We start from the raw sequence: 115,343 nt of genomic DNA, 5'->3' as shown, positions 1-115,343 counted from the left end.
TCTTCAGGAAAATATCCGCTATTTGCAAGAAAGGTGAAGCCATTGCTGTACTTGCTGGAAAAGGAAATAACGGAGGGGATGGAATCGTACTGACCCGGTATTTGAAACAAAACGGCTACTCAGCCGAGCTTATTTTTCCTATAGGTGAGCCAAAAACAAAGGAATCATTACAGCATTTGACGCATTTTAAAGCCTGCGGATTTGAGATAGCCCCTTTCGATAAAAATAAAAAATATGACTGGATTATTGATTGCCTGTTGGGTGCAGGAAGCCAGCTACCGGTAAGAGGCGATTTAAAGGATACGCTTGGATGGATCCGGACGCAAGAGAGCAAAGTGATTTCCGTCGATCTTCCAACAGGAGTCGCTTCTGATACAGGCGATGCAGATGAGAGCGTGATAAAGGCTGATTATACATTTGCTATTCATGGATTTAAGCCGTCCTGTTTTCTTTTTCCATCTTCTGAGTATTACGGAATAGCAGAAGTGGTCGAGATTGGGCTTTCGCACACAACTAATTGGAGAATTTGGACAGAGGCGGATGTGAAAAAGAATTGGCTGAAAAGGGGAGCAAATGCACATAAAGGAACATTTGGCACTGGCCTGTTGATTGCTGGAAGCGACGATATGCCAGGTAGTGCGGCGTTATGCTCGATAGGTGCAATCCGATTTGGCATTGGGAAGTTGATGGTTTCTACTACCCGACATGCATCAGCTGTGATTAGTTCATTTGTACCGGAAGCTACCTTTACTTTTCTGGAAAGGGATGAGCTTGTTCAGGATGACTTGGAAAAAATGTATTCTGCGGTTGCTATGGGACCGGGCCTTCATCCCAATGAAAAGCTGGAACAGTGTATATCGACACTTTTAGAAAAGGATGTGCCTCTTATTCTTGATGCAGGGGCTTTGATGAAAAGGGAATACCCAGAACGTTCTGAGCCTGTTATTTTAACACCGCATCCAGGTGAATTTTCACGTTTGCTTGAAAAACCTTCAAAAGAGATTCAATCGAATCGAATAGAACTTGCCAGCAAATTTGCACAGCATCACAAGGTCCATGTTGTGTTAAAAGGTGAATATACCGTTATCGCTTACCCAGATGGCAGCGGCTATGTTAATACAACAGGGAATGCCAGTTTAGCAAAGGGAGGAACGGGTGATACTCTGACGGGGATTCTTCTGTCCAGCCTTGGCAATCATGCAGACGGAAAAGCTGCTTTGGCAAATGCAGTGTTTATACATGGTTTATGCTCCGATGTATGGATAGAAAAACATGGTGCCCAAACCCTCGCTGCCCATGATTTTGCAAGGCTTCTTCCCGAGGTTTGCCACCGCTTTGAAAGAGGAATGGATGAAGAGGATGTACTAAAAACCCTTTAATAAGAAACAAGATTACAGCAGTAAAAAACAGCATGGAGCGAACCGCAATGACTATTTAATGAATTTTTATCATTAAGTTAGTCACATTATGTTAAATCCTCTAACGGTATTCGTAAGAAAGCCTTTTACTGATCTAACGGGAATTCCCTTCCATAATATACATGTCAACATAGAACAAATTTCTCACCTAAATAGAACGAATTTAGACAAAATATAAGTATATTTCATAGTTGCTTTTCAGCTATAATAGGGACTGAAAGAGAGGGAAACCCGATGAAGAAACGTGGGAGAGCACTTTTGACAGTGCTTTTGGCCGGCACGGTTTTATCAGGCTGCATGAAGGATGCAAGTGTTAAGCAGACAGATGCATCAAGCCAATTGCCAAAACCGTCAAAAATGCGTACAAATATAAATACAGACCAGATACATTATATGAATACTGCGAAAGAATCGGTGGATACGACAGGATGGAGCAAAACAAATACGCCTGTGCATATTCCTATTTTAATGTTTCACAGTATTTCTTCCGGAAATAGTTTACGCGTTCCAAAAGAACAGTTCCAACAGGAAATGAAATGGCTGAAGGACAATGGATATTATACACTGTCACCGGAAGAAGCTTTGACTGTTCTAACTGAAAATAAAGAGCCAAGTAAAAAAATTGTACTAATTACTTTTGATGATGGTTATAAAGACAATTATACTGTTGCTTATCCAATTTTAAAAAAGTATGGGATGAAAGCAACAATCTTTATGATTGGTAAGGCTATCGGATATAAAACTCATTTATCAGAAAAGCAAATGCTGGACATGTCTCAGCACGATATATCAATCGAGAGCCACACGATCAGCCATCTGGATTTAAACTCTTTGCCTGCCAAACAGCAGGAATTTGAACTAGACCATTCTAAGGTCCTGTTTGATAAGATGTTCAAGCAAAACACCATTATGCTTGCTTATCCATCGGGACGCTACAATAATGAAACTTTAGCTATTGCAAAAGCAGCTGGTTATAAGATGGCCGTGACAACCGAGCCAGGTTCGGCAGCTTCCGATGAGGGAATGCTGACTCTTCACCGTGTACGGATTTCACCAGGCATGACACTGCCTGCATTTGCACGGCTCATGGAAATTTACGGAATAGGAACATCTGGAGCTCAGGCTCTAAAAAGTACAAAACACGTATAAAGATCGCAGCGGGATCTATTTGATCCTGCTTTTTTTGCGTATAGAGCGGTGCCTTACCCAAGTATCTTGAATTATACTAGTATAGAAAGAGAAGATTTCGTAAATCGAAATAAAATGATGTGTATGTATTGTTTTTTTACAGAAGTTGACCTACCATTATTTTATAAGTCATTTATTTATTAAAAAGAAGGTTTTATTATGAGAAAAGTTTCGATACAACAAGATCAGTTGCTGATTCGCTGGATGTTGACAGCCATCATTGCTCTTATTGGCGGACTGGTGTTTTTACTTCTCCATATTCCTCTTCCCTGGCTATTAGGACCTATGACAGCGGTTCTGATTGGATCACGTTTGGTAAAAGTTAAGCTGTATTGGCCAGCGTATCTTAGGAATAGCGGATTAATTGTTGTAGGGTATACGATTGGACTATCGCTTACGGTTAATGCACTGATCCAAATGGGGCGGCAGCTGCCTTCCATGCTTTTGATGACAGTGCTCACACTAGTGCTGAGCGCTTTATTTGCATGGGTTGTTTCTAAAATGACTGGGATTGATTATCCTACACTCTTGCTTGGAAGCACACCGGGAGGCTTGTCACAAATGATCATCCTTGCAGAAGAGACACCAGGAGTCGAACTGACAGTAGTGACTTTTTTTCAGGTTACCAGGCTGATTATGATTATCTTTTTTGTTCCGCTTTTAGTTTTTAGCTCACTTTTTGGAAATGGTGTGAAGGATGGGAGTGGAAGTATTATTCATATAACAGCAGCCAGCTGGGGGGATCTGTTTCCCAATATCCTTATTTTTGCAGTGGCAGCCATTCTCCTTGCAAATATCGGCAAAAATATAAAGCTTCCTACACCCTTTTTGCTGGGACCTATTATTGCAACTGCAATCCTTAGTATAGCGGGTGTTCACGGTCCGCAGATACCCTCGCTGCTTCTGGATGTATCCCAGTTTTTAATGGGAGGGTATATCGGATTGATGATGAAGCCTGAACAGCTCCACAATAAGACGCGGGCTGTATTGTTTGCCCTGCTTAGCGGGCTGGTGCTGATTGCCATGTCATGGGTTCTAAGCTTTATTCTTATAGCATTCTATCATGCTTCATCCGTTTCAAGCTTTCTTAGTACGGCTCCTGGCGGAATGGATCAAATGGGGATTGTTGCCCATGAGCTCCATGCTGATTTATCCATGATTACGGGCTATCAAATGTTCAGGATCTTCTTTATCTTGTTTGCTGTTCCCCCGGTCATGAAATGGCTGTTCAAACGCCGTTTCATGATGAGGCAAATGAACAAAGAAAGAAGGGCTTAAAAGTAGAGTGAAACTGTACTTTTTTGCGTTAAAGCTCTAAAGGGGTCAGACCCCTTTAGAGGACTAAAGTGAAATGCTATTGACAATATCTTGCTTAATGAAATACAGTAATGTTATAGTTCCATAAATCAAATAAATCAGTTATTTATCTTTCCTTGTAAAGGAGTATGTTGTATGTTAGGTGTCGTTCTTAACTAATTCGTAATTTTATACGGTCATTCTTTCGGACGTTCTCTGCAAAAAAACGCAGGAGTAAATGTTTATTTGGCTATGCCAAAATGAGAGGAATGATAGTTAAGGACGATTTCATAGCACATAGATGATCCGAATCTAAAAAGCTGTGTCTCGTAGGCACAGCTTTTTTATGTCCATAAAAGAAAACAGGCTAAAAACATTGGTCACACAAATGTGGTACACATTTGATCCGTTGTTCTGTTTCCAATATGGATACATAAGAATCGGTGATCTATTTTGGCTGCGATGGATTTTGTTCATCGCAGCTTTTTTTATTCAAAGGCTTTGAAAATCCTGCCTGTTTATTTCACACTTCAGGAGCCTTCAGAAGCGTGCGGTGTCGCCCTTAACCACATTATTAAAAGGAGCCTCGCATACTTGCACCAATCACAGTGGATCAAGCCTTAGCTTATAAAACCTTTTAAAATTTACAATTGGAGGAAAAAACATTGAATCAAAAAACAATGACAGTTCTAGAATTTAATCGAATTAAAGAAGAGGCATCGCAGTTTGCTTTAACAGATTCAGGAAAAAACAGCATACTAAATCTAACACCTTCTCAAAACCTAGGGCAAATTCGTTCATGGCTGGATGAAGTGACGGAAGCAGCTGCCATTATGAAAAAAAGTTCAAGTGTACCCATTTCAGCGTTAAATGGAATCGAAATTATTCTCTCTATGCTGAATAAAGGCGCCGCCTTACGTCCCGAGCATTTTCGTAAACTGGCGGATTTTCTGCATACCTGCACGAAGATTAAGAGATTTATGAAAGACAAAGAGTCCATAGCTCCACGCGTCGCGGCCTATGTATACGTAATAGAGGAGCTGCCGTCACTGCTTGAGGAAATTGAAAGATGTATCCGTAATGGAGGGGTGGATGACTATGCAAGTAAGGAGCTGAGCAAAATCCGTAAACAGATCTCCATTCTGGATGATCGCTTGAAGGAGAAGGTGTACCAATTTCTAAAATCGGCAAAATATAAACCCTATTTGCAGGATGCAATTGTCAGTGAAAGAAGTGGCCGCTACGTGATTCCAGTGAAAAAAGAATATAAAGGAAAAATTAAAGGGACGGTCCTGGATACTTCAGCATCCGGTTCTACCATTTATGTTGAACCGGAAGAAGTCATTCCTTATCAGGAACAGCTCCAGTTATTAAAGTCAGCGGAAGAATTGGAAGTTGAAAAAATTCTGATCTATTTAACAGGGTTAGTGGAAGAAAAACAAGAATCAATACGTCTTTCCATTGAGACTATGATTCATTACGATATTCTTTTTGCAAAAGCAAAATACAGCCTATCAATTGATGGGAGAGGTGTGGAAATCAACGAAGACCATTATATTTGTTTAAAACAGGCAAAGCACCCTTTACTGGGATCCAATGCTGTTCCGCTTAATCTTGAATTGGGCAAAGATTATTATGCCCTTGTCATAACGGGTCCTAATACAGGAGGGAAAACTGTAGGAATTAAAACAGTTGGCTTGTTAACCCTAATGGTTCAATCCGGCCTTCATATTCCGGTAGCTGACGGAAGCCATATCTGTGTGTTCCAGCATATTTTAGTGGACATTGGAGATGGGCAAAGCATTGAACAAAGCTTGAGTACCTTCAGTTCTCATATTAGAAACATCATTTCTATTCTAAAAGATGCGAATGACCATAGCCTAGTCATCCTGGATGAACTCGGATCCGGTACAGATCCGGCTGAAGGTATGGGGCTCGCAACAGCGCTCCTTCAGCAATTTTACCGAAAAGGGGCAACAATCCTCGCAACCACTCATTATAGTGAAATTAAAGAATTTGCTGAGCAGACCGAAGGATTTATGAATGGCTCTATGGAATTTGACCTTGAAACGCTTAAACCGACATATCGGCTAATCATTGGAAAAGGCGGGGAAAGCCAGGCATTTGCCATCGCTCTAAAGCTGGGGATCCATCCGAGTATTATTCAGGAGGCTTATCGCATTACGTACAAAGAGGAGAAGATTTTTACGTTTGGTGAAACAGACCCTGGAAAAATACGAGAATTGGAACAGCAAATCGCGATTAACCGCTATGCCAGGAGGAATAAGAAGAATCATCGTCCTAAAGCGAACAGTTTTAGTCAGGGAGATAATGTAGCCATCCCTTCAACCGGTGAATTTGGCATTATTTATAAAGGCCCTGATGAAGCAGGAAATTACATTGTTCAAGTACAGGGAGAAAAAAGAACATACAACCATAAGCGATTAAAGCTTTATATTACAGCAGCAGAATTATATCCGGCAGATTATGACTTTGATATTATTTTTGAAACAAAGGAAAATCGAAAAACGAAAGCCCTGATGGAAAAGAAACATGTTGAGGGGCTGGTAATTGATAGGGAAAGCCAGGAATAAAAAATAAAGAAGAGTCCTTCCTGACGGGATCCTTTCTCCCTCATCGATAGGAAGGGCTATCTAGCATTACTATCAGTTGCTATATGTATTAAAACAATAAACCCAAAACTTGCTAACGAAATAAATAGTTGTCTTACATTGTAAAAAAGCAACTATAGATGCGAAAACAGCCTTGATTAAATAGTAAGTGAATAGAGGATTTTATCTGCATGGGAAAGAACTAATAAAAGAATAAGGCTCATTTCGTAAGCATTGTTGCGATAGTATACTAGCTTCATTTTGCAAACAAAAGGTACCTAGAATGACTGACTAAATAAGAACATACTCATTATACGAAAAGCAACTATCCATGCGAAAACAGCCAAACTAAAAATCTAATTGATAGGTGAATGGCATGTCCATAGATCGAAAACAGTTTATTTTCAGTTCTCATCAGGCTCTTTTAGGTGCAATTCCTAAAAAGCTTCGCGGCCTGACTGTAGGTGAAGAATACAATACTCTTGTTTGGAGGGCTTATTTTGACGATCAGCCTACAGAAAAGGAAAAGACCCTTTTAAGTTTAGCTTTAAACCGGATTATGGCGGAATTTCCTTCTATTCAGCATATAAAAGAGGAATATATTTTTATTCCCTCTTCATTTCGTATTGAAGCTTTGGATTATTGGATTTTTCTTCGCTGGGAGGAAAATGATTAAATCTGGCATTGCTGTCTAAAGAATGCAAACACAGCCATTGCCAGGAATAGGAGAGGCACAAATAAATCTACAAGACATATTAGAGCTTGATTTTGAGTATCTTGCCAGTTTTACAAACCGTTTAGAAAGGCCATGGGGCACTCTTTTCTATAATGTGGAACAGCCGGTTTATTTTGATGCCAATCATGCCCATGTAGATAAGATAAATGAAAACCCGGGAGAAATGATTGATGAAGTGCTTGATTTTTATACGTCTAAAAATCTCGTGCCCCGCTTTTATATTTATAACCTTGAAGAACAGCAGAATCTTTTTTCTGCCCTGGAGGAAAAGGGATTTAAAGTAGAGGAGCTGGAAAGTCCCGTCCAATTATGGAATGGGCTGCAGCTGAAGCAGCAATGCAGAGAAGATGTTGTAATTGAACGGGTAGGCGATCATAATTTTCACGAGGCGCTGGAAATAGAATGCAGTATTGATGAGCTGGGAGGACGCGCAGTCAGAGAAAAATCATTTCCGGAAGAATACAGCCATCCCGCCTTTACTCACTACCTTTTGCGCTATAAAGGGACAGCCTGTGCAACGGCCTGTATTTTTGCTTCTAATCATATTGCCCGGCTTGAAACAGTGGCTACCTTAAAGGCTTTTCGCGGAAAAGGTCTGATAGGGGAACTGATCAGCTTTATTCAAAAAGAAGTGAAAAACAGCGGATATGAGAAGCTGTGGGTACACCCTATTAATGACCGTGTAGCAAAGGTTTATCAAAGATATGGATTCGAAAATGCAGGAAATCTAAAAATGAAGCATGCTTATTATAGTGGTAGAAGCATTACAGAAATTCAAAATAGCTAGACCCTTCTGGGAAACTTTGTTGCTATAAAAAAGAAGTCCCGATGACTGTCTAAAGAAGGAATTGTTTAGCGTATGAAAAGCAACAATGTATGCGTAAAGAGCCAATAAGCAAATTTGCTGAGCTGAGACCAAAAAACAAGTGAAAGCTTGCCTTTTTTGGTCTGTTTGCATCTGAATGAAAGCTTAGAAGAAGGTTCTTTAAAAGAATAAGGAACTTAACGCAGAAAAACAGATAGAAAAAAGTCCTTCATAAGGGTGATGAAGGCTGAAACTTGGAAAAAGAGAAAGGGAAAAGTCCTTCATAAGGGTGATGAAGGCCAAAACTTGGAAAAAGAAAAAGGGAATCGTCCTTTATAAAGGTGATGAAGGCCAAAACAGGAAAAAAGAGAGAGAAAAAAGTCCTTCATAAGCGAGATGAAGTCCAAAACTTGAAAAAGAGAAAGAGGAAAGTCCTTCATAAGGGTGATGAAGGCCAAAACTTGGAAAAAGAGAAAGGGAAAAGGCCTTCATAAGGGTGATGAAGGCCAAAACTTGATAAACGCCAAAGAGAAAAGTCTTCATGAGCCCAGCCCGATGAAGTGCATTTTATAAAAAAGCAAGGAGAAGGTCCGTTCTATCCAAGGGTCCATCTTCTTGCTTTTTTCGTTTTTAGTAAAGTACTATGATTGCGATTTAAAGTGGGACAAAGCTTGCTGGTTAAAGCTTGTTCACTTTGATTTCCGTATGGAATTCGACTTCTTGATTTGATTTTATGCTCAGCATTCCTGTTTTTTCAGCCGGCAGGTCCAGGTTGGGAGCGTTTGTTACCCAGGAATATGGCTCAATTGCAAGGAAGTCTTCGGTTCCGGATGATGTAAAAAGCACCCAATGCTTAAAGTTATCACTTACAGTATAATTCAGTTTGAGCCCGAATTCAGGATGTAGAATAGTAGCGCTACGGTCAAGCATTGGATACACATCATCCAGCTGTTTTCCTTTAAGAAGGATGCCGTTTTTAAATTCATCCGTGTTCTCAACCTTAAGCATTTTGCCTGTAGGAAGATGTCGCTGATTTAGTTCCCATTTTTCATGAATATTAATGGAAAGCTGTGATTGTGCGATGGGAAAAAAGAAGGTAGTATGATATCCAAGTCCGGCAGGCATATCCAATTCGCTCAAATTTTTAATGAAAAGCTGCTGTTTCAGCCCTGTTTCCGTTAGACTGATTTTCATGCGCAGCACAAATTCGTGTGGGAATTGCTGTAGAATCTCCTTATAATCAGCAGAGTTGATTTCTGTAATGATATAATTTTCCTCATTGTTCTGTTCTGTAACCTTCCATTGCTTATCGTGGACAAAGCCGTGGATGTGCACATTTTCTTTTGTGCGATTCATCTCCAGGTGATATTCCCTGCCTTCGAATTCAAAGCGGGCATCTTCAATGCGGTTTGGCGGGAAGAGGACGGGTGTGCCGTAAAGCATTCTTCTTTCCATGTATTCCTGCCGTGTTTTCGGGGTTCTTAATAATTCCTGCTGATTCTCTTTATCAAATAAAGAAATTAAATTGCTTCCCTGACCTGGTATAAGGGTGGCCTTAAAACGGTCGTTTTCGAGCTGGTAAGCATCTTCTTCTAAAAATGTAATTTTACTTATTGCCATAGATCATTCCTCCAATGGTTAAAAAAGCTACCAATTTATTATGTTACAAAAAAATTCCCTGTAATCAAAGTAATAAACTCAAGTGAAAAATAAAATATGATATTTTTCTGCAAACCTCGGTTCATGCGAATACGTGAGAATCCTTATTAAACCATCTTCAATCAAAACAAACTCTGTTTTTCTGGCAATTTTTTCTTTCACTCCTCATGCTTTCCAGAGCTGAAGGATATTTTTAGCGAGTAAGGGCAATCTATCACCATTAATTCTGTTTGGAACCAGCTGTTTAAACCAGGGCTTTTACAATAAAGGTATTGGAAGGTGATCATCAGGTGAAGCTCTTTTTTGGAAAAAAAACCTTGCTGCCCGCTGCTGCCATACTAATTGCAATGGTTCTGCCTCCCTATACCTCCTCAACGAACGCAAAGATATCCAATGATACTCCAGAACAGGTAAACTTGAGAATATTAGAAACAACCGATCTTCATGATCAAATTGTCAATTACGATTATTATAAAAATGTTACCACCAACGAATTTGGGTTTGCCAAGACGGCTACCCTGATTAAAAAAGCAAGGCGGGAAGCCAGTAACACCATGCTTTTTGACAGCGGTGATCTGATACAAGGAAACCCTCTTGCAGATTATATGGCAAAGGTGAAGGGGTTGTGGGGCGGCTATACTCATCCTGTGTTCCGCGCGATGAACAAAATGCATTATGATGCAGCTACTGTTGGCAATCATGAGTTTAATTACGGGCTGAAATTTTTAAAAAAGGCACTGGATACAGCTGACTTTCCTTATGTAAATGCCAATATATATTTGGACGACCATGACAGTGATCCCCATAATGATGTTCATTTGTTTCGTCCCTATATGATCATTCCCAAAAAAGTAAAGACAGAGGATGGAAGGACTGCTGTCCTAAAGGTAGGAGTTATTGGATTTACGACCCCAATTATCATGCGGTGGGATAGGAGGATACTAACTGGGATGATTAAAGCGAAAGGCATAGCGGAAACGGCTAATGAAATAGTGCCCGAATTGAAAAAAGCCGGAGCGGATATTATTGTCGCGCTTGCCCATACGGGACTGGATACCCCGCAAAGGGAAAAAAATAACCCTGAGTATTCTGTTTACCAATTAAGCAAGGTAAGAGGGATTGATGCTATTCTATTTGGCCATATCCATCGTTTTTTTCCGGGTTCACCAGGATTTAAGGGAATAAAGGGAGTGGATAATAAAAATGGAAGGATTAATAACGTTGCTGCAGTAGAAGCAGGGTACTGGGGGAACAGTCTTGGCATTATCGACATGAATTTAGCCCGGGTAAATGGAAGATGGAATATTGTATCCTCCCATTCTTTTGTTCGAAAGATTTATGACTATCAACAACGCGAGCCGCTTGCCAAGCCGGATCGTTCTGTCTTAAAAGCAGCGGAAAAGGACCATATAAAGGCCATCCGTTTTTCCCGTAATAAAATTGGCCATACAAGAGTGCCTTTAAGCAGTTTTTTTTCAAGAATAGAGGATACTCCTTCATTGCAGCTCGTGTCAGATGCCCAAACCTGGTACATTAAAAATTACATTCAAGCTCTTCAACCCGTCTATGAAAATGTTCCCTTGCTGTCTGCTGTAGCCCCGATAAAATCAGGTGTACACGGTTCTAATGATTTTACTTATATACCAAAGGGAGAAATGACTCTCAACTCTGCCGGCGATCTATATCCTGCTAACAATACGATAAAGGTAGTACAAATGACGGGTGACCAGATAAAGGAATGGCTGGAAATGTCGGCTTCTCAATTTAATCAAATGGATTTGAAATCCAAAAAAGCTCAGGAATTAATCAACCAGCAGTTTCAGTCGTATAACTTTGATGTAATCGAAGGGCTGAAATATGAAATCGACATACTCAAGCCGCCTAAATATAAGTGGGACGGTACACTCATCAATAAACAGGCAAATAGAATTAGTCATCTCAGGAGAGCAGATGGCAGGCCATTTAAGCAGAATCAGCGTTTCCTTGTAATCACCAACAGCTATCGGACGAATGGCGGAGGGAATTTTCCAGGATTTAAACAATCTAAGCCCCCTATTTTGATTAACACGAATATGGAGGTCAGGAAGGCCATCAGTGCGTACGTAAAGGGAGAAGGAAGAGTGGAGCCGAAAGCAGATGGAAATTGGAGAATCCAGCCGCTGAATGAAAACATACAGGTTGTCTTTAAATCAGCATTAAAGGGCAAAAAAATGCTCAAAAAGAAGTCCCGGATTACATTCAAGAAAACAAAATCAGATGACACAGGGCGCTGGGGAATTTATACGTTAAAGCCAAAGGCACAAAAGAAGCATCCAGACTCAAAGGGAAAGGATAAATAATCAAAGGCTATTTTCGTAAACTTTATAGCTATAAGTGCTAAAAATGAAACAAAATGTTTAAAAAACACACTTTTAAATGCTTTGCGAAAAGATACTCAGGCGACTAACAGAATTACGTATTTAATCAATGTACGAAAAGCTGCAATCTATGCGAAAATACCCTAATAAATGAAGGGCTCCCTTGTTGATTTTCTCACCTCTTACGTTCTTCTAGATGCCAGATAGAAAACAATTATTGGAATAAATAATAAACAAACATATCCTATTTATGGTAATTTACTTTATAATAGAAGAGCTAAAATGATGCCGATTCATTTAACGAAAGGTAAATACTATTTTAAAGTAAGAGATGTATTTGGTAATGCGACCATTCAGTCATATACGGTTATAGTAACCTATAATTAAGCTAAGATAAGTGGGGGGAGGCATAATAAGCCGCTTCCCGCTTTCCTTTTCAAGAACGCGGGGCCCAAAGCATAACAGCTACTCCGATTAAACAAATCGCTGCACCAAGCCAATCAAAAAGGTCGGGGGTTTTCCGATCCACCAGCCAGCCCCACAGAACAGCCAGAAGAATAAAAATTCCGCCGTATGCAGCATACACTCTCCCGAAATTCGGATAGCTCTGAAGTGTAGGGATAATGCCGTATAAAATTAAGATGCCGCTTCCTGATAGGCCGAACCAAAAAGGTTTTGATTCTCTGAGCCACAGCCAAACCAGGTAACCGCCGCCAATTTCAGCTAATCCGGCAATAATGAATAATAACAGGGTAAGAGCCACTGTGTTCACCCTCTTTCTGTCTTATTGAATCGTTCAATTGGAATAATGTTGAACTTTTGTGGTATGGTATGGATAGACATACGATAATATCATATAATAGTAAAAACCGCTGATGCTTTGAACATCAACGGTTGTACAATAGTCGTTTCCCTCTGGGGGCCGGCAATACAGGAGACAGAATCCACCCGGAAGAGCCGCTAACTCAAGGGTGGATTATTTTTTATTAAATGACAGTATTGCCACAATCAGTGACGCAAAAGCAACTGAAAACATCAATGCTTCATATACTGACAATCGGCATCACCCCTTCTCGATTAAAAAGAGAGCAAGCCGGCCACCCTTGATTCAACTATTGTATTACTTATTATAGCGATATTTTCTACTTTTTAATATAATCCAAGGAAAAATTAAGGAGGTTTCGTCATGAAAGCCGTACTTGTAGATGAACAGACGAAGAAGCTGTCAATTGGTGAATACGAAAACACTGTATTAGGAGAGGGAGAACTGAGAGTCAGTGTAAAAGCCACTGCTATTAATCGTGCTGATTTGCTCCAAAAGCTAGGCCAGTATCCTCCTCCTGAGGGCGCCTCGCCCATACTGGGTCTTGAAATGGCAGGAATGATAAAAGAGGTGGGACCTTCTGTGAAAGGCTGGGAGCCAGGAGATCGGATATGTGCCCTGCTTCCAGGCGGAGGCTATGCCGAGGAAGTAGTTATTCCAGCAGAAATGGCTATACGAATTCCCGAGAGGTTTTCATATGAGGAAGCCGCTGCTATTCCAGAAGTCTTTCTCACAGCTTATTTAAATTTATTTGTTTTGGGCGGGCTGAAGCAAGGACAAAATGTCCTCATTCATGCAGGTGCAAGTGGTGTTGGGACTGCTGCTATCCAGCTTGTAAGAGAAGCTGGGGCTAAATCAATTGTTACTGCAGGAAGCCAGGATAAGCTTGATTTTTGTGCAAAGCTTGGAGCGGACTACGGTATTAATTACCGTACGGACTCTTTTTCTGACAAGGTAAAAGAGTATACTAATGGGAATGGCGTCAATTTGATATTGGATTTTGTAGGCGCCTCTTATTATGAGAGAAATCTCGAGTCGGTTTCAAAGGATGGGAAAATTATTTTTATTGGCACCATGGGAGGCGGCAAAATAGAAGGGTTTAATATTATGCAGCTGATGATGAAGCGCATAAGCCTCATCGGGAGTACTCTCCGGTCGCAATCCCAGGACCAAAAGATTGAACTTACAAAGAAATTCACTGATTTCTCCTTGGCACTCTTTGAAGAAGGCCGGTTAAAGCCGATTATTGATTCCGTTTGGGACATACATGAAGTAAACGAAGCACATGATAAAATGCAGAACAATCTCAACAAAGGCAAAATCGTTTTGCGAATGGATTTCTAAAAAAGACTCTGCTAAAGCTCAGTATTGAGTTGAACAAATACGCGAGATTCTTGCGGGGAAAGCGAGTTAAGGGTACCCCACAGGAGAGCAGAGAAGAGGAGACTCCCGCACCGTCCGTGGAAAGAGAATGCCGGCAGGAAGAACGGAGCGCTACTCAAATATGAGTAATATCCCCGGGTAGAATTAAATCCAAAGTTGGTTGGAACGGAAGGCACGAGACGCTTGCGGGATAAGCAAGTTATGGGAGACCCCGTAGGAGCTTGCGACGAGAAGACTTCCGAACTGTGCTTAGAAAGAGAATGCCGGCAGTGGAATTGAACCGTCAGAACGAACAGAGCGCTACTCAAATATGAGTAAAAGCCTCGAGCAGAATAAAACCCAAAGTTGATTGAAGCGAAAGGCACGAGACTCCTGCGGGAAAAGAGGGTTAATGGGAGACTCTGCAGGAGAGTGCGACGAGGAGACACCCGTACTGTCCGTGGAAAGAGAATGTCGGCAGAGGAAATCAACCGGCAGGAAGAACGGAGCGCTACTCAAATATGAGTAAAATCCACGAACAGAATAAAACCCAAAGTTGATTGAAGCGAAAGTGCGAGACTCCTGCGGGAAAAGCAAGTTAGGGGAGACCCCGCAGGAGCTTGCGACGAGGAGGCTCCCCGACTGCCCGCGGAAAGCGAGTGCCTGAAGCGGAAATCAACCAGCAGGACTTCTCCCTGCGATAAGTCAACATCAGCTCGTCCCTCGCAGTGTTTCCTTTATCTCAGTCAAAGACTACGGAATCCATACGCCGATGAACAAGGCGCTTCCGCTTTTCTCGGTCCAGCTCCAGCGCCGATCGGCTAGTGGATTGCTCGGTGTTCTCCCTGCGATAAGTCAACATCAGCTCATCCCTCGCAGTGTTTCCTTTATCTCAGTCGCAGACTACGGAATCCGTGCGCCGATGAATAAGGCGCTTCCGCTTTTCTCTGTCCAGCTCCCGCGCCTATCGGCTAGTGGATTTCTCCGTCTTCTCCCTGCGATAAGTCAACATCAGCTCGTCCCTCGCAGTGTTTCCTTTATCTCAGTCAAAGACTACGGAATCCATACGCCGATAAGCAAGGCGCTTCCGCTTTTCTAAATAAAATCCCAAAATAATTAGACTTTTTCCTCAAAATCGATTATAATCACAAATACGTCTTTTGTTTTTACATAATTTGATAAATGCTCTTTAAAAGGTTCATTTAATATGAAAGTCATGAATTCCAAGCTGTATTCATGGCTTTTTCTGTCGTTCAAGCCCAATGAAAAGGGGGAAAAACTTAATGGAGGAAAAGCTGAAGCATCAGGACTACGAGGAAGAAGCAGAAAGACTGGATTTCACCCGGAAGTACATGGAAATCGTCATTAAGGCTTCCGAGTCTGATGAAGCAACCTTTCGCGATCAGCTAAAAGAAGCATTAGAAGGAATTGAGCTGGCTGAAAGCAGTATGAGCTATATGAGTATGCTGACCAATTCCAACTTGCTTAGAAGAACGTCCGAGGAAGTAAAAAAGCTAAAGAAATTTTATGGAAAGCCTTACTTTGCACGGATTGATTATGAACGGGCTGAAACCCATCAAAAGGAAATACTTTATATTGGGAAGGTTTCACTTTTTGATAAGGAGACACAGCAGCCGATCATAGTAGACTGGAGGTCACCCGTAGCCAATTTGTATTATGATGGCCGTCTGGGTGACGTATCATATGAAGCAGAAGGTGAGGAATATAACGGATATCTCTCTTTAAAAAGACAGTATATTATTGAAGACGGTCAACTGGAAGAAATAAGAGATATAGATTTAACGACCACTGACGAGCTTCTGCAAATGTCCCTCTCGGAGAGCGCAAGCAACCGCCTGACGGAAATCGTGTCTACCATTCAAGAAGAGCAGAATAATATTATACGAGCTGACCTGAATAAACCGATCATTGTTCAAGGAGCTGCGGGAAGCGGAAAGACGACGATTGCCCTGCATCGTTTATCATATTTCATTTATACGTATGCTGAGCGTTTCAATCCCCATGATCTAATGATCCTTGCACCAAACCGTTTATTTATTGATTACATATCCGAAGTCCTGCCGGAGCTAGGTGTAGAGAATATTCTACAAACAACCTTTATTGATTATGTAAAAGCGTGTATCGGAAAAAATATAAAATTAAAGCATCCGGAAGAAAAGCTGCTTGCTTTTATTAACAGAGATTTAAAAGAACCAGAGAAAATGAAATGGCTGACAGACTTTAAAAGCTCCCTTCGCTTCAGGGACATTGTGGATCGCTATCTTTTGGATATTTTAGGAACAATGCTTCCTAAAGAAGACTTCTATGTATCGAAGTTTCGGGTGTACAGTGCCAAAAAACTGCGCAAACTCATTCAGTATGAATATCAATATCTGCCTTATTACCGGAGACTTGATAAAGTGAAAAGGGTTTTGCAAAATCATGTACGAACAGATAAAAAGCAAATGATTGAGAAGATGACAAACTTTTATGATGCTAAGCTCGACAGGGCGCTTTACAGCAAGGGAGATGCCGAAAAACGGAAACTTTTTGTATCGAAAGCTCTCGATAAGAAAGTGGAGGAGCTGCAGGAATTAAAAAAAGCCATAAGGTCATCCGTTAATGACTACATGAAGCATTTTCCAAAGCATGACTTGTTTTATTATTACAAAGAGCTGGTGACAAATCGTGAAATCTTTGGGAAGTATGCTGCAGATTTGTTGGATGAAGAGCAAATTGAGTTTTTCTGCAGCCACCAGATTTCCCTTAGCCAAAGTCGCTTATATGAAATGGAGGATTTAGCAGCCCTCCTTTATCTGCAAGCGAAAATATATGGAATTTCCCAGGAGCTTCATGTGAAAAACATAGTGATTGATGAGGCGCAGGATTACAGCTATTTTCAGCTTTATGCCCTTAAGAGTGCGCTTGACACGGATATGTTTACCATTGTCGGAGATTTGGCACAGGGAATCCACTCCTACCGGGGCATTAAGGACTGGGGGATTGTTCTGGATGAGATTTTTCCAAGAGCCAGCTATAAAACGCTTCAGAAAAGCTATCGTACTACGGTTGAAATTATGAATACAGCAAACGACCTGCTGAAGCTTTTAAAGCTGGAGCTTCCGGTGGTGGAGCCTGTTGTGAGGCATGGAAAAAAACCAATATTCTATTTTGCGGGATCCAATGAAAACATGATCGCGTCTATTACCAATTATATAAATCAATTGTATGAAGAAGGAATGAAAACCGTTGCTGTTATAGGGAAGACGAAAGAAGAATGTATAAAGCTAACAAAGTATTTTGAGCAATATTCAAATCTCAGGGTACAATGTCTGAAAGAAAATGAAGAAATAAATAAGGATGAGGTCGTCATTGTCAGCTCTCATTTGTCCAAGGGACTTGAATTTGATGCAGTCATTATCTCATCAGTAGCAGAACAGTTTGAGGCAGAGGAGATCGATATAAAGCTTTTGTATGTGGCGATGACGCGTCCTCTCCACCGGCTGGCCTTTTTCGGAAACAGCCCTTCTGTCTTTTTGCTTGATTATTTAAAGCCTGATTTATTTGATGTGACAGAAACAATGAACGAGCCTATACGATAATAAAAAGAGCCGTTTGCAGCATTATAGCAAATGGCTCTTTTTAATGATGAGTATAAAAATGCTGGCGGAATTCTACGTCTCCGATAAGTCAGTATCAGCTTGTGAATGACCTCGCCCTATGTACTATATCCTAGTTAAAGACTATAAAAGCCCTTAGATGATGAACAAGGTGTTTGCACTTATCTTACTGGTAGTGGATATAGAAAATACAGATAAGTTTGAAAGCCATAAGAATGGATAACACAAAAAATCCGGCACAATGGCCGGATCGGACTTGGGTATAAAAAAGGAGGTTAGCCAAACAACGGAGGGGACCATTGTTTGGCAAGGGGTTTGTAGTAAGCTTGTCCCTGTAACACTGATAATATTATCGGATAAAAAAGAGAGTTTCATGAAGAAAAGATTATAATTAAATGAGAAATATTTCTGTCACGTTTTAGGTAAAAATAACCATATTTACATAGGTAAATAGATATGTGATTTTAGGGATTTACCATTATTGAGAAAAAATAAAACTCTTTTATTTAAAATTTGTTAAAGTACTCTGTTGTTTTTTACGGTATTTTAGATATATATGTTTTTTTCCTCGTCACATCTTTCTCATAAGCAAATAACAGTTTTAATACATGACCTGTTATCTTAATCGTTCATTATGGTGAATAGTATCAAACTTTACGAAAAGAGTGCTATAAAAAAATCAACTCCGATAGTTTGAAAAATTTCCCCAATACTCGATTCTATTTAATGAAGGATCAACTGATTCAAAGTAAATACGAATAGGGACTAAATCTAAGAAGGAGTGCGAGCGGAAAAAAGAATTGTCACCATATCGGATAGTCTGTAAGGCAAGTGGCAGCTCCTTTATAAAAATTTGATTCCGTTTTTGGTTGTTTTCAGGACTTACAGGATCATCTACATGAACTTTCGCATAATAGGAATAGCTGCCATCATAGATCCATTCCCCTAATACCTCGTCGCGATTGGATGGAATCTTATCCAAGGCATAATCCTCACCTAATGTGAGAAAAAGATCTCCAGTTGTATCTGAATGAGTAAGGGTATAGCGCCGCGAAAGAATAGGCGATATCGGAGTAATGCGATTACGGTACTCCACATGGACCTTTTCTGGGTTTACTATTTTCATTTTCATCCCTCCTGTCAGGGTATGACGTTGAAGATCCAAAGGTGTCCTTAGGAAAAACAAAAAGGATGTCCCTTTAATAATCGGAACATCCTTTTCGGAACTCGCTGTGTTTCAGTCGAAGAAAGCGAAATCCGTACGCCGTTGAGCAGGGCTCTTGCGCCTGTTCGAAGCTATAATTCAAGTGTTTGCGGCTCTTTGTTCTTAACATTCATAAGGTGAACCTGTGAAGGCTTGATCTCAAGAACGATATAATTGGGATCTTCGGGTCCATCAAACCAAGGTGCCAGATAATCATTCCAAACTTTTTTCTTAATGTCCTCTGAGTCGTTTAAAGAAGCTTTCCCTTCGATTTCAAGATAGGAATCGCCTAGTCCTTCTCCAACATAGCCAAGCAATATATGGACATGAGGGTTTTTTTCGAGTTCTTCTACTTTGTGGGTTTCTTTGCTGGTTGCAGAATACAAGGTTGTACCCTCATGGAAGAATGTCATGTAACGGGAGTGTGGCTTGTCATTTTGTACCGTAGCGAGAGTACCGACTTTGTTTTCATTCAGTATTTTCAACACTTGATCTTTAATCTCCTGCTTGTTCATGTTATCTCTCCTTTTCCATTCATCATGTCTTTACTATTCCCTATTTGAAAAAGGAAAAAACACTGTAATCGGAGTTGAAATTAAGAAAAGGAAGCAGATTTTCATTTTTTCGGTTTTCATTCTTTTGAAACCAAGAAAATTATGAAAGTTTAGAGGTGATTTTTTTACCGTCCCGAATTTATAAGGTAATAAACCAGCGAATAGGGAAGAGGGAATAAATAAATGAAAGATCCTTTTTTATTTACTTTTTATAATGAACACCTGGTGGAAGCTGCAATTGATGAGCTTCAGGACAAAATGAATGCAGGCGAGCTTACATCAAGACAGCTTGTGATGATGTATCTGTACAGAATTGCATCGATTGACAGCGGCGGACCTAAACTCAACTCCGTTTTAGAAATAAATCCAGATGCAGTCCACATTGCAGAGGCTTTGGATTGGGAACGTAAAAGCAAAGGGCCAAGAGGGCCGCTTCACGGAATCCCTATCCTGCTAAAGGATAACATTGATACCCACGATAAAATGCATACGAGTGCCGGTTCTCTTGCACTGGCTCATTCAGTTGCTCTAAAGGATTCCTATGTGGCAAAGCAGCTGAGAAGGGCCGGAGCCGTTATTTTAGGTAAAACAAACATGACTGAGTGGGCCAACTTTATGGCAGAAGACATGAAAAATGGCTATAGTTCTAGAGGAGGACAGGTGTTAAATCCATATGGGCCGGGTTCCTTTGATGTCGGCGGTTCAAGTGCAGGTTCAGGTGCATCGACTGCGGCGAATCTAGCAGCGGCAGCAGTGGGAACAGAAACATCAGGCTCTATCCTAAATCCTGCGGTGCAGAATTCGCTTGTTGGAATTAAACCAACTATTGGACTCATCAGCAGAAGCGGGATCATTCCAATCGCCCAATCCCAGGATACTGCAGGTCCTATGGCGCGAACAGTTAAGGATGCGGCATTGCTGCTTGCAGCAATGATGGGAGCTGATGAGCAAGATCCCATTACTCTTACAAACCCGATATGCCATGAGGACATCCTTATGGGATTTGAGGAGTACAGTGCAAAAGGAGTAAAGCTTGGAATTGCAAGAGAAGGATATTTTGAGCATTTAACACAAGAACAAACCGTTATAATGGAGAATGCCATTAAAAAGCTAAAAGAATTAGGTGCGGAGATAGAGGAGGCAGTTATCCCATCGGCAAAGGAAAAATGGCGTTATGATGTTTTAACCTATGAATTTAAGACCGATGTGAATGCTTACTTGCGGGGAATTGATCCTTCTGTTGGCATTCGCTCACTGTCAGATGTCATTCAGTTTAACCTTCAAAATCCTGAACGCATGCTAAAGTATGGACAGAAAATGCTGCAAGAAGCAGAGCGGACAAGCGGGAATTTAGTTGAAAAAGAATACATAGAAGCGCTTGAAGAAGATGTGTATTTTTCAAGGGAAAGAGGTATTGACTATGTATTAAAAGAACTTAAGGCAGATGCTCTTATTTTTCCTCATGATTTGGGAGCAGATATTGCAGCCAAAGCAGGTTATCCTTCTATTACAGTGCCTGCGGGATATACTCATGCCGGGGAGCCCATTGGCATCACTTTTACGGGAACAGCCTTCAGTGAACCACTATTAATTAAACTGGCATATGCTTATGAGCAGGCAACAAAGCATAGACATGCTCCAGAATTATAAGAATAGGGTGAAGATCAACAAAGTAAAGATCAGGAAAGAACCCGAAAACAGCCTAGGATAAAAATAGTACAAACCCCTTCAGCCTGAAAAGCAGTTTCAATGGAGAACTGTCAATTCAATGTTGATTGGTGTATGATTATGAAATGATAGATTGAAGCAGGGTTTAGAAGAGGTTTTTAGTGGAAGCATAAAGCAAATGGATGAGTTTCCTGAGACGGATGGACCGCCATCTGCAGCATTTACTGTACACCTTCTAGCTGTGTTGAAATATTACAAGCAAATCCAAGGCTAAGCCCCTAATGTTAAAGCAGTGCCGGAGTAAATAGCCTTTTCTAGATTTTTTAAAATAAGGAGATCCGTTATGACAGATACACCTCAACTCTTACAAAATGAATTCAATTCTTTTATAAAATCAGCCTGGGAAAAAGCAAATTTTGATCAGCTGACAGATATTCAGGAGCAATCTATTCCAGCTATTCTAAACGGAAAGGATGTTTTGGCTGAATCACCTACCGGAACAGGAAAAACACTTGCCTATCTCCTTCCTTTACTGCAAAGAATAGATCCTGAGAAAAAAGCTCTGCAAGCTCTAATACTTGCACCATCCCGAGAGCTGGTCATGCAAATCTATGAAGAGTTTCAAAAATGGTCAGAGGGAAGCGGTATTCAGGGCACCTCGCTGATTGGCGGAGCTAATGTAAAACGACAGCTTGAAAAGCTTAAGAAACGTCCACAGGTAATTGTCGGTTCTCCAGGGAGAATTGAGGAGCTAATAAAGCAGAAAAAATTGAAAATGCATGATGTGAAAATGATTGTTCTTGATGAAGGAGACCAGCTCCTCTTGCCTGAATATCAACGCACCATTTCGAGCATCATAAAATCCACCTTAAGCGATCGTCAGTTAATTCTTTTCTCTGCTACGTTAAAAGAAGCAACAATTCAAAAGGCATCCGAGCTTATGAAGAACCCAGAAGTGTTTCATGTAACAAAATCTGCTTCGTCAGCAAAGGTTGAGCACATTTATTTTACAGGAGAAGCCCGAAACAAAATAGATGTACTTAAAAAGCTCAGCAGGCTTAAAAATATGCATGGGCTGGTATTTGTAAAGGATATATGGGAGCTGACCGGTTTGGCTGAAAAGCTCCGGTATCATGATATTCCCGCTGGAGAGCTTCATAGTGAAGCAAAGAAAGAAGAACGGAAAAAAGCCATAAAAGCCTTTGAGGCAGGGGAGCTTCCGCTGCTTTTGGCAACAGATGTAGCAGCAAGGGGATTGGACCTCAAGGATATTACGCATGTTATTCATTATAATTTCCCAGAAACCATCACTCAATATGTCCATCGTTCAGGAAGGACCGGAAGATTGGGGTCAGACTCAGGTACAGTTGTTTCCCTCGTTAATGAAAGAGAAGAAAGAGAGCTTAAGCAGTTTGCCCGTGAAATGAATCATCCTCTTCATAAGAAAACATGGTATTCAGGGGAAATCGTGGATCCTAGATAGACTCTGCATTCCTGCATAGCATTGAACAATAAGCTGCCAGCGACAATGCTGTCGGCTTATTGTTTGGCTCAGTTAAAATACAATGTTAAGTTGGAGAGGAAATGTACAGGGGAATTTTCAAAGCTGGGGGTAAAAGGTTCCCAAATATAAATAAAGAAGCAATCCGGAGAAAGATTGCTTCTTTAGAATAACCCTAAATGAAAGAATTAGCTAACACCTGTTACGATGCTTGCTTTTTGAAGACCCGCTTTTTGAAATGCGTTTCCAAGAGCTGCATCAGCAGCTGCTAATTTTGCATTGGCTGCATCTAGTGAAGGTTTGGCTTTTTTTAATTCATCCGCTTTCATTTGATAGCCGTCCTGCAAATCCTTGATAGTAGTTTCTAAGTCAGATTTGTATGCGCTTAAAGATGCTGGAACGGTTACGTCTTTTAAAGCAGGGACAACATTAGATGCTGAGGTTTCTGCTTTTGTCTGCAGATCCTTAAGAGCCTGTCCTGTAGGTGCAGGATCTTGCCCGATTGCGGACTCGTATGCATTTAAGTCGCTGTCTTGCGCATTAATTTTGTCAACTAAATTCATATAAAATGACATCAATTCTGACTTTGCATCTGCTTTTTGTCCAGACTTTGCAGAAGTGTCAGAACTGCTTTGCTTTTTGCTTCCATTGGAACATGCGGCCGTAAACGCCACGATTAATGAAAGACATAGTGCTAGTAACCCTATTTTTCTCATGAAAAAACCCCCTTAGACCTCTTATAAACCTTACAATATTTACAAGGCTCAATGTGTATAATAGCATGGGGCGTAAGGAAGGTAAAGGAAAATTTGGTCAATAAAGATATGTCTAAATTATTAGAAAAATTGTAATTTACTGGAGATATTTGATCTTATAAAGACTAAAAGAACCACAAGGTATACATTTTTAAATTGGGTGTTTTCACATAGATGGCTGCTTAGTTTGCAAAAGGGGTAAATTGGTATGTGGTTCGTCTTCAGAGCAGCTTTTAGTAAGTAATTCACTAATACAAAGCTTGTTTTCTTATTCTTTGCTCATGTCCAATAGCAGCTTAAATAGAAAAAAGGCTTATCCCTTTTGAGGAATAAGCCCAATTAAACCCATGTATATTAAAATACTTTTGTTGTCCATGACTCGCAATTCCAGACATCGGTTACGACATCTTGATAGAATTCGGGCTCATGGCAAATGATAAGAACACTGCCCTTGTATGCTTTTAACGCACGTTTTAATTCTTCCTTGGCGTCTACGTCCAAGTGGTTGGTAGGCTCATCAAGTACCAGAAGATTTGTATTCCCATTTATTAATTTGCAGAGACGGACTTTAGCTTTTTCCCCTCCGCTTAATACCTCTACTTTGCTTTCAATATGCTTCGTCGTTAAACCGCATTTAGCAAGTGCTGCACGTACTTCATATTGAGTAAAGGCCGGGAACTCGCTCCAAACTTCTTCGATACATGTATTGGAATTGGCTTTTTTAATTTCCTGTTCAAAGTAGCCTGTTTCTAAATGCTCTCCAAGCTGTACAGTTCCGGATACAGGCTTAATCTCTCCAAGAATGCTTCTTAGTAATGTTGTTTTTCCAATTCCGTTAGCACCGACGAGAGCAATTTTCTGTCCGCGCTCCATACGAAGGCTTAAAGGACTTGAAAGGGGCTCATCATACCCAATGACTAAATCCTTCGTTTCAAAGATAACTTTACCGGAAGTTCTAGCTTCTTTAAAGTTAAACTCAGGTTTTGGTTTTTCTTGAGCCAATTCAATGATGTCCATTTTATCCAGCTTTTTTTGACGTGACATAGCCATGTTTCGAGTAGAAACACGTGCTTTATTTCGGGCAACAAAGTCCTTAAGCTCCGAAATTTCTTTTTGCTGGCGTTTATAGGCGGATTCAAGCTGTTGCTTTTTCATTTCATATACATTTTCAAAGTTGTAATAATCGCCTACATAACGGTCCAGCTTTTGGTTTTCCATATGGTAGATCAGATTAATGACACTGTTTAAGAATGGAATATCGTGGGAAATGAGAATGAAAGCATTCTCGTACTCCTGCAGATATCGTTTTAACCATTCAATGTGCTGCTCATCGAGATAGTTGGTCGGCTCATCAAGAAGAAGAATGTCCGGCTTTTCCAGTAATAGCTTGGCTAAAAGGACCTTAGTCCGCTGCCCGCCGCTAAGCTCCTGTACATCCCTTTCCAAGCCAATGTCATTTAAGCCCAGACCGCGGGCAACCTCTTCGACCTTTGCATCAATGACATAAAAATCGTTGTTTGTAAGGATTTCCTGAAGTGTTCCAACCTCTTCAAGTAATGCTTCAAGCTCTTCAGGAGTGGAGGAGCCCATTTTCTCATAAATCCCGTTCATTTCGGTTTCAATGTCAAAAAGATATTGAAATGCACTATTTAAAATATCCCTGATATTAAGGCCCTTCTTTAATACCGCATGCTGATCGAGATAGCCGACCCTCACTTTTTTGGCCCATTCAACCTTTCCTTCATCCGGCTGCAGCTTTCCTGTAATGATATTCATGAAGGTGGATTTTCCCTCGCCGTTTGCTCCAATTAGCCCGATATGCTCTCCTTTTAAAAGACGAAAGGATACGTCATTAAAGATAGCCCGGTCACCGAACCCGTGGCTGAGATTGCTTACAGATAGAATGCTCATTTATTCATTCACCTTTCCGTTTTCTAAAACAATATACTGAAATTATATATTAGAAAGTCTAAGGAATGAAGTGGATATTTCGGGAAAGACACTCTATTTGAAGTGATAAGGGGAAATGTCTTACTGTAACCAGTATGATTAAAGATATTTTAATAGAAATTTAAGGCAAATTTAAGATGGAACTTCATGTAATTTAAAACTAATCCTCTATAATGGACTCAGTTTTCTATGCGGGAGGAAAAGTATGGAACAAGCTGAGTCTATGCAAGTTCATGATTTTGAAGAATATATTATACTTCATAGAAAAGCACTTCTTCATTATATTTATTCAATAGTAAAAAACAGGGAGCTGGCGGAGGATTTATACCAGGATACCTTGCTGTCAGCTTATATGGCTTTTAAACATTTTGAACATAAGGGCTCCTTTAAAAATTGGATTTACAAAATAGCATTAAATAAATGCCGGGATGAATGGAAGAAAGAAAAGATTAAGCAACAGTATCAATATAAAATTGAGAATGAATGGTTAAATAGAGAAGGGAATTTTCAAGAAACAGAAGGGATTGTCATTCAAAAACAAGACAGGCAGGAATGGCTGATCAAAATCAACGAATTACCTGCAAAATATCGGGACTCTGTCATGCTTTATTATTTCTATGGCTGCACGCTAGGGGATATCGCGAAGAGAACAAAGCTCCCTTTATCAACGGTGAAAACTCATCTTCGCAGAGGTAAATTGCGTCTTCGCGGTAATGTCTCTCATTTGCTTATTCCATGAAGCTATGTTTGGTTGATCAATAAATATAATAGGTGATTTTAATTCTGAAAATAGAAAACAATTGCATAATTGAAAGACAAGAGATAAGATTTGAATGAATTAAATAATCCCTTTACTGATATAAAGCTATCTCTTTTTTTCAAAGCAATTGAAGGCAGCTAGTCATGAAAGGGGAAAATTCCTATATAAAAAACAATAATTTACAGGTTGTCTCTATAGGCAGGGAGTGAATTCATCGTGGGAAACGATAAAAGAATGAAAGTCGGAATTATAGGGCTGGGAGCTATTGGTGAGCGTCTCATACAAAAATTCGAGCAGCATCCTGAAACACAGATTACAGCTATTTGCGATACGAATCAAGATCGTTTGCAAATGTTTAAACAAAGGCTTCAAACGGCCGAGGGTTATACAGATTATCATACGCTTTTGAAAAGCGCTGATGTGGACCTTGTCCATATAGCGGTTCCGCCTAAATTTCATCATGAAGTGCTGTTGTCTGCTGCTGCGGCAGGAAAGCATATTCTCTGTGAAAAGCCATTGGCAAATACATATGATGAAGCAGCGGAGATGCTAGCTGCAGTTGAAAAAACAGGTGTTGTGCATGGCATCCATTTCCCTCTTGCATACAGCAGTGCAGTAGATGAACTCATTCGGCAGACTGCAGATAATGAGTTGGGCAGGATAAAAAGAGTTGAGCTTAACTTGCAGCTCCCTTTATGGCCGAGAACCTGGCAGCAGAATCCCTGGATTGCCGGGAGAGAGCAAGGGGGATTTGTAAGAGAAGTTACTCCTCATTTTATTGAAGTCATCCTTCGCGCATTTGGGAATGTGAATAGGGTTGAATCGTTGATTGATTATCCAGAAAACGGGACGGATTGTGAGACAGCTATCATAGCGAGGGCCGAGCTTGAAGGAGGCATCCCTTTTTTAGTAAATGGTTTAAGCGGAATTGCAGTAAAAGAAACCTTCGAGCTAACGCTTTATGGTGATAAAAAAACCCTTCATTTTAAGAATTGGACTTTTCTCGAAGAGTCCAATTATGAACAAACAGGATTGCCGATTGAGATTATTCCAAATGATGAATCAAGCCTCTTAATCAGTGAATTAGTAAAGGCTGTTAAAGGTGAAAAAGCAAATCTTGTAACCTTTAAGGAGGGACTGAAAATTCAGGAAGTATTAGAACAGCTTTTGAATCGTAGATAAGCATAAGAAAATGGGGGGGCATTTTATGCTCTCCTTTTATTTTATGCTCTGGATGGCATTGGGCAGGTCTTATGGACACATGGTATTTTCTTTTCCCGGATTAATAAAAAGCAGTAATTCTTTTGGAATTAGGATGAATGAATTTGGGCGGATACGTTATTTTAAAAGAGAGAGAAGGTAAATGTTACTTAAAAGGTAGAACGTAAAGGCAAGTGCTTGAAGGTATGACTATATTGAAGGCAGGTTTTTTTCGCAATAGTTTAGTATAGAAATAAAAAACAGCTTATGAGTAAGCTGTTGAAATCATCATTCTGAACGCACTGTATGTTAAATCCTTCTTGCGCCTAAATATCTGGAGTTCCAGTAGCAATTAGCAAAACTGGCGATGGAAACGCCTTTGTCATCCTCTGAATGAATAAATTGGCCATTTCCTATGTATATGGCGACATGGGAAGCACCCTGATTATATGTATGGAAGAAGATAAGATCTCCTGGTTTTAAGCTTGACTTGGATACAGGTTTGCCTGTTCTAAACATTTGAGAAGCTGATCTTGGCAAATTTATTCCTGCTTTTTTATGAGAGTAATAGACAAATCCTGAACAATCAAATCCACTTGGTGAAACGCCGCCCCATCTGTAAGGTGTCCCTATGTATGACTTTGCAATCTTTATAACATTATTAGGAGAATATGCTGCATGTGATTCCTGTGTAGGAATAAAAAGACCAATTCCTACAAAAAGTGCTAAAAATATAGGGAGAAAGCGCTTCACCAAATGTCACCTCAGTCGATTTATGTACTATAATATTACTTTAGCATGAAATTGTCGAAATTTTAGTTACAATTATTTTAAGAATTATTACATTACTATTACATTTGGGGTGTTAAAATGGTAAAAAACGGATGACGGTTAGTCTTTTTGGTAACATGGCCTGCTTTCTTATATAATAGAGGCATTAGGTTTTTAGGAAGGAAAGGAAAGATAAAATGATTATCAAAAATGAGCAGGATTTAGAAGGTTTAAAGCGAATTGGCCAGTTAGTAGCAGCCATTCGAGATGAATTAAAGGAAAACGCAAAGCCGGGTGTGACAACAAAGCAGCTTGATGAAATAGCAGGGAAACGCTTTAAAGAGAATGGAGCTATATCAGGTCCTAAAGGAGAATACGATTTTCCGGGCTATACGTGTATCAGTGTAAATGATGAGGTAGCACATGGCATACCAGGCGAAAGAGTTTTGCAGGAAGGCGACCTTGTAAATGTTGATGTTTCCGGCTCTCTTGATGGATATTACGCAGATACAGGCATATCTTTTGTAGTAGGGAATGGTGATCCTAAACTAACGGAGCTTTGTGAATGTGCAGAAAGAGCATTTTATAAAGGGTTGGAGAAAATTAAAGCGGGTACGAAGCAAAATCAGATTGGCAAAGCGGTCATGAAAGAAGCAGAGCGAAGCGGTTACACAGTCATTATGAATCTAACAGGCCATGGTGTTGGCAGGGCTCTTCATGAAAAACCTGATTACATCCTAAATTACCATGAGCCATGGGATAATGACCTTTTGAAAGATGGAATGGTTATTGCCTTCGAACCCTTTATTTCCATGGGAGCTGAAGAAGTCATCGAGATGGAAGACGGATGGACATTCAAAACCCCAGATGGAAGCCTTGTTGCACAAGTTGAGCATACCGTTGTCGTGACAAAAGGTAAACCAATTATCTTGACGTTATCAGCGCAAGAATAAGCACATACTTTAACACATTAAAGCGATTGAGGGGTCAGACCCCCTTAGTGCTTTAATGAATAAAAGTAAATTGAATAGAGTGTACAAGAGGAGGAATGGGTGTGGCACGAACGGATCTTCCAGTTGACTCCGGTCTGTCTTTGCAGCGTAAGAAAAGGAGAAGCAGGCTGAAGGTCTGGGCTATTACAGTGAGCGTTTTTGTCTTAGTGGTGATCTCTGCCTGTGTAGGGGTTTCTGTTTATGTTGGCTACAGTTTAACACATCCTGCAAGGAAGCCTATTTTGCTTTCCCCCAGTAATTATGGAATCGCTTACAATAATATTCAGTTTAAAAGCACTGCAGACGGCGTAAAGCTTTCAGGCTGGGTTCTTAACCCGGAAAAGCCTGCAATCATGACATTAATTTTTGCCCATGGGTACCGCGGCAACCGTTACGAACAAAATATACCTTTCTTTCCCTTGGCTAAACAGATGCTTCAAAAGGGCTACCGTATAGTTATGTTTGATTTTCGTGATAGCGGAAACTCCGGCGGAAGCATGACGACGGTAGGGGCTAAGGAGCAATATGATCTTTTGGGAGCCATAAACTATACGAAGCAGCATTATCATCAACCCATAGGCCTTTATGGAATTTCAATGGGGGCATCGGCTTCCCTTCTGGCAGCTGCAAAATCCAAGGATGTCATTGCTGTAGTGGCAGACAGTCCATACAGCGATCTAGAAAGCTATTTGAAGAAAAACCTGCCTGTTTGGACTCACCTGCCGAACTTTCCTTTCACACCATTAATTATGAACATTATTCCGCGTATTACAGATTTAAACCCGAAGGAAGCCAGTCCAATAAGTGTTTTAAATAAAATCGTACCGAGGCCTGTATTATTTATCCATAGCACAAAGGATGGGGCAATTCCATATACGGAAAGTGTTAAAATGGCCAAAACGCATCCGGATGATTTTACCCTATGGCTCACAAAGGGAGACGGTCATGTAAAATCCTATCAAAAAACACCTGCTGAATACGTCAAGAGAATAGATGCTTTTTATCAAAAGGCCCTGAAAGAAGTTCAGTAGGAGCTTAGCGGCTTAATAGGAAGTAAAAAAACAGAAATCACGGTGATTTCTGTTTTTTAATGATAAATATACTTGCTCAGGATAAAACCTGTGCTTCTGATAATGGTAAGGTATCAATTTCAAACCCAAGATCTTCAAGCATTTTATGGTCAGCCGTTGTTTCCTGGCCATCCGTTGTAAGGTAATCCCCTATAAAAATAGAATTAGCCGGATACAGTCCTAAGGGCTGCAGGCTTCGAAGATTAACTTCCCTTCCGCCGGAAATACGGATTTCCTTTGAAGGATTGATAAAACGGAAAAGGCATAATACCTTTAAACAATATCGCGGATCCAGCTCATGAACACCTTCAAGCGGTGTCCCGTCTACAGCATGAAGAAAATTGACTGGGATGGAATCTGCATCTAAAATCCGCAGGCTCCTTGCCATATCAATAACATCTTCCCTGGATTCCTTCATTCCGATAATGACGCCGGAGCAAGGGGAAATTCCAGCGCTCTTTACTGTTTGAACTGTATTGACGCGATCCTGATAGGTATGGGATGTTGTAATGCAGTCATGATGAGATTCTGATGTATTCAGGTTGTGATTGTAACGGTCTATACCCGCCTCCTTGAGCTTTTGTGCCTGGTCTGGCTTTAGAATTCCAAGACAGGCACAGATTGTGAGCGGATATTCGGATTTAATGTCTTTAACTGCAGAAACAATATGGTCAAGCTCCCGATTCGTTGGACCTCTGCCGCTTGCCACAATGCAGTAGGTTCCTGCATGAAGCTCATTGGCTCGCTTGGCCCCTTCGAGAATGGACTGTTTGTTCACCATTGAATATTTTTGAATGGGTGCCGTTGAAACAATGGACTGTGCGCAATATCCGCAGTTCTCCGGACATAGGCCTGATTTGGTATTGATAATCATGTTGAGTTTTACTTTGTTGCCATAATAATGCTTCCGAACCTGGTAGGCTCCTGACAGAAGATCCAGCAATTCTTCATCGGGACAATTCAAAACGGCCTTAGCTTCTTTATCTGTAAGTTCATGCCCATCCAATACTTGACGCCCTAAATGCTTCCAATCCATCCCCATTCCCCTTTCGATTTCTCATTAATGCTGAAAAATGCTCTTCTTTATGCGGACACTTTTATGAAGCCTGTGTGCAAGAATACCGGCAAAAACGGATAAGATGATATCCTTTGGCAAAGGCACAACCATCCAGGCCCATGCCATTTTATAAGTAAATCCTTGAGGGGCACTGGACCAAAGCTTATAGGCTGCGTACATCCAATTGGTTCCAAAAACGTAGTTAATGACCATTCCTGTCAATGCTGCAGTTATATAGGCAGAAAGAGACTGTTTTCTTTCCACTATTTTGCCCACTGCATAGGCTGTAAGAATATACGATAGGACAAAGCCGAAAGTAGGTTGAATGATAATACCAGGACCGCCATAGAACTGTGCAAAAACAGGGGCTCCAATTATCCCGACAATTGTATAAACAATCATAGAAAGTGCGCCCAGACGGCTTCCTATAGCTGCCCCTGCTAAAATAGCAAAGAAAGTTTGAAGTGTGATAGGAACGCCCCCTACTGTCATAAATGGAACAAGAGAAGTAATATTTGCTCCAATCATCATTAAAGCGGCAAACATCCCTACATAGGTAATATCCAATGCACGAAACTTGCTTTTCTTCATTTTTTTCATCCCTTCGTTATGTAATTCTTTATAGTAAAAGAATAATAGAAGGGAGAAAAATATGTCAACCAGTTTATTTTTATGGTTAACAAATAAACGATTCGTTTAAGGTATAATAGAAAGGAATTGGCTTTACAAAGGAGAAGATTTTCATGGTAAAAGTACTTTTTGTTTGCTTAGGGAATATATGCCGCTCGCCAATGGCAGAGGCTGTGTTTAGGGACTTGGTGGTAAAGGAAAGGCTCGAGCATCAAATTGAGATTGATTCGGCTGGTACGGGCAGATGGCATGTTGGAAAGCCGCCGCATCATGGAACTGCTGCCATTTTAAAAGAAAATAATATTGATTCAAGCCAGCTGCGTGCCCGCCAGATTGTTCCGCGTGATCTGGAGGAGTACGATTATATTGTCGGGATGGATCAGGAAAATATCCGAAACATTCTATCATTAGGTAAAAAGCAGTCTGACAAAAGGGTGTTTAGATTGCTTGAGCTTGTTGAAAAGTACCATGCAAATGGCAGTACGGATGTACCGGATCCTTATTACACTGGAAATTTTCAAGAAGTATATGAAATGGTCTTAGCAGGGTGCGAGGCATTGTTAGCAAAAATAAAAGCAGAGCATCAGCTTTAAAGAGGAATGGCAGTCCATACTGTGCAATTAAACAGCCGGCATGGTAAAAAAAGTTTTGTTCACCCGGACTGTTATTTCCGCTCCAGGTGTTCACTTTTAGGGGGGACGGAAAATTTTCGTTGGATGTGTCTCCCTTTTTTCAAAGGAATCGTGAGTATACGATCCGATTATCATTGGGTCGATAAACATTAAGCTATAAAGACAACCTTTAAACGCTGCTTATTGCCACTGAATATCTCATCACCGTTTCACCCATTATGAATATACTGGGGTAAAAGCCTAGTTTTGAGGTGATGAAAGTGTATTGGACCTATCCATATCCGCCTTATCCCATGCCGCCGTCTCAACCAGTTTCGTATCGCAATCCACAAAGCTTTCCTCCGCAGCATCAAAATCAGCAGCCAGGTATAGAAGGGCTGATGAATCCGCGCCCTCTTGTGGAATCTGCCCATTATAAGGGGAGCGCAAAGCTGAAAGGCAAGGTGGCGATTATTACGGGCGGCGACAGCGGAATCGGGGCTGCTACAGCGATTGCCTTTGCGAAAGAAGGCGCAGATGTTGTTATTGCATACTATTATCATTATGAAGATGAAGATGCACATCGGACAAAAAAACGTATAGAAGAGCTCGGGCGCCATTGCCTTCTCATTGCAGGCGATCTGACCGAAGAAAATCACTGCAAGGATGTTATAAGGCAAACCATCAATGCATTTGGACATATTGATATCCTTGTGAATAATAATGGTGTCCAGTATGTTCAAGACAGCTTGCTCAATATCAGCAGTGAGCAATGGGACAGAACCTTTAAAACCAATGTATACAGTTTTTTTTATATGACCAAAGCGGCACTTCAATATATGAAGAGCGGGAGCGCTATCATAAATACTGCCTCGGTCGTAGCATATGAAGGGAAAAAAGACTTGATTGATTATACCGCTACCAAAGGTGCCATAGTGGCTTTTACCCGTGCCCTTTCGCAGAATTTAGCCACAAAGGGAATTCGGGTAAATGCTGTAGCCCCTGGCCCGATTTGGACTCCATTAATTCCTTCAAGCTTCTCGAGTGAGCAGGTTGCCAAGTTTGGCTCAGACGTGCCGATGAAAAGAGCAGGGCAGCCATATGAACTTGCACCGGCGTATGTTTATCTGGCGTCGAAGGATTCAAGCTATGTAACGGGTCAAGTCATTCATGTAAATGGAGGAACAATGGTCAGTTCATAATGTTAAGCCGTGAACGAATATAAAAAAGATGGGCGCGATGCCCATCTTTTTTATAAGGATATGTATAATGCACTCTCCCCTTACCTCCAATGCTTATCGCCAAGTGGCTTTCAGTGTCTTCTCTCTCGTGAACGGCCTCACTGTGTTTCCTTTATCTCAGTCGAAGCCTCCGAAATCCGTACGCCGATGGCAAAGAGCTTGCGCTTTTATTATATCAATGTTTGTTTTAAATAAACGGAGGTAAAATCAACGAGCAGCCGCTGCTCAATAAGTTTAGAAGGCGCCGCACCAATTGTTCCGGTGCGGACTTGATGTATCTTTTCAAAATTCTTAGCAATAGTTGTAAAGTCTTCAGACGATTCCTCTATATCCTTAAAAACCTTCCAAACTCTTTTTCCATTTTCATTTATGGCTGAGCCCTGAAGGAATTCCTTTTTTTTCTCACAGCGAAACTCTCCAAGGTGCATGGAGGTATTGCGGTTATAGTCCACACCCAAAAGCAATATATGACCATTTAAATCGTATATTCTGGCAAGAGGAGAGTGCTCTCCGAAGGGATAGTCAATGGAGTGGCTGGCTGTGATATATTCTGCATGCTGCCCCCATGCTGTAAAGGAAACCATGGGATGAGCGCTTCTTAGAACACCTGGAAAACTGCGGAAGGTTTCGGCGATTTTTCCCATACCAAAAGTAGGAGTTGTTTTCGGATCATATGCCGGCATTTGTGCTCGGATATCCTCCCACCACTCTTTTGGGACAGGCGGGTTCTTCCAATAGGATGGCTCTGAATTATTTGTATTTTGGGCAGGCATTATAATGGTTCCTTCATTCGTTATCGTCTCCATTAAAGCCTGGATCACGGTAATTTCGCCGCCGCATACCCATCCAATTTTGCTCAAGGAGGCATGGACAATCACATTCATTCTACGCTTCAATCCTAATTGAGTAAAATCTGCAATGAGTGTTTCTTTGGTGGCCATTGTTTTGGGTTTTCTTGTACTATTTTGCAAGCTCATTTTTTCTCCTCCTTTAACACCCATTATAGAAAACTGTTAATAGGTTAAAAAGTGTTTTTTTGTAAGGGGATACATCAGGAGGAGATTGACTATTGGTTCTGCCTGTTAGTTGCTGTTTCGGCGCTCGCTTTTCTCCTCCGATTTAGCTTTTTATTCTCATTTCCTGCAGAAATCTCGCATCATCCTCGCCAATTCACATTGGGCAAAAATAAAAAGGGAGGACTTCCTAAAATAATCTGAGGACTTGTCTCATATCCTTATTAGGAGCCAAAGTTTTTTATAGGATAGGAGAGACAGCATGACATCATTTTTTAAAGGAGCCTTCTTATTAGTTGCCGTTGCTTTTATGGGAGAGTGTATTGAATTTTTTATTAATATGGTGCTCGCGAATCAGCTTGGTGAGAGCGGGCTGGGATTGTATATGTCCATATTGCCGGTCATCTTTTTAGTCGTTGTATTAGCAAGTATGGAGCTGCCCATTTCTATCTCGAAGTTTGTTGCTGAGAAGGATGAGAAGTACCATCGCAGCATGCTCAAACATGTCATCCGCTTTACTGTTTACTTTACATTATCTTTAATCGGCCTGTCAGTCATCATTTTGCCTTTGATACCTGTTTTTCGTAACTATAATCCATACATACGGGGATTGATTGTCATGTTAATTCCCATTATTTCTTTTTCCTCTATTGCCAGGGGGTACTTTATGGGAATTCAGCATATGGGGAAAATTGCTGCCGCAAACTTTTTAAGAAAGTCTATTCAGTTAATATTGCTGATTGCTGTCTATCATTATTTTCATTTTAATTTGGAAGTCAGTATCTTTATAGCGATCTGTACCATTGTTGGCAGTGACTTTATTGTGCTTTTGTATTGGATTCATACCTTTATATTGCAGTCCAGAGATATAAGGAAGCGCGACAGTGTCTTTCTAAGTGGGAAAACCGTCAGGAAAAGCCTGATGTCCGTTTCCTTAACGACGACAGGAATGAGGATGTTCAATGCTTTTTCAGAAGCCTTCCAGCCGTTTTTGATAAAAGCTGCTCTGGTAAAAGCAGGTTTTACAGCAGACTTGGCCAATGAGCATTTTGGGATGCTGGCAGGAGTAGCATTTACGATTGGCTTTTTTCCCGCCTTTATTGCCCACTCTTTATCAACTGTGTTAATTCCTACAGTATCAGAAGCTTATTCTCAAAGAGAGCTTCCCAAGCTTCAAAAGCTTTTACAGCAGGTTATGCTGATTACAATCGGCTATGGTGTTCCGGCAGTTATTATATTTAATGTGTTTTCAGAACCCTTAACCAGGCTGTTTTTCCATACGACTTCCGCTGCTCAATATCTTGAGCTTTTGTGGCCATTTTTCCTATTTCATTTTTTTATTTCCCCTATGCAGGCCATATTAATAGGGATTGGGATGGTGAAGGATGTATTTCTCCATTTTGTGTGGGCGACCATCGTGACGTTCCTGATGAGTTACCTATTGGGATCCAGCCCTTTCTTCCAGATGAGCGGAATTATTATTGGGATGAATACCGGTGCGCTGTTAATACTGCTGCTCCACTACCTGACCATCTGTAAAAAAATAGGGATTTCATTAGGTCTAAGAAAGCCTGCCAATCATACATTTTAGTCGGTTTGTGCATTGTGATGGGATCCTAACCCTTCTTAAGGATAGGCAGGAATATACGATTTAGAATTTGAATCGACGGATTGCAGAAAGAATTCCTTTCGCCATATTTTGGCTTGAAGCAAGACCCGGAAGAGACGGAAAGAGAGCCTCTTCCGGGTCCTTTTGTGTGCTAACGCAAAGAAGGGGTCAGACCCCTTCTCTGCGTTAATGTGCAAAAGGGGTCTGACCCCTTTTGTACTGCAGTGCGCTAAATCAGTAATTTTTTGTCATAACTGAAATTCGGTTTCATATATTGAAATGGAGTGGGTGATCAGAGAAGGAGGGGAAGAGATGGCTTTTGGTTCCGCGCGGGTCTCAGGCCTGCCGCCATATTTATTTTCCGTTATCGATGAGAAGAAAAAACAACTTCAAAAAAAGGGGGTCGATGTCATTGATTTGGGGATTGGATCTCCTGATCTTCCGACACCAGACTTCATCGTTAAACGGCTGATTGATGAGCTTAAGGATCCGGAAAACTTTAAATACTCCGGTTATTCGGGCTGTCAGGAGTTCAGGGAGGCAGTGGCCGATTACTATAAAAAACAATATCAGGTTAAACTTGACCCCGATAAAGAAATATTGACACTGGTTGGCTCTAAGGAAGGAATAGCTCATATTGTGCCGGCCCTCATTGATCCAGGCGACGGAGTATTAATCCCGGATCCGGGATATCCCGTTTATCGTTCTGCTGTTTACCTTTCAGGAGGCGAATCGATTAACCTAACATTAAATGCTGGGCAGGGGTACCGGCCGGACTTCGCATCCTTGTCGGAAGAAGAATGCCAAAAGGCCAAGCTGATGTTTTTGAATTATCCTGGCAATCCAACGGCAGCCACCATAGAAATTGATGTTTTCGAGGAAGCTGTTGAGTTTGCAAAACAGCATAATATTTCGGTGGTCCATGATGCGGCATATGATTTGGTTACGTTCGACGGCTACAAGGCACCGAGTATTTTACAGGTTCCGGGAGCTAAGGATATCGCGGTAGAGTTTGGCTCACTGTCAAAAAGCTTTAATATGACAGGCTGGCGCATCGGATATGTGGCAGGAAACAGGGAAATCATTCAAGCCCTATCCATTGTAAAAAGCAATACCGACACAAGTCAGTTTCTTCCGATTCAAAAAGCTGCCGCTGAAGCCCTGAGGAGCGATCTTGCTACAGTGTCAGCCAACAACTTCGCCTATAATCAGCGTATGGAAGCGATGCTTAAAGCCTTGTCTGCCATTGGGATTCAAGTAGAAAAACCAAGAGGATCCTTTTACATTTGGGCAAGGGTTCCTGCGGGCTACTCATCCCAGAAATTCTCTGAAAAAGTGCTGGAGGAAGCAGGAGTCATCATAACTCCTGGAAATGCCTTTGGTCCATCCGGTGAAGGCTACTTTCGGATTTCGCTATCTGTTCCAACCGAAAGACTAAATGAAGCGGTTAGCAGGATTAAACAGTTGGATCTGGAGGTAGGCAGACATGTCCCTCGTTCATAGCCGCGAAAAAAATTGCACCGTAATGACTGGTGCACAGGCAATTATCGAATGCTTGAAAATAGAACAAATCCGTAAGGTATTCTGCGTTCCAGGAGAAAGCTACTTGCCGGTTTTAAATGCGATTCATGAAGAGCCATCCATTGAGTTGATTTCCGCGCGCCATGAAGGCGGTGCTTCATTTATGGCTGAAGGCTATGCCAAAGCTACAAGGAGGCCGGGGGTCGTCATGGCTACCAGAGGAGTGGGAGGCGCGAATCTTGCTATTGGTGTTCATACTGCTTTTCAGGACTCCACCCCCATGGTCGTGTTCCTGGGGCAGGTGCATAGCAAGTTTCGTGGCCGTGAGGGATTTCAGGAAGTAGAGCTTGATCAGTTTTTTGACCAGATTGCCAAGTGGACTGTAGAGATAAAGGATGCAGAAAGAGTGCCGGAGCTTGTCCAGCGGGCATTTAGAATCGCGCAGACAGGCCGGCCGGGTCCAGTGGTCATTTCATTGCCGGAAGATATGTTAAAGGATCAGGCAGAAATGTTCTTTACAGGAGCTGTAAAAATCCCCAAGCCATCGCTAAATCAATCAGACGTCACGGAAATCGGGGCTATTTTACAAAAGGCAGAACGCCCGCTCATTCTTGCGGGAGGAGGAGTGATCCATGCCGGAGCTGAAGAAACCCTCCTTCAATTTGCTGAGAAGTACTGCTTACCGGTACTTTCTGCATTCCGGAGGCATGATGTTTTTCCAAATCATCATCCGTTATATTCCGGCCATCTTGGACTGGGGACAGCTAAGCCTGTTTTGGAAGCGGTAAAAGCGGCTGATGTCATTCTGGCCATCGGCACAAGGCTTTCGGAGGTGACAACACAGGACTACTCTTTAATTTCTGCACAACAAACGCTGATTCATATCGATATTGAACCGGAAATTTTGGGGAAGGTTTATCCGCCTGAAATTGGATTAGTGGCAGATGCACAAAAAGCATTGGAAGCCTGCATAAATTTGGAGATCAAACCGACTTGGGGCGAATGGGCGAATAACTGCAGGGTAAGACAGCTGAAGGGATCTGCCTTTCGGACAAATGAAAATGCTGAAGCTTTAAATAATGAGGATATCATAAAAATTCTTCAACAGGAGCTTCCGGAAACCAGCATCATCACAAATGATGCGGGGAATTTTGCGGGCTGGCTTCATTCCTATTATCAATTTAAACAAAAAAGGACATACATTGGACCGACATCAGGAGCCATGGGCTACGGGCTGCCTGCTGCAATCGGCGCAAAAATGGCAAGGCCCGAATGCGTCACAGTTTCATTATCGGGAGACGGTGGAATGATGATGACTGTACAGGAGCTTGAAACAGCCGTAAGGCATAAAGTTCCAGTCATCAGCCTTGTGTTTAATAACCAAATGTATGGAACAATCCGAATGCACCAGGAAATTCACTATCCCGGAAAAGTGGCAGGCACTGATTTGGGAAGTATTCGTTTTGCAGAACTGGCAGCTTCCCTTGGTGCAAGAGGCAAATTCGTTTCAACGAAAACAGAATTCCTGCATGCCTTAAGAGAAGCGATGACTGGGGAGCTTCCCACCGTGATTGAAATCCCTATGAGCAGAGAGCAGATATCGACAGGAACAACTATAAATCAAATCAGGGAGCGGCATAACAGGTAAACTATTTGGTGCTTGAAATAAGAAGGGAGATGCGAAAATGGTAAATACAGTGGTGCAAGGTGCAAAGGTATTGAATTTTATTAACGGTGAATGGGTGGGATCTGATAGCGGAAAATTTGCTCCTATTATCAATCCTGCAACAGGAAAATCCATTGGTGAAGTGCTTTTATCCTCTAAGGAGGATGTAGAAAAGGCGGTGTCAGCAGCAAAAAAAGCTCAAAAGAAATGGGCATTGGTCCCGGCTCCTCAAAGAGCAGAAGTGCTGTACAGGGTTGGAGCTCTTTTGAAAGAACGAAAAGAAAAGCTTGCCAGAATATTAACACAGGAGATGGGAAAGGTTCTGGACGAAGCTAGAGGAGAGGTTCAAGAAGGCATCGATATGGCGTTTTATATGGCTGGAGAAGGACGAAGGCTTTTTGGAGATACAACCCCTTCTGAACTAAAGGATAAATTCGCCATGAGCGTTCGGGTCCCCGTTGGGATTGTTGGGATTATAACACCGTGGAATTTTCCAATCGCGATTGCTACGTGGAAATCTTTTCCTGCAATTGTCGCAGGGAACGCTGTTGTATGGAAGCCTGCAACCGAAACACCGCTCATGGCAATGGAACTGGTGAAAATATTTGAGGAAGCAGGACTTCCAAAGGGAGTCATCAATCTGGTCTGCGGTGCAGGCTCTACTGTCGGAAATTCCATGGTCGAGCATCCGGAAATTGATGTTATTTCCTTTACCGGCTCCAATGATGTCGGCAGGACCATAGCAGAGCGCTGCGGCAGGCTGTTAAAGCGTGTGTCACTTGAAATGGGAGGGAAAAATGCTGTAATTGTTATGGATGACGCAGACCTATCGCTTGCTGTTGAGGGGATATTGTGGAGTGCCTTTGGCACAAGCGGCCAGCGCTGTACCGCGTGCAGCCGTGTCATTGTCCATGAAGCGGTGAAAGAACAGTTAGAGAAAAAACTTGTTGCAGAAATGGAAAAATTGACACTTGGAAACGGATTGGACGAAAACGTAAAAGTAGGTCCAGTCATTAATCAGCAGGCATTAAAGAAAATTCATGAGTATGTGCAGATTGGAAAAGCAGAAGGAGCAAAGCTGGCAGCGGGCGGCTATGTTTTGGCTGAAGGGGAGCTGGCTGAAGGCAATTATTACGCCCCAACTTTATTCACTGATGTAAGCCCGGATATGAGGATTGCATATGAGGAAATCTTTGGACCGGTGGTTTCCGTCATTCCGGTAAAAACCTTTGAAGAAGCGATTGAAGTCAACAATAGTGTGGCATATGGTCTGTCCAGCTCCATTTTTACAAGAGATATCAATCGGGTTTTTGCCGCTCAGCGGGATCTCGATACCGGAATAGTATATGTAAATGCAGGAACAACCGGGGCTGAAATTCACCTGCCGTTCGGAGGAACAAAGGGAACAGGTAACGGGCACCGTGATTCAGGTGTAGCTGCGTTAGACGTTTTTACTGAGTGGAAGAGTGTGTATATCGATTTCAGCGGCAAGCTTCAGAGAGCCCAAATTGATGTTGAAAAATCGAATTGATCGGAAAAATATTAAGATAAAATAAGGGGGATTCGAAATGAAGGTAGCTGTTCTAGGTGCAGGATTAATGGGGAAAGAAGCTGCCCGGGATTTGGCAGGGAGTCCTGGAGTGAAAAAAGTAACACTGGCAGATGTTGATGCCAAAAGAGCGGAAGCGGTTTGCAGGCAGCTGGGTTCACCGAAGCTATCCTCTTCATTTATAGACGCTTCCAATCACCAGGAATTAACACAATTTATAAGCGATTATGATGTTGTCATTAATGCTCTTTTTTATTCCTTTAATGAAAAAGTTGCGAAAGCTGCCATTAAAGCGGGTGTTAGCAGTGTGGATCTAGGTGGCCATATCGGGCATATGACGGAAAAGGTGCTTGAACTGCATGATCATGCTAAGGCAGGCAACGTTACCCTGATACCAGACCTTGGCGTAGCGCCGGGAATGATCAATATTCTTTCAGGATACGGCGCTGGCAAGCTGGATGATGTTACGGCAATCAAGCTATATGTCGGAGGAATTCCTGTTCGTCCTGAACCCCCATTGGAATACAATCATGTTTTTTCCATGGAAGGCGTATTTGACCATTATACAGATCCATCCCTCATCATTCGAAATGGGATTAAGCAGGAAGTGCCGTCTCTATCTGAAATCGAAACCATCCATTTTGAAAAGTTTGGACCGCTTGAAGCCTTTCATACGGCCGGTGGGACATCGACTTTATCTCTGTCCTATCCAGATTTAGAAACTTTGGAGTATAAAACCGTACGATACCGAGGTCATGCGGAAAAGTTCAAGCTTCTGGTTGATTTGAATTTAACGCGAAATGATTTTGAGGTGGAGGTTGGAGGCAGGTTAATCAAGCCGAGAGATGTCCTGCTCAAGGCTTTAGATCCTATTGTAGAGCTGGGTGAAAAAGATGATGCGGTCCTGTTAAGAGTCATAACAGAAGGAAAGAAAGCTGGGAAAACGGCTAGCTATGAATATGAAATGGTGACCTATAAGGATCGGGAGCATCAGGTCACAGCCATGGCCCGTTCAACGGCCTACACGATATCTGTTGTTGCCCAGATGATTGGCAGCGGTCTTATTTCCCAAAAAGGAGTCTATTGTCCGGAAAAAGTGGTACCAGGCAGAGAGTACATTGAGGAAATGGCTAAACGCGGTGTCCATATTTATGAAACGGAAAATTAATCTAAACAAACTCCCTCTTCATAAAGGGGGAGTTCGTTCTATAAATAATCATTTTTTGATCAATCATTTTTATAAATTCGAATAACGGCTTCTATTGGTCAGCATGACATTTTTTAAAAGTTTCTCTACTGAGACGAGTGCTATGGCTATGTTTTGATCATACATAGCACAGAGTTTACGAAAAGGGAGAAGGCGCTATGAACCAGAGTATTATTAAAGCCTTAGGTCTTCTTGAATTTTTTTCGGAGGAAAAGCCTGAACTGAGCTTAAAGGAAATTACAGATAAAGCTAATCTGCCTAAGCCTACCGTGTACCGGCTGCTCTCTTCTTTGGAATTTTGCGGCTTCTTGACCCGGTGCAAAAACACAGAATATGACACCCGTTATAAGCTGGGGCTAAAGCTAATGGAATTGGGACAGCTTGTCTCAGAACAGCTGGAGCTAAGAAAAGTGGCATTGCCTCAAATGAAAAAGCTTGCTGATGAAATAAATGAAGTGGTTCATTTGGTCATTTTAAACCAGCATGAGGCCATCTATATTGAAAAAGTAGAAAGCACCAGGGCATTAAGGCTTCATACCAGAGTTGGAAAAACCTCTCCTCTTCATCTGGGCTCGGGGCCAAAACTGTTATTTGCCTTTCTTTCTGACGAAAGACGGCAGGACATTTTTAAAGAGAATTTGTTAAAGAAGCTGAGTACATCCGAGAGAGAAAGTCTGCTTGAGCAGTTGAAAATAATTCGTGACAAGGGCTATGCTGTCAGTTTTGGGGAACAGGATGCAGGAACCACAGGGGTATCGTATCCGATTTATGATTTTCATGGTACGGTTATTGCTGCACTTGCTGTCAGTGGTCCATCAAGCCGATTTGAAGGAGTCCAGCTTAAGCAAATAAAAGACAGCACTCAAAAAACAGCCGCCTCCGTTTCCTATTCGCTTGGATTTAAAAGAAATGAATAGCAAATAAAGTGAAGCCCGGTAAACAGGCTTCATTTTTAAGGTTTATGAACCCAAGGCTCTTCCTCTTCGTTTTCCTCGAGAGATCCTACTTGTGGAATAGAATCTACTTTAAACGCATCTTTAGGATTTAATGCCTGGCGCAGCGCCTTTATAAAGACCCAGCTTGTAAATCCGATGATGACTACCAAAAATCCGATGACTTCTGTATAAAATAACATCTTTAAACTCCTTTATTTTTAGCATATGCATGAAAAAAAGGAAACTCTTCAAAAGGAGGATGAAAAGTTAATGATATTCTAATTGGAAATGGATTTCTCCCATTCATGCTGCAGGAGACCATATAAGTGCATATCATAACGTTCTCCATTACGCTGGATGAAATCGCGGTATCTGCCTTCATGCTTGAATCCAAGCTTTTCATAGAGTTTAATGGCGCGTGTATTATAGTCAAATACGGTTAGTTGAACTCTATGTAAATTTAACTCATCAAATACAAATGTAAGAACCAGCTCAAGTGCATGCTGTCCAAGACCTTTCCCGCGATGATCTTTATCGCCAATGGCAATAGCCAGTCCGCATACCCTGTGGTTCCATAAAATTCGGTCCAGCTCTACAAAACCAAGCAGCTGCTGATCAGTGTTTCTTCTTATTCCAAATAAATAACCATTATGAGAGTCAGTGGTATGTTTAATCCACTCCTTCAAGCTGCTTTCTGTTCTGGGAGAAGCAGGGAGGGCATCAAATAGCCGCAGGAACTCAGTATCCCGATACCATTGTAATAGAATAGGCAAGTCAGCTTCTGTAATTGAGGTCAAGCTTATCATCTCAGAGTGTAATAATGCGTCCATTTAAAATTCTTCCTTCCCGAGATTATGTGTTTTGTTCTAGTATTCGGCTCAATGAGGCAGGAGTCCTTTTTTCTAATGGAGAATCCGGACACAATGTATAACTGCTTCAGTTTGAATAGCAGAATAGTGAACGAAAAGAGACGTGAAGCATAACATACCTCTTTTCAAACTGAAGATTTTGTACTATAATAAAATATGCGCATTTATTCTACTAGATGGCTCCGTAGCTCAGCGGATAGAGCGTCGGTTTCCTAAACCGTGCGTCGGAGGTTCGAGTCCTCTCGGGGCCGCTAATCGTATACTATCAACGTTTAAACGACGTTGAGGCAATCGTTAGGCTAAGCGCAGGCTAACGGTTTCAAAAGCCTTCTTTCGTTTTTCTTATTACAAGAAATTCGGAGGGAGGCGTTTTTATTTTGTCTGAACGGAAGGGAAAGCGAATTGTTAGACGGAGAACTGAATCGAAAGAGCCAACTATCTACGGCCATACGATTAATCAAGCGTTTGATTATTTTATTACGTTAAAGAAAACGGAGGGTGTCCGTGAAAGGACGATGAGCGATTACTTCATTCTATTCCGCTATTTTACCGACTGGCTTAAAGACAATTATCCGGAAATATCTTTAATCGCTGATATAGATACGACTATTTTGCGGGAGTATGCTGTGTATTTAAGCAAAGAAATTCAATATTAAGACGGGTAGTTACGGTCTAACGCCGCATACCGTTAACGTTAGAATGCAATTTTAAAAGTCATTCTTTAACGCTTTGCATCGTGAAAATGTTGTTAATCAGAATCCGGTTAATAACGTAAAGCTTATGAAAGTTGACGAGGGCACGTTCCAGCCTTTAACAGACGAAGAGATTCGGCTGCTGTTAAGTGCGCCAGATGAAAGAGAATATTCACAGTTCCGAGATAAGGTTGCTATGTATTTAATGCTTGATACGGGAATGCGAGTTCATGAAGTATTTACTTTAGAAGTAAGCGAGGTTGATATTAAGATTCGATCGATTATATTACCAGCTAAGAAAAATAAAAACCGAATACCAAGGATTCTGCCTTTATCTAACGAGGTTGTTAAAATGCTAATGGAGTTGATTGAGGAAAATATCAAATATAGGTTAACGCCCTGGCGAAGTTACTCTCAATTCATATTTTATATAGAAAAAAAGCGTAAACGTCAACGTTTTTTTAACTGTGCCTTTTTTCGGTAATAGGGCTGCGCTCTTTAAAAGGAGACGGAGAAATGTTTGAAACAATAGAAAAACTAAACGACGCAGTACGGCATCATCGCCAAGCTCATTCATTATCTAAAACAGAGCTCGCAGTGTTGGACGTACTAGCTCAGTATAGCTGCGTTAATTTAGGGCGGTCATTTTTACGTTAAAGCAAGATTGCCGAGGCAATAGGAAAGCCGAGGCGTACAGTGATTCGTGTTTGCAATCGTCTTGAATCGTTAGGAATCATCAGCCAGACAGAACGTATGCGAGAAACAGGAAATCGTCGGCAAACGAGCAACCTTATCAAAATACTGCCAGCTCAATTAGAGGATGATGGGCTTGCCACACCGGAAAAACAAAAGTCTGTCACACCAAAAAGCTCACAAAATCCCATAAACTCAAAAACAATTATAAATAATACGTATTCTGCTAACATCCAAACTTTTACTTCGACATATGCTCGTTTTAAATTGCTTGTAAATAGCCATGTAGAGGACTTTAAGCTAACGAACAGGATTTATGGCATTTGGTTAGCTCATAAGTCTTACCTTAAACGTGCATTCGATATGAATGACCTTCTACAAGCCAGTTTACAGGCAATTAAAGCGACTTTTCAGGCGAGTAACCGTAAATACTTACGGAGTCTAACTGGCTATTATAACGGCACCTTAGACCGTATGTTGGACCGATTATACCTTTCGTCTCTTTAATTGCTTAACCAATCGTTTAAGGTAGGAACTTTGTAATAGCTTTAGATGTAATGCGATGTATTTTGTACATATGAAAAAAAGACGTTCAGAAGGATTGCAATACCATCTAAACTAGTTATTTTTAGTGTCGGAATATCCACATTTGAAAGGTGTCTTGAAAGATGTCCAAAAGAAAAAGCCCGATGGCATCAGGAACAACGTAAACAACCCGGGCTTTATATGTTTTTAGCTTAATTTAAGGTTAAGGATTGAAATTGATCAATAAGCTTATTTAAATCTCTGCTATATTTTATGGTTTCTGGATGGTTTGAACCCTTCTTTTTCGTCACATTTATTAGTTTTTTTCGTAATTGAATAATTTGGTTTTTTAATTTGACTGTTTCAAATAAAATAGTCATTTAAAACACTCCTAATCACAAAATGTTATTAGGCTTTTATTATTACATAGCTTTATTAAGATAATATTAATTCAAGGGAACGTTCACGAAGTTGTCAAAATCATTGATTTTCAACTTAGATAATATTATACTGTTTAAGTTTTTCTGAAAAATGCTTTATTCTGTTCGATTTACCAGTTAATTACTCTCCGGTCACCACAAAAAATTCACTTGAGTCGAAGCTTTTCCCCTTAGGCTCTGTTAATCTTACCTTAACATTTTGCAAAACCGTGACTATTTACACTGAATAATCTTGAAATCTAGTAATAAAAATTAGATAATAAAGTGGGTTAATAATAATGCCCTAATTTGAAAAAGGCAAACTAATCGAAAGATTAGGACGCAAAGCCATGGGTCTAAAGCTCGATTATGAGCAATGATTGCCAGGCCGCCAAATCGGTACTGTCCGCATTTGGTTAAATTTATGTGGAGGTAATGTACATGGGTGAAGAACATGGAGAACTAAAGAGCTGGATAAGGAGATTTTACGACTTATTAGAAAAGTATCCGGATCGTTCTAAAAATGCCGCTGAATTTTTAAGTTTTCTCAGGGATTTTTTGAAGATCAGCATTAAAGATCCCCTGCCAATTGTTGAAATTATGACGATTATTAAAGAGTATAAGCCAACGGTTTTTTTCACCTTGAAGAAGATGGCCAATAAAAATATGATGCTTCAAATTTTAACCGAGTCATCAATGGAATCAAGGGTAGCAAATAATAGATTGAAAATGCTTGTCCAATAATACATTTAGTTTAAAAGCCAACATGTGATTGTTGGCTTTATCATATTTATTGGGGAAAAAATGCTGGTTTTTTTAAAAACGGACTTGGTCAGTTAAGAGAAATTACAAAAAAAGAAGCACATTAAGATGCTTCTAAACCGTTTCTCAACGTTAAATTTATTAGTTTATCTAATTCTTGGCTGGTTTTTATCGTTTCAGGATCATTGAGCCCTTTCTGAAGTCCTAAAACCATCATGGAATGCCTTAATTGCTCAATTTCATCAACTAGGTCTTTTGGTAAAAGTATTTTTAGCATTGCCGCTGCTCCTATTTGTAAGAAATGTTAATGATTTACACATTATATCGGCAGAAAAAGTAAAAAGTATTAGCGTTAAATGAATGATTTTTAGGATTTATTTTAATGAATTTAATATAAGGTGTATTGTATAACGAATAAGTAAACTTAATGTTTATGTATTAGACGAGAAGCGAATAAAAAGGCGAAATTATTACGAAAGAATAATGAGGCAGCATTTTGATGAAGAAGGCAAAAACTGCTCTCGGCTAAAAAGTTTTTGCCATTCCATACACTGCACTAATTGTTTGCTGTAATTGGCTGTTCCGCAATACTTGTATCAATAGTATTATTTGTGCTGACGCAATTGTTGCTTGTAACAAAAGCCCCTTCATTTCCGCCGCCTGCTCCATTTGTAGTTAAGCTTGATGATTTAGGGGAGAGGTAGGCGGAGTCTCCGAAATGGACCCCAGCGGTTCCGCTGACATTCAAGATTTGAACGCCTCCTAAAAAAGCCGGCATAATCAACCATCCTTTATAAAATTCCTGTTTGAGTTAGTGTATTCAACTAAGCTGCAAGGCGTATAGGCGGGTATCCCTTATGTAAAGCCATCTCCACATGGAGGCCAGAACATGTCCAGAAATGTATAACAAAAAACAAAAGGCGCTTATAGTCATTTCAATAATTGTCTTTCCACTTCTTTTACGAGGTCTGTAATATCATGTTCTCCATTGTATGTGGCATTTAGCAACTCTGTTTTCCGGTAGCCGGTTTCATATTTAATTCTTTGATACACCTGGTAACCATAGCGGGCAGCTTCCTCATGGGAATTCAGCGGGAAAGTGAGGTCATTCACTTTAAAACGTCCAAAGTGAAGAGATCGACTGCCTTCAATAACCACCAGTACTCGAATGTTTAGCTCCAATTTGAACACTCCTGGATAATTAGTTAGTTATTTAGCTTTAGTTTATGCGAAAGTATGTTCTTATACAACTGTTATGTTCATTTTTTTATAAGGTTTTGTGACCCTGGATAGTATTGTATATAATTAAATTAATTTGAATACTAAGTTATATAGGGATAGCTCAGCTTGGTAGAGCACTAGTATGGGGGACTAGGGGTCGCAGGTTCGAATCCTGTCTTCCGACTTTGCATTAAAACGATTGTGGCATCTTGACTGGATGTCTTTTTTTGAGGCTCTGTTATAGAACGCTGTTGTTTTTCAGCTCATTCGTGTTAAACACTGTTTCACACGAATGAGCTGAAAACGAGCAGCTTCAACAACATCAAAAAGCACAAGGGGTGATTGCTCACAGCCCCTGTGCTGTTCTATTAAAATTTAGCAGCAACCATGTCCCCAGCCGAAGCCGTGTCCGTGGCCAAACCCTGGTCCGTATGGCACTGGTCCTCCGCAGCAAGGATTTACTGGTGCTCCACACATGGAGTGTGTTTCGCAGCATTCATTTACACAAGATTCAGTGTGAGGGAAATAGTGCTCGTGATGAATAACGTGTCTGTTAACATTAGTAGTATGAGTTGGATGGACGTGTGCAACTACTTTATTTATAACATTTGTTTTCACATATTCTCTAGGTGGAGAAACACATCCTGGGTCAAATTGAGTTGGCATAACTGTCGGCGGACACTCTTCAACAGGCATATGGCATCCTGGTACTCCCATGTGGCCATACCCGCCAAATCCTACATTACTAGGAGCGAATCCCACATTGCTATGACCAAATCCCACATTACTAAAGCCACCCATTCCTACGTTGCTATAGCCTAAATTATCATAATGCATATTTTTTTCCTCCTCGAATTTATCTTTGATACGATATCATTATATGGTGTAATGCCTTAGTTGTACTGGTCACTTTACCCAATTTTACCTTGCAAAGTTTAAGGTTTTTTAAAAGACATGCTGCTCTATTGTTTTAAAATGGTGTATGTCCGCCGTCAAAATTAAAAGGAATGCTTATTGGTTTTAGTAGAAAAAGATCCCCATTTGTGATGCTTGCTGCCAGTTTGTACACTAAAAAATGTTATGCCGCACCTTTTGAGAAACGGTTGGTTCTTTTTAAAAGAAGATTGCAACTAAGGTTGAAGTTGAAAAATGGACGGGAGAAAAAGAGAATAAGCCATAAATGATGATACCTCTAAATAAGATGTAATGAGGTGAAGAAAAATGGACATGGGATCAATGGTCAGAACAATTTTTTTGGCCGCAGCTTTAATTAATCAAATACTAGTCATGAATGGCCATCCGCCACTCCCGTATAGTAATGCCGAAATGGAAAGTACTCTGACATGGGTATTAACTTCAGTTGCTTCCGTATGGGCCTGGTGGAAGAATAATTACATTAGTCATAAAGGAAGAAAACAAAAGGTGGTACTGCAGAGAGAGGGATTAACTAAATAGGAATTTTTGTTTCAGGTATGGCAAAACCTGTTCAATAAGGTGATTGTTTAATGCTTTACTCCATTAAAGGGGTCTGACCCCTTACTTACGGTAATGCATAAAAGTACAAAAGGGTTAGATTAAGTAGGTGCTTTTTTTCGTAAAAAGCATCATTCTGAATGAACATGAGGTTAATAACAAAAAATAATGAGGATAAATCCGCCCAATTGCAAATAACCATGCTATAATGGATTTTTGCTCTATTCATGTGTTACCATTTAAAAAAGCTCTTTTTATGTTTTTGCTCCTAAAAGACAAATGCAATGCTCTGTAATTCTAAGCAAAAAGAGTTATGAGAAACAAGCTATAAATCAAGAATTAAATGTAAAACCTACATTTTGTACAAATAGACTTAATAAAAATAGGAAGTGACAATCTAATGATTAAGATAGAAATGCCGAAGCCGGATGTTGTTGTAACAAAACAAAAGCAAGCAGGAGACGAAAAAGACCACAAAATCAGCAGTGCATATAACTTTGTTGATTTTAGGCTGATTCCAAGAGATAAAGGAGGAATCATCTTATTTTATAATGTTAAAGGGGAACTTTTATTTGTAGGCAAAGCCAGAAAGCTAAGACAAAGAGTGCAGAAGCATTTTGAAGACAATGTTTCTCCAATCAAAGGACATCGAGATGAAATCCACAAGATTTGTGTATTTTATGTAGAAGATCCTGCCGAAAGGGAAATCTACGAAACGTACATCATTAATAACCAAAAATCTAAGTATAATGTAGAAAAAGTATTCTATAAATAGGAGTTGTTGAAGAACTCTGTCGATTCTTAGATGTGCTGAAAAACAAACAGTTATCAACCTTTAAATAAACCTATAACCGCTTATAAGATGAACGCACACAAAAAGCTGCCTTGAACAGGCAGCTTTTCTTATATTAATCTTTTATAAAGTTGTATAAGACGTTAGCGATATCCTCAAGATAGGAATATTCTGTTGTTCGATTTTTACATATATCATGAAGGTGGAAGACTTCTGATTCCTTTGAGTAACTAAAGGCTACTTCCTTATGGTTATTCCGTAATGTATGAGTGACGTGAGAATTGACATATGGATCTATTTTTAAATCATCAAGCATTTTAATGATCTGTACTAAGTTCATTTTTTCATCTCCTTCCCTTTAAAAGGGAATACTTAGAACATGATTCATTGGAAAAAGTTTTGCATACTTTAACTCTACCAGAAACCTTCCAAAAAGATAGGGGAAAGGGCGAGATTTAACAATTGTAATATTCCATAATAATTGCTTCTATTTTACTATTTCATCCCTAAGTTTGAAAATTAACTTTAATTTGCTGAGGCACATTAAGAAATGATATTTCAAAGAAATTTTGTTCATTCCCAGCAATAGAAGCGGTGTATCTTTTCAGCAGCTATTTAAACAGGGCAGCAGGATAATGATGTATATAGTACGAATATAGGAGGAAGTATGCTTGAGTGGAAGGTATCGGTGATGACAGTCCTTTGCTTTTATGCGTTTGTTTTCTGCATGCAGGCTTAGCCACTTTTTCACTGATGTCATGCTGCTTCTTCCTCTCCAACACTACTGGGCTTTTAACTGAGCAATAAAAATAGAAGAATAGGAGACCGCTTCATGATTCGCAAATTTTTTTCGTATTATAGGCCGCATCGAAGGCTATTTATTATCGATTTTTCCAGTGCCATTATAGTTGCGTTGCTTGAGCTTGCTTTTCCACTTGCTGTCCAATGGTTTATTGACAAACTTTTACCAGGTCAGGACTGGAGGACCATTATCACCGTAAGTGCAGGGCTGCTTCTGCTCTACATATTCAGTACCTTTCTGCAGTTTATTGTTAACTATTTGGGACATATGCTGGGGATTAATATCGAGACTGATATGCGCCAGCAGTTGTTTCAGCATGTACAGAAGCAGTCCTACCAATTTTTTGATAATACCAAGACTGGCCATATTATGAGTAGAATTACAAATGATTTGTTTGATATTGGCGAGCTGGCTCATCATGGTCCTGAGGATTTATTTATATCATTTATGACGATTATAGGCGCCTTTTGGATCATGTTTACACTGAACGCTAAATTGGCATTGGTAACAATTTGTATCATTCCTTTTTTAATTCTCCTAATTATTATTAGTAATTTAAGAATGAATACAGCATGGGATAAAATGTACGGTGAAATTGCTGATATTAATGGAAGAGTAGAGGACAGTGTATCTGGAATCCGTGTTGTTCAATCCTTTACCAATCAAGCTTATGAGATTTTACGTTTTACTGATAATAATCAAAAATACCGTCTCGCTAAGCTTGGAGGATATAAAGTAATGTCTTTCAGTTTATCTGGCATTTATATGATGACAAGGATCATGACACTTGCCGTTCTAGTTTTCGGTGCATGGCTCAGCTACCATCATCAGCTTTCCTATGGTGAGCTGGTCGGGTTTGTTTTGTATGTTAATGTTCTCTTTAAGCCTGTTGACAAAATCAGTGCACTGATGGAAATCTATCCAAAAGGGATGGCCGGTTTCAAGCGGTTTACAGAAATATTGGATCAAGAGCCTGAAATTGAAGATTCTGAGGCTGCCATCAAGGTAGATTCGTTTATTGGGGATATAGAATTCCGTGATGTAAGTTTTAGGTATGACGATAGCAAAGAGGTACTTAACGACATTAACTTAACTATACAAGCAGGTGAAACCGTGGCATTCGTAGGGCCTTCTGGAGCAGGAAAAACAACGATATGCTCGTTAATTCCTCGTTTTTACGATGTTAATGAGGGATGCATAATGATTGATGAAATGGATATTCGTAATATGACGCTTGAATCCCTTCGATCTCAAATTGGAATTGTCCAGCAGGATGTCTTTTTATTTACAGGAACGCTGCGTGAAAATATTGCATACGGAAAATTAGGGGCAAGTAATGAAGAAATTGAAGAAGCAGCAAAACGGGCTCACTTGGAAGGGATGATCCAATCACTTCCTGACGGCTTGGAAACACAAATAGGGGAACGTGGATTAAAGCTCTCAGGAGGGCAAAAGCAAAGACTGGCTATCGCAAGGATGTTCCTTAAGAATCCACCCATCCTTATACTGGATGAAGCTACATCGGCCCTTGATACGGAGACTGAAATGATCATTCAAAAGGCACTGAATGAACTTGCGAAAAATCGTACGACATTAATTATTGCCCACAGGCTCGCAACCATTCGTGATGCTGACAGGATTGTTGTGGTAACAGAGGATGGAATTGCAGAAGAAGGAGGGCATGATGAATTATTGGAACGGGGTGGTATTTTTGCAAGGCTTCATCAGGTGCAACTTCAGCGCTGATCAAACATATTGGCACAAAAAAGCATGGCGTGCGCCATGCTTTTTGCATGCTTCACCCAGCATTAATCAAAAAAGAAAGACCGGTTGCGGGAACTTATATTTAGTACCAGTCCAATGGCGAACATATTGCTAAGCAAGGAGCTGCCTCCGTAACTTATGAAAGGAAGCGGTATACCGGTGATCGGGAGAATTCCAATATCCATTCCTACGTTTTCAAAAACGTGAAAAACAATGACACCAATGATACCGGCACAAATATAGGACGAGTAAGCGTCTTTTGTTTTTAAACCGACTAGAATAATATTGAAAACCAAGCTCATAAACAGACAAATCACAAAGCTGCTCCCAATGAATCCAAAATTCTCACCTATTGCACTAAAAATAAAATCGGATTGCTTTTCTGGAATATATACTTTTGATCCAGAATGAAAATGCCCGCTCATCATTCCGGAACCAATCGCCCTAACTGTCTGCAGGTAGTTATATGCCAGTGTCTTTGCATATTCCTGAGGCCTTAGCCATGAATTAATCCGGTCAAATTGGTACGTAGATACATGCAAATATTTTTGCAAAAGAAGCGGATCTGCCAAAACTAAATAAATAACGAGTGTGCCAATACCGGCTGTTGCAGTAATAACAGGAACTAGAAGCTTCCAGCTTATTCCGGAAACCAGCAGCATGACAAAATATAAAAACATCATTACAAGAGCTGTTCCAAGGTCCGGCTGCTTCATAATTAAAGCAATGGGGATAAACGTAGCAATGGAAAGTTTTCCTATAAGGAGGATGTCTGTCTTTAATGTTTTATGAAGATGCTTTGCATTATGATCATAAATCAGTTTACTTAATGTCAGAATTAATCCTACCTTCATAAATTCTGATGGCTGGATAGAACCAATGGCTGGAAGAACAAACCAGCACTTTGCTCCATTTCGGACAGGCGCAATACTGGCAGGAGCAACAATCAAGAGAATTAATAAAAAAATACAAACACCATAGAATATCCAGGTGATGTTGCGCCATTGTTCTTCATCAGGCTGCATTACTCCAATAATAATAGGAACTCCAACGATATACCAGAGGATCTGCCTCACAACAAAGTTAGTGGTATACTGGTGGGTTTGCTGTGCAAAATAAATCGCCACACAACTGGATAAAAAAAGTAAAAGCAGCACGAGTATTATATTATAGTTTATTAAAACTTTATTTCGATTATCCATTCTAGCACCAACCTGAAAATTTGTGTGGTTATGTTAAACCTCTGAACAAATAGAAGGATTATAATTATACATTTATCTTTACACTAAACATGGGAGATATGTAAGAAACATCAATGTTTTCCAGTTAATCAAACGTTTAATTAAGTTTTTTCGGTGAATTCTTTCGTCTGATTTATGCATTACATATGCTGAATTCATGTTTTAAGCAAATGATGAAAAAAGTTGTGATGAAGAATAGCCTACTTATTTTGGCTATTTCAGCAAATTGGAGAATTTTTTTAAAGCTGTGTCCATGACTGTCATTGATCTTCTGGGACAGATTGATAAGGTTGGTCAAAATCGGTCAATATACCTATCGAATTTGTTTTAGTAGCTGCGTTTTCATCGCGATTTCTCTTCAGAGGCTTGTTTTTTCACATGTTATTTGCAAAATTTTATTCTGACCGATGCCACGTTGACTCTATATATGGTAATAGGGAGGGGTAATGTATAAAGGAGATTGTAAAAAATATGGAAACAGGCAAAACAGCGAATTCGACAACAACGAACACAACTAGAATTTTTTAAGAAAAGGATATTATGATTTTTGTCGATATGTGTCGTAATTTGAAGAATTAAAAAAGTGGTTTTTGAGGCTAATATCTGTGAAAATATATATTGGTGATATATATTTACCTCACTAAAGCGGTAAAAATAGGTGTAAAGTATGGTTTTTATTAGAATTTGATTAAATACACCGCTTTTCATAAGTTTGTATAGTCTTAAAGAATGTAATATTAACCAGACTTTTACTTGTAAAGAAACATTATGAAACAGAGGTATTTTTTACAGGTTGAGCGTTTTTTTATAAAAGTTATAATAAAAGTGCGAGATTTAGATGGAGTCATTGTTATCCTTTTTGGAGCTGACAATGGCTCTTTTTTTGTTTCTTGATTGCTTATTTCCCATAGCGGCTCTCAAAGTATCGTCTGTTCTTTTATTCTGCAGGAGTCCCGCTCCTGCCGCTCCGATTATATGGTGATAACATTAACATTGAGTTTTAACAGAACCGATCCATTAAAAAAGCTATCCCCTTCGTATGTAAAGTGGACAGCTGCAAAAATTAATATTTTTTGTACATTCCTACAGAGACAGGAGATGTATAATCAAAACCGAATTTTTTATATAGTTGATCTGCAGGTAAATCTGCAATTAAACTCACATATGCATGTTTTGGAGCATGCTTATCCAAGTAATTTGTAATTTCCTTCATTATTAACTTTCCGATACCCATTCCCTGATAATCAGGACTGACAGCAATGTCTACAATTTGAAAAAAACATCCTCCATCTCCGATTATCCGGCCCATTCCTATTAGCGCTGTTTTTTCCCGTATCGTTATAGTGAAAATTGAATTTCGGAGCCCAAGAGCAGATGCTGCCAGATCCTTTGGACTTAGCCCTGCTTTTACTCTTAATTGGTTGTATTCTTCAGGAGCAGGGGGGATAAAAGAAATATCCATATTCATGCATTAACCTCCAAAACCTCAGACTGGTATCAAAAACGTTCATTTTTATAAGAGGGAAGGACTTTGGGGAATGTAAATAAGAAAGCAGAGCCCTTTCCCACCTCACTATTTACCTGGATTGATCCCTTCATTGCCCGTACGATGCTGAATACTACCATCATTCCCAAGCCTGTCCCTTTTTGGGCCTTTGTCGAGTAATAAGGCTCACCCAGTCTTTCAAGCTGTTCCTTGTTCATTCCCATTCCTGTGTCCCGTATAATCACTGTGACTTCATATCGGCTAAATTCTGTTTCAACCGTAAGTATACCGCCTTTTGGCATTGCTTCAATAGCATTTTTCATTACGTTCAGGAAGCATTGATGAAACTTATGTAAGTCGCCTTCTATAAAACCAATTGCAGAAAATTGGGTAATGATTTCGACGGAATTACGATTTGCAATAGGCTGAAGGATTTTTATAATGTGAAGAAGCTCTTTTTTTACATTTAATATTTCAAGAGAGTTGAGGGAGGGCTTAGAAAAAGTTAAATAGTCCTGTATGACTTTTTCAGCTGATATCAGCTCGTTTTTAACGATTTCAAGATACTCCTTTTTCTTGTGCTTTTGTATATTATCATCTTGCAGCAGCTGAACAAAGCCAATGGCTGCGGTAAGTGGATTTCGTATTTCATGGGATATGGCGGCGCCCATTTGTTCGACGGCTTCTAATTTCTTGGATTTGATTAAATGTCTTTTTAACAGAAGATTTTTACTTACAAATTCAATAGCATATGCAATTAAGCCGGTTCCGAGTGGGGGAATGCATAGATAGGCCAGCCAGACGTCAATACGGTTGTCTGTTGGACCAATCATTTCTAATCCTATCATGGAGATAAAACTGACGATAAAAGATATAAAGATAGTGAATAAAATTTTTCGTCTGTGGGTGAGATTCCCAAACCATGGACGCAGAGATCCAAAGACTAAAGCGATAATTAAATAAAGAATTAAATTACACCAAAAACCAGAATTAATGCCATAAAAGGCGCGCAAAAAGATAGTTGCAATGGCAAGTAATGGGCCGAGTTCCAGGTATAATCCACCTAGAATAACTGGAATGTCGCGAAGGTCAAGAAAAATGGAATCAGATAGCTTATAGGATACAAGGAAGCAAATGATAATAGCAATTACAAAAGAAGCAAACGCTACCGGCTTGGAAATAGACCGGATGCCAAGACGATCTGACCATATTAAACAGACAAATAGCAATATAAAGAGTAAGGAAAGATTAAATAAGAAATGCATTGTAATTTCCAATCAAATCACATCCAGGCTGTTATTAAGAAAATTTTACATTTTTATTTAAAATTAGACAATAGCTTTTTAACCACTCTTGGAATAAAGTCTGTTTTTTCTGAAAAAAACCAAAAGGAAAAAGCAGCTATTGACTGCTTTTTCCTAGTAGCTTTTGAATAATTTCTGTGCCTTTTAGAAGGGCGAATAAGCCTGTAATTAAGGAATATCCCACTATTCCGACGAACGGCCATATCTGCCCCAAAAACTTCATTATCATTTGAATTATGTGCATAAATGAATCACTCTTTTTTTCTTTTAGTATGCGCATTTTCGGGAGAATATTTGCTTGGAAATTTGGTGAGTGCAAAAGGCGGTTTACATTAAGAAAATACTTACCTACAAAGTTTTCAGACCAGAGGTTGTTTATATGTAAGAAAAATGGTCTGTATTTATCATATAACAGTAGCGGGAGTGCAAGTCCAAATAGAGGTCCAAAGGGATTGAGGTTAAAAGGAGAAGTATAAAAAAACAATCAATCAATAAATAATCCTTAGTCCGTTTTATCTCCAAAGTAGGAACGATAATTAATAATTCCAAATGCTACAATTCCGCCCAGCAATACTAAACTGTTAAGAAGGGTTGCCAAGTTTTCCACCTCCAAGCATTGAAATGGACTATCTATTGTTAAAAGAAATACTCATTTGGTATGTGCATTTGTTTTATAGTATATGGAAATAATTATAAGGATATATAAATACTGCATTAAGTTTCTGTAAATATTTTTATTCATTATTGAGAGTAGGATGAGCAGTTTATTAATAATGTAATTTCTCTTAAAAATGAAGCTGGATTTTTATTATATCATTTTTATACATTTTTGGCTTTGATAAAAATTTATCGAGAAATGCTTGTTGTTTAGCGTAGTTTAAAGTAAAAAAAGAAACAAAAAGTAAGCTTTAGTTCAAGGATAAGGAAAGTCCTTCATTGGTGTTATGAAGGCCGTTCCGTATGAATATTTTAAGATAAATGTCCTTCATTGGTATTATGAAGGACATTACGCGTGATTAATTTGTGGAAAATAGCCTTCATCGTTGTTATGAAGGCCGTTCCGTGTGAATAATTTGAGATAAAAGTCCTTCATCCCTCTTATGAAGGGCTTTTCCAAAGATTTCTTTCTTACTTTTGTCCTTCATCGCCCATATTGTTGCCGTACTGCCAAGCCACTCTCTAAGCTTATCCCATCCAGCTATAAAATATATGATATATGAACTACTCCTCTTTTGATTTATGTTATTCCTCTATAAACTCAATTGTTTCACCATCTGGACCTTCATAAAAAACGGTTTTCCAGCCATTGTCTAAGGTATAGGGACCATCCGCCGGGAATATCCCCTTATTCTTCAGGCTGTGCACAGTCTTGTGAATTGAATCTGTAGAAAAAGCAAGATGAGCTGAAGAAGGAGGAGCAGTCTTTTTGATGAGTTCGATTTGTACCCCTTCCCCCTCCAAAAAGATAATATCTTCATTAAAAAAATCGATTCTGTTTTTAAAATGAAGGCCAAGGAGACCCTTGTAAAAAAGCATAGATCTCTCCAATTGGTTTACTTCAATTCCTATATGATGGAGCTTCATTTTAAACACCCGCTTATATAATGAGATTCATATCGCCAAATTCGTGCCATAAATATTTTTTTTCAATGGCTTCTTGATAAGCCCTATACAGAATGGGCTGATCGACAAAAGCGGATAATAAGTCCAGGTGGCTTGCTTCTGGTTCGTGCAGACCTGTAATCAACCCATCCGCCACCTTTAATTCTGTATCCTGCTGGATATAAAGATTGGTCCAGCCGCTGCAGGCTTTAATATCTCCATCCTCCATAGCAGCAGTCTCAAGAGTACGCACAACAGTTGTGCCCACCGCTATTATACGGCCGCCGGCTTTTTTGGTCTTTTGTATGGCAATGGCTGTCTCTTCTGGAATATGGTACTCTTCGAAATTCTCCCTAGGGCCAATATGCCATTTATCGTCGAGGAGATAGCTTAGTCCTGTATGCAGCTGAATATATGCTATTTGAACTCCTTTTTTTTGCAGCTGAAAAAGAAGTTCCCAGCTAAATGCTCTGCCGGCTGACGGCATTTCTACAGATCCCGGCGAGGAAGCAAATACGGTTTGATAATAATCTAAATCCCATGGCTGATTTATATACTCATAACGGACCGGCTGGCCAAGGCTATAGATTTGGTTGTAGAGTTCAGAGCAGCATAGGTTAAATTGAAGTGAGACAAAAGGAAACTCTGGATCAGCATGGGTGACGATGGCTTGGAAAACGGGTGAAAAATAGATTTTTTCACCAACTCGAAGTGTTTCTCCAACAATTAAAGCTTCCCATATATTCTCGCTTTTGCGGTGAGCCAGTCTAATTTCTATTTCTTTCTCCGCTTTGCCATCCATCCACTTCCCCTTTAAGACAGCTGGAACCGTACGGCTGGCATTTAGGACAATCAAATCTCCTTTGTTTAAATAATCTGCCAGGTGGTGAAAATGTGTGTGCTCAGTGGATCCATTTTCTTTATTAATGACCATCAACCTGACGTGATCTCTGCGAATACCCCGCCGTTCTGGAGGTGTGGTCGCGTTTAAATCATCCGGCAAGTAAAAATTCATAGCATGGATGCTCATCATTGTTCACTTCCTTCTGCAGTAAAGTTCTGTGCTTCTAAACGCTGGCCGTTTACTCCTTTAGATTTGTCAGAAGCAAGGTATCCAAATACCTGAACGACGTCATCGGGATCTGCCAGCTCATAATCACAGTCAGGTACAGCAAGGCGATGCATTTCTGTATTCATTTCACCTGGGTCTACCATATTCACTCGCACGCCGGTTTCACTTACTTCATCTGCCCACGTTTCAGTCATTCCTTCAAGTGCAAACTTAGAAATTCCATAAGCTCCCCATCCCGCATAGCCTGTTCCTCCAGCCTCAGAAGTGATATTGATGATGCTGCCTTCGTTTCGTTGCAGCATGCCAGGAAGGACTCTTCGCGTTACAAGGAACGGGCCAACCGAATTTACCCGGAGCACCTCAGCAAAGTCTTCTTCAGGATAATCCAAAAGATAGGGCATAGGGCTGGGGCCGAGAATAGAGGCGTTATTAATTAAAACATCAATTCTCCCAAAATGTGCTTCAGCCATTGCGACGAATCGTTCAACATCCTTGGCAACTGAAGCATCTGCTATGGCAGAAAGGACTTCTGCGCCAAGAGTCTCAGCTTCCTTTTTAATTTCTTCCAACTGTTGTTTCCCTCGTGCACAAATAGCCAATTTACATCCTTCTCTTGCAAAGAAGAGCGTGAGGGACCTGCCTAATCCTTTTGATGCACCTGTAATCATTACAACCTTTGTCATTTAAATATCCTCCCTTTTAGCCTTTGTTTTATATTTATATACTTTTTAAACAAAAATGTTTATTAAGTTGATAAATTGATTATAATTTTCTGCTTTGTAAGCGTCAACTGTTTTATATCAAAATGTTTCGACAAGTATTTTTCTGCAAAAAAAAGCCCCCAATCAAAGGAGCGGCTTCTAATTTATATTATTCTTTGTTACATTTGCCTGGCGATTTAAATCAAGGGGCTGGGTTATTATTGGGCGTTTCCGTATAGCACCAGTGGCTATTGAATTTAACATAGCATTATTTTAAGAAAAAAGAAGCGTTATCCACTATTTCAACATCATTGCGCTCTTTAATTTGAGACATAAGATGGAAAAGTGCCTGATCTTTTTGTTTTGCTTCAATCATGCAGTCTATGTGTTGAACACTGCCTTTTACTTCGTTTAGAAACTTGAAAAATAAATCAATGTCCACGTATTCAGCATGATGGCGATATTCCTTCTCACTCTTTGGGCTGGAAATATGCATTTTAAGAGGAAGAGGGGAGCTGTTCCATGTGTTAACTATTCGGTTCCAATGGCTCAGCCAATCTGCATCCTGATGATGAGCTAAATGATGATGGTAATCAAATACCAAAGGCAGGCCTAATTTTTCACAAAGATAAAGAGTATCCATAAGGGTAAAGGATGTATCATCATTTTCAAGCATAATCATTTCCTGAAGGTCAGACGGAACATACATCCAATTGTGAATAAATCTTTCAAGAGCAGATTCAGTTTCTTTATAGCTGCCCCCCACATGCATCACACACCGGTGGATAGGATCGATACTCATGCCTTTTAAAAGCCTATGGTGAAGGCGGAGGGTCCTAATTGAATTTTTTAGAATTTCACTTTTGGGTGAATTTAGGAGTACAAAATAGTCTGGATGGAAATCCAGGCGCATCCTTTGTTCCTTAGCGTATTCTCCTATTTTTTTTAGTGGTTCTGTTAAAGGCTGCATATAATCCCAATCGAGCAATTCTTCATGATTGGCAAGAGGAATAATCTTCGATGTTAGTCTAAAGAATCGTATATCATTTGCAGCGTTATGCCGCAAAATTCTTAAGATATGCTCAAGGTTAGAAAGGGCAATTCTCTCTAATTTATGAATTGCAGCCTCACGGTCTTTTATCCTTGAAAATTGTGCAAACGTCATGGTTTGCGAGGGTGATGCGTTCTGCAATTGCATACTCATGGCTACATATCCCAGACGGATGAAGGTCATTTGCTGTTCACCTCACTAGTGTTTAAACATGTATGAGATTAGTATGTCCAATACAGAATAGCGGTACTTATTAAACAAAAAAAAATCCGGCTCCAGGGCCGGATTAACATTTAGGTCTATAAAAAGGGGGGTGTGTTGGTTGGCTTGTCCTTGCAACCTGTTTTTATATTAAAACAGAAAAATGAGAATTAGGTGAAAAGGAGTTTATAAACCAGTAAGAAATAAGACTGTTTCTTGCATAGGGAGAGGGGAGGAAGAGGATACAAATCTCAATCTGAGGATGAACATTCGTCCTTTGATCTTCCTGTTTTCCTTTTGATCACTTTATGCTTTAAAAGTGCCGGTAAATTAAAAAGCTCTATGAATAAAAAAATAATCAATAGGCCGACGATGAGCCTTGGCATGTCCATTATAGTGCCTCAGATTTATGTGTAATTTGAAGGAGTTTAGCTGCAACAATGTGTTAGATGAATATTATTACATGAAAAACAAGCCAACGAGAATGTCGGCTTGTTTTTTAGCAAAAAGTGCTTTTGTATTGCAAAGTTTCAATATCCATTTATAACAAGGTCCAATTTCCCTGTTTCTGGATTGATGAGCAATCCATGAACGGGGATATCCGCTGCCATCAATGGATGATGTTTAATCATATTGACGCTGTTTACAACATTATCTTTAACATCACCGAAACCATGGAGCCATTTGTGGAGGTCCACTCCTGAATGGATCAGCGTTTCGATTGTCTGCTTTTCAATGCCTCTGCTCATCATATCTTCAAGTACTTTTTCGCTGTTTAATCCGCTTGCACCACAATCATAGTGTCCAATTACAATGACCTCATCTGCCTGAAGTTCATATACCCCAACAAGGAGACTTTGCATAATGCTGTCAAATGGATGGGCAATAACCGCCCCTGCATTTTTAACAATTTTGACATCCCCGTTTTTTGTATTGGTAGCTTTATGTACAAGTTCAACCAAACGAGTATCCATGCAGGTTAAAATGACCAGACGTTTATCTGGAAATTTGGATGTTACATATTCCTTATACTGTTCCTGTTCAACAAATTTCTGATTAAAGCTTAGAATATCATCTAATAATGTCAAATTGATCACCTCTTATATCATTTTAATCAACACGAAAGATGATTGCAAAGAAATATGCTGTCTCTAATGAAGGGAGGAGAAAAAAAGAGCGATACTTTAACACTTTAAAGGAAAGAAGGGGTCAGACCCCTTCTTTCCTTTAAAGTAGTGAATCGCTGATGAGCAAGGGACTTTCGCTTTTCTTAATGTCTAGCTCCAGCGCCTATCGGCTAGCGGATTTCTGCGTCTCCTCCCTGCGATAAGTCAACATCAGCTCCTTCCTCGCTGTGTTTCCTTTATCTCAATTAGAGACTGCGAAAATCCGTACGCCGGTGAGCAAGGCGCTTGCGCTTTTTTTATTTGAGCACAGTAGTGGCAAGGAATTCTTTTGTACGTTCTTCTTGGGGATGATCAAAGAATTCCTCTGGCGTTCCCTGCTCCAGGATTTCACCGCCGTCCATAAAAACAATCCGATCTGCCACTTCACGTGCAAACCCCATTTCGTGTGTGACGATAATCATGGTCATACCGTCTTCAGCCAATTCCTTCATCGTATTGAGCACCTCGCCAACAAGCTCTGGATCAAGAGCGGAGGTAGGCTCGTCAAAAAGCATGACACTGGGTTTCATCGCAAGTGCTCTTGCAATCGCAACCCTTTGCTTTTGTCCACCAGAAAGCTTGCTGGGATATACATCTGCTTTGTCTTCGAGCCCGACTTTTTGCAAAAGCACCTTTGCTTCGGTTACTGCCTGCTTTTTGGGAAGCCGTTTCACCATAATAGGTGCTTCTATAATATTTTCAAGAACTGTTTTATGAGGAAAAAGATTGAAATGCTGGAACACCATTCCCACTGTTTGTCTGACTTCATTGATATTATGGGTAGCAGGAGTGACTTCCTTTCCTTCCAGTATAATTTTGCCCGCATCCTTTTTTTCTAAGAAATTCAAGCAGCGAAGAAGGGTGCTTTTTCCCGATCCGCTTGATCCTATTAAACAAACCACATCGCTTTCATTCACACACATATCTATTCCTTTTAGAACATGAAGATTGCCAAAAGATTTATTTAAATTTTCTACGGAAATCATTTCTCTTTGTTCCATTTCCTTTCCTCCTATCGATCGCTGACTGTAAGTCTTGTTTCAAGCACCTTGACCACAATCGTTAAAATAGCCACAAGAATTAAATAATAAATCGCTACAATAATTAAATAGGTCATTTCATCAAAATTATTGGATCCAAGCGTAGTGGCAACATTAAATAATTCATTCATAGAAATAAAGGCCGCCAGAGATGAATCCTTAAGACCGATAATGAACTGATTGCCAAGAGGGGGGAGGGCACGGCGAAATGCTTGGGGAAGAATGATACGACGCATCGTCATCGCCTTGGTCATTCCCAGAGAACGGCCGGCTTCCATTTGCCCTTTATCAATCGACTGAATCGTTCCGCGGAAAATTTCTGCAATATATGCACCGTTGTGAAAGGCTAAAGCCAGTGCTGCTGCCCAGAAATCAGGGATGAGAAAAATGCCGCTTATGCCGAAATATAATATGAAAATCTGGACTATTAAAGGAGTTCCCCTGACCAGGTAAATATAAATATCGGATATGTATCCAAGAGGTTTCACATTTGAAAGCTTTAATAATGCAAAGATGAGGCCAATTATAATTCCGATTAATATAGAGACAATCGTCAGCTCAAAGGTAAGCAGCATAGCATGGAGAAATACTCCTTTACTGCTTCCCAGTACATTTAAAACGTGCTGGATATTAGGCAAAATGAATAACATCCTTTCTGCTATATAATTTAATTTTTAGGCTTGGAGGTGATGTCTTGTCCAAAATACTTCATGCTGATTTTCCTTAAAGTCCCGTTTTTTCTTAAATCCTCGAGTGCTTTATTGACCAATTTAAGAAGGCCGGGATTATCTTTAGGAACGACAACCGCCTGTTCGCTGCGCTCAATAAGCTGTTTACCTTTTACTTTAATGCCATCTTTAATGGCTGTTTTTCCGGTAACAAAGTCAGTAATAACAGCATCATGCCTTCCAGAGCTCAAGGCTTCCAAAGCTGTAATGTCGCTATCATACACCTTCACATTATTGGTATATTTCATTGCCAAATCTGCGTAAGTCGATCCTTTTGCTGCTGCCACTTCTTTGCCCTTTAAATCACTGATTGATTGTATACTGCTGTTAGGCCGTGTGAAAATTTGGGGACCGGAATAGTAGTAGGGCGTTGAAAAAAGTACTTGTTCTGCCCGTTGCGGTGTAATTGTATGGCTGGCAACCGCAATATCGGCCCTGCCGGATTTAACTGACTCAACAATGCCTTTAAAAGTAATTCTCTTCGGTACAGGTTTCAGGCCGAGATCTTTAGCGATGGCATCTCCAACCTCTACATCGAATCCTGTCATGGTCATATCTTTTTTTACATAACTAAATGGCTTGAACTCACCTGAGGCAGTGAAAACAAGTTCATTTTTATGTATAAGCTTAGCTCCGCCTGGAAGCTGTTCTTTTTTAGCACAGGCAGATAAAATGCTAATGAGAAGCACTAAAATGCTTAGTATGGCTGTATTTTTCCTCATTCATCCATCTCTCCTTCCTTGCATAAGCAAATGCAGGGTACCAGACCTTGCTAACTAATTACCCTTAAACAGCTTGAATAATCATTTAATTGCGAAGGCATACGTGAGGATATATGGGTTTCTTTAGAGAAGGTTCTGTCCATTTGCACTCCAGCCGTTCAAAATTACGAATGGCTGAAATGAGCATTTATCTTTTCCAGAACTTTAAGTAAAACAGCTAAAATGCAGAAAAACCATTTATAGGAAGTTCTTAAATTTGTTCAGATAATTGCAGTATAGAAGATTTCATGTTACATTTAATTCATAGTTATTTTATAGGAAATGAGGGGAATTAGGGTGGGCAGAGAGTTTAATCAGCTTTTTGATGAATGGTCTCATTCTTATGATGAAACTGTTAATGGAAATGATCCAGAATATGAAGAAGTATTCGAAGATTATGATATAATTTTATCGAAGGTAGCCGAAAAGGCAGGCGGTACGGTTATCGAATTTGGAGTCGGTACAGGCAACCTTACTCAAAGGCTCGTGGAAAGAGGATTAAAGGTTATCGGGATTGAACCCAATGAAAAAATGAGAAGTATCGCAGGCGGAAAGCTGCCCGATGTTACAATAATAGATGGAGATTTTCAGGACTTCCAAGTGAATATTCCTGTGCACACGCTTGTCAGCACATATGCATTCCACCATTTAACAGATGAAGAAAAAGGAATAGCCATAAGGGAATACAGCAGGCTGCTTCCTGAGAATGGACGAATCATTTTTGCTGACACCATTTTTGAAACAGAGGAAGCAAAGAAACAAATGATTCGGGAATCAGAGGAAAGAGGATTTACGAGACTGGCAGAAGATTTACAGAGAGAATATTATACGACTATAGCAGTCTTGCAAAATATATTGATAGAAAATGGGTTCAATGCAACTTTTACAAAATTAAATCGATTTGTATGGCTGCTGGATGCAGTAAAAGAAGGGAGAGATTAATATGACTGAACAAAAGAAAATGAACGTAGAAAGCTTTAATTTAGACCATACAAAGGTAAAAGCGCCTTATGTCCGCCTTGCAGGAGTAAAAGAGGGGATAAAGGGAGATGTTATTCATAAGTATGATGTCCGCTTTTGCCAGCCGAACAAAGAGCATATGGAAATGCCTGCCCTTCATTCACTTGAGCACTTAATGGCGGAGCTAAGCAGAAACCATTCAGACAAAATCGTTGACATCAGCCCAATGGGATGCCAAACTGGTTTCTACGTCTCTTTAATCAATCACGATGATTATGAGGATGTTCTGGCCTTATTAGAAAAAACGTTGAAAGATGTTCAGGAAGCAACGGAAGTTCCTGCATGCAATGAGGTTCAATGCGGATGGGCAGCAAGCCACAGCCTTGAAGGCGCTAAAGAACTGGCAGCCAAAATGCTTTCAAAACGTGATGAGTGGAAGGAAATTTTTGCTTAAGTTGAGGGATACGAATGAAGTATGCAAAAAATGTACATGAGCTGATTGGAAATACACCCCTTGTAGAAATTACTTCTTTTCCGTTGCCGGAGGGTGTCCGTTTATTTGCAAAACTGGAATATTTTAATCCGGGCGGAAGTGTTAAAGACCGGCTTGGCCAGTACCTTTTAAAAAGGGCTTTTGCGGACGGAAAGCTGAAAGAGGGCGGAACCATTATTGAGCCTACAGCAGGAAATACAGGTATCGGCCTGGCTCTTGCAGCTATTCAGTTCAAGGTAAATGCCATATTTGTTGTCCCCGAAAAGTTCAGTATGGAAAAGCAGACGCTTATGAGAGCACTTGGTGCCAGGATAGTGAATACTCCAACTGAAAGAGGAATGGCTGGAGCGATTGCAAAAGCAAAAGAACTGCTTGATACTATACCTGATGCTTTTTATCCCGGACAATTCCAAAACGCAGCAAATCCGGATACTTATTATGAAAGCCTTGGCCCTGAATTGTATAAGGATCTGGACGGACATATTGATATCTTTATAGCTGGAGCCGGCTCTGGCGGAACATTTATGGGGACATCGCGTTATTTAAAAGAAAAAATTCCCCATATTAAAACGGTCATTGTGGAGCCGGAGGGTTCCATTTTAAATGGAGGAAAATCCGGTCCCCATCGCACAGAGGGGATTGGGATGGAATTTTTGCCTCCATTTATGGAAAAGTCGTATTTTGATCAAATCTATACAATTCCAGATGACGTTGCTTTTGCTAGGCTTGCAGATGCAGCACGTCAAGAAGGCCTGCTGGTTGGAAGTTCCTCGGGTGCTGCATTGGAAGCTGCTTTAAGAGAAGCGGAGCAGGCAAAGCCTGGAACAAACATTGTCACGATTTTTGCTGATAGCAGCGAGCGGTATATCAGCAGCGGTATTTATTCATAGGGTCTGTTAAAGCCTAAATGTTGAGAATTAACCAAAGGTGATTGGAATAATAAGCGAAACTTCCTGCAGGCAAAGCGCTGAGGAGGAAAGCCAGCCCCCGGAGCGTAAATCAACAGGCAAGATTGACAGAGCTTATTCATAAAAGGCCATTCGTTTGGATAAGAAGGCCAGTTAAAAGGTGGGAAAAACATTGCGTAAAAAAACAAAGTTTATTCATGGCGGTATCAGCCGTGATCCTTATACAGGTGCTGTATCAACTCCTATTTATCAAGTTAGTACTTATAAGCAGGATGGAGTCGGCAATTTTAAATACGAATACTCTAGGACGGGAAATCCAACACGTGAGTCCCTTGAAAAGCTTATTGCAGACATTGAAGGCGGAAGCCGCGGATTCGCTTTTGGCTCCGGTATGGCGGCTATTACTGCGGTCATACAGCTCTTTTCTGCAGGTGACCACATCATTGCAACCGATGATGTTTACGGCGGAACATTCCGTGTCATGACAAAGGTTTTAAATCGTTTCCATATAGAAGTTACCTTTGTGGATACAAGTGATTTGGAAAAAGTGAAAGAGGCTATAAAACCTAATACCAAGGCTATCTATGTTGAAACGCCTACGAATCCTTTATTGAAAATTACCGATTTGAAAGCGATTGGCGAATTGTCCAAAGAAAAAGGCTTGAAATTTATCGTGGACAATACCTTCAGTACGCCTTATTGGCAAAACCCGATAAAGCTGGGTGCTGATATTGTTCTTCACAGTGCAACAAAATATCTTGGCGGACATAGTGATGTCGTGGCAGGACTAGTTGTTGTAAATGATGAGGCTTTGGGAAATGATCTTCATTTTGTTCAAAACTCAACAGGCGGAATTCTTGGGCCGCAGGATAGCTGGCTTTTGATTCGCGGAATCAAAACATTGGGAATCCGCATGGAGGAAATTGAACAAAATACGCTTGAAGTGGTTAAATTCCTTCAAAAACACTCTGCTGTCCAAAAGATCTACTATCCGGGTTTAGCAGAGCATCCGGGCCATGAGATTCATAAATCTCAGTCTGAAGGCTTTGGAGGCATGATTTCCTTTACAGTTGAAAGTGAAGAAAAAGCATTAGATGTGGTTAAAAAAGTACATTACTTTACCCTTGCTGAAAGTCTTGGGGCAGTGGAAAGCTTAATTTCCGTCCCTCCTTTAATGACCCATGCATCCATTCCGCGTGAACGCAGGCACGAACTTGGAATTGAAGATGGATTGATCCGTATCTCAGTCGGAATTGAAGATATTGAGGATCTTCTTGAAGATTTAGAGGCTGCATTACAATAGCAAAAAGAATGCCGTTCCGTATAATCGGAACGGTTTTTTTCATTCAGCCACAAAAATAGGATAACGAAAATGAAACTTTTATACGTTAGAGCGTAAAAGGGGTCTGACCCCTTTAGTGGAGTAAAGGATTTAGATATATAATTTCTTGCGTGCTTATTGTAAGATAGTTTTATAAATATTATGAATTTTCGATAAGTGGAGGTGCGATATGGATACTATGCCTTCAATGACAGATTCACCATTGTGGGACCGAATGGGAGAAACCAAGCTTGAAAAAAACTATCGTTTGGATTTACGTGAGAAGTATTCCGAAAAGGAATACAACAAGTATATGAAAAAAAATCATGTACTTGATTGGTCGCAGCTTACTTGGAAGGAAGTAGGGAAACCCTTTGAAGTGAAAAACATGTCAAAGCACCGGAAACAATGGGAAAAGGAAAACAGCGGTTCCATGCCTGTTAAAACATCATGGGAGTATTTTAATAAGGCTTTTCATGAATGGTTTGCAAAGGATGTTCCAAAGGAGATTCAGGAAACGAAAACGGCATTTCTGCATAGTTTGACTGCTTTCAGTCCGGCAGACGTTAAAATGGCACTTGGAGAAATGGTAAAGATACGATTGTGGAATTTTGCCCATAGAATTGAAGACGGTATATGGGACCCGCGAGGCAAAAGAGAGCTATTTTCAGGTTTGGATGTGCAAAAACCGAGAATTCTTTTTCTTGGTGCAGCGGAAGGCTATGAAGCCATGCAGCTTGCAGCCATGTATCCTGGTGCAGACATTGTAATGGTCGACTATGATCCGTTTTGCAGGGATGTCCGATTTGGAGAATTTCCGGACGCATATCCTTTTTTAGGCTCCAATCAGGCTACTGGATCAAATAAAATTTATTATAAGAATGACTTTAAAGTGGAATATATAGTAGATGATATACGCAGCCTTCCTTTTGGAAATGAGTTCGATATTGTTCTCTCTGTTGGATTAATTGAACACTTTCCGGATGAACATAAGCCTGAAGCGATCAATTGGCATCGGAAATTCCTTAAGCCATCGGGCTATGCTGTTATGACAACACCCAGGAGCCAGCTTCGCTCAAAGCTTTATTATCAGATTATGGCTGATGTCATGAATCATACTTATCGTGAACTTATGACGGTAGAGCAAATGGGAATGTATATTTATGAAAGCGGTTTCGATATTTTAAGCCATGGCTATATAAAAGTGCATAATGCAGTCATTGCTAAGCCCAGATAACGAAATTATAGACATTTTCCGAAAAATCCATTCCCAGCGTTCTTAGATTGATTGATATTTAGTATTAAAATGATGTCTGTTATGTATAAATATAGGAAGAGATCTTCCTATACATAGTTGGAATAGAAATAAAGAGGGGGAATGAAAATGCTTGGATTCATACAAAGAATAGGCAAATCATTAATGCTGCCGATTGCAACGTTGCCGGCTGCAGCATTGCTGCTCCGTCTCGGACAGCCTGACTTGCTGAATATCCCTTTTATAGCTGCCTCAGGAAATGCTATATTTGGAAACTTGCCGGTCATCTTTGCTATTGGGATTGCGATTGGCTTCGCGAAAGGCAATAATGGCGCAGCCGGGCTGGCTGGTGCGATTGGATATTTTGTATTGAGCAGCGGAGCAACGGCTCTTAATAAAACCATCGATTTGGGAGTTTTAGGCGGTATTATTGCCGGGATTGTGGCTGGCCTTTTATATAATCGTTTTCATAATATTAAGCTCCCGGATTGGCTCGCTTTTTTCGGGGGAAAACGGTTTGTCCCGATTATTACGGCTGGTTCCATGCTTGTTTTAGGCTTTATATTTGGATATCTATGGCCATTTGTACAGGCAGGAATCAACAAACTGGGTATTTGGATTATTGATGCAGGTCCGTGGGGAGTGGCAATCTACGGACTTTTAAACAGGCTTCTGATTCCACTAGGACTGCACCATGTTCTTAACAGCTTCCCGTGGTTTATCTTTGGAAGCTATAAATATCAAGGAGTAGTTTACCATGGGGATATTGCGCGATTCCTGCATCATGACCCAACTGCAGGGCATTTTATGACGGGCTTTTTCCCAATCATGATGTTTGGCCTTCCAGCCGCATGTTTAGCCATGATTGCAGCTGCTAAGCCGGAACGCAGGAAAGCTGTTACAGGGATGCTTCTCGGAATTGCCTTAACGGCTTTTGTTACAGGAGTAACAGAACCAATTGAGTTCTCTTTCATGTTCTTATCACCTGTTCTATATGGAATTCATGCTGTTTTAACAGCCATTTCAATGGCACTGACCTATGTACTTGGAATTCGAGACGGTTTTGGATTTTCAGCAGGCGCTATTGATTATGTATTAAACTTTAAAATTGCTGAAAAACCGTTACTGCTTCTTTTGGTAGGTATCGTCTATGCAGTTATCTACTTTGTCATTTTCTATTTCCTAATCAAAAAACTGAATTTGAAAACACCTGGACGTGAAGATGAAGAGGATTTGGAAGAAGAAGGAATGGAAAGCGTTAGAGGAAATGATAAGTACGATATTATGGCTTCTCATTTTATTCAGGATATCGGCGGTAAAGGCAACATTACAAACATTGATAACTGTGCAACAAGGCTGCGTCTTGAGGTGAAGGATGCAGGAGCTGTTGACAGTTCGGCTTTAAAACGCCATGGCGCAAAAGGGTATATGAAAATTAATAATCGCAATATACAAATTATCGTGGGGACACATGTTGAGTTTGTCGCGGAGGCCATGAAACGAAATGAGGGAAATACAGTTCCTGTAAAGGATGAAACAGTGGTCGAAAATCTATCCGCACCGGTAAGTTCCGAGTCAAAAGCAGAATTCATCATGCCAATAGATGGTGAAATTGTATCACTCGAGATTGTTCCTGATGATGTTTTCTCCCAAAAAATGATGGGGGATGGTTTTGCGATTAATCCATCCGGCACGGTTCTGGTTTCTCCAGTAAATGGTACCGTTACAAGTGTATTTCCGACCAAGCATGCAATTGGCATTACAAGTGATGAGGGTGCAGAAATATTAATCCATATTGGGGTTGATACGGTAAAACTGAATGGAGAAGGTTTTACAGCGTATGTCAGCACAGGAGATAAGGTGAAAGTCGGCCAGCGCTTGGTAGAGGTTGATTTTGAAAGTTTAAAATCAAAAGTACCTTCAATTTTAACACCTATTATTTTTACAAATGCTGAATATGTGAATGTACTGGAATATAAGCATTATAAGCAAGGGGAAAAGGTGAAGATAGAATACAGGTAATGATTTTCTATTGACGAATGTGCTGTTCTTCTATATTCTATAAATAAAAATAAATGCCCGCGCACAAACGGGAGAGGTTCATAGCTGATACCCTCTATAAAAAACTATGGATACCTGAAATAAAGCCATATCCATAACGGATGTGGCTTTTCTTTTTATCCACATTTATGTTGGTTTACTACTAGAGATCTTCAGTTGAATGGGAAAAATATTCATTGAACCCTCTCATGAAATGTAAAGGTACATTTTGAAGGAGGACTTTTTTATGGCAGGAAGAACAGAAAAAGAAGGATTAAAGGATTTAACATTGTTAGGGAATCAAAATACTCAATATTCTTTTGCATATGCTCCGGAAGTATTGGAATCAGTAGATAATATGCATCCTGAGCGGGACTACTTTGTAAAGTTTAACTGTCCGGAATTCACAAGCCTGTGTCCAATTACGAGCCAGCCTGACTTTGCGACAATGTATATCAGCTATATCCCAAATCAAAAAATTGTGGAAAGCAAGTCCTTAAAGCTGTATTTATTTAGTTTCCGCAATCATGGCGATTTTCACGAGGACTGTGTAAATATCATTATGAACGATTTAATTAAGCTGCTTGACCCCCGTTATATTGAAGTATGGGGTAAGTTCACTCCTCGTGGGGGTATTTCCATCGATCCGTATTGCAATTATGGAAAGCCAGGTACAAAATACGAGAAGATGGCGGATCACAGGTTAATGAATCACGATATGTATCCAGAAAAAGTGGACAATCGTTAAAGAGTGAAGATGCCTCTCATACAGTGTGGGGAGCTTCAGATTCATTGTTTTATTTCCAATAAAAGCTTATTCGATAGAAAAAGCCTTTTCCCTATTTAAATTCTAGGGAAAAGGCTTTTTATTTCTCTCTGTTTTCCAGCAGGTTGATTATCGCTGGAGGCAAGTTGAACTGAATTTTAACTTACCATGCGTGTAATTCGCTTTTTCTTCCAAACCCATTGATAATACCCATATTGCAGCATGAGGCTCACAATAAAGGCAGCGGGATAACCAATCCAGATACCTTTAATACCGAGAGTGGTGTGAAAAGACAGGATATACGCAATAGGAACCTCAACAAGCCAAATGGAGATAACACTAAAAATTGTTGGCCATAACACAGTACCGCTCGCCCGCATGGTAGCCCCGATGATTTGCGTATTTCCAAAGATAAGATAGCTCCATAAAGTAATCATTAAAAGCTGTTGGGCGATATCAAGGGTAAGCTGGTTCGTTATAAACCACGCAAGAATGTCTTTTGAGAACAGGTAGACAAGTACGATGAGCACCCCGCCAATAATATAATTTAAAGCCACTCCTGCATGAATAACCTTTTTTAACCTATCAAATTGATTGGCACCAATGGACTGTGCAGCAAAGATAGAGACCGCGATTCCAAGACTGATTGCCGGTGTTTGGACATAGCTTGCTACCTGGTTGACAGCCCCATAGGCTGCAGTTGCATCTGATCCGTAATGATTAACAAAACTGATGACAGCAATCTCTGATAATGAAACTAGAATCATGTTAATGCTTGCAGGAATTGACAGTCTCAGTAAAAGCTTGAGCAACTGGCCCTCCATTCGCAAATGCTTCCGGACCGATGCATCAAACTGGAGAGGGTTGCGCTTTATGCGGAGGTAGAAGATTAAAATAATAAAGGTCAAAATCGTCGAGATCACAGATGCATATGCGGCGCCGTATATACCTAGCTTCGGAAAGCCCATCCATCCGAATATGAGCAATGGAAGCAGAATTAGATTAAGCGCCGTACTGACAATGAGAAAATAGAAAGGCGTTTTGGAATCCCCTGTACCCCTAAGGAATGTGGTGTACGCAAAATACAAAAACATAAAAGGCATAGACCAAAATAAAATTCGTGCATAATGAACACTAGTCGGAAGAATATTCACAGGGGTGCCGATCAGGCGCAGCAGGTCTGTGGTAAAGGTCCCCCCCAGCACTGCAAGTACCAAGCCCAGTAAAAAAGTGAAGGAGAGGGTGGTACCAACAATGGCTTTCAAGCGTTCTTCATTACGGGCTCCAAATGCCTGACCTATCAATATAGAGCTGCCGGACCCTACCCCAATAGCAAAGGAAACGAGCAGAAAAAACAGAGGAAAGAAGGCAGAGAGGGCAGCCAAAGCATTTACACCAAGTGAACGGCCGACCACGATACTGCCGACCAGCTGGCCGATTGACTGTAAGGCATTGCTGAGGATCAGCGGAATTAAAAAAGCGGCCATTAACTTCCAAATGGGCTTTTCGGCAGAATGATTGCCGTGGTGATGTTCGGGTTCACCTTTGTTTAAGGGATCTTTTGTACTCAACTGTGACTCCTCCTTTTGTTATTAAAAGTGATAAGGTTAATGGATAATTATAATAATAATGAAAAATTTGCGAAAAGTCATTTACATTAAAGGGAAATGTTTAATAAATAATCATAAAAACCGTGTTTATATAACTGTATTATAATTAAAGATAATTTATATCTATACATTTATAGATATTATTATATATTGTTTATATTTATTGCGATGCTTTGATGCTTTATTGTGCAAAAGGGGTCAGACCCCTTTTGTGCTTTAGTGTGTTAAATTTCTCTAAAGGTACCATAAAAAAATCACTCCAGGGGGACAGGAGTGATTTTTTTAAGGGAAGAATTAAATGAATTATTTACCAATGTAGTCTCTGGCTATCTCTAGCGCCTACACCCCTATCGGCTAGCGAATTCCTATGCCTCCTCCCTGCGATAAGGAAACATCAGGTCGAAAACTGCCCTCATCTTCTACTATAAAAATTTTAAACATCGCTTTCTCCTTTTTAAGAGGATTGATAGTATGTATTGTACTAAAAAACAGGTTGAAAGCAAAAAAAGGGTTTTTTTGCAGTAAAGGAATTTTTCGAAAAAATTTACAGAGAAATTGAAACCTTTCATTTAATTATACGTATTAACATACAAAATGAAGTAAGCAGGAAGAGAAAGAAGCGGTTAAATGAATGAATGATAAAGCTTAGACACAAAGGAATGAATGAGATGACGATCCTGGGAACACAAATTGAAACCATTTACTTGATCGTATTACTGGTTTCGGGAAGCCTGACACTGCTTTATATCTTATTTGGAGATGTATTTCATGGTATAGGGGAGGCTTTGAATTTTCTACATCCTGCATTGGTTTTAGCGTTTTTTACTTTCTTTTCTGCCAGCGGATACATTATGGAGATGATAACACCTTTATCGAGCCAGACGATTATCGTTTTTTCTATTCTACTGGCCCTGCTGCTGGATACCCTCTTAAATGTATTTGTGCTCATTCCTTTATCCTCTGCGGAGGAATCCATTGCCTATACCGAAGATTCATTAAAAGGAAGAGTTGGCAAAACGATTATTTCCATTCCGGAAAATGGATTTGGAGAAGTGGTTCTGGAGAGCAGCAGCGGGACAATAGCAAAGCCTGCAGCAAGCTATCGCAATGAAAGCATTGGGGAAGGAATGCAGGTTTTGGTCATTGAGGTGAACAGCGGCGTATTGTACGTTGTGCGGTATGAAAATCATCAGCTGCATGATGTTCTATAAAGTGTTTGAATATGTGCCCGTGAAGTAAACATACAAAACAAGCTTTAAACAAGTAAAGGGGGACAATTGAGTGTTTACATCTGGAATGATTGGAATTTGGGTAGTGGTAGCAATTGTAGCTTTCTTGATTATTGCGTTAATTGGTGTATTTATTTCGAAATACAGGACTGCCGGTCCTGATGAAGCCCTAATTGTAACAGGAAGCTATTTGGGCGGCAAGAATGTCCATGTCGATGAATCCTCCAATAAAATAAAGATTATCCGCGGGGGAGGAACCTTTGTATTGCCTGTCTTCCAGCAGGCTCAGCCGCTCAGCCTGTTATCAAGCAAGCTTGAAGTTACAACACCAGAAGTGTATACCGAACAGGGAGTTCCTGTAATGGCAGATGGGATTGCCATTATTAAAATAGGAGGCTCCATCGGAGAAATTGCTACTGCAGCTGAACAATTTCTCGGAAAAAGCAAACAGGATCGCGAAAATGAAGCAAAAGAGGTACTGGAAGGGCATCTTCGTTCTATTTTGGGTTCGATGACAGTGGAAGAAATCTATAAAAACAGGGATAAATTTTCGCAGGAGGTTCAGAGAGTAGCATCACAGGACTTGGCGAAGATGGGATTGGTTATAGTCTCTTTTACAATTAAAGAGGTCAAGGACAAGAATGGTTATCTTGAGTCACTGGGAAAACCGAGGATTGCCCAAGTAAAGCGTGATGCGGATATTGCGACGGCAGAAGCAGATAAAGAAACGCGGATCAAGCGTGCGGAAGCATCCAAAGAGGCAAAAAAGGCAGAGCTGGAAAGAGCAACTGAAATTGCGGAAGCGGAAAAAATGAACCAGTTGAAAATTGCAGAATTTCGCCGTGAACAGGATATTGCGAAAGCTCGCGCGGACCAAGCGTACGATTTGGAAACCGCGCGTTCAAAACAAGAAGTGACCGAGCAGGAAATGCAGATTCGGATTATCGAACGCCAAAAGCAAATCGAGCTGGAAGAAAAAGAGATTTTACGCCGGGAAAGGCAGTACGACTCTGAGGTCAAGAAAAAAGCCGATGCTGATCGTTATTCAGTGGAACAATCGGCTATTGCGCAAAAAGCGAAGCAAATGGCAGAAACAGATGCCAATAAATACCGGATTGAGGCCATGGCTAAAGCAGAAGCTGAAAAGGTGCGGATTGACGGTCAGGCAAAAGCAGAAGCCCAGCGTGCACAAGGGGAATCAGAAGCAGAAATTATACGTTTGAAGGGTCTTGCAGAAGCCGAGGCAAAAAGAAAAATTGCCGAAGCCTTCGAGCAGTTCGGCCAGGCAGCCATCATGGATATGGTATTAAAAATGCTTCCTGAATATGCAAAGCAGGTGGCAAGTCCGTTAAGCAATATTGATAAGATCACGGTCGTAGACACAGGAGGAAGCGGAGCAGATGGAGGAGCCAATAAAATAACAGGCTATGCGACTAACTTAATGTCTACTCTGCAGGAATCATTAAAAGCTTCATCAGGCATCGATGTAAAGGAACTCCTTGTCAATTTGTCCGGGAAGAATAATGTAAGGAACAGCCTTGATCATTTAAGATACGAACTCGCAAATGACAAAGAGTCGGTAGAAGCCGGAAAAACTCAGGATTAACATAAACAAAGAAAACGGAAATCACTCTGCGTGTTTCCGTTTTTTGCTGTCCAGAATGTACTTTACAGCACTAAAGGGGTGCTGTAAAGCGATTAAGGTATCACTATTCAAGCGGGGTTTCATATCTTTGAGGGGAGAATACCTTTTGAGAGATAGCATAGAAGTAACGGAATTCATCAAAAAGCAGGCGGTCATAGTCGTTAAAGTCAAAGGAGTCAAAGAAATGCTCCAGCTGTTCCTCTTCTTCAGTCTCTAATATTCCAGATAGTTCAATAGGTCCTTTTATTTGATCGTAAAAGTGTCCATATCCATAAAAATTAAAAACATTTTCTATTTGGTTACTATCCATTCAAAACTCCTCCTAATACCTACAGTATGGCCGTTGACTGTTGTCTTTTAGTCAAAAGGAGCAAAAGAAAAGACCATCCAGTGATTACCGGATAGCCTTTCATAGAATGGTATATAATTAAAGTCCGCCTAAAACAGGATGAGGCACATAGGCTTCTTCCAGACGCTGTATTTCTTCTGCCGAAAGTTTTAAGTTCAGTGCAGCTGCAGCATCGTCCAGGTGATGAATCTTGGTTGCACCAACGATAGGGGAGGTTACGGGTTCTTTTTGTAAAACCCATGCAAGTGCTACTTGTGCACGGGGCACATTGCGTTCTTTCGCTATTTTTGCCACCTGTTGTACTACTTTTCGATCAGCTTCCTCTGTTTGGGTATAAAGCTGCTTGGCAAATTGGTCTGTTTCCGAACGGATACTTTGTGCCTCCCAGTCTCTTGTTAAACGGCCGCGGGCAAGCGGGCTCCACGGGATGACTGCAATTCCTTCTTCCTTGCATAGAGGAAGCATTTCCCGTTCTTCCTCCCTATATAATAGGTTAAGATAATTTTGCATGCTGACAAATCGTGTCCAGCCATTCTTTTCCGCAACATGCAGTGCTTTGAGAAATTGCCAGGCATACATAGAGGATGCCCCGATATACCGTGCTTTCCCTGCTTTCACTACATCATGAAGGGCCTCCATTGTTTCTTCAATTGGAGTATAGGGATCCCAGCGATGGATTTGGTATAGATCAACATAATCGGTACCAAGTCTTTTCAAGCTGTTATCAATCTCAGTCATAATCGCTTTTCTTGATAAACCAGATCCGTTTGGACCTTTTCTCATCTTACCATGAACTTTTGTGGCAATAACAATGTCTTCCCGATTGGCGAAATCACGCAAGGCACGTCCCACAATTTCCTCACTGGAACCGGCTGAGTAAACATTGGCGGTATCAAAGAAGTTGATGCCAAGATCAAGCGCTTTCTTGATAAACGGCCGGCTTTCATCTTCGCTCAAGGACCACGAGTGGTTTCCTCGTCCCGGGTCTCCATAGCTCATGCAGCCTAAACAAATTCTTGATACATCCAATCCAGTACGTCCTAGCTTTACATACTCCATTCGCTTAAACCCCTTTTTTGCCCCATGGGAGCTTTTTTTGAAACCTATGCCAATCTTTGCGCAGGTTTATTCATAATGAGCGTGGAAGCTCTATCCTCATTTTAACAAACCGAGTATGTCCTGCTCAAAGAAACTGATTTCTATCTTAATAAAAAAAGTGCAGAATTATCATCCTGCACTTTTTAAGTATCTATTATTCTTCTATTTTATAAGGCCCTTTATCTCAGTCGAAGCCTCCGAAATCCGTACGCCGATGAACAAGTCGCTTCCGCTTTTCTTATTTAGCGACTCTAGAAAGTCGGTTAATGAATTGAAGGGATCTGCCTGTACCGACTACTACTGCTTCGAGCGGATTAGGAGCAAGGTGCACAGGAACAATAATTTCCTTGCTTAACCAATCCTGCATTCCCTGAAGAAGAGAGCCTCCACCAGTTAGAATAACACCGCGGTCTACAATATCACCGCTTAATTCTGCCGGTGAGTTTTCCAGTGTTGCACGGATTGTTTCTAAGATTTGGAGCAATGACTCACGAAGGGCTTCCTGGATTTCAAGTGAGCTTAACGTAATCGTCTTTGGAAGTCCTGTTACGAGATCACGGCCGCGGACATCCATTGTCACTTCACGATGATCAACCAGAGCGTGGCCGATATTAATTTTAATGGCTTCTGCAGTAGGCTCTCCAATTAATAGATTGTAATTCTTGCGCACATGCTGAATAATGTCTTCATCCATTTTGTCGCCGCCGATGCGAAGAGTATTACATGTTACTACGCCTCCATAGGAGATAATAGCTACTTCGGTTGTTCCTCCTCCAATATCTACGACCACATTCGCAACAGGCTCATCAACTGGAAGATCTGCACCGATTGCTGCAGCAACAGGCTCTTCTATCAAATGGACATTTTTGGCACCGCTGTTTCTTACTACATCCTGAATGGCACGGCGCTCTACAGATGTGGCCCCGGAAGGAGTACAAACGATGACATTTGGTTTTCTAATGCCTAGTCCGCCTTTGTTAATTGTTTTCATAATTTGTCGCAGCATTTCAGTTGTCATATCAAAATCTGCAATCACACCGTTTTTTAAAGGGCGAATGGCTGTGATTTTCCCTGGTGTCTTACCAATCATATTTTTGGCTTCAGCCCCGAATGCAAGAACCTTTTTTGATTCTGTATCAATCGCAACGACAGAGGGTTCATTTAAAATAACCCCCTTACTTTTTGTGTAGACTAATATATTTGCAGTTCCCAGGTCGATACCAATCTCTGAACTTGATAGCATGCATTTCACCTTTCCTTTACATTTTAATTGAATTTACGGCAAGAGAAGGGCTCTTGATGTGTATTATTTGTGTAATAATTGAAAAATGCTGGTTATCATTCAACATTCCGCAATTTTTGATCATTTTCTACTAAGTTTGACACATTTATATAATAATTCTTCCTATATTATAGAAGATTTTTGAGGGTATTTAAGAAGATAAATTATGCCAAAATGTTATATTACAAATGTTAAGTAAGAAGAATTATAAGACGGAATACTGTTATATAAGGGCTGAATGAAAAGAAGGGGGTGGGAGGTATTTTTTAAATTAATAAAATTTAAACGTTCTGTAAAAATGTAATCATTCTGTTGTATTTTAAATAATCAATTAAAAGTAACAAAACACCCGGTAAAGAATCCAGGTGTTTTGTTAAGTGTGTCAACATTGAAGGCTGGTAAATAGTTCGGGACTTTAAAAGTTTTCGTAGCATCTCTTTGCGCCATTTCAAAAGACTACAGGCCGAGCCAATAATTATACTTGTAATAAAAGCAACGTTTAGAAAAGGCTCTGTAAATAAAGGGCTCGGTTAATCTTGCATAATGCATTTTTTGCAGGAGTCCAGGGTATCTTTTTCAATAATAATCATCAGATCATCAACGGAGCTTGATTAAAGCTCCGTTGAGAGAAGTTAAGCCAGATAGGGCATTTGATTCATGCTGGAAAGGTGCTGAATTTCCGCTACTTTTGATATATCCATATTGCCTCCGCTGACGATAACTCCGCAATGATTCGTTCTAAGCCGGCGGCCGTGCACAAGAAGTGCAGCAAATGCAGAAGCCCCTGCACCTTCTATTAGTGTTTTTTTGCGTTCCAGCATATAAATGATAGCGGATGCTATATCGTGATCAGAGACTGTAACAATGTCATCAACATATTCACGAATGACACTAAGAGCAAGAGTACCTGGTTTTTTTACAGCGATTCCTTCAGCAATAGTGGCAACCTTGCCAAAAGAAGGCTCTAAGTTATGGAAAAGCTCATACATTGATTTTGCGCCCTGTGCCTGAACGCCAATGACTCGTATGCGTGGATTTATGTTTTTCGCTGCGACGGCAACCCCGCTAATCAACCCCCCACCGCCGACAGGGACAAGGAGTGTGTCTAAATACGGCTGTTCCTCAAGCATTTCAAGGGCAATTGTGCCTTGTCCAGCCATGACTTCAGGGTCGTCAAATGGATGAACGAACACCATGCCTGTTGCCGCTTGTTCCTTGCGGGCAGCTTCATAGGCTTCATCAAATGAGTCGCCTGCCAATACGATAGATGCACCATAATTCCGGGTAGCCTCGATTTTTGTATCGGGTGTGCGGACTGGAACAAATACTTTTGCTTTGATGCCCCGCTTTGAGGCTGCAAGTGCAACACCCTGTGCATGATTTCCGGCAGAGGCTGTGATGACCCCTTTGGCTGCTTCATCAGCAGAGAGCCTGGCAACTTTAAAACTGGCACCGCGAATTTTAAATGCCCCGGTTTTTTGTTGGTTTTCCATTTTAAAATAAACATTTGTCCCTGTCATTCTGTTTATAGCAGATGATACGGTCAAAGGGGTACAATGGATGACAGTTTTTAAATGATTCATTGCTTCGTTTATCAGATTAGCCGTTAAGCAATTCCCAATGGGTTCACGCTCCTAAGGTTTTAGTTTATGTCTGTTTCTGAATTGTTTTTGCTTTTTCTAATAGAATACATCCGAATTCTGACGTTCTGCTTGGCATCTATTCATAAAGCATTCGCTGCAAAATTTACGAAGAAAGCCTAGTATTTTCATATAACACAATTTTATCGTCATATGTTAAGGTTACTCCAATTTCATCCCATCCATTGATGAGTATTTCTTTTGAATAAGGAGCAATTTCAAAGGAATAGTTCAATCCATTCTCATCACTTGCCGTTTGTTCTTCAAGATTGATCGTCATGTGATAAGATTCTGACTGAGCTTTTTTCATGATTTCCTGGACCTGTTCCTCTTTTAGCTGAAGAGGAAGGATACCTGTTTTAATGCAATTGTTTTTAAAAATATCTGCAAATCCGGGTGCTATGATCACTTTAAAACCAAAATCTTGAATCGCCCATGGGGCATGTTCTCTCGATGAACCGCACCCGAAATTATCACCTGATACCAATATCGATACATTTTTATATTTGGGATCATTCAATGAAAAATCTTTTCGTTCATTTCCCTCGTCATCAAAGCGCCAGTTGTAAAAAAGAAACTGCCCAAATCCCTGGCGCTCAATTCTCTTCAAAAATTGTTTAGGAATGATTTGGTCTGTGTCTACATTGGTTCGATTTAACGGATAAACAGTTCCTGTATGAATACGAAGTGGTTCCACTTAAAAGTCCCTCCTAGGAATGAGTAAATAGATTGGAAAACTCCCGAACATCCACAAAATGGCCGGCAATGGCAGCGGCTGCAGCCATTTCAGGACTCACAAGATGAGTTCTGGCTCCGTTTCCTTGGCGGCCTTCAAAATTACGGTTGGAGGTGGAAGCACAGCGGCCACCTGGCGGCACGATGTCATCATTCATTGCAAGACACATACTGCAGCCGGCATCCCGCCATTCAAAACCCGCTTCTTTAAAAATGGTGTCTAATCCTTCTTCTTCCGCAGCCAATTTAACAGTGTGTGAACCAGGAACAACGATTGCTTTAACAGAAGGGCTTACCTTATGACCTTTAATAACATTCGCTGCTTTACGAAGATCGCTTAACCGCGAGTTGGTGCAGGAGCCAATAAACACGTGGTCAATGATGACGCTGGAAATGGGTTCTCCGCCAACGAGTCCCATGTAAGCCAGGGCCCGCTGTACAGCTTCTTTTTCTGTGTCATTTATTTGATTTTCAACTGTGGGGACGGCTCCGCTTACAGGAATACACATGCTTGGATTGGTTCCCCAAGTAACCTGCGGTTCTATTTCATCTGCATTAATTTCGCAGGTTACATCATAGTCAGCACCTTCGTCGGTAGCCAGCTGTTTCCAGCGTTCTACAGCTTTTTCGAATTCTGCGCCCTGAGGAGCGTGCTTTCTGCCCAATACGTATTGGAATGTGGTTTCATCAGGTGTAATCAGGCCGGCACGTGCACCTGCTTCAATAGACATATTGCAAACGGTCATCCTTTCTTCCATAGAAAGGGTACGAATGGCTTCGCCTGTAAATTCAATGACATGGCCGGTTCCGAAGTTTACGCCAAACTTGGCAATAATGGCAAGAATTAAATCCTTGGCTGTTACACCTGTGCCCAGTCTGCCATTTACCTTGACATTAAGTGTTTTTGGTTTGGATTGCCAAAGGGTTTGTGTAGCGAGCACATGCTCCACCTCGCTGGTCCCGATTCCAAATGCGAGGGCTCCAAATGCCCCGTGGGTGGAAGTGTGGCTATCCCCGCAGACAATGGTTTTTCCTGGCTGTGTAAGTCCTAATTCCGGCCCGATTACATGTACAATTCCATTATCAGGATGATCCATACCAGCAAGTGTAATGCCAAACTCTTCGCAATTCTTCCTTAGTGTTTCAATTTGCTTCTTTGAAACCGGATCATTTAAAACATGCCGGTTGCGGGTAGGGACATTATGATCCATTGTGGCAAAGGTTCGGCCGGGCTGGCGCACCTTTCGGCCATTCATCCGCAAGCCTTCAAAGGCTTGCGGAGAAGTGACCTCATGTACTAAATGTAAATCAATATATAATAGATCAGGCTTTCCTTCCTCCTGATGGACAATATGGTTTTCCCAGATTTTTTCAATAATGGTTCTTGGCTTTGTCATGTTTGTTCCTCCTTTTTAAAAGGGCAAAAGGTTAAATATAACAGCTTAGGATGCAGCTTGATGCATTACGAGTTTGAATATAATCGGCTATCAGTCTGGTCATTTCCGAGGTGCCCACCGTTACTCCGGATTCCATCTTCAGGTCAGGTGTATGGTAGCCTTCATCAAGGATCGATTGAACGGCATCCTCTACCAGCTTTGCTTCCTCTTCCAAACCAAAAGAATAGCGGAGCATAAGTGCTGCTGATAAGATCATGGCAAGGGGATTGGCGATCCCTTGCCCGGCAATGTCAGGGGCGGAACCATGTACCGGTTCGTAAAGTCCGACCCCGTCGTCCCTTAAGCTTGCAGAAGGGAGCATGCCCAGTGAACCTGTTAGAACAGAAGCTTCATCGCTAAGAATGTCCCCAAACATATTTTCAGTGACGATTACATCAAATTGAGAAGGGTTGGTAATAAGCTTCATGGCCGTTGAATCTACAAGCATATGCTGAACCACGACTTCAGGATATGCTGCTTTTTTTTCTTCTACAATTTCGCGCCAAAGTTTACTGGATTCAAGAACATTGGCTTTATCAACAGAGGTTAGTTGTTTTTTTCGCTTCATTGCAGCTTGAAAGGCTTTGTCTACAATTCTTTCAATTTCTTTTCTGGTATAAAAGAGCGTATCCACAACTGAGTTTCCATTCTCCCGTCTTTCACTTGGGGTGCCGAAATATAATCCGCCAGTGAGCTCTCTCACGATCAGAAGATCACTGCCCTCAATGACCTCCTGTTTAAGAGGGGAAGAAGGCAGCAGTTTTTTAAATCCTTTAATCGGTCTTAGGTTTGCAAACAGGCCGAGCTCCTTCCGGATTCCGAGTAAACCTTTTTCCGGACGCAAATGGGAAGGGTTGAGATCCCATTTAGGTCCTCCAACAGCTCCAAGCAAGACTGCATCCGCCTTTTTGCAGGCTTCAACAGTAGAATCCGGAAGAGGAGTACCATGAAGATCGACAGCAGTTCCTCCTATGTCATGGGATTCAAAAGTAAAGGTATGTTTAAATTCTTGAGCGACTGCATGAAGAATTTCCTTAGCAGAATGAATGACTTCCTGCCCAATTCCATCACCAGGGAGCAGTACGATTTTTTTGTCCATGTTGGGCCTCCTTATTTTGGATACGTTCTTTTATAGCTCTTTTACCGGCCTAGCCATTGAATGCGATAAGCTGTTTAAAGAAAAGCTTTTTCTTTTTGGGTTTTCTTTTGTGTAAGGAAGATCCTGTTGACAGCGTTTAAAAAGGCTTTTGCCGATGCTTCCAGGACATCCTGTGCTGAACTGCGGCCGCTGACAGGAGTACCATTAACGGTTAATTTAACTTGTGCTTCTGCCAGCGCATCCCGTCCCTGACCGATAGAGTTCAGCTGGTAGTTTGTAATATGAATCTCTTCTTCAACCAAAGCTTCTAAGGTGTTGTATAAAGCCTCTACACTTCCCTGGCCGGTTCTGGCCGTCTCAACTCTATCTCCATCAGGAGTGGTGAGGGCGACACTTGCAGTTGGAAGGTTTGTGGATGAAGCATAATGTACTTGAAACGCGACAAGCTGGTATTTTTTAACCGTTTCAGCGTCTGTTTGGATATCGGTCAAGATCGAAAAGATATCTTCATCTGTTACTTGTTTTTTGGTATCTGTCAGCTGTTTGAATAAGTGAAAGGCCTGCGCCAGTTTTTCAGGGGAAAGCTCAAAGCCCATTTGCTTTGTTTTGTCCTTAAAAGCATGGCGGCCGGAATGCTTGCCTAGAACAAGATCATTTGACTGGATACCGACTAATTCAGGAGTAATAATTTCGTAAGTAGACGCATGCTTCAGGACACCATCCTGATGAATCCCGGATTCATGGGCAAAAGCATTTTTGCCGATAATGGCTTTATTTGGAGGAACCCTCATACCTGTAAATTTGCTGACAAGATCACTGGTACGTTTGATTTCTTTCAATACTAGATTTGTAGTGTAAGGATATTTATCCTTTCTAATGGTAAGGGCAACACCAATTTCCTCCAATGCTGCATTGCCGGCTCGTTCACCGATCCCATTAATGGTACCTTCGATTTGGGCTGCTCCATTTTCAATGGCAGCAAGTGAATTGGCTACAGCAAGCCCTAAATCATCGTGGCAATGGCCAGAAAGGATTACATTATCGATATTTGGTACATTTTCTTTAATAAATCGGAACATATGGCCGTAGTCTTCCGGAGTAGAGTAGCCGACTGTATCAGGAAGATTAATAATGGTCGCACCGGCATTAATGACTCTTTCAACAATCTCTGCAAGGAAAGGAAGGTCCGAGCGTGTGGCATCTTCAGCAGACCACTGAACCTGCGGGAACTTTTTCCTGGCATAGGAGACCATTTCAACAGCTGTTTCCATTACCTCTAAAGGAGTTTTCTTCAGCTTGTAATTCATATGGATAGGGGAGGTGGCAAGAAACAGGTGGAGCCGAGGCTCTTCCGCTTCTTTTAGAGCTTCCCACGCAATGTCAATATCTGTCTTTGTTGTTCTGGCAAGGCCTGTGATTGAGGCATTCCGCACAGTTTCTGCAATGGCTTTTACAGCCTCGAAATCTCCCTGGGAGGAGGCTGGAAAACCAGCCTCCATAATGTCTACTCCCAATCTTTCAAGCTGCTTTGCAATTTCAAGCTTTTCTAACTGATTCAGGTTAACGCCGGGGGATTGTTCACCATCACGTAATGTTGTATCAAAAATATTAATGTGAGACATTAGCAACCACTTCCTTATTCTTTTTAGAATGGACGGATTGATTAATGAAAGGCATTAACTGCCGGAGCTCCCTTCCAACCACTTCGATCGGGTGATTTTTTTCACTTTGGTTGATTGCATTAAATTGCGGGCGGTTTGCCTGATTTTCTAGAATCCAGCCTTTTGCAAACGCTCCGGATTGGATATCCTTCAGGATTTCTTTCATTCTTGCTTTTGTATCAGCATCTACAACCCTTGGACCGGAAACAAAATCCCCCCATTGAGCCGTATCTGAAATGGAATAACGCATTCCTTCGAGCCCGCCTTCATACATAAGATCCACAATCAGTTTCAATTCGTGCAGACATTCAAAGTAAGCTAATTCCGGCTGATAACCAGCCTCAGTTAAGGTCTCAAATCCCGCCTTGACTAAAGCTGTTAGACCGCCGCACAATACGGCTTGTTCTCCGAATAAGTCGGTTTCTGTTTCTTCCTGGAAGGTTGTTTCAAGAATTCCGGCACGGCCTGCTCCAATTCCCTTTGCATAGGCAAGGGCAATTTCTTTTGCTTTCCCTGTGTAATCCTGGTGAATACCGTAAAGGGCAGGGACACCGCCTCCTTCAGTATAGGTACGGCGGACAAGATGACCGGGTCCTTTTGGAGCGACAAGAAAGACATCGACATTTTCGGGAGCTACAATCTGATTGAAGTGAACGTTAAATCCATGTGCGAAAACAAGTGCATTACCAGGGAAGAGATTTTCTTTAATACTTTCTTCATACACTTTTGTTTGGAGTTCATCCGGCAAAAGGACCATGATGACGTCTGCAGCGGCAGCAGCTTCTTCAACTGTACGGACATCAACTCCATCTTCTTCTGCTTTATCCCAAGACTTGCCTTTTCTTAATCCGACTACTACGTCAAATCCGCTATCGATTAGGTTCAGCGCGTGGGCATGCCCTTGCGATCCATATCCAATGATTGCGATTTTTTTAGATTCCAATACCTCTGTTTGAATGTCACTGTTATAAAGTACCTTTGCCATAAATCATCATCCTCTTTTCCATCATTATTGTTTTTTGGACCTGTATCTTTTCCATTTGCTCTGTTTACTTCGTTAAAGTAAAAGAGGGAAGCTCTGCTACCTGCGGCTGGTGTCCCCGCAAAAATGCAGTTAGCCCGGTTCTTGCAAGCTCTTTAATCCCATAAGGGCGGAGCAGCTCGATCAATGCTTCAATTTTCTCGGGTTTACCTGTTACTTGAACAGCGAGGCTGTCTTTGCTGACATCAATAATGGAAGCCCTGAAAGGTTCTATAATTCCATGTATCTCGCTTCGAAGCTGTGAGCTGCTTGAGACCTTTATAAGTGCAAGCTCTCTTGCCACAATGGCTTTATCTGTAATATCAGATACCTTCAGTACATCAATTTGCTTATGGAGCTGCTTTGTCACTTGTTCCAGCCTTAATTCATCTTCCACCTCCACTACAAGTGTCATTTTTGAAATGCCTTCAGCTTCAGTGGGACCTACAGAAATGCTTTCAATGTTGAATTGCCGTCTTTGTAAAAGCCCTGTTATCCGGTTCAGCACCCCGCTGTGATTCTGAACCGTTGCGGTTATAATTCGTTTCATGGTTTCACTCCAATCATTTCATGCAATCCTTTGCCTGGGGCAATCATGGGATACACATTCTCTTGTTGAAGTACACTGCAATCGACAAGAACTGGGCCATCGCAATCAAACACTTCCGGAAGGGTGACAATCAGTTCTTCCTGCGTTTCGACTTTGAAACCACGGATGCCGTAGCTTTCTGCCAATTTGACAAAATCAGGCTGGGTATATAGCAGCGATTCCGAATAACGTTTTTCATAGAACTCTTCCTGCCATTGGCGCACCATTCCGAGTGCACCGTTATTGACAATGATAATCTTGACCGGCAGGTTCCTCTCCCGTATGACGGACAGCTCTTGCAGCGTCATTTGAAATCCGCCGTCCCCAACAATCGCTACAACCGTACTATCAGGTGCTGCAATCTGTGCTCCAATTGCTGCGGGGAATCCAAAGCCCATTGTTCCCAGTCCTCCTGATGTGACCCAGCGGTGCGGCTCGGTGAAGGAATAGTGTTGGGCTGCCCACATTTGATGCTGTCCTACATCTGTTGTTACAATCGCTTTTCCCTTTGAAATCTTATGAACTGCCTGGATGACCCATTGAGCGCACAACTGATCCTGACGGTTCTGGTACCAAAGCGGGTAATTCTCCTTGTTAGCTTTTAATTTTTCCAGCCAATCATCATGCAGGGGAGAAGAGTGGCTCAGCTTAAGCAGTTCTGTAATGGCTTCTTTTGCATCTGCTACTATCGGGATATCGGCAGGTACTGTTTTGCTGATCTCCGCCGGATCGATGTCGATATGGGCGACCTTTGCCTGAGGTGCAAAGAACTTAAGATTTCCAGTTAACCGATCATCAAAGCGTGCACCGATATTAATGAGAAGGTCGCATTCATAAAGCGCCATGTTGGCAGCATAGGTTCCGTGCATGCCTGCCATTCCTAACGAAAGGGGACTGTTCCCTGGAAAGCTTCCCAATCCGAGAAGAGTCGTAGTGACTGGGAGCCTGTGTTTTTCCGCAAAGATTCTTAAAATGTCAGACGCTTTGCTGTGAAGGATCCCAGCACCTGCCAAAACCACGGGCTTATGAGCTTTTGAAATCGCATCTGCCAGCTTTTTCAGCTGGAGTGGATTTGGCTTTGTTGTCGGCTGATAGCCGGGAAGATGGAACTGAACTTTTTTTGGTGCAGAAGTAACTGTACCTGCTGAAATATCCTTAGGAACGTCGATGACAACTGGACCAGGACGGCCAGTAGAAGCGATATGAAAAGCTTCTTTAATGATTCTGGGCATCTCTTCAATCGACTGCACCTGATAGTTATGCTTTGTAATGGGCGTTGTGATGGCTAAAATATCTGCTTCCTGAAAGGCATCTGTTCCAATGACATTCCGTGCAACCTGGCCGGTAAAAACGACAAGGGGCAGGGAATCCATCATCGCATCAGTAATCCCGGTTACCAGGTTGGTTGCGCCCGGTCCAGATGTTGCAATGACGACTCCAGGCTTCCCGGTTATGCGTGCATAGCCTTCTGCAGCATGGATGGATCCTTGTTCATGCCTGAATAGAATATGTTTAATAGAATCCCGGGCTCGAAAAATGGCATCGTAGATTGGAAGTACAGCACCACCCGGATATCCAAATAACGTTGTGACACCTTCTTCAATTAAGCAGTCGATTAAAAGATCTGCGCCTGTACGGAGAGCTGTGCTATGTTGGACTTCCGGACTTGCTTCTAGCTTCATGAAATAATCCCTCCTCGTAATGGTTTTGCTTATTAAAATGATTTTGCTGTAATAAGCTGACAGAAATTCTGACAAAAGAATCAGCCCATAGTAAAAAGGCCTCATTTACAACCGATTAAACTGCACTAAAAATGTCAGTATAATCGGGGAGAAAAGGCCTTTGCTCTCTCGGTACCACCCGACTTTACAGTAGTCTTGCGAATACTGTCTCATGAAGCAGCTTCACAACCCAGGAAGCTGTTTCTTTTGATAACAGGTACTGATTGCATACCTGATTGAACCTATTAGAGCGGTGCCCGTTCAGTCCAATACTCAGGGAGGATGTCAGAATAAGCGGTATTACCGGGCTTCCAGCAACCCCGGCTCTCTGAAAATACGGATACCTATTCCTTTATTCCCGTCAACGATTTGGTTATTTTGTTTTTGGAAATGATTTACAATTGGTAAGATTAGATTTTCATAATTCCGCCCGTACTCGCAGAGGTTACAAGTTTTGCATACTTGGCCAGGTATCCTGATTGGATTTTAGGCTCGGGCTTTTTCCATGTTTTCTTTCTTTCTGCAAGGATGGTGTCATCGACAAGCAGTTCGATGGAGCGTGTCTTTAAATCAATTAAAATGGGGTCGCCATTCTCTATAAAAGCAATAGGTCCGCCTTCTGCAGCTTCAGGTGATATATGTCCCACTGAAATGCCTCGGCTTGCTCCGGAAAAACGGCCATCTGTGATTAGTGCGACCTCTTTATCCAGCCCGCGGCCTGCGATAGCGGCAGTAGGTGCCAGCATTTCCGGCATTCCCGGCCCGCCTTTTGGACCTTCATATCGTATAACGACCACATTTCCAGCTTTGACAGTGCCGTTATCAATTCCAGCTTGTGCTTCTTCCTGTGATTCGAAAACGATCGCTTCACCTAGAAAGCTTTTAATAGCAGGATCTACAGCTCCCACTTTAATAACACCGCCATCAGGGGCTATGTTGCCAAACAGAATGGAGAGGCCGCCAACAGGGCTATATGGGTTCTCCTTTGTCCTAATTACGTTTGAATCTAGTATTTTTGCATTCTCCACATTTTCTTCAATTGTTTTTCCCGTAACGGTGATACAGTTTTTATTGATAAGTCCTTCTATTTGGCAGAGCTCATGGATGATGGCACTGACGCCTCCTGCATAATGGACATCCTGAATGGAATAGTCTGATGCTGGGCTTATCTTGGATAAGTAAGGGACCTCCTCAGCGATACGATTAATCTCGTGCAAATCGTAATCCACTCCGGCTTCATGGGCAATGGCCAATGTATGAAGGACGGTGTTGGTTGACCCGCCCATTGCCATATCAAGGGCAAAGGCATTATCAAAGGCTTCTTTCGTCATAATATCCCGTGGGCGGATATCCTTTTTTACCAATTCCATCAAATGCGATGCAGCCTGCCGAATAAGATCATGCCTTTCTTCAGAAGTAGCGACAATGGTTCCGTTGCCAGGAACGGTCATGCCCAGAATCTCCATCAAGCAGTTCATGGAATTTGCTGTAAACATTCCTGAGCAGGACCCGCAAGTTGGACAGGCGAGTGTTTCAAGCTCTAGCAGTTCCTGCTGGCTGATGGAGCCCTTGTTATAAGCGCCAACGCCCTCAAAAACAGAAGCGAGGGAAAGCGTCTTTCCGCTTGTTGATACACCTGCTTCCATCGGCCCTCCGGATACAAATACAGAAGGAACATTAGTCCTGGCTGCAGCCATCAACATTCCTGGAGTAATCTTGTCGCAGTTTGGAATATAGAAAACTCCGTCAAACCAATGAGCGTTAATCACTGTTTCAGCACTGTCCGCAATGATTTCGCGGCTTGGCAGGGAGTAGCGCATCCCGATATGCCCCATCGCAATTCCATCATCAACACCAATGGTATTGAATTCAAAGGGAATGCCGCCGGCCTCTCTAATGGCTTCTTTTACAACTTCTGCAAATTGATTTAAATGCTTATGTCCTGGAATAATGTCTATATAAGAATTACAGACACCGATAAATGGTTTATCCAGATCGCTTGTTTTAACCCCGGCTGCGTATAACAGACTGCGATGCGGGGCACGGTCCATCCCCTTTTTAATCATGTCGCTTCGCATTTCTAGCCTCCTGATTCTTTTCTGACAGGGCAAAACGTTGATCTTACCTGTCTTCTTTGTCATAATTCGTTGAGAAAATCTGGCTCTTTTCAAAGCTGCGTATGCTATACATTTGCTTGATTGATATATAGAAAAGCTTTGTTGTCGACTATCATACAACCATTCAAAATCTTGGTCAACAAAAAAACTGACAATTCAAAAGAATCTAAAATAATGATAGCGGTTTCATTGCCTTTATGAAGCCGTTGAAAAGTTTTTAAAAAAATTTTGAAAATACATTCAAATATGCTTTTTTAAAACTTAATTCTGATCGGTTCGAATGAAATGGAGGGGGAGGGGGTTATGCAAGACTCCTTTGAAAAAGGAAGCAGGAAGGGAGATGGTTCAGGCTTAGATTCGCTATGATTGTTCCTGGGTCTGTCAGGAATAAGAAGAATAATAGTATTTCAATATAATAGTTTGGACGCATTCTTAGTATTAGAGTGGAATAAGAAATTTTATTAAAAGATTGAAAGAGTGCAGCTAATAGGTTCTTGAAATAATTTTAGTTCGGCTGAAGTCTTAAAAGAGAATATCCTAAATGGGTGAAGGAACATGGAGATGTGAGAATGGCAGATGGAAATTTATAAATAATATGTGAAAAGACATAGGAAAATGGTGTCGAAATAAATGAAAATTCAAAATAAAAGAGGGCGAAAGTTGTATAGACAATTAAACGTCTGTTGATAGACTGGAAATGAAAACCTTTTCAAATAAATGGGAGGAGAGGATCACATGTTTAGAAGGCTTGGTGTCATTGCCTTGTCGGTTCTGCTTTTATTTTCACTAGGAACGACGTCACTTTCAGCCAATGCCATGGGAAAGCAGAAGGAAAGTCAAAGGGGGAACCAGGATAAGCAGGCAATGAAGTGGGTGAAAGAGAAGCTTAGGCACATGTCAGTTGAGGAAAAAGTGGGACAGCTATTTATTATTCATGCCTATGGAAAAACTCCCGACGACCCTGCATATGAAGAAACGAATCTAAATGATAAGCGCGGGGGAGCCACCTTTAAAGACATCATAGAGAAATATCATATTGGTGGTGTTATTTATTTTAATTGGTCTCAGAATATTGGAACGCCGTTGGACGCAGCTCAGGCTCAGAACCTTTCGAATGGATTGCAGAAAATAGCCATGAATCAAAAATCCAAAATCCCATTATTCATTTCAACAGATCAAGAGGGAGGAATAGTCACACGTGTTACGGAGCCAGCTACGGTTTTTCCTGGAAATATGGCGCTGGGAGCGGCACGATCTAATTATTTTGCTGAAAAAACCGGCAGGATTATTGGCACAGAACTTAAGAGTCTGGGAATTAATATGGACTTTGCACCTGACCTTGATGTCAATGTGAATCCGGAAAATCCTGTCATCGGTGTCCGTTCTTACTCTTCTGATCCAGACTTGGTATCAGCAATGGGAACTTCAGAAATTACCGGTATACAAAGCCGGAATGTTCTGGCTGCAGGCAAGCATTTCCCTGGGCACGGGGATACGAATGTCGATTCACATTATGGGCTTCCAATTGTAAATCATGATCTCAAAACTCTTGAAAATGTAGATTTTAAACCCTTTAAAGCAGCGATTAAATCAGGGGTTGATGCCATCATGACAGCACATATCGTCGTTCCTGCACTTGATTCATCAGGTCTGCCGGCGACATTGTCCAAGCCGATTATGACTGGTATTCTTCGAAACAAGCTTGGATTTAAAGGACTGATTGTAACGGATAGCCTTGATATGGCGGGAGCAAATGTGCTTCCAGCCGATCAGGTGCCTGTTGCTGCCTTCAATGCAGGAGCAGATATTCTGCTTAATCCTCCCGATGTTCCACTTGCTTATAATTCTGTATTAAAAGCAGTGAAATCCAACGTAATCAGCAAACAGCGTTTAGACCAGTCTGTAGAAAGAATTCTCCTTGCAAAATATAAAAGAGGGCTTGTAAAGGAGCCTTTAACAAGTAAGGAGGAGTTAAAGAATATTGGAATTCCTGGGAGCTTGGTTACAGCGAATGAAATAACAGAAAAGAGTATCACTCTTTTGAAGAATGAAAATAATATTTTGCCTCTTAACAAACATCAAAGGGTCCTGGTTGCCGGGCCTGCTGCAGCAAATACACAAGAGCTTGCCGGCCTTTTAAGAGATAAAGGGTTTAATATTGAATCGATAGAAACGACCACCTCCCCTTCAGCTGATCAAACCCAAAATGCAATCGATCAGTCAAAAAATGCAGATGTAATCGTTATTCCTACTTACAACGCAAATACAAATAGTGCACAGAAGGCATTTGTTCAAGGGCTGGAAAAAACCGAAAAGCCTATCGTGATTGCGGCCATGAGAAATCCCTACGACATTATGGCCTTTCCGGAAGTTAATGCGAATATACTCACTTATGGGAATGGGGAAATTTCTACAAGAGCATTGGCAAAGGCAATAGCTGGAGAAGTAAATCCTGAGGGAAGGCTTCCGGTGAGCATTCCGGGGCTGTATTCTTTTGGCTCGGGCCTGCGTTACTAAAGTAGGGATTTTTTGACGTTCTCCATAAGATTTTTAAAAAAGCTCTGTTTAATTTTAAAAGTTGATAACTGCTCACTTTTAGCTTATACCTTTTCAGCAATTTGTAAGGGTATGAGCTGGAAAAAATAAAAAAAGTCTAACAGCATAACAAATGAGGGAGAGGAATTAGAGGATGCAAAGGTTTCTGAAAACCGGTTCTATTGCCTTTATGAGCTCCGCTTTATTCATATCCTCCACTGGTTTTTATGCGTCCAGTTCTGACACAGTCAAGGCAAAGGACGGATATTATTCCAGGTTTACATGGGATCATCCAGGGAAATCCTCCTCGGTCCTTTATAAAGGCACTGCCAGGGAAGCAGGAATGGTGGATGACCCCTTAAGAGGAATTGACCCGATTATGAAGAATGCGATTGAACAAAAGGTTATGCCTGGTGCCGTCACTCTGATTGCGCGGAAGGGGATCATTGTACAGAATCAGGCATATGGCTATGCTTACAAGTACACAGATGACCAATTTACAGAGGCAGAAAACCCGGTTTTGATGAGAAAGAATACCATTTTTGATATTGCTTCTATTAGTAAACTATTTACAACCGTAGCGGTCATGCAATTGTATGATAAAGGACTTTTTAAACTGGATGACCCAGTGGCTAAGTACCTGCCTGAGTTTGCGGAGAACGGCAAGCAAGCTGTAACAATTCGCCAGCTTTTGACCCATACATCAGGCTTTGAGCCTGACATTCCTCTTTATCAGATGCCTGGTACCAGGGAAGAAAGGATTGAAATGGTGTTAAAGCATGGACTCGCCCATCCGCCAGGTACGAATTATACCTACAGTGATTTAAATATGATTACGCTCGGTGCTCTTGTGGAAAGGCTGACAGGCCAAAGAGAAGATGTATATGTAAAGCAGCATATCACCGATCCCTTGAATATGAAGGATACAATGTATAATCCCGGAGCATCCTTAAAACCAAGAGTCGCTGCCACAGAGTATCAGCCATGGACGGGGAGAGGGCTTGTCTGGGGTCAGGTGCATGATGAGAATGCATGGGCTCTGGATGGAGTAGCGGGACACGCTGGTGTCTTTTCGACAGCTCATGATCTGGCCATACTGGGACAAACCTTTTTAAACGGGGGAGAATACGGACATTCCCGCATTTTAAAAGCCGCTACAGTTAAATTAATGGAGCAAAATATGAATCAGGGTTTTCCAGGTGATGACCATGGACTTGGTTTTGAATTAAATCAGGGCTGGTATATGGATAGTCTTTCAGATGAAGGGACTTTGGGGCATACAGGATTTACAGGGACTTCTTTGGTGATCAGCCCTCAAAATCAAACGATTGTGATTCTATTAACGAACCGTGTCCATCCAACGCGAAATACAGTGTCCACCAACCAAACCAGGAGGCTTGTTGCCCGTCAGGCAGGCGACGCCATTCCAGTTGAAATAAGGGGAAACAGCCGAGCATGGTTTGCTGGATATGGTGATAATAAAAAGGCAGATTTGGAGGCGAAAGTGGATATTGACACCCCTTCTATGCTCACATTCAAAACCTGGTATCGAATTGAAAAGGATGCGGACTTCGGAAGAGTGGAGGTCTCAGAGGATGGAGCAGTATGGAGCAAGCTAGGACCAGACCTAACAGGATCAAGTGATCAGTGGGAGAGAATATCCTATCCTTTGCCGGTGGGGACAAAATATATTCGATTTGAATACGAAACGGATAGCTCCGTCAATGGAAGAGGGTGGTATGTGTTAAGCCCAGCTATTTTATCAAAGGGAAAAAATCAGCCGCTTGAATGCACTACATCCGACTGGGAATTAAGAAGCCGCTAAGAAAATGGTGAATGGAGCGGGAAGAAAGCCCGCTCCTTTAAACCATTGGGGAGGGGTTATTTTGAAAAAGTGGATGATTGCTTGTCTAACCTTGGTTCTGTTTATTTCCTGTCTCTCAGCTGCCATCGCCAAAACTCACAAAACAGGATGGGAAAAGCAAAAAAAGAATTCGTTTGAAGCCGGTGAAGAGGTGCTTTTAAATGACAGAATAGACCTTTTGAAAGGGAAAAGAGTAGGTGGCCTTGTCGTTCCGCGCCCTTCTGATACATTCGTCCCTTCCAGCAGTGCTGCACCCGGATAAACAAGTGCGGTTTTGAGTTAATTGGTGCTCCTTTTATTGATGGTGATACCTTGGCACAAAAATTAAATGAATTAAAACTTCCAGGTGTTTTATTTAGAAGTACATACTTTACTTCAACTACTTCTAAGTACATCGGCAAGCTTTCAGGTGGAGTTCAAATTCATGTTACAAACAGGAATGTTTATCAATCAGTAGAGACAGGCATTGCCATTGTGAAAACCATTCACGACCTTTACCCCGAACAGTTTTCCTTTCTTCCAGAGGATAAAAATGGTGTCTCTTACTTTGACGAATTAATAGGGAATGGCTGGGTACGAAAGGCTATTAACAACGGAAGCTCACTAGAAGAAATTGTAAAACGGTGCAATGAAGAAACGAGAAAATTCAAGCAGACACGGAAAAAATACCTGCTGTATAAGTGAGGAAAGGCTGCCGGGTATGGCAGCCTCTTTTTAGATGGAAAAAGTATAAAAAATCTAGTCACTTTCTAACTCAAGAGCCTAACGGCCAGCTGAGTAGCAAGGTGTTGCGGATTTCCTATGTTCTTGGCATGGGTATGGGCGGCAGAGGAGGAAACAGTGGGGCGCCATTCGAAATGTTGCCTGTATAAAATGTGTATTGTTGCAAAAAACCGGATGAATGTTCCAGAAAACGGAAAGAACGTTGCGATGATCCCAAAAAGTGATGCAATAAAAAAAGAGTGTTGCAGAAAACAAAGGAAATGTAGCAAATGACTGATTCGTCCACCATTATGCAGTCACGTGACCGAAAGATTAGAGACGCTGGTGTGTGAATGCATTGGCATTTAACATAAATGGAATGATTATTGAAAGAAATGCCTAAACATTTTACAATAATGCCGTGAAAATCTAATTAAATGCCGTAACTTTTTCGAAAAATGCCGAAACTGGTCAAAACAGCTTTGACATGAACGCAAAAAATGCCTGTAACAGTTCACAGGCATTTGCTTTGCATTTATTAAACGCTATGGATGTTTCAAAAAAGTAAATGTTATTCAAGAATAATATTAGTTGGGGCAAAATATTATTTTTAAACCCTTTTTTTTCTTTTGAAAATATTTTTGTATTCCAATTAATCATGTGAAAAATAAGAGGCTAATTGTTCACTTTCCTTTTTTCTTCTTTTACGATGTTCAGCCCGTACCTTTGCTGTGTCATTTAACCAGCGCTCTTCTTCTGTCTCAGGAACCACCATTGGAATTTGCGTTGGCTGGCCCTGCTCATTAAGAGCGACAAAGGTGAGAAATGATAAAGCTGCAATGGACTTCTTCCCTGTTAATAAATGTTCCGATGTAATTTTTACAAATATCTCCATGGAGCTTCTTCCGGTATACGTAACCATTGCTTCCAGTTTAACCGCATCACCGACACGAATAGGTTTAATAAAGTCCACGGAGTCAGTGGAAGCAGTAACGACAGGTGAACGTGCCATTTTGGTTGCAGTAATGGAAGCCACATTATCAATATAGGCCATCAACTTACCGCCAAATAAGGTTCCGTGATTATTGGTATCAGGCGGGAGTACGTGGGTTGTATGTACAGTTAAAGTTTCAGACATTTTTTTAGTCGGTCTTTCTGTCATGTAGGTCACCTCTAGCTATAAATTCATTTCTTCGTTATTATACCCTTTATTGTGGTGAAAAGTAGTTGAGCTGTTAATTTTTCTTTCCCAGTTTCTTTTTTTAAGCCTTTGTTAAAGGACAGTGTTGTTTTTTATCTCATAACAGTAAAGAAAGATGGTAACTCAAAAAGCCGGACTATCCGTTGAAGGGAGTCAACCTTTTTTTACTATTGAATAAAAGGGGATTTTTCTATTTAATTTTAGACTAGGCTACCCTGAAAATCACTTTATACGAGTTCAAAAATCAAGCCAAACTGACCTATGATAATTATTATTGCCTTATGAAGAAAGAACATATTAGAGTGGCTTCTGAAAAAATCTAGGTTGACCTTACACTTATTAACTGAACAGGTATGACAAACAGCAGTACCTATATATGAGTATTTCCTAATGTTCGTTTTTAATCAAGGTTGATTGGAACAGATAAACGAGACTCCTGCGGGATGAGCGTGTAAATGGAAAACCCGCAGGAGCTTGCGACGAGGAGGCTCCGCTACCGCCCCGGAAAGCGAGTGCCTGAAGTGGAAATCAACCAGGAAAAAAGAGGCTATATCCAAGGTCTTCTGATATCATTGGACCTTTTGGGACAGCGTCTTTCTTTACTGTAGAATGAGCTAAAAATAATCAGTTTAAAAAGTCATCAGCATTCTATTCCTTTTCCTTATTAGCGTGCTAAATTGATAACTTTCTAAAATGTGATTAAAAGATATTGACGAAAATAAATCCACGAGTATATCCTATAGAAAGGGGTTTCAATATAAAGTATGACACATTAAAAAGATAAAGTGGATGGGAAAAAAAGAAAGTGGTGTGGAAGCAATGAAAATAAATAAATTGCAACTACAAAATGAAAAGGCTTTATCCGAAACAGCTGTTTCGCGATAAAGCCTTTTTTCTTTATCACGCTACAGTATTAGGGAGGTAAACATGATGGAAGCAATAGGAAATTACAGGGAAATACGCAAAAGTGAAAACCTTGAAAAAAGTAGGAGGGAAATTATGATTGAATTAACAGGAGATACATTGACCCTTCAAGAAGCAAAAGACATTATTTATAATCATGCAGCTGTAAGACCTTCTGCAGTCAGTATGGAAAAAGTGAAAAAAAGCAGGGAAGCAGTTGAACGTATTGTAAAGGAAAAAAGGGTTGTTTATGGGATTACAACCGGGTTTGGAAAATTCAGTGATGTATGGATTGATACGGAAAACGTAGAAGAACTGCAGCTCAATTTGATTCATTCTCATGCCTGCGGGGTAGGGGAGTCATTTCCGGAAAAGGTCTCCAGGGGTATGCTGCTGCTTCGTGCGAATGCATTACTAAAGGGATTTTCAGGGGTTCGTCCTGTTATTATTGAAAGACTATTAGATATGGTGAATGCAGGGATACACCCTGTCGTTCCTCAACAAGGGTCACTTGGCGCAAGCGGCGATTTAGCACCGCTGTCCCATTTGGTTCTTGGGCTATTAGGTGAGGGAGAAGTTTTTTATAAAGGAAATAAAGTGGACGCCGCCTATGCATTCAGCCAGGAAGGACTTGAACCGGTAACGCTTCAGGCGAAGGAGGGGCTTGCTCTCATTAACGGCACACAGGCTATGACAGCTATGGGTGTGGTTAATTATCTAGAAGCAGAGCAATTGGCAAAACAAAGTGAATGGATTGCAGCTACAACAATAGAGGGATTAAGAGGAATCATTGATGCATTTGATGAGGATGTCCATGTTGCGAGGGGCTATCAGCAGCAGGTCGATGTGGCGAAAAGAATGAGCCATTATCTTTCAGGAAGCAAACTGACAACAAAACAAGGTGAACTAAGAGTGCAGGATGCCTATTCTTTAAGATGTATTCCGCAAGTTCACGGAGCTTCCTGGCAGGCACTTGATTACGTAAAAGAAAAGCTGCTTATCGAAATGAATGCTGCAACAGACAATCCTCTTATATTTGACGATGGAGAAAAAGTCATTTCAGGAGGGAATTTTCATGGCCAGCCGATTGCTTTTGCAATGGATTTTATGAAAATTGCCATTGCGGAGCTTGCTAATATTTCCGAAAGAAGGATAGAAAGATTGGTGAATCCGCAGCTTAACGATTTGCCAGCCTTTTTAAGCCCTCAGCCAGGATTGCAGTCAGGAGCCATGATCATGCAATATGCAGCAGCTTCACTTGTATCAGAAAATAAGACACTTGCCCATCCGGCCAGTGTGGACTCTATTCCTTCGTCTGCAAATCAAGAGGATCATGTCAGTATGGGAACCATTGCGGCGAGGCACGCCTATCAAATTCTGCAGAACGCGAGAAGAGTGCTTGCGATTGAATGGATCTGTGCAATGCAGGCAGTCGAACATAGAGGGTTGGATAAAATGGCAGAAGCCACACGTTCATTTTTCAACCTAGGAAGACAGGTTGTCCCAGCTATTGATAAAGACAGGGTGTTCTCAAAAGATATTGAGGCAGCTGCCAAATGGATGGAAGACGACCTTCTAAGCGAGGCTCATTCTTGATGGCTGTTAATTAAAGGATTCTTATATCCAACAGCAGCAAAGCTTACAAAGCAAAAAGAGAAGGAGTAGATATTTCCTTCTCTTTTTGCTTTGCCATTTTATTTTTTACGGCTCTTTTCATTTTTTTCTTCCCTGTTATTGTCTTCTACATAAGAATCATGTTCAGAGGCAGGAAGATCGCCAAATTGTGTCATGATGTTTTTTTCATTTAAGGTATGCTCATAATCCTTGAATTCATCATTCCTATATACTTGAATATTTTTACCTGACATGTCATTCCCAGTAAAGTTTTCAAAATCCTCTACATAGCCTTCATTCTCATCCGCATCAATATACATTTCATTATAATTTTCCTTAGGCTCAATAAAATCAGATGGAGACTCTGATGTTCCGTATTTAGCCACAGATTGCCAGGTGTCCTCTGCATCATACGCTACTGATTCTTTTCGGTTATTTTCAAAAACAAATTTACCGAAAGGAGGCGTTAAAACCTCTTCTTCTATCGGGCGATCATGTGAAACGGTTTGCTCAGGGCTATGTTCCTTGCAGTACAATGTATAAGGAATTGCTTCCAGCCTTTCAAAAGGGATTTCTTGTCCGCACTCCTTGCATTTTCCATAGGTTCCTTCATCAATGGCTTTTAAGGCTTGCTCAATATTTTGCAATTCAACGTCGCTATGCTGCCGCAAAGCAATATCTTTTTCCCGTTCAAATAGTTCTGTCCCAAGATCTCCGGGATGATTGTCATAAGCGGATAATTCGCTTGTAGATGAATAAGGGAATTCATCCTCCATACCGTATTGATCATTTTGCTTCTCCTGGTGCTCTATTCCACTCTTTAGCTCTTGAAGCTGAGTACGAAATGTTGATAGTTGTTCTTCTGTTAGCATTTATACCACTTCTTTCCTCAGAAAGTGTAATCTCATTTTGTATGGTTTTACCACAATTGCACTTATCCTAAACAAAACGAGACAATATCCATTCATATGACAGTATTATTCGACAAAATGGATAAAACATACTAAGAAAAGAGCAAGCGCCTTGTTCATCGGCGTACAGATTTCAGAGACTCCGACTGAGATAAAGGAAACACAGCGAGGTATTTCACGAGCTGATATTGACTTATCTTAGTGAGGAGACGTAGAAATCTGCTAGCCGATAGGAGCTGGAGCTGGACAGAGAAAAGAGCAAGCGTCTAGCAAAATTAATCTTGACCTTAAACAGAAGCAATAATAAAAAGCCTCCATTACTGAAGGCTTCTTTTTCTTAGATCAAGCTTTTTGAACATGAGAAGATACACACAGGCACTCGCCGCGGCAAGCAAAGCAAGGATAAGGAATGTTCCCTGATAGCCGATCCAGGACGCAAGCGGAATGGAAATAGGTGCAATGGTTCTTCCAATGGTATACCGAAGACTGGAGGCTGCAAAATATTGGCCTCTCATATGTTCTGGAGACAAGTGTGACACAAATGTTTGCTGAATGCCTGTTACAACGAGTTCTCCAAAAGAAAAAATAATCATAGCAAAAATAAGTCCCCATCCGGTTTTAAGCTCTCCGAAAAGATAAATCGAAACAGCATAGGACAATGAGGAAAGGATGAAAATCCGTTTTTCCGGAAACTTTGCAGCCCAACGAGTGATGATAACCGTAAAGAGTGCAACAAGAAGACCGTTTTCTGAAAGGATAAATCCAAAAAGCTGTTGTCCAGTCAGTGATAAGTGAACAGACCCAAGGTCGATTAAAGAAGCTGCATCTACTTCTTCTTTTGTAAATACAGGGAGTATGAGGTCAAGCTGCATAAATGTCATAGCGACCAAGACTCCGCCAAAAATAAACAGTGTAAATATGCGGTCCTTTAAAATAATGCCATAGGAATGAAACTGTTTTTTTAAAACATCCGTCCAGTGCTGACGGGTAGCAGGACTGACTGCTCGGAATTCAGGGGCCGTTTCACGTGTGAATTTAAAAAGCAAAAACCCCAAAAAGATACAAATTATTCCTGTTACTGTTAATAATTGAAATCTGTAATAGGTAAAGAAAATACTTCCGAGTATAGGACCTACTACAACCGAGATGTTTACTGATGTGTAAAAGACGGCAAACACATGGCTTCTATCTTTTTCGTTGACCACATCTGCTACCATAGCCTGGCTCGCAGGGTAATAAAAGGAACCAAATATACTGGCAACGGTGAAACAAATAAATCCTACTGTGGCTGAGTGTAGCCACGGAGAATTTGAGAAGCCAAATATAAGAAAAGCGGCTCCTTGCCCTATAGAAGATATAACCATCATTTTTTTGCGGCCATAGCGATCTGCATAAAAACCCCCAAGCAAATTGGCGAAAACAGAAAAAACTTGTGAAGTTATTAATAAAACCCCTGCTGCAGTTTTACCAAAGGCTTCAGTAAAATAAATGGTTAAAAAAGGGAAAAACATCCAAAAGGTGAGGTTCATTAATGATTCACCAAACAGTCTAACTTTTAAATTTCGATCCCAATCGCGTATTCTCATAGAAGTACCTCACATCAATTAAACGTTTTTAATCCAGACTCTTTTCGTGAATTATGCAGTTGATTTTTTAAAAAGGCTATGTTAAAGGACTTTGTTGTTTTTTTGCTCATTTTCTTTCAGCTCAGCTGAAAGGAAATGAGCAAAAAAACGAGCAGTTTTCAACATGGAAAATTAACAGAGCTTAAAATAAAGACTCTATATAAAAACGTGTGAATAGCTTACGCATTATATGTAAAACAACAATGGGAAAATATCCTTTATTTGTTTAGAGTCGTTATCCTTCATAAGGAAGCTGCTGAAAAAAGGCTTTAAAAAGGTTTTATTAGGGGCTTTAAAAGAGTTTTAAACGTAAAAAACAAGATAGAGGGAAAACCCCTATCTTGCACAAGGATGTTTTCATATTTATGGCTGCTTATCCGTAAAGTATTAACTTCTTCAATCATTTTTATTTAAGGCATCATTTTTATCATGCTTTTAAATAAAGACTGATCTACTAACATTTTAAAAAGCAGTTAATCATACGATAACCGTTTTATTAAAAAGCCCAATCGCCATTTCTGAATACTGGTTCAGAAGTTCCGTCTTCTTTAATGCCATCGATATTCATTTCAGCAGAACCAATCATAAAATCAACATGGGTAATACTTTGGTTTAAGCCATGCTTTTGCAGCTCTTCTCTGGACATTTTTTTGCCGCCTTCTATACAGAAAGCATAGGCACTCCCTATTGCAAGGTGATTGGATGCATTCTCATCGAAAAGAGTATTAAAGAACAAGATATTAGATTGTGAAATAGGAGAGTTATAAGGCACAAGTGCTACCTCTCCAAGGTAGTGTGAGCCATCATCTGTATCCACTAGTTTTTTAAGAATTTCTTCTCCTTGCTCTGCTTTTACATTCACGATTCGTCCATTTTCAAAGGTTACTGTGAATTCATCAATGATATTGCCGCCATAGCTTAAAGGCTTCGTACTGGAAACATAACCATTCACTCCGTCTTTATGAGGTACTGTAAATACCTCTTCCGTCGGCATATTTGCCATAAACTCATGGCCATTTTCGTTTACACTTCCAGCACCTACCCAAAGGTGGCCCTCAGGCAATTCAATGGTTAAGTCAGTTCCAGGTGCTGTATAGTGCAGTTTTTTATAACGTTTTTCATTTAAATAGTCGACTTTCTCATGAAGGGTTTCATCATGTTCTTTCCAGGCTTGAACAGGATCTGCTTTATCAGCGCGTGTCGCTTTAAAAATCGCATTCCAAAGCTTTTCTACAGCTTCCTCCTGGCTTGCTTCAGGGAAAACCTTTTGAGCCCAAGCCGGTGAAGGTGCAGCTACAACAGTCCAGCTGACTTTATCGGATTGAATAAATTGACGATGCTGTTCCAGTGCTTGTCCTGCCGCCTTCTGGAAATTGGCAATTCGTTCAGAATCCACGCCTTTAAGCAGGTCAGGGCTTGAGGAAACAATCGACATAAAGGCAGCTCCGTTTTCGCCCAGATCAATGGTTTCAGCTGCACGGTGCTTTGGATACTCCTTGAACGTGTCTTCAGGAGCCTTTTCGTATTTAATGCGGGAAACCTGGTCATCGCTCCAGTTCACAATGACATCGCGGGCGCCGGCTTCATAAGCCTTTTTAACAACTAAGCGAACAAATTCTACAGCATCTAAAGTAGTATTGACAACAAGCTTTTGTCCTTCTTGAATATTCACGCCGACTTTTACAGCCAGCTCGGCATATTTTTCAAGGTTTTCTTGAAAGGTCGTCATATGTATTTAGTCTCCTTTTTTTTCTGAATCTTCTTTTCTATTTTAACAATCATTTTCATGATTGCCAACCTTAACGCTGTCTGAGGAGAAAGCACTTACATAGTAATGTTTATTGGATTTTTTACTTGAGGTTTACGTAAACGTAAGTGGTAAAATTGTTATAGACAGAAAATTCTTTGAATGGGAGGAGGGGGCTGTGATATCGATTTCGAACCTGTCAAAAGAGTTTGGAGTATCGACAAGGACCTTGCGTTACTATGAAGAATTAGGGCTTTTGAAACCAGGACGGGATGAATGGGGAAGAAGGTGCTACACAAGAAAAGACCATGCCAAATTAAAGCTGATCTTTCGAGGGAAAAGGCTGGGTTTTACCTTGGTGGAAATCAAAGAAATGATTGGGCTCTTTGATAAGGACCGCACGGGTATTAAACAGCTCGAGAAGGCGATAGAATATGGAGAACACAAGATAATAGAGGTAAATGAGCAGATAAGGGAGCTTGAGGCGCTGCGTGAGGATACACTTCAATATTTGGAAGAGTTCAAAGTGAGATTGTTACTGCTTAGGGGGGAATGAAATGAATATTTCAGGACTGCTGGAACAAAATGCAAGAAAGTATGGGGGGCATGAAGCCATTGTGGATGGAACTCAGCGGATCAGCTACAAGGAACTGGATTTTCAGGTAAATCGTTTAAGCTTTTCACTGATGGAAAATGGCTTTAAAAAGGGGGATAGGGCTATTATTTTTATGCCAAATACCGCCTCTTTTATCATCGCTTATTTTGCCTGCATCCGTGCCGGAGGAATCGTGGTCCCGCTCAATGCAAAATTGACAAAGCGGGAATTTGAAGAAATTCTACAGCATAGTGGAGCAGCAGCAGTATTCTCTCATGAGACGTTATGGCATGGCATAAAGGATGTAAATTCGGCAGACCTGCGCCTAAAGATAAAAACGGGACAGCATGCAGAGGGGTGGTCAAGCATAGAGGATCTTACATCAGGTGATGTGAACCGTGATGTATTTTGCAGCCTGAAAGAAGATGATGATGCGGCACTTCTTTATACATCAGGCACTACCGGTAAGCCAAAAGGGGTCTTACTTACGCACCGGAATGTTCTAAATGCAGCGATGATGATGTGTCTTGAAGTATCATTTAAGCCGGAAAGCCGGATTCTCCATATGATGCCTTTAAGCCATTCGGCTCCATTGAATTTGTTTTTGGCGGCGGGCACTCTTGTCGGTGCTGCGCATATTGTATGCCCTGCCTTTCATCCTGAAGAGTTTCTTCATTTAGTTGAAAACGAAAAGATTACACATTTTTTCGGAGCACCTATTGCTTATTTGCTTGCTGCAAAGTCCCAATCTATTTTGAACTGCAATCTTTCTTCTATACAATATTGGGTTTACGGGGGCGCGCCTCTTTCAAGAAAAGAGGTAGAGTATTTAAAAGGACAATTTAGGACTGAAAATTTTGTTTGTGTTTACGGTTTAACGGAAGCAGGACCCAGTGGGACATTATTAACAGCTGAAGAACATCGATCGAAGCCTGGAAGTATCGGAAGGAGGGCAGCCTTTGGGACAGAAATTCGTCTGGTTGATGAGAATGGATTTGATGTACGTGAGGGTGAAATAGGTGAAATCGTTTTGTCAGGCGAGTCCATTATGAAAGGGTATTTTACAGAAGAAGAAAAGACCAAAGACATAATCCGCAATGGCTGGCTTTTGACAGGGGATTTGGCAAGACGGGATCAGGATGGCTACTACTGGATTGTAGACCGCAAGAAAGACATGATTATAACCGGCGGAGTAAACGTATATCCAAAGGAAATAGAAGATTTATTGGTACAACATCCTGATATCAGTGAAGCGGCAATTGTAGGGGTTCCACATCCTGAATGGGGTGAAACGGTAAAGGCATTCATCGTCACTAAAAAGCCAATCAAGGATCTCGAAGAGGAATGTAAGCGATTTCTATCTGATGAGCTCGCTGCTTATAAAATTCCAAAACTTTATGAAGCTATCGATCAGCTGCCAAGAAATGCAGCAGGAAAAATTCTCAAGCAGCAGTTGAAGAAAGGGAACATCACTATAGTGCAGTAAAGTGATAAAGGGGTTTGACCCCTGTAGTGCGGTAAAGTGATAAAGGATTCGGACCCTATAGGAGAGGGAGGAAGCAATAATGAATTTTTTTCAGGAGGATCCACATTTTCAATCAGTAATCGAAAAGTATTTGCAAGGGGAGTTTCTGCATTGGGCAAATAAAGAACTGGATGAGTTTGGGGAACTGTGTGCCACTAAAGTAGATGAACGAGCCAGGCATACAGATAGGGAAGGCCAGCCGAAGCTGATAAAGTATGACCGATTTGGAGAGGATGTCTCTGAGGTTTGGATGAATGAAGGATATAAACAAACTGTTGAGGACATATACAATCGCGGAATTGTCGGGTATGTTCATAAAGAAATTCCAGCTTTGAAACAAAAAGGAAATTATATGTACTCATTTGCACAAGGCTATTTATTATCGCAGGCAGAAGCTGGTTTCCATTGCCCGGTAACCCTCACCGCTGCTACCGCCTACCTGCTTGATAAATACGGAAGCGATGATCTGAAGAAAAGATTTCTTTCACACGTCATCTCAACAGGAGAAGTTGAAAGATATGAGGGTGCCACTTTTTTGACAGAAAGACAGGGTGGTTCTGATGTGGGTGCTAATGAAACAAAAGCCGTTTTTGATGGGGAGCACTATCGGCTTTATGGAGAAAAGTATTTCGCTTCCAATGCGGGGGCATGCGGAGTAGCAGCCGTTTTGGCAAGGCGGGAAGGGGCACCGAAAGGAACAAAAGGGCTTAGTTTATTTCTCGTTCCCTGGAGGCTTGAAGATGGAAGCTTAAATGGTATTCAGATAAGGCGATTGAAGGATAAGCTGGGAGTGAGAGCTGTACCGTCCGGTGAAGTTGTTTTTGATGGGGCTAAAGCCTATGTTATTGGGGATGCCTCTAAGGGTTTCTATTATATGATGGAAGCCCTGAACCTATCGAGAGTTTGCAATGCAGTAGCATCAATTGGCATCATGAGAAGGGCACTTTCAGAAGCCAAAAAATATTGCTTTCATCGATATACCTTTGGAGCACAGCTTACAGCCTTTCCTATGGTCCGGGAAACCCTTACTAAGATGACGTTGAAACAGGAAATAGAAACGAGTGCAGTTTTTCAGCTAATTGCACTTTTTGATAAAATTTCAGCGGAAAATGGCATCTCTACAGAAGAGGAAAAAGCGATGAACCGGCTTTTAATTGCATTGTTAAAAATGGAAACTGCTGAGCAGGCGATTCATTTTTCCCATGAGGCGATTGAACTTCACGGAGGGAATGGATATATTGAGGATTTTGTGACACCCCGGCTTTTACGTGATGCCCAGGTACTAACCGTTTGGGAAGGAACAGCTAATATATTAGGATTAGAAGTTTTAAGGCTGATGAAAAAATACAATGGGCATGAGCTCTTTATCAAGGAAGTGAGGAAACGAATTTCTGCAATGCCAAGATTTCTTCAGGATGCAGGTGCTCCTGTAACAGCCGGTCTAATCCACCTGGAAAAGATATGTAAGTATGTCATGTCTGCCAATGAAGAAGCGCAAGCCTATCATTGTAAAAGAATAGCCAGAATGATGATAAAGATCTTTGAAAGTACGATTGCCTTGGAAAATGCAATCAAAGGCGGCAGCAGGGAAAAACTCGCAGCTGAGCTGTTTGTTAAAATGGAATGGGCTGATCCCAACTCCGTTGATGAGAATTTGGACTTTGCTGCATCCTTTGAAGAAATTGTGCTGTATAAAAAGCAGCAAGAAAAAGTGGAGCAAATATAGTATAGTCCCTTTTTATAAAAGGCACTGTTAAAGTTTTACAAGCAACAATCTATGTGGAAAAGACCAGACCCCGGTTTGCATTCTGCTCCGGGGTCTGGTCAGTCCAAATCAATTTATTTTCCCATCTGAAAAAGCTCACGATAGGCAATTGGATTTTTAATTAAATCAGCAAGAGTATATTGGTCGAGCACATTTAAATATGCCATTAATGCTTTATTTAAGGCATGTCTAAGTCCACATACCGGTGTAATCAAGCATGATTCAGCATTTCCGTCAAAGCATTCTACCAATCTAAAGTCATCCTCCGTTTTTCGGACAATGGCTCCTACATTGATCTCTTTTGGAGCAAGGGCAAGCTTGATGCCTCCATTTCGTCCTCTTATGGTTTCAACGACTCCCATTTTCCCAAGTTCATGTGTCACTTTCATCAAATGATTTTTGGAAATACCATAGGTTTCGGCAATTTCTTTAATATTAGAAAGCTTTGAAGGCTCTTGTGCTGCAAGATATATTAATACTCTCAATGAGTAGTCAGTATAATTGGTTAACCTCATTTTGATCACCTCTTACGAGTATGCAATTTATTATACCTTTTTTTTAGGATAAGCAGAAAGTATAAAATTTTTTATTCAATAAATTATTTGTCTAGCTCCAGCGCCTATCGGCTGGCGGATTTCTGGGTCTCCTCCCTACAATAAGTCAACATCAGCTCGTGAACAGCCTCGCTGTATTTCCTTTATTTCAGTCGAAGACTCTGAACTCCGTACGCCGATAAGCAAGGCGCTTGCGCTTTTCTCTGTCTAGCTCCAGCGCCTATCGGCTATCGGATTTCTCCGTCTCCTCCCTACGATAAGTCAACATCAGCTCGTGAACAGCCTCGCTGTATTTCCTTTATTTCAGTCGAAGACTCTGAAACCCGTACGCCGATGAACAAGGCGCTTGCGCTTTTCTTACATAAACCGTCTAAATTGTGACAGCTTTTCAAAAGGTGTATTTAGAATATTGCTTTTAAAAATGTGTGGGTATATTCTAAAGATGCATTTAAAATACTTCTTTTAAAAAGGGAGACTTTCACATGTTATCTCAAAAGACGATTGATATTGTAAAATCTACTGTTCCTGCTTTGCAAGCCCATGGAAAAACTATTACTACTACATTTTACAAAAGAATGTTTGAAGCACATCCTGAATTGTTAAATATATTTAATCACGTAAATCAAAAACAAGGCCGCCAGCAAACAGCTTTAGCGAATACAGTATTAGCTGCAGCTCAGTACATCGATAACCTGGAGGCAATTGTGCCTGTTGTTGTCCAAATTGCTCACAAGCACCGCGGGCTGGGCATTAAACCTGAGCATTATCCAATTGTAGGGGAATTCTTATTAAAGGCTATCAAAGAGGTCCTTGGAGATGCTGCCACTGATGAGATTATTAATGCATGGTCAGAAGCATATGATGCCATAGCACAAGCTTTTATTGATGTGGAAAAAGGAATGTACAATGAAGCGGAAAGGCAAGAAAACGGGTGGAGCGGTTTCAAGGAATTTACTGTGGCAAAGAAGGTCGTTGAGAGCAAAGTCATTACATCCTTCTATTTGAAACCAAGTGACGGAATGGGTGTACCCCAATTTTTACCAGGCCAATACATTACAGTAAAAGTAAAAATACCTGGTGAAACTTTTATTCTTAACCGCCAATACAGCTTATCCTGTGCTCCGGGTCATGATTATTACAGAATTTCTGTAAAACGGGAAGCGGATCGGGAGCCAAACGGCAAGGTGTCCAATTATCTTCACGATTATTTGAATGAAGGAGACAAGATTGAAATTAGTGCCCCTGCAGGTATTTTCACTCTCAATACAGAGGAAAAGGCTCCTATTGTTCTCCTAAGCGGCGGAGTGGGTTTAACTCCGATGGTCAGCATGCTTGAAACACTAGCTAATCAAGACTCTAAACGTGATGTTACGTTTGTCCATGCAGCAAGAAACGAGGAATTTCATGCTTTAAGGGATGAGGTGTTATCACATATCCGAAAGCTTGATAACGGCCATGTTTATTTCGGATATGAAAAACCGATTGATGAAAGCGGCAGTCATCATTTTGAGGGCTATTTAACCAAACAATATCTTGAGCACATCGTTAACAAGAAATCTGTTTGCTACATTTGCGGTCCTGTACCATTCTTGCAAAATGTTGTTCAAATGTTAACGGAAATAGGAGTTAAGGAAGAGAATATCCGTTATGAATTCTTTGGTCCTGCAGTAGATTTAAATGTTCATGCTGTAAAGCAGTAATACAATAGAGTGAAAAAGGGGTCAGACTCCTTCAATGAGTTAAAGCGCTAAAGGAGTCTAACCCCTTTAGTGAAATAAAGTATGGGGCTGATTATTGTCAGCCCCTTTTGTGCTATGCTTCGTCTTGCTCGATTCGATTTTTGAATGCTTCCTGGACCACAATTAGTTCTTCATCCTCCTGGGCTTCCGTGGTGTGTTTTTCTGTCACGCTATTCTTTGGGAAGTCACCAGGGTGTCCTTTTCTTTTATGGTTAAATTCTGTGCCTCTTGACATACAATTTCCTCCTTGTCTGTTTATATCGAATAGATTTCCCTTAAAGAGAGGAAATATCCCGCGGAAAAAGATACAGCATCCTTTATATGAATTAGGTTTTTGGTTCTTTTACTGTAATCTTTCTGCTGTGCTGAAAGGCGTGTTAAACGGCGTTTTCACACGAAGGAGCTAAAAAACAACAGTATCGTTTAACAAAGCCAAGTAAAATAATGTCAAATATAATATAGAGAATAAAGCGGATAACATCTGCTTGAAAATACCATTGTTGGAATTTTGTCACTTTTAAAAGGCGGAACAAAAAGGATTTATATGTGAATTTCGATATAATAAAGATATATAATTGGAAAGGATGATTAAAATATGGATTTTTTCAGACTTTCAGAAGAACGAATTAAGCAAGCTCAGGAAAATGGAGAATTTGACAATTTGCCTGGTTTGGGAAAACCGCTTCCGAAGGATGATTTAGCTGGGATTCCAGAGGAATTGCGCATGGCTTACAGATTAATGAGAAATGCCGGCTACTCTCCGGAAGAAGCGAATTTAAAACAAGAACTGATGACAATCGAGGATTTGATTAAACATACAAAAGACGAGACAGAAAAGGAGGGGCTGAAAAATCAGCTTACTCAGAAGCTGTTAAATTACAATCAAATGCTTTCCAAAAAAAGAATTAATACGAATTCCTCAGTCTTTAAAAATTATGAACAGAAAATTGAGAAAAAATTTCTTTGACTTCTATTTAGCCCTGTTGATTTTTCAGGGTGCCACTAAATATTGTCCTTTTTAAGCCGATATAATGTGGGAAGAAGAATGCAATTGTAAGGTGGAAAATATGGATAAAACATCGATTATCGGTCTAATACTAGGATTTATTGCAATAGGCGTAGGAATGGTCCTTAAGGGTGTGCCGTTACTGGCAATTGTAAACGCCCCTGCTGCATTCCTTATTATCATTCTTGGAACCATTGCTACAGTAACAATTGCTTTTCCGACCAGCGAAATTAAAAAAGTGCCAAAGCTATTTAAAATCCTTTTTACAGAACAAAAATTAGTGGAACCCAAAAACTTAATTGAATTCTTTTCTGAATGGGCACAGCTTGCAAGAAAAGAAGGACTGCTTGCATTGGAAACAAAAATCGACGAAGTGGATGATCCCTTTTTAAGAAACGGATTGAGCTTAGCGGTTGATGGCCAAAGTGCAGATTACATCCGTGATGTGTTAGGTGAGGAAATAGATGCAATGGAAGAAAGACATGAAGCTGGTGCGGCAATTTTTTCTCAGGCAGGAACATATGCACCGACTCTGGGTGTACTTGGGGCTGTATTAGGGCTGATTGCCGCACTTAAGGATATGTCAGATGTAGCTGAAATCGGAAAGGCGATTTCTTCAGCCTTCATTGCCACAATGCTGGGGATTTTTACTGGTTATGTCCTCTGGCATCCATTTGCCAATAAGCTAAAGCGGAAATCCAAGCAGGAATCAAAGGTTAAAGAGATGATGCTTGAGGGTATTCTTTCCATACTCGCAGGAGAATCGCCGCGTGTAATCGAACAAAAACTGGCATCCTATCTGCCCGCTGAAGAACGGAAATCGATTATGGAGGAAAGCGGCGTCATGATCAATGAGTAGGAACAGGCGAAAGAAAAAGAAAGATGAGTTTCATACTGATGAATCCTGGCTTATCCCCTATGCAGATATTTTAACGCTCCTTCTTGCTTTGTTCGTTGTCCTTTTTGCGATGAGCTCGGTGGATGCGAAAAAATTTCAGGAATTTTCCAAGGTGTTCAATGGTATATTTACAGGAGGCACAGGGGTACTGGACTATACAAAACCGGCACCTGTCGACCAAAATGATACAACGAGCAATGGTGAAATTTTAATAAAGCAGCAAAATAATATGAAAAACCCTTCTGCTGAAGCGAAACAGCTGCAAAAAATGAAGTCAATAGACTACCAGCAGCTGCAGGATACCCAATCAAGGGTAGATGCATATATTCAGAAAAACAATCTGCAAGGAAAGTTTTCTACTAAACTAACAGATGAAGGCTTGCTATTGACGATTAGAGATAATGTCTTGTTTGCATCAGGACAGGCCACAGTAAGGCCACAGGATATAAAGACGGCTAAAGAGGTTTCTAATTTGCTAGTGATGGACCCTCCACGCAATATTATTATCAGCGGGCATACGGATAATGTTCCAATCCAAAATTCAAAATTCCAATCTAACTGGGAATTAAGTGTCATGAGAGCTTTAAACTTTATGAAACTATTGTTAGAAAATAAACAGTTAAATCCCCAATACTTTAGTGTAAGGGGATTCGGTGAGTATCAGCCAGTTGCTGACAACAGTACTCCAGAAGGCAGAGCTGCTAATCGGCGTGTGGAAGTGCTGATTCTGCCTCGCGGTAAAAGTCCAGCCAATTAAAAACCTGCATAAGCATTTAGCTTACGCAGGTTTTTTGCCTTTATCAGGATTCTTCGTATATCTTCAAGAAAATACCTCAGTTTTTAGCCGTGTTCAATTGGAAGTGTTTGATGGCCCAATCTTTAAAAACAATTCCTTCGATTTCTTTTTTCGTCATTTCCCCTTTATTCCACACTGTTAAGGAGCTTGGCGTTAGTGTTATACTCCCGCCAGCCGTAAGCTTAGTGAGCAAAGGAACCTTGTTAAAAGGAGAATCAGTGCTTTCAACAATTTTTCTTTGTACAGCATCTAAATCTGACAGTTTTTTTATCGGAGACGCTGGAAAAAAGGTGTATCCCTGCTTCCACTCAGAATGTTTATACTTTAATTTCATATATAAAACATATTCTTCGTCGGCACCATTACGTTTTTTTATTTGAAACTCCCCATTCGCAGATTCAATGCGGGCACCCTTTAATGAAACGGGCTTTAAAGGGAGGTTGCCGCCAAACCCAGTATCAATCAGATAATCATTACCTTGATGCTTTAGCAGAATGCATACGTGAGTTTTTCCTATTGCGCTCCAATCCTCTGCATGATGGTCATAGACAATTCCCGGTACTAAAGTAACATCAAAACTATTTTCCTTTAAAAAGAGGAAAAACAAAGAATTTAATTCATAACAAAGGCCGCCTTCACTTCTCCTAAGAAGCTTTTTAATTAAACTTTCTTCTGTAATAGC

At 40.8% G+C, this 115,343-nt stretch carries 101 protein-coding genes, 2 tRNA genes, 1 pseudogene and 2 riboswitches (2 of these 106 only partly in view); of the genes and pseudogenes, 54 read left to right on the top strand and 50 right to left on the bottom strand.

The window, feature by feature from the left end; genetic code table 11:
* The 6 genes from A5N88_RS13790 to A5N88_RS13765 form a co-directional block, all read left to right on the top strand.
* On the top strand, positions 1–1,379 hold the 3' portion of the coding sequence (locus A5N88_RS13790; protein WP_066267032.1) for a bifunctional ADP-dependent NAD(P)H-hydrate dehydratase/NAD(P)H-hydrate epimerase. 100 nt of this gene lie to the left of the window's left edge; the window shows 1,379 of its 1,479 coding nt (coding positions 101–1,479); its start codon lies off the left edge, out of view; the stop codon is at positions 1,377–1,379.
* A gap of 273 nt (positions 1,380–1,652) precedes the next feature.
* Positions 1,653–2,567, top strand: coding sequence for a polysaccharide deacetylase family protein (locus A5N88_RS13785; protein ID WP_066267030.1), 915 nt, complete (start codon positions 1,653–1,655; stop codon positions 2,565–2,567).
* Positions 2,568–2,765: 198 nt separating this feature from the next.
* Complete coding sequence (locus A5N88_RS13780; protein ID WP_083953160.1) at positions 2,766–3,884, top strand: AbrB family transcriptional regulator; 1,119 nt, start codon at positions 2,766–2,768, stop codon at positions 3,882–3,884.
* 683 nt (positions 3,885–4,567) lie between these two features.
* Positions 4,568–6,496 (top strand): endonuclease MutS2, encoded by a 1,929-nt coding sequence (locus A5N88_RS13775; RefSeq protein WP_066267027.1) that lies wholly within the window; start codon positions 4,568–4,570, stop codon positions 6,494–6,496.
* A gap of 394 nt (positions 6,497–6,890) precedes the next feature.
* Positions 6,891–7,190: a MafI2 family immunity protein gene (locus A5N88_RS13770; RefSeq protein WP_066267025.1), complete on the top strand. Its 300-nt coding sequence runs from the start codon at positions 6,891–6,893 to the stop codon at positions 7,188–7,190.
* A gap of 22 nt (positions 7,191–7,212) precedes the next feature.
* Positions 7,213–8,037, top strand: a complete 825-nt coding sequence (locus tag A5N88_RS13765; protein WP_066267023.1) for a GNAT family N-acetyltransferase — start codon at positions 7,213–7,215, stop codon at positions 8,035–8,037.
* Positions 8,038–8,733: 696 nt separating this feature from the next.
* On the opposite strand, the gene A5N88_RS13760 is transcribed toward A5N88_RS13765, so the two are convergent.
* Positions 8,734–9,675 carry an aldose 1-epimerase gene (locus A5N88_RS13760; RefSeq protein WP_066267021.1) on the bottom strand — a complete coding sequence of 314 codons (942 nt, stop codon included), beginning with the start codon at positions 9,673–9,675 and terminating at the stop codon, positions 8,734–8,736.
* A gap of 329 nt (positions 9,676–10,004) precedes the next feature.
* Here A5N88_RS13760 and A5N88_RS13755 point away from each other — a divergent pair, with 329 nt between their 5' ends.
* A complete protein-coding gene (locus tag A5N88_RS13755; RefSeq protein ID WP_066267019.1) occupies positions 10,005–12,053 on the top strand; it encodes a bifunctional 2',3'-cyclic-nucleotide 2'-phosphodiesterase/3'-nucleotidase in 2,049 nt (682 codons plus the stop codon).
* A gap of 454 nt (positions 12,054–12,507) precedes the next feature.
* Here the strand turns inward: A5N88_RS13755 and A5N88_RS13750 are convergent, their stop codons facing one another.
* A complete protein-coding gene (locus A5N88_RS13750) occupies positions 12,508–12,834 on the bottom strand; it encodes a YnfA family protein (protein WP_066267018.1) in 327 nt (108 codons plus the stop codon).
* Positions 12,835–13,257: 423 nt separating this feature from the next.
* On the opposite strand from A5N88_RS13750, the gene A5N88_RS13745 reads away from it, so the two are divergent.
* Positions 13,258–14,238, top strand: a complete 981-nt coding sequence (locus A5N88_RS13745; RefSeq protein WP_066267016.1) for an NAD(P)H-quinone oxidoreductase — start codon at positions 13,258–13,260, stop codon at positions 14,236–14,238.
* A 1,301-nt stretch (positions 14,239–15,539) separates the two neighbouring features.
* A complete protein-coding gene (helD, locus tag A5N88_RS13735; RefSeq protein WP_066267012.1) occupies positions 15,540–17,858 on the top strand; it encodes an RNA polymerase recycling motor HelD in 2,319 nt (772 codons plus the stop codon).
* 697 nt (positions 17,859–18,555) lie between these two features.
* Here the strand turns inward: helD and A5N88_RS13730 are convergent.
* Both A5N88_RS13730 and A5N88_RS13725 read right to left on the bottom strand, forming a co-directional pair.
* Positions 18,556–19,002 carry a staygreen family protein gene (locus tag A5N88_RS13730; protein ID WP_066267010.1) on the bottom strand — a complete coding sequence of 149 codons (447 nt, stop codon included), beginning with the start codon at positions 19,000–19,002 and terminating at the stop codon, positions 18,556–18,558.
* Between the two features lie 170 nt (positions 19,003–19,172).
* Positions 19,173–19,595 carry a pyridoxamine 5'-phosphate oxidase family protein gene (locus A5N88_RS13725; protein ID WP_066267005.1) on the bottom strand — a complete coding sequence of 141 codons (423 nt, stop codon included), beginning with the start codon at positions 19,593–19,595 and terminating at the stop codon, positions 19,173–19,175.
* Positions 19,596–19,817: 222 nt separating this feature from the next.
* Here A5N88_RS13725 and A5N88_RS13720 point away from each other — a divergent pair, with 222 nt between their 5' ends.
* From A5N88_RS13720 to A5N88_RS13715, 3 genes are all read left to right on the top strand, one after another.
* Positions 19,818–21,284, top strand: coding sequence for an amidase family protein (locus A5N88_RS13720; protein ID WP_066267002.1), 1,467 nt, complete (start codon positions 19,818–19,820; stop codon positions 21,282–21,284).
* 151 nt (positions 21,285–21,435) lie between these two features.
* Positions 21,436–21,576: a hypothetical protein gene (locus A5N88_RS24970; protein ID WP_157090678.1), complete on the top strand. Its 141-nt coding sequence runs from the start codon at positions 21,436–21,438 to the stop codon at positions 21,574–21,576.
* A gap of 69 nt (positions 21,577–21,645) precedes the next feature.
* A complete protein-coding gene (locus A5N88_RS13715) occupies positions 21,646–22,785 on the top strand; it encodes a DEAD/DEAH box helicase (protein WP_066266999.1) in 1,140 nt (379 codons plus the stop codon).
* 206 nt (positions 22,786–22,991) lie between these two features.
* Here the strand turns inward: A5N88_RS13715 and A5N88_RS13710 are convergent, their stop codons facing one another.
* Both A5N88_RS13710 and A5N88_RS13705 read right to left on the bottom strand, forming a co-directional pair.
* Positions 22,992–23,519, bottom strand: a complete 528-nt coding sequence (locus A5N88_RS13710) for a hypothetical protein (protein WP_066266996.1) — start codon at positions 23,517–23,519, stop codon at positions 22,992–22,994.
* Positions 23,520–23,912: 393 nt separating this feature from the next.
* A complete protein-coding gene (locus A5N88_RS13705) occupies positions 23,913–25,469 on the bottom strand; it encodes an ABC-F family ATP-binding cassette domain-containing protein (RefSeq protein WP_066266994.1) in 1,557 nt (518 codons plus the stop codon).
* 244 nt (positions 25,470–25,713) lie between these two features.
* On the opposite strand from A5N88_RS13705, the gene A5N88_RS13700 reads away from it, so the two are divergent.
* Both A5N88_RS13700 and A5N88_RS13695 read left to right on the top strand, forming a co-directional pair.
* On the top strand, positions 25,714–26,247 hold the full coding sequence (locus A5N88_RS13700) for an RNA polymerase sigma factor (protein WP_083953159.1): 534 nt from the start codon (positions 25,714–25,716) through the stop codon (positions 26,245–26,247).
* 237 nt (positions 26,248–26,484) lie between these two features.
* A complete protein-coding gene (locus A5N88_RS13695; RefSeq protein ID WP_083953158.1) occupies positions 26,485–27,450 on the top strand; it encodes a Gfo/Idh/MocA family protein in 966 nt (321 codons plus the stop codon).
* 327 nt (positions 27,451–27,777) lie between these two features.
* On the opposite strand, the gene A5N88_RS13690 is transcribed toward A5N88_RS13695, so the two are convergent.
* Positions 27,778–28,221 carry a C40 family peptidase gene (locus A5N88_RS13690; RefSeq protein WP_083953157.1) on the bottom strand — a complete coding sequence of 148 codons (444 nt, stop codon included), beginning with the start codon at positions 28,219–28,221 and terminating at the stop codon, positions 27,778–27,780.
* A 215-nt stretch (positions 28,222–28,436) separates the two neighbouring features.
* On the opposite strand from A5N88_RS13690, the gene map reads away from it, so the two are divergent.
* Both map and A5N88_RS13680 read left to right on the top strand, forming a co-directional pair.
* Positions 28,437–29,192 carry a type I methionyl aminopeptidase gene (gene map / locus A5N88_RS13685; protein ID WP_066266987.1) on the top strand — a complete coding sequence of 252 codons (756 nt, stop codon included), beginning with the start codon at positions 28,437–28,439 and terminating at the stop codon, positions 29,190–29,192.
* Positions 29,193–29,293: 101 nt separating this feature from the next.
* Positions 29,294–30,262, top strand: a complete 969-nt coding sequence (locus A5N88_RS13680; RefSeq protein WP_232317580.1) for an alpha/beta hydrolase — start codon at positions 29,294–29,296, stop codon at positions 30,260–30,262.
* A 76-nt stretch (positions 30,263–30,338) separates the two neighbouring features.
* Here the strand turns inward: A5N88_RS13680 and bioB are convergent, their stop codons facing one another.
* Both bioB and A5N88_RS13670 read right to left on the bottom strand, forming a co-directional pair.
* Positions 30,339–31,337, bottom strand: coding sequence for a biotin synthase BioB (gene bioB, locus A5N88_RS13675; protein ID WP_066266982.1), 999 nt, complete (start codon positions 31,335–31,337; stop codon positions 30,339–30,341).
* Between the two features lie 24 nt (positions 31,338–31,361).
* Complete coding sequence (locus A5N88_RS13670; RefSeq protein ID WP_066266979.1) at positions 31,362–31,949, bottom strand: biotin transporter BioY; 588 nt, start codon at positions 31,947–31,949, stop codon at positions 31,362–31,364.
* Positions 31,950–32,101: 152 nt separating this feature from the next.
* On the opposite strand from A5N88_RS13670, the gene A5N88_RS13665 reads away from it, so the two are divergent.
* Both A5N88_RS13665 and A5N88_RS13660 read left to right on the top strand, forming a co-directional pair.
* Positions 32,102–32,581: a low molecular weight protein-tyrosine-phosphatase gene (locus tag A5N88_RS13665; protein WP_066266976.1), complete on the top strand. Its 480-nt coding sequence runs from the start codon at positions 32,102–32,104 to the stop codon at positions 32,579–32,581.
* A 332-nt stretch (positions 32,582–32,913) separates the two neighbouring features.
* The gene (locus A5N88_RS13660) at positions 32,914–33,801 is read left to right on the top strand and encodes an SDR family oxidoreductase (RefSeq protein WP_066270535.1); all 888 of its coding nucleotides are present in this window, start codon (positions 32,914–32,916) and stop codon (positions 33,799–33,801) included.
* Positions 33,802–34,010: 209 nt separating this feature from the next.
* Here A5N88_RS13660 and A5N88_RS13655 read toward each other — a convergent pair whose 3' ends face one another.
* Complete coding sequence (locus tag A5N88_RS13655) at positions 34,011–34,817, bottom strand: AAC(3) family N-acetyltransferase (protein WP_066266972.1); 807 nt, start codon at positions 34,815–34,817, stop codon at positions 34,011–34,013.
* Positions 34,818–35,115: 298 nt separating this feature from the next.
* Between A5N88_RS13655 and A5N88_RS13650 the strand changes: the two genes are divergently transcribed.
* From A5N88_RS13650 to A5N88_RS13625, 6 genes are all read left to right on the top strand, one after another.
* Complete coding sequence (locus tag A5N88_RS13650; protein WP_066266969.1) at positions 35,116–36,444, top strand: polysaccharide biosynthesis protein; 1,329 nt, start codon at positions 35,116–35,118, stop codon at positions 36,442–36,444.
* Between the two features lie 330 nt (positions 36,445–36,774).
* A complete protein-coding gene (locus A5N88_RS13645; protein WP_066266966.1) occupies positions 36,775–37,965 on the top strand; it encodes an LL-diaminopimelate aminotransferase in 1,191 nt (396 codons plus the stop codon).
* Entirely contained in the window at positions 37,949–39,631 is a 1,683-nt protein-coding gene (locus A5N88_RS13640; RefSeq protein WP_083953156.1) for a thiamine pyrophosphate-dependent enzyme, read from the top strand. The genes A5N88_RS13645 and A5N88_RS13640 overlap by 17 nt, the downstream gene beginning before the upstream one ends.
* A 37-nt stretch (positions 39,632–39,668) precedes the next feature.
* Positions 39,669–41,180: an aldehyde dehydrogenase family protein gene (locus tag A5N88_RS13635; RefSeq protein ID WP_066266963.1), complete on the top strand. Its 1,512-nt coding sequence runs from the start codon at positions 39,669–39,671 to the stop codon at positions 41,178–41,180.
* Between the two features lie 37 nt (positions 41,181–41,217).
* Positions 41,218–42,366, top strand: a complete 1,149-nt coding sequence (locus tag A5N88_RS13630) for a saccharopine dehydrogenase family protein (protein WP_066266961.1) — start codon at positions 41,218–41,220, stop codon at positions 42,364–42,366.
* Positions 42,367–42,563: 197 nt separating this feature from the next.
* Positions 42,564–43,322 (top strand): IclR family transcriptional regulator, encoded by a 759-nt coding sequence (locus A5N88_RS13625; protein WP_066266959.1) that lies wholly within the window; start codon positions 42,564–42,566, stop codon positions 43,320–43,322.
* A gap of 35 nt (positions 43,323–43,357) precedes the next feature.
* On the opposite strand, the gene A5N88_RS13620 is transcribed toward A5N88_RS13625, so the two are convergent.
* On the bottom strand, positions 43,358–43,540 hold the full coding sequence (locus A5N88_RS13620) for a hypothetical protein (protein ID WP_066266955.1): 183 nt from the start codon (positions 43,538–43,540) through the stop codon (positions 43,358–43,360).
* A gap of 78 nt (positions 43,541–43,618) precedes the next feature.
* Entirely contained in the window at positions 43,619–44,170 is a 552-nt protein-coding gene (locus tag A5N88_RS13615; protein WP_066266945.1) for a GNAT family N-acetyltransferase, read from the bottom strand.
* A 217-nt stretch (positions 44,171–44,387) separates the two neighbouring features.
* Between A5N88_RS13615 and A5N88_RS13610 the strand changes: the two genes are divergently transcribed.
* From A5N88_RS13610 to A5N88_RS13595, 4 genes are all read left to right on the top strand, one after another.
* A tRNA-Arg gene (locus A5N88_RS13610) sits at positions 44,388–44,460 on the top strand.
* 126 nt (positions 44,461–44,586) lie between these two features.
* Positions 44,587–44,865: a hypothetical protein gene (locus A5N88_RS13605; RefSeq protein WP_066266938.1), complete on the top strand. Its 279-nt coding sequence runs from the start codon at positions 44,587–44,589 to the stop codon at positions 44,863–44,865.
* A gap of 124 nt (positions 44,866–44,989) precedes the next feature.
* A complete protein-coding gene (locus tag A5N88_RS13600; protein WP_198160275.1) occupies positions 44,990–45,385 on the top strand; it encodes a tyrosine-type recombinase/integrase in 396 nt (131 codons plus the stop codon).
* A 212-nt stretch (positions 45,386–45,597) separates the two neighbouring features.
* Entirely contained in the window at positions 45,598–46,101 is a 504-nt protein-coding gene (locus A5N88_RS13595; protein ID WP_066266931.1) for a hypothetical protein, read from the top strand.
* A gap of 230 nt (positions 46,102–46,331) precedes the next feature.
* Here A5N88_RS13595 and A5N88_RS24425 read toward each other — a convergent pair whose 3' ends face one another.
* Positions 46,332–46,499, bottom strand: coding sequence for an aspartyl-phosphate phosphatase Spo0E family protein (locus A5N88_RS24425; RefSeq protein ID WP_083953155.1), 168 nt, complete (start codon positions 46,497–46,499; stop codon positions 46,332–46,334).
* A 346-nt stretch (positions 46,500–46,845) separates the two neighbouring features.
* Positions 46,846–46,934: riboswitch (cyclic di-GMP riboswitch) on the top strand.
* Between the two features lie 45 nt (positions 46,935–46,979).
* Between A5N88_RS24425 and A5N88_RS13590 the strand changes: the two genes are divergently transcribed.
* Positions 46,980–47,282 carry a hypothetical protein gene (locus A5N88_RS13590; RefSeq protein WP_066266929.1) on the top strand — a complete coding sequence of 101 codons (303 nt, stop codon included), beginning with the start codon at positions 46,980–46,982 and terminating at the stop codon, positions 47,280–47,282.
* A gap of 121 nt (positions 47,283–47,403) precedes the next feature.
* Here the strand turns inward: A5N88_RS13590 and A5N88_RS24420 are convergent, their stop codons facing one another.
* The 3 genes from A5N88_RS24420 to A5N88_RS13580 all read right to left on the bottom strand — a co-directional run bounded on the left by A5N88_RS24420 (position 47,404) and on the right by A5N88_RS13580 (position 48,482).
* The gene (locus A5N88_RS24420; RefSeq protein WP_083953154.1) at positions 47,404–47,577 is read right to left on the bottom strand and encodes an aspartyl-phosphate phosphatase Spo0E family protein; all 174 of its coding nucleotides are present in this window, start codon (positions 47,575–47,577) and stop codon (positions 47,404–47,406) included.
* Between the two features lie 279 nt (positions 47,578–47,856).
* A complete protein-coding gene (locus tag A5N88_RS13585; protein ID WP_066266922.1) occupies positions 47,857–48,078 on the bottom strand; it encodes a spore germination protein in 222 nt (73 codons plus the stop codon).
* 152 nt (positions 48,079–48,230) lie between these two features.
* The gene (locus tag A5N88_RS13580) at positions 48,231–48,482 is read right to left on the bottom strand and encodes a hypothetical protein (protein WP_066266919.1); all 252 of its coding nucleotides are present in this window, start codon (positions 48,480–48,482) and stop codon (positions 48,231–48,233) included.
* A gap of 152 nt (positions 48,483–48,634) precedes the next feature.
* Here A5N88_RS13580 and A5N88_RS13575 point away from each other — a divergent pair.
* Positions 48,635–48,703 (top strand) — tRNA-Pro (locus tag A5N88_RS13575).
* 193 nt (positions 48,704–48,896) lie between these two features.
* Here the strand turns inward: A5N88_RS13575 and A5N88_RS13570 are convergent.
* Complete coding sequence (locus A5N88_RS13570) at positions 48,897–49,358, bottom strand: CotD family spore coat protein (RefSeq protein WP_412733816.1); 462 nt, start codon at positions 49,356–49,358, stop codon at positions 48,897–48,899.
* A gap of 384 nt (positions 49,359–49,742) precedes the next feature.
* Here A5N88_RS13570 and A5N88_RS13565 point away from each other — a divergent pair, with 384 nt between their 5' ends.
* Complete coding sequence (locus A5N88_RS13565) at positions 49,743–49,976, top strand: phage holin (protein ID WP_066266917.1); 234 nt, start codon at positions 49,743–49,745, stop codon at positions 49,974–49,976.
* Between the two features lie 418 nt (positions 49,977–50,394).
* Positions 50,395–50,769 carry a nucleotide excision repair endonuclease gene (locus tag A5N88_RS13560; RefSeq protein ID WP_066266914.1) on the top strand — a complete coding sequence of 125 codons (375 nt, stop codon included), beginning with the start codon at positions 50,395–50,397 and terminating at the stop codon, positions 50,767–50,769.
* Between the two features lie 133 nt (positions 50,770–50,902).
* Here the strand turns inward: A5N88_RS13560 and A5N88_RS13555 are convergent, their stop codons facing one another.
* Positions 50,903–51,127, bottom strand: a complete 225-nt coding sequence (locus tag A5N88_RS13555) for a hypothetical protein (protein WP_066266912.1) — start codon at positions 51,125–51,127, stop codon at positions 50,903–50,905.
* A 492-nt stretch (positions 51,128–51,619) separates the two neighbouring features.
* Between A5N88_RS13555 and A5N88_RS13550 the strand changes: the two genes are divergently transcribed.
* Positions 51,620–53,335, top strand: coding sequence for an ABC transporter ATP-binding protein (locus tag A5N88_RS13550; RefSeq protein WP_066266909.1), 1,716 nt, complete (start codon positions 51,620–51,622; stop codon positions 53,333–53,335).
* A 62-nt stretch (positions 53,336–53,397) separates the two neighbouring features.
* Here the strand turns inward: A5N88_RS13550 and A5N88_RS13545 are convergent, their stop codons facing one another.
* The 11 genes from A5N88_RS13545 to A5N88_RS13490 form a co-directional block, all read right to left on the bottom strand.
* Positions 53,398–54,555: an FtsW/RodA/SpoVE family cell cycle protein gene (locus tag A5N88_RS13545; RefSeq protein ID WP_066266906.1), complete on the bottom strand. Its 1,158-nt coding sequence runs from the start codon at positions 54,553–54,555 to the stop codon at positions 53,398–53,400.
* Positions 54,556–55,657: 1,102 nt separating this feature from the next.
* On the bottom strand, positions 55,658–56,062 hold the full coding sequence (locus A5N88_RS13540; protein ID WP_066266905.1) for a GNAT family N-acetyltransferase: 405 nt from the start codon (positions 56,060–56,062) through the stop codon (positions 55,658–55,660).
* A gap of 29 nt (positions 56,063–56,091) precedes the next feature.
* Positions 56,092–57,357, bottom strand: coding sequence for an ATP-binding protein (locus tag A5N88_RS13535; protein ID WP_066266904.1), 1,266 nt, complete (start codon positions 57,355–57,357; stop codon positions 56,092–56,094).
* Between the two features lie 1,269 nt (positions 57,358–58,626).
* A complete protein-coding gene (locus A5N88_RS13525) occupies positions 58,627–58,968 on the bottom strand; it encodes a VOC family protein (RefSeq protein WP_066266900.1) in 342 nt (113 codons plus the stop codon).
* Positions 58,969–58,981: 13 nt separating this feature from the next.
* Positions 58,982–60,019, bottom strand: a complete 1,038-nt coding sequence (locus A5N88_RS13520) for an S-adenosylmethionine:tRNA ribosyltransferase-isomerase (RefSeq protein ID WP_232317579.1) — start codon at positions 60,017–60,019, stop codon at positions 58,982–58,984.
* A complete protein-coding gene (locus A5N88_RS13515; protein ID WP_066266899.1) occupies positions 60,016–60,741 on the bottom strand; it encodes an SDR family oxidoreductase in 726 nt (241 codons plus the stop codon). The genes A5N88_RS13520 and A5N88_RS13515 overlap by 4 nt, the downstream gene beginning before the upstream one ends.
* Before the next feature lie 286 nt (positions 60,742–61,027).
* Positions 61,028–61,993, bottom strand: coding sequence for a UV DNA damage repair endonuclease UvsE (uvsE, locus tag A5N88_RS13510; RefSeq protein WP_066266896.1), 966 nt, complete (start codon positions 61,991–61,993; stop codon positions 61,028–61,030).
* Positions 61,994–62,541: 548 nt separating this feature from the next.
* Complete coding sequence (locus tag A5N88_RS13505) at positions 62,542–63,099, bottom strand: beta-class carbonic anhydrase (protein ID WP_066266894.1); 558 nt, start codon at positions 63,097–63,099, stop codon at positions 62,542–62,544.
* A gap of 335 nt (positions 63,100–63,434) precedes the next feature.
* Positions 63,435–64,178 (bottom strand): amino acid ABC transporter ATP-binding protein, encoded by a 744-nt coding sequence (locus A5N88_RS13500; RefSeq protein WP_066266891.1) that lies wholly within the window; start codon positions 64,176–64,178, stop codon positions 63,435–63,437.
* An 11-nt stretch (positions 64,179–64,189) separates the two neighbouring features.
* Positions 64,190–64,867, bottom strand: coding sequence for an amino acid ABC transporter permease (locus A5N88_RS13495; RefSeq protein ID WP_198160273.1), 678 nt, complete (start codon positions 64,865–64,867; stop codon positions 64,190–64,192).
* A gap of 17 nt (positions 64,868–64,884) precedes the next feature.
* Positions 64,885–65,667 (bottom strand): transporter substrate-binding domain-containing protein, encoded by a 783-nt coding sequence (locus A5N88_RS13490; RefSeq protein ID WP_066266887.1) that lies wholly within the window; start codon positions 65,665–65,667, stop codon positions 64,885–64,887.
* Between the two features lie 336 nt (positions 65,668–66,003).
* Between A5N88_RS13490 and A5N88_RS13485 the strand changes: the two genes are divergently transcribed.
* From A5N88_RS13485 to queF, 7 genes are all read left to right on the top strand, one after another.
* Positions 66,004–66,648: a class I SAM-dependent methyltransferase gene (locus A5N88_RS13485; RefSeq protein ID WP_066266882.1), complete on the top strand. Its 645-nt coding sequence runs from the start codon at positions 66,004–66,006 to the stop codon at positions 66,646–66,648.
* A gap of 1 nt (position 66,649) precedes the next feature.
* Positions 66,650–67,120, top strand: coding sequence for an S-ribosylhomocysteine lyase (locus tag A5N88_RS13480; protein WP_066266880.1), 471 nt, complete (start codon positions 66,650–66,652; stop codon positions 67,118–67,120).
* Positions 67,121–67,134: 14 nt separating this feature from the next.
* Positions 67,135–68,049 carry a PLP-dependent cysteine synthase family protein gene (locus tag A5N88_RS13475; protein ID WP_066266877.1) on the top strand — a complete coding sequence of 305 codons (915 nt, stop codon included), beginning with the start codon at positions 67,135–67,137 and terminating at the stop codon, positions 68,047–68,049.
* Between the two features lie 190 nt (positions 68,050–68,239).
* A complete protein-coding gene (locus A5N88_RS13470; protein ID WP_066266876.1) occupies positions 68,240–69,370 on the top strand; it encodes a bifunctional cystathionine gamma-lyase/homocysteine desulfhydrase in 1,131 nt (376 codons plus the stop codon).
* Positions 69,371–69,578: 208 nt separating this feature from the next.
* The gene (locus A5N88_RS13465) at positions 69,579–70,625 is read left to right on the top strand and encodes a class I SAM-dependent methyltransferase (protein ID WP_232317578.1); all 1,047 of its coding nucleotides are present in this window, start codon (positions 69,579–69,581) and stop codon (positions 70,623–70,625) included.
* Between the two features lie 147 nt (positions 70,626–70,772).
* Positions 70,773–72,665, top strand: a complete 1,893-nt coding sequence (gene nagE, locus A5N88_RS13460; protein ID WP_066266873.1) for an N-acetylglucosamine-specific PTS transporter subunit IIBC — start codon at positions 70,773–70,775, stop codon at positions 72,663–72,665.
* Between the two features lie 67 nt (positions 72,666–72,732).
* Positions 72,733–72,779, top strand: a riboswitch (PreQ1 riboswitch).
* A 151-nt stretch (positions 72,780–72,930) separates the two neighbouring features.
* The gene (gene queF, locus A5N88_RS13455) at positions 72,931–73,431 is read left to right on the top strand and encodes a preQ(1) synthase (protein ID WP_066266870.1); all 501 of its coding nucleotides are present in this window, start codon (positions 72,931–72,933) and stop codon (positions 73,429–73,431) included.
* A gap of 176 nt (positions 73,432–73,607) precedes the next feature.
* On the opposite strand, the gene A5N88_RS13450 is transcribed toward queF, so the two are convergent.
* Complete coding sequence (locus A5N88_RS13450; protein ID WP_083953307.1) at positions 73,608–74,936, bottom strand: MATE family efflux transporter; 1,329 nt, start codon at positions 74,934–74,936, stop codon at positions 73,608–73,610.
* A 791-nt stretch (positions 74,937–75,727) separates the two neighbouring features.
* On the opposite strand from A5N88_RS13450, the gene A5N88_RS13445 reads away from it, so the two are divergent.
* Together A5N88_RS13445 and floT are read left to right on the top strand one after the other, a co-directional pair.
* Positions 75,728–76,270, top strand: coding sequence for an NfeD family membrane protein (locus A5N88_RS13445; protein WP_066266865.1), 543 nt, complete (start codon positions 75,728–75,730; stop codon positions 76,268–76,270).
* A gap of 85 nt (positions 76,271–76,355) precedes the next feature.
* Positions 76,356–77,894 carry a flotillin lipid rafts scaffold protein FloT gene (floT, locus tag A5N88_RS13440; protein WP_066270526.1) on the top strand — a complete coding sequence of 513 codons (1,539 nt, stop codon included), beginning with the start codon at positions 76,356–76,358 and terminating at the stop codon, positions 77,892–77,894.
* A gap of 103 nt (positions 77,895–77,997) precedes the next feature.
* Here the strand turns inward: floT and A5N88_RS13435 are convergent, their stop codons facing one another.
* From A5N88_RS13435 to ilvD, 12 genes are all read right to left on the bottom strand, one after another.
* Positions 77,998–78,243 (bottom strand): hypothetical protein, encoded by a 246-nt coding sequence (locus tag A5N88_RS13435; protein ID WP_066266863.1) that lies wholly within the window; start codon positions 78,241–78,243, stop codon positions 77,998–78,000.
* A 117-nt stretch (positions 78,244–78,360) separates the two neighbouring features.
* Positions 78,361–79,341 carry an aldo/keto reductase gene (locus tag A5N88_RS13430; protein WP_066266860.1) on the bottom strand — a complete coding sequence of 327 codons (981 nt, stop codon included), beginning with the start codon at positions 79,339–79,341 and terminating at the stop codon, positions 78,361–78,363.
* A 277-nt stretch (positions 79,342–79,618) separates the two neighbouring features.
* Entirely contained in the window at positions 79,619–80,623 is a 1,005-nt protein-coding gene (mreBH, locus tag A5N88_RS13425) for a rod-share determining protein MreBH (protein WP_066266855.1), read from the bottom strand.
* A 671-nt stretch (positions 80,624–81,294) separates the two neighbouring features.
* Positions 81,295–82,245: a threonine ammonia-lyase gene (gene ilvA, locus A5N88_RS13420; protein ID WP_066266851.1), complete on the bottom strand. Its 951-nt coding sequence runs from the start codon at positions 82,243–82,245 to the stop codon at positions 81,295–81,297.
* Between the two features lie 163 nt (positions 82,246–82,408).
* Positions 82,409–82,999: a 3-isopropylmalate dehydratase small subunit gene (leuD, locus tag A5N88_RS13415; RefSeq protein ID WP_066266849.1), complete on the bottom strand. Its 591-nt coding sequence runs from the start codon at positions 82,997–82,999 to the stop codon at positions 82,409–82,411.
* 13 nt (positions 83,000–83,012) lie between these two features.
* Positions 83,013–84,434: a 3-isopropylmalate dehydratase large subunit gene (gene leuC, locus A5N88_RS13410; protein ID WP_066266846.1), complete on the bottom strand. Its 1,422-nt coding sequence runs from the start codon at positions 84,432–84,434 to the stop codon at positions 83,013–83,015.
* Between the two features lie 31 nt (positions 84,435–84,465).
* Positions 84,466–85,572, bottom strand: a complete 1,107-nt coding sequence (leuB, locus tag A5N88_RS13405) for a 3-isopropylmalate dehydrogenase (RefSeq protein ID WP_066266843.1) — start codon at positions 85,570–85,572, stop codon at positions 84,466–84,468.
* A gap of 74 nt (positions 85,573–85,646) precedes the next feature.
* The gene (locus tag A5N88_RS13400; protein ID WP_066266838.1) at positions 85,647–87,194 is read right to left on the bottom strand and encodes a 2-isopropylmalate synthase; all 1,548 of its coding nucleotides are present in this window, start codon (positions 87,192–87,194) and stop codon (positions 85,647–85,649) included.
* A complete protein-coding gene (ilvC, locus tag A5N88_RS13395) occupies positions 87,181–88,218 on the bottom strand; it encodes a ketol-acid reductoisomerase (RefSeq protein WP_066266836.1) in 1,038 nt (345 codons plus the stop codon). Before ilvC ends, A5N88_RS13400 begins: the two co-directional genes overlap by 14 nt.
* Positions 88,219–88,282: 64 nt before the next feature.
* Positions 88,283–88,804, bottom strand: a complete 522-nt coding sequence (ilvN, locus tag A5N88_RS13390) for an acetolactate synthase small subunit (protein ID WP_066266835.1) — start codon at positions 88,802–88,804, stop codon at positions 88,283–88,285.
* Complete coding sequence (ilvB, locus tag A5N88_RS13385) at positions 88,801–90,525, bottom strand: biosynthetic-type acetolactate synthase large subunit (RefSeq protein ID WP_066266834.1); 1,725 nt, start codon at positions 90,523–90,525, stop codon at positions 88,801–88,803. The genes ilvN and ilvB overlap by 4 nt, the downstream gene beginning before the upstream one ends.
* A 449-nt stretch (positions 90,526–90,974) precedes the next feature.
* Positions 90,975–92,642 carry a dihydroxy-acid dehydratase gene (ilvD, locus tag A5N88_RS13380; protein WP_066266832.1) on the bottom strand — a complete coding sequence of 556 codons (1,668 nt, stop codon included), beginning with the start codon at positions 92,640–92,642 and terminating at the stop codon, positions 90,975–90,977.
* 774 nt (positions 92,643–93,416) lie between these two features.
* Between ilvD and A5N88_RS13375 the strand changes: the two genes are divergently transcribed.
* Together A5N88_RS13375 and A5N88_RS13370 are read left to right on the top strand one after the other, a co-directional pair.
* Complete coding sequence (locus A5N88_RS13375; protein ID WP_066266830.1) at positions 93,417–95,198, top strand: glycoside hydrolase family 3 protein; 1,782 nt, start codon at positions 93,417–93,419, stop codon at positions 95,196–95,198.
* Between the two features lie 172 nt (positions 95,199–95,370).
* Positions 95,371–97,041, top strand: a complete 1,671-nt coding sequence (locus A5N88_RS13370) for a serine hydrolase domain-containing protein (protein ID WP_232317577.1) — start codon at positions 95,371–95,373, stop codon at positions 97,039–97,041.
* 237 nt (positions 97,042–97,278) lie between these two features.
* On the opposite strand, the pseudogene A5N88_RS25865 reads toward A5N88_RS13370, so the two are convergent.
* Positions 97,279–97,359 (bottom strand): annotated as a pseudogene (locus A5N88_RS25865) (hypothetical protein); the annotation flags it as partial.
* Between the two features lie 33 nt (positions 97,360–97,392).
* Between A5N88_RS25865 and A5N88_RS13360 the strand changes: the two are divergent.
* Positions 97,393–97,764 carry a DUF1343 domain-containing protein gene (locus tag A5N88_RS13360; RefSeq protein WP_066266819.1) on the top strand — a complete coding sequence of 124 codons (372 nt, stop codon included), beginning with the start codon at positions 97,393–97,395 and terminating at the stop codon, positions 97,762–97,764.
* Between the two features lie 670 nt (positions 97,765–98,434).
* Here the strand turns inward: A5N88_RS13360 and A5N88_RS13345 are convergent.
* Entirely contained in the window at positions 98,435–98,944 is a 510-nt protein-coding gene (locus A5N88_RS13345; RefSeq protein ID WP_066266807.1) for an acyl-CoA thioesterase, read from the bottom strand.
* A 494-nt stretch (positions 98,945–99,438) separates the two neighbouring features.
* On the opposite strand from A5N88_RS13345, the gene A5N88_RS24960 reads away from it, so the two are divergent.
* Positions 99,439–99,591, top strand: coding sequence for a hypothetical protein (locus A5N88_RS24960; protein WP_157090677.1), 153 nt, complete (start codon positions 99,439–99,441; stop codon positions 99,589–99,591).
* Between the two features lie 391 nt (positions 99,592–99,982).
* Positions 99,983–101,482, top strand: coding sequence for a histidine ammonia-lyase (gene hutH, locus A5N88_RS13340; protein ID WP_066270523.1), 1,500 nt, complete (start codon positions 99,983–99,985; stop codon positions 101,480–101,482).
* Positions 101,483–101,580: 98 nt separating this feature from the next.
* Here hutH and A5N88_RS13335 read toward each other — a convergent pair whose 3' ends face one another.
* The 3 genes from A5N88_RS13335 to A5N88_RS13325 all read right to left on the bottom strand — a co-directional run bounded on the left by A5N88_RS13335 (position 101,581) and on the right by A5N88_RS13325 (position 105,765).
* Positions 101,581–102,372, bottom strand: coding sequence for a TraR/DksA C4-type zinc finger protein (locus tag A5N88_RS13335; RefSeq protein WP_066266806.1), 792 nt, complete (start codon positions 102,370–102,372; stop codon positions 101,581–101,583).
* 356 nt (positions 102,373–102,728) lie between these two features.
* Positions 102,729–103,997 (bottom strand): MDR family MFS transporter, encoded by a 1,269-nt coding sequence (locus tag A5N88_RS13330; RefSeq protein ID WP_066266805.1) that lies wholly within the window; start codon positions 103,995–103,997, stop codon positions 102,729–102,731.
* A gap of 535 nt (positions 103,998–104,532) precedes the next feature.
* The gene (locus A5N88_RS13325; protein WP_066266803.1) at positions 104,533–105,765 is read right to left on the bottom strand and encodes an aminopeptidase; all 1,233 of its coding nucleotides are present in this window, start codon (positions 105,763–105,765) and stop codon (positions 104,533–104,535) included.
* 196 nt (positions 105,766–105,961) lie between these two features.
* Here A5N88_RS13325 and A5N88_RS13320 point away from each other — a divergent pair, with 196 nt between their 5' ends.
* From A5N88_RS13320 to A5N88_RS13310, 3 genes are all read left to right on the top strand, one after another.
* Complete coding sequence (locus A5N88_RS13320; protein WP_066270522.1) at positions 105,962–106,339, top strand: MerR family transcriptional regulator; 378 nt, start codon at positions 105,962–105,964, stop codon at positions 106,337–106,339.
* Between the two features lies 1 nt (position 106,340).
* Positions 106,341–107,864, top strand: a complete 1,524-nt coding sequence (locus A5N88_RS13315; RefSeq protein WP_066266799.1) for a class I adenylate-forming enzyme family protein — start codon at positions 106,341–106,343, stop codon at positions 107,862–107,864.
* Between the two features lie 79 nt (positions 107,865–107,943).
* On the top strand, positions 107,944–109,629 hold the full coding sequence (locus A5N88_RS13310) for an acyl-CoA dehydrogenase family protein (RefSeq protein WP_066266797.1): 1,686 nt from the start codon (positions 107,944–107,946) through the stop codon (positions 109,627–109,629).
* Positions 109,630–109,742: 113 nt separating this feature from the next.
* On the opposite strand, the gene A5N88_RS13305 is transcribed toward A5N88_RS13310, so the two are convergent.
* The gene (locus A5N88_RS13305; protein ID WP_066266795.1) at positions 109,743–110,183 is read right to left on the bottom strand and encodes an Rrf2 family transcriptional regulator; all 441 of its coding nucleotides are present in this window, start codon (positions 110,181–110,183) and stop codon (positions 109,743–109,745) included.
* A 521-nt stretch (positions 110,184–110,704) separates the two neighbouring features.
* Here A5N88_RS13305 and hmpA point away from each other — a divergent pair.
* On the top strand, positions 110,705–111,922 hold the full coding sequence (gene hmpA / locus A5N88_RS13300; RefSeq protein ID WP_066266790.1) for an NO-inducible flavohemoprotein: 1,218 nt from the start codon (positions 110,705–110,707) through the stop codon (positions 111,920–111,922).
* A 112-nt stretch (positions 111,923–112,034) separates the two neighbouring features.
* Here the strand turns inward: hmpA and A5N88_RS25565 are convergent, their stop codons facing one another.
* Positions 112,035–112,196 (bottom strand): hypothetical protein, encoded by a 162-nt coding sequence (locus A5N88_RS25565; RefSeq protein ID WP_198160269.1) that lies wholly within the window; start codon positions 112,194–112,196, stop codon positions 112,035–112,037.
* 360 nt (positions 112,197–112,556) lie between these two features.
* On the opposite strand from A5N88_RS25565, the gene A5N88_RS13295 reads away from it, so the two are divergent.
* From A5N88_RS13295 to motB, 3 genes are all read left to right on the top strand, one after another.
* Positions 112,557–112,928, top strand: coding sequence for a DnaJ family domain-containing protein (locus A5N88_RS13295; RefSeq protein ID WP_066266788.1), 372 nt, complete (start codon positions 112,557–112,559; stop codon positions 112,926–112,928).
* Between the two features lie 100 nt (positions 112,929–113,028).
* The gene (gene motA, locus A5N88_RS13290; protein WP_066266783.1) at positions 113,029–113,826 is read left to right on the top strand and encodes a flagellar motor stator protein MotA; all 798 of its coding nucleotides are present in this window, start codon (positions 113,029–113,031) and stop codon (positions 113,824–113,826) included.
* On the top strand, positions 113,819–114,622 hold the full coding sequence (motB, locus tag A5N88_RS13285) for a flagellar motor protein MotB (RefSeq protein WP_066266781.1): 804 nt from the start codon (positions 113,819–113,821) through the stop codon (positions 114,620–114,622). The genes motA and motB overlap by 8 nt, the downstream gene beginning before the upstream one ends.
* 76 nt (positions 114,623–114,698) lie before the next feature.
* On the opposite strand, the gene A5N88_RS13280 is transcribed toward motB, so the two are convergent.
* A protein-coding gene (locus A5N88_RS13280) for an arylamine N-acetyltransferase family protein (protein WP_066266780.1) crosses the window boundary here: on the bottom strand, positions 114,699–115,343 show its 3' portion. Its footprint extends 147 nt past the window's final position; only the last 645 of its 792 coding nucleotides appear in the window; its start codon lies off the right edge, out of view; its stop codon occupies positions 114,699–114,701.

The organism is Heyndrickxia acidicola (assembly GCF_001636425.1).
In the GTDB taxonomy this organism is placed as follows: Bacteria; Bacillota; Bacilli; order Bacillales; family Bacillaceae_C; genus Bacillus_AE; species Bacillus_AE acidicola.
This window is presented reverse-complemented; position numbering and strand designations above follow the sequence as displayed.

Coding starts and splice junctions, on each gene's coding strand:
- A5N88_RS13770 (WP_066267025.1), top strand. CDS start 6,891: ATGTCCATAGATCGAAAACAGTTTATTTTCAGTTCTCATCAGGCTCTT.
- A5N88_RS13555 (WP_066266912.1), bottom strand. CDS start 51,127: ATGAACTTAGTACAGATCATTAAAATGCTTGATGATTTAAAAATAGAT.
- A5N88_RS13400 (WP_066266838.1), bottom strand. CDS start 87,194: ATGTCTCACATTAATATTTTTGATACAACATTACGTGATGGTGAACAA.
- A5N88_RS13645 (WP_066266966.1), top strand. CDS start 36,775: ATGGCTTTTGGTTCCGCGCGGGTCTCAGGCCTGCCGCCATATTTATTT.
- A5N88_RS13625 (WP_066266959.1), top strand. CDS start 42,564: ATGAACCAGAGTATTATTAAAGCCTTAGGTCTTCTTGAATTTTTTTCG.
- motB (WP_066266781.1), top strand. CDS start 113,819: ATGAGTAGGAACAGGCGAAAGAAAAAGAAAGATGAGTTTCATACTGAT.
- leuB (WP_066266843.1), bottom strand. CDS start 85,572: ATGGACAAAAAAATCGTACTGCTCCCTGGTGATGGAATTGGGCAGGAA.
- hmpA (WP_066266790.1), top strand. CDS start 110,705: ATGTTATCTCAAAAGACGATTGATATTGTAAAATCTACTGTTCCTGCT.
- A5N88_RS13310 (WP_066266797.1), top strand. CDS start 107,944: ATGAATTTTTTTCAGGAGGATCCACATTTTCAATCAGTAATCGAAAAG.
- A5N88_RS13525 (WP_066266900.1), bottom strand. CDS start 58,968: ATGAAGCTCCATCATATAGGAATTGAAGTAAACCAATTGGAGAGATCT.
- A5N88_RS13515 (WP_066266899.1), bottom strand. CDS start 60,741: ATGACAAAGGTTGTAATGATTACAGGTGCATCAAAAGGATTAGGCAGG.
- A5N88_RS13445 (WP_066266865.1), top strand. CDS start 75,728: ATGACGATCCTGGGAACACAAATTGAAACCATTTACTTGATCGTATTA.
- A5N88_RS13710 (WP_066266996.1), bottom strand. CDS start 23,519: ATGAGAAAAATAGGGTTACTAGCACTATGTCTTTCATTAATCGTGGCG.
- mreBH (WP_066266855.1), bottom strand. CDS start 80,623: ATGCTATCAAGTTCAGAGATTGGTATCGACCTGGGAACTGCAAATATA.
- ilvN (WP_066266835.1), bottom strand. CDS start 88,804: ATGAAACGAATTATAACCGCAACGGTTCAGAATCACAGCGGGGTGCTG.
- A5N88_RS13475 (WP_066266877.1), top strand. CDS start 67,135: ATGAAGTATGCAAAAAATGTACATGAGCTGATTGGAAATACACCCCTT.
- A5N88_RS13700 (WP_083953159.1), top strand. CDS start 25,714: ATGGAACAAGCTGAGTCTATGCAAGTTCATGATTTTGAAGAATATATT.
- A5N88_RS13520 (WP_232317579.1), bottom strand. CDS start 60,019: ATGATGAGCATCCATGCTATGAATTTTTACTTGCCGGATGATTTAAAC.
- A5N88_RS13295 (WP_066266788.1), top strand. CDS start 112,557: ATGGATTTTTTCAGACTTTCAGAAGAACGAATTAAGCAAGCTCAGGAA.
- bioB (WP_066266982.1), bottom strand. CDS start 31,337: ATGGATTGGAAGCATTTAGGGCGTCAAGTATTGGATGGGCATGAACTT.
- A5N88_RS24420 (WP_083953154.1), bottom strand. CDS start 47,577: ATGCTAAAAATACTTTTACCAAAAGACCTAGTTGATGAAATTGAGCAA.
- leuC (WP_066266846.1), bottom strand. CDS start 84,434: ATGACAAAGCCAAGAACCATTATTGAAAAAATCTGGGAAAACCATATT.
- A5N88_RS13325 (WP_066266803.1), bottom strand. CDS start 105,765: ATGACGACCTTTCAAGAAAACCTTGAAAAATATGCCGAGCTGGCTGTA.
- A5N88_RS13585 (WP_066266922.1), bottom strand. CDS start 48,078: ATGCCGGCTTTTTTAGGAGGCGTTCAAATCTTGAATGTCAGCGGAACC.
- A5N88_RS13665 (WP_066266976.1), top strand. CDS start 32,102: ATGGTAAAAGTACTTTTTGTTTGCTTAGGGAATATATGCCGCTCGCCA.
- map (WP_066266987.1), top strand. CDS start 28,437: ATGATTATCAAAAATGAGCAGGATTTAGAAGGTTTAAAGCGAATTGGC.
- motA (WP_066266783.1), top strand. CDS start 113,029: ATGGATAAAACATCGATTATCGGTCTAATACTAGGATTTATTGCAATA.
- A5N88_RS13450 (WP_083953307.1), bottom strand. CDS start 74,936: ATGGCCGCTTTTTTAATTCCGCTGATCCTCAGCAATGCCTTACAGTCA.
- A5N88_RS13345 (WP_066266807.1), bottom strand. CDS start 98,944: ATGACAGAAAGACCGACTAAAAAAATGTCTGAAACTTTAACTGTACAT.
- A5N88_RS13560 (WP_066266914.1), top strand. CDS start 50,395: ATGATTAAGATAGAAATGCCGAAGCCGGATGTTGTTGTAACAAAACAA.
- A5N88_RS13590 (WP_066266929.1), top strand. CDS start 46,980: ATGGGTGAAGAACATGGAGAACTAAAGAGCTGGATAAGGAGATTTTAC.
- A5N88_RS13480 (WP_066266880.1), top strand. CDS start 66,650: ATGACTGAACAAAAGAAAATGAACGTAGAAAGCTTTAATTTAGACCAT.
- A5N88_RS13495 (WP_198160273.1), bottom strand. CDS start 64,867: ATGTTATTCATTTTGCCTAATATCCAGCACGTTTTAAATGTACTGGGA.
- uvsE (WP_066266896.1), bottom strand. CDS start 61,993: ATGACCTTCATCCGTCTGGGATATGTAGCCATGAGTATGCAATTGCAG.
- A5N88_RS13370 (WP_232317577.1), top strand. CDS start 95,371: ATGCAAAGGTTTCTGAAAACCGGTTCTATTGCCTTTATGAGCTCCGCT.
- A5N88_RS13335 (WP_066266806.1), bottom strand. CDS start 102,372: ATGCTAACAGAAGAACAACTATCAACATTTCGTACTCAGCTTCAAGAG.
- A5N88_RS13615 (WP_066266945.1), bottom strand. CDS start 44,170: ATGGACGCATTATTACACTCTGAGATGATAAGCTTGACCTCAATTACA.
- ilvB (WP_066266834.1), bottom strand. CDS start 90,525: ATGAAGCTAGAAGCAAGTCCGGAAGTCCAACATAGCACAGCTCTCCGT.
- A5N88_RS13760 (WP_066267021.1), bottom strand. CDS start 9,675: ATGGCAATAAGTAAAATTACATTTTTAGAAGAAGATGCTTACCAGCTC.
- A5N88_RS13620 (WP_066266955.1), bottom strand. CDS start 43,540: ATGTTATTTTATACAGAAGTCATCGGATTTTTGGTAGTCATCATCGGA.
- A5N88_RS13330 (WP_066266805.1), bottom strand. CDS start 103,997: ATGAGAATACGCGATTGGGATCGAAATTTAAAAGTTAGACTGTTTGGT.
- A5N88_RS13375 (WP_066266830.1), top strand. CDS start 93,417: ATGTTTAGAAGGCTTGGTGTCATTGCCTTGTCGGTTCTGCTTTTATTT.
- A5N88_RS13705 (WP_066266994.1), bottom strand. CDS start 25,469: ATGAGCATTCTATCTGTAAGCAATCTCAGCCACGGGTTCGGTGACCGG.
- A5N88_RS13305 (WP_066266795.1), bottom strand. CDS start 110,183: ATGAGGTTAACCAATTATACTGACTACTCATTGAGAGTATTAATATAT.
- helD (WP_066267012.1), top strand. CDS start 15,540: ATGGAGGAAAAGCTGAAGCATCAGGACTACGAGGAAGAAGCAGAAAGA.
- queF (WP_066266870.1), top strand. CDS start 72,931: ATGGCAGGAAGAACAGAAAAAGAAGGATTAAAGGATTTAACATTGTTA.
- A5N88_RS13315 (WP_066266799.1), top strand. CDS start 106,341: ATGAATATTTCAGGACTGCTGGAACAAAATGCAAGAAAGTATGGGGGG.
- A5N88_RS13545 (WP_066266906.1), bottom strand. CDS start 54,555: ATGGATAATCGAAATAAAGTTTTAATAAACTATAATATAATACTCGTG.
- A5N88_RS13725 (WP_066267005.1), bottom strand. CDS start 19,595: ATGAACAAGCAGGAGATTAAAGATCAAGTGTTGAAAATACTGAATGAA.
- nagE (WP_066266873.1), top strand. CDS start 70,773: ATGCTTGGATTCATACAAAGAATAGGCAAATCATTAATGCTGCCGATT.
- A5N88_RS13655 (WP_066266972.1), bottom strand. CDS start 34,817: ATGAGCTTGCAAAATAGTACAAGAAAACCCAAAACAATGGCCACCAAA.
- A5N88_RS13730 (WP_066267010.1), bottom strand. CDS start 19,002: ATGAAAATAGTAAACCCAGAAAAGGTCCATGTGGAGTACCGTAATCGC.
- A5N88_RS13465 (WP_232317578.1), top strand. CDS start 69,579: ATGGATACTATGCCTTCAATGACAGATTCACCATTGTGGGACCGAATG.
- A5N88_RS13540 (WP_066266905.1), bottom strand. CDS start 56,062: ATGAATATGGATATTTCTTTTATCCCCCCTGCTCCTGAAGAATACAAC.
- A5N88_RS13715 (WP_066266999.1), top strand. CDS start 21,646: ATGACAGATACACCTCAACTCTTACAAAATGAATTCAATTCTTTTATA.
- A5N88_RS13785 (WP_066267030.1), top strand. CDS start 1,653: ATGAAGAAACGTGGGAGAGCACTTTTGACAGTGCTTTTGGCCGGCACG.
- A5N88_RS13720 (WP_066267002.1), top strand. CDS start 19,818: ATGAAAGATCCTTTTTTATTTACTTTTTATAATGAACACCTGGTGGAA.
- A5N88_RS13635 (WP_066266963.1), top strand. CDS start 39,669: ATGGTAAATACAGTGGTGCAAGGTGCAAAGGTATTGAATTTTATTAAC.
- A5N88_RS13780 (WP_083953160.1), top strand. CDS start 2,766: ATGAGAAAAGTTTCGATACAACAAGATCAGTTGCTGATTCGCTGGATG.
- A5N88_RS24425 (WP_083953155.1), bottom strand. CDS start 46,499: ATGACTATTTTATTTGAAACAGTCAAATTAAAAAACCAAATTATTCAA.
- A5N88_RS13630 (WP_066266961.1), top strand. CDS start 41,218: ATGAAGGTAGCTGTTCTAGGTGCAGGATTAATGGGGAAAGAAGCTGCC.
- A5N88_RS13640 (WP_083953156.1), top strand. CDS start 37,949: ATGTCCCTCGTTCATAGCCGCGAAAAAAATTGCACCGTAATGACTGGT.
- floT (WP_066270526.1), top strand. CDS start 76,356: ATGATTGGAATTTGGGTAGTGGTAGCAATTGTAGCTTTCTTGATTATT.
- ilvD (WP_066266832.1), bottom strand. CDS start 92,642: ATGCGAAGCGACATGATTAAAAAGGGGATGGACCGTGCCCCGCATCGC.
- A5N88_RS13570 (WP_412733816.1), bottom strand. CDS start 49,358: ATGCATTATGATAATTTAGGCTATAGCAACGTAGGAATGGGTGGCTTT.
- A5N88_RS13490 (WP_066266887.1), bottom strand. CDS start 65,667: ATGAGGAAAAATACAGCCATACTAAGCATTTTAGTGCTTCTCATTAGC.
- A5N88_RS13765 (WP_066267023.1), top strand. CDS start 7,213: ATGCAAACACAGCCATTGCCAGGAATAGGAGAGGCACAAATAAATCTA.
- A5N88_RS13660 (WP_066270535.1), top strand. CDS start 32,914: ATGCCGCCGTCTCAACCAGTTTCGTATCGCAATCCACAAAGCTTTCCT.
- ilvA (WP_066266851.1), bottom strand. CDS start 82,245: ATGAATCATTTAAAAACTGTCATCCATTGTACCCCTTTGACCGTATCA.
- A5N88_RS13550 (WP_066266909.1), top strand. CDS start 51,620: ATGATTCGCAAATTTTTTTCGTATTATAGGCCGCATCGAAGGCTATTT.
- A5N88_RS13670 (WP_066266979.1), bottom strand. CDS start 31,949: ATGAAGAAAAGCAAGTTTCGTGCATTGGATATTACCTATGTAGGGATG.
- A5N88_RS25565 (WP_198160269.1), bottom strand. CDS start 112,196: ATGTCAAGAGGCACAGAATTTAACCATAAAAGAAAAGGACACCCTGGT.
- A5N88_RS24960 (WP_157090677.1), top strand. CDS start 99,439: ATGGAAAACCCGCAGGAGCTTGCGACGAGGAGGCTCCGCTACCGCCCC.
- ilvC (WP_066266836.1), bottom strand. CDS start 88,218: ATGGCAAAGGTACTTTATAACAGTGACATTCAAACAGAGGTATTGGAA.
- A5N88_RS13500 (WP_066266891.1), bottom strand. CDS start 64,178: ATGGAACAAAGAGAAATGATTTCCGTAGAAAATTTAAATAAATCTTTT.
- A5N88_RS13435 (WP_066266863.1), bottom strand. CDS start 78,243: ATGGATAGTAACCAAATAGAAAATGTTTTTAATTTTTATGGATATGGA.
- hutH (WP_066270523.1), top strand. CDS start 99,983: ATGATTGAATTAACAGGAGATACATTGACCCTTCAAGAAGCAAAAGAC.
- A5N88_RS13600 (WP_198160275.1), top strand. CDS start 44,990: ATGAAAGTTGACGAGGGCACGTTCCAGCCTTTAACAGACGAAGAGATT.
- A5N88_RS13650 (WP_066266969.1), top strand. CDS start 35,116: ATGACATCATTTTTTAAAGGAGCCTTCTTATTAGTTGCCGTTGCTTTT.
- A5N88_RS13430 (WP_066266860.1), bottom strand. CDS start 79,341: ATGGAGTATGTAAAGCTAGGACGTACTGGATTGGATGTATCAAGAATT.
- A5N88_RS13745 (WP_066267016.1), top strand. CDS start 13,258: ATGAAAGCCGTACTTGTAGATGAACAGACGAAGAAGCTGTCAATTGGT.
- A5N88_RS13565 (WP_066266917.1), top strand. CDS start 49,743: ATGGACATGGGATCAATGGTCAGAACAATTTTTTTGGCCGCAGCTTTA.